Source organism: Pseudomonas sp. (assembly GCF_033723075.1).
Lineage (GTDB): Bacteria > Pseudomonadota > Gammaproteobacteria > Pseudomonadales > Pseudomonadaceae > Aquipseudomonas.
In genome coordinates, this window is sequence record NZ_JAWVXU010000006.1 from 1 (window position 1) to 115343 (window position 115343).

Below are 115343 nucleotides of genomic sequence, written 5' to 3' on the forward strand. Positions count from 1 at the left end.
GATGCAGGCGGTGGCCGAGAGCATCATGCGTCTGGGCGAGCAGAGCCAGGCGATCGGCGAGATCGTCGCGTCGGTCGGCGACTTGGCCGAGCAGTCCAACCTGCTCGGGGTCAACGCCTCGATCGAGGCGGTCAAGGCCGGTGAAACCGGCAAGGGTTTCTCGGTGGTGGCGCAGGAGGTCAAGGCCCTGGCCGAGCAGTCGAAACAGGCCACCGCGCAGGTGCGCGGGATCCTCGGCGAGATCCAGAAAGCCATGACCCGGGCGGTGTTGCTCGCCGAGCAGGGCGGCAAGACGGTGGAAGCCGGTTACCTGCGCGCGCAGGCCAGCGGCGAGGCGATTCGCAGCCTGGGCGGCAGCATCGAGACGTCCAGCGAGATGGCCCTGCAGATCGCCGCCACCAGCCAGCAACAGCTGATCGGCATGGACCAGGTCGCCAGCGCCATGGCCAATATCCGCCAGGCCAGCCAGGACAATGTCGGCGGCACCCGTCAGGTCGACCTGGCGGCGCGCAACCTGCATCAACTGGGCCTAAAACTCAAGGGCCTGGCCGCCCGCTTCAAGCTGTGAGTGCGCCATGAGTCTGGATCGCAAAGCATTGCAAGAACAACTGCTGGCCAGTTTTCGCGTGGAGGCCCAGGAGCGCCTCGGCGTGCTTGCCGACGGCCTGGCCAACTGGCGCGAGGAGGGCGCCAGCGGCGAGTCCATCGAGTCGCTGTTCCGTGAGGTGCACAGCCTCAAAGGCGCCGCGCGGGCGGTTGGCTTGCTGCCGATCGAGCAGCTCTGCCATGCCTGGGAGAGCCTGCTCGGCGCAGTGCGGGCGGGCACCCTGGAACTGACCCTGGTGCGGGTCGAGCTGTGCCGCTATGCCCTGCGCGTGGTGCAGAAGCTGCACGCGGGGCAACCCGCGGACTCTGAAGAGCAGGCACAGTTGATCGAGGACCTGGAGGCTGCCGCCCAGGGTGTAGCGGTCAGTCTGCCCGAGAGCGTGGCGGCCATCCCCGCGGTGCCTGCCGAGCCTGGGACGCTGCGCGTCTCGGCCGGGCGCCTGGATGCACTGCTGTTCCACAGCGAGACCCTGTTGCAGCACAAACTCGAGGCCCGTGCCCATGCCCGTCTGCTCGGCGAACATCGCGCCGCCTGTGCACCGCAGCGCGGTCACCGACTACCCGCTGGTGGAACGCTGCAACGGCTGCGCGAAAGTGCCCAGGCGCTGCCCACGGCGAGCCAGGATGTGCTCAAGGCGCTGCTCGATCATCTGGATTGGAGTCAGGCGCAGATGGATCGTCTGCACTGCGAGGCGATCCACCTGGAAAAGGCCGGCAAGCATCTGTCGCAGAGCCTGACCCAGCTCTCCGAGTCCCTCGCCGAGGAGCTGCAGAGCGTGCTCCTGTTGGCTGGCAGCAGCCTGGTGGAAGGGCTGCCGGCAATGGTCCAGGACCTGGCCAGCCAGGCCGGCAAACGGGCGACGCTGCAGGTGCGCGGCGCCAGCCTGCAAGTCGACAAACGCATTCTCGACGAACTGCGCACGCCGCTCACTCACCTGCTGCGCAATGCCGTCGATCATGGCCTGGAAACCCCGGAGCAGCGTGCGGCCTGCGGCAAGCCCGAGGTCGGCCTGATCCAGCTGGAGCTGATCCAGGAGTCGGCGGACCGTTTTGAACTGCGGGTGCAGGACGATGGCCGCGGTCTCGATCTGGCGCAACTCAAGGCCAAGGCCGTGACCACTGGCTTGTTGAGCGAGGCACAGGCCCACGCCCTGAGCGCGGCGGAGGCCGGCAAGCTGATCTTCACCTCGGGGTTGTCGACCAGTGCGCTGCTCACCGATCTGTCCGGCCGCGGCTTGGGCATGGCCATCGTGCAGGAGGCGGTCGAACGTATCGGCGGGCGCATCGAGCTGGAGTCCGAACCCGGCCAGGGCGCCTGCTTCCACCTGCACTTGCCGCTCAATCTGTCGACCTTTCGCGCGGTCATCGTGCGCAATGCCGAGCGGACCTTTGCCGTGCCGGCGCTGGCGGTGGAGCGCTGCCTGCGCCTGCCTGCCGACGCCGTGAAAAACCAGGAAAACCGCCCGACCCTGGTATTCGAGGGAGAGGTGTTGCCCGTCTGGTCGCTCGCCGATGTGCTCGGCCTTACGCCCCTGGCGCGCGGCGACGGCTATCTGACCCTGTTGTTGCTCAAGGTCCGCGGCGAACGTTTCGTCCTGCTGGTCGAGGAACTGCTCGGCGACCAGGAGATCACCGTGAAGAACCTCGGTCGGCAGTTGCTGCGGGTGCGTAACCTGCTCGGCGCGACCGTGCTCGGCGACGGCCTGCTGGTGCCTATTCTGCATCCGGGTGACCTTTACCGCAGCGCCCTGGCCACTACCGCCAGTACGCTGGTTCAGGTGGCAGACAGCCCGGATGTGCGCAGCCAGCGGCTGCTGATTGCCGAAGACTCGTTCACCTCGCGCGGCCTGCTCAAGGCCATTCTCGAAGCTGCCGGTTATCAGGTGGCGACGGCGAACGACGGTCTGGAAGCCTGGAATGCCTTGAAACAGGGGCCCTTCGATCTGCTGGTTTCCGATGTGGAAATGCCGCGCATGGATGGTTTCAGCCTGACCAGCCGCATTCGCGCCGACCGCGAGCTGACGCAACTGCCGGTGGTGCTGGTGACGGCCCTGCATTCGGCCGAAGATCGCGCCCGCGGCCTGGAGGCGGGCGCCAACGCTTATCTGGTGAAAAGCGGTTTCGAGCAGGACAGCTTGCTCGACGCCATTCGACGATTGATCTGAGTGAAGGCCACGACCATGCGCATATTGATCGTTGACGACTCGCCGGTGCTGCGTGTGCTGCTGCGCGCGGTGCTCGAGGGTGCGGGTCACGAGGTGCGCGCTGTCGACAATGGCGAGCAGGCCCTGGAACTGTTGAAGAGCTACAGCCCTGACATTGTGACCATGGATGTGCATATGCCGGGCCTAGACGGCTATGAGACCACCGCGCGCATCCTTGAGCTCTATGCCTTGCCGGTCGTGGTGCTGACCGCCAGTGCCAATGTACGCGACTCGACAACCGCCATGCGCGCCCTGGCCGCCGGTGCGCTGGCGGTGCTGGAAAAACCCAGGGGCCTGGATGCGACGGATTTCGACGAGCGCATCGATGAGCTGCTGCGCACCCTGCGCAGCATGGCGCAGGTGAAGATAGTCCGGCGCCACCGCCCACCCGCCTCCAGCACGCCGCTGAAGCCGACGGCGGCGCCGATCAGCCTGGTCGGGCAGGTGGCCGCCAATACGCCGCAATTGGTCGCCATCGGCGCCTCGGCCGGCGGGCCGGCGGCACTCAAGGCCCTGCTACAGAACCTCCAGCCGGCGCAGCCCTGGGCGCTGATTCTGGTGCAGCACATCGCCGCGGGCTTTCTGCCGAGTTTCTGTCACTGGCTGGCGAGTACGGCCGCGCTACCGGTACAGATCGCCGAGGATGCGCAGGCGTTGCTGCCCGGCACGCTCTATCTGGCTCCGGACGGCTTGCAAACCGGAGTGGGTGCGGCCTTGCGCGTGCGTCTGCAGGCGGCCAGTGCGCAACAGACTTTCTGCCCCTCGGCCGATCACCTGTTCCGTTCGGTCGCCTGTGCGTTCGGCAAACAGGCCATCGGCATCCAGCTCTCCGGCATGGGCCGCGACGGTGCCGAGGGGCTGGCCGAACTGCGCCGGGTGGGCGGTTTCACCCTGGTGCAGGAGCCTGCCAGTGCGGTGATCGACTCGATGCCGCGAGCCGCCATTAACTTGCAGGCTGCCTGTCTGGTACTGCCACCGGAAGGTATTGCGGCCGTGCTTAACTCGATTGCGTTGCAGATTGCTACACAGAATGTCGTGAGAAGAGGGAGCGAGCCATGTACGACACCGCCGAAATCCTGATCGTCGAGGACAGCCCGACCCAGGCCACCGAGTTGCAGTACCTACTCGAAGCGGCAGGCTGCCAGGTGCGTGTCGCGCGCAACGGACTGGAGGCACTGGCAATGGTCGCCGAGCGCCCGCCGACCATCGTCATCAGCGATATCATCATGCCCGAAATGGACGGCTATGAACTCTGTCGCCGGCTGAAGAGCGATGCGCAGACTGCGGGCATTCCGGTGATCCTGGTCACCCGCCTGGCCGATGCGCGGGATGTGGTGCGTGGCCTGGCCTGTGGTGCGGACAACTTCATCGTCAAACCCTATGACGAGAAGTACCTGATGTCGCGAATCCGCTACTTCCTGGTCAACCTCGAACTGCGCAGCCATGAACGGGTGCAGATCGGCGTGGAGGTGATGCTCGAGGGCGAGCGGCACTTCATCACCGCTGGCCGCCAGCAGATTCTCGACTTGCTGATTTCCACCTACGAGCAAGGCGTACGCCTCAACCACGAACTGCAGAGCAAGCACGACGAACTGGCGCGCAGCAACTCGCTGCTCAACTGCCTGTTTCATTTCACCAGCGGACTGACCGACGCCAAGACCGAAATGCATGTCATCGATGCGGCCCTGCGGCGCATTCTCGAGTTCCCCGAGGCGATCGGCGCCTGGTTGTTGCTGGCCGATACGCGCACGGCCGACGAGACGGTGCTGCTTGCCGGTGCAAGGGGGCTGGGCGCGCTCTACAGCATCGAACACCTGCAAGGCTGTGTCGCCAACTGCCCGTGCCTGCACGCCTGGTTCAGCGACCGGCTGAGCACCCCGAGCAACATCGCCGGCTGTCCGGCGCTGGCCGAACTGGGCGGCGAGCACGCCCATGCCAGCATTCCGCTGCTGCTCGGCGGCGAGATCATCGGCATGCTCAACGTGGTCCGTCGGCATGGCCAAAGCTGGCCAGACGAATGGCTCAACGTCCTGGCCTCGATCGGTCGACAACTGGCCATGGCCGTGGGCCGCGCCCGTCTGTTCGAGAGCATGGAGCAACTGGTGGAACAGCGCACGCTGGCGCTGGCGCAGAGCGAGGCGCTGTTGCGCAAGATTCTCGACAACCTGCCGGTCGGCGTGTTGGTCGCCGACCGCAGTGGTCGGCTGATGATGAGCAACCCCGAGAGCAGCCTGATCTGGGGTCGTGCGCTGCCGAGCGAGCTGGCCGACCGCAGTCAGTATCAGGGTTGCTGGGCGGAAACCGGCGAGCCGGTGCAGGCCGATGACTGGCCGCTGGTGCGTGCGCTGTTGCACGGCAAGGCCGAGCGCAATCAGGTGATCGACATCGAGACCTTCGATGGCACGAGCAAGACCATTCTCAATTCGGCGGTGCCGTTCCTCGATGACCAGGGCGTGTTGCAGGGCGCCATCGCGGTGATCCAGGACGTCAGCGAACAGCGTCAGCGTGACCTGGAAATCCGTATTCGCACCCGTGCCGTGGAGGCCAGCGTCAACGCCATCATCATCACCAACAACGAACACGCGGATCAGCCAATCGTCTACGTCAATCCGGCCTTCGAGCGCATCACCGGCTACCGCAGCGAGGACGTGCTGGGACGTAATTGCCGCTTCCTGCAGGGCGAGGAACAGGATCAGCCGGCGCTGGACGCTATCCGCCGGGCGCTACACGGTCAGGAGGAGTGTGGAGCGATCCTGCGCAACTACCGCAAGGACGGCTCGGCCTTCTGGAACGACCTCAAAGTGGCGCCGGTGGTCAACGACCGCGGCAAGGTCAGCCACTTCGTCGGCATCCTCCACGACATCACCGAGGCCAAGCGCTACCAGGAGGAACTGGAACACCAGGCCAACCACGACAGCCTCACCGGGTTGCCCAACCGTAACCTGCTCAATGATCGGATCCAGCAGGCCATTGCCTTTGCCAGCCGCAATCAGGGCCAGTTCTCCCTGGTCTTCATGGACCTGGACCACTTCAAGGTGGTCAACGATAGCCTCGGGCACAACGCCGGCGACCAGTTGCTGGTCCAGATGGCCAGGCGCCTGCAAGGCAATGCCCGGGAAATCGACACCGTGGCGCGTCTGGGCGGCGACGAGTTCGTCATCCTGCTGGCCGACAGCGGCTCGTTCGCCGGGCGCATCGGTTGGTTGGAGCGGCTCAAGGAGCTGGTTGCCGCTCCGCTGGTGCTGGACGGCCAGGAATTGGTGGTCAGTTGCAGCATTGGCTTTTGCTGCTTCCCCGACGACGGCATGGATGTCGGTACCCTGTTGCGCAACGCCGACACCGCCATGTACCAGGCCAAGCATCAGGGGCGAAACCGCATCTGCGCCTTCACCCCGCAGATGAACGAGCAGATGCAGCACCGCCTGTTGCTGGAGCGGGAAATTCGTCATGCCCTGCAGAACGACGAGTTCTGCCTGGTGTTTCAGCCGCAGTTGGATCTGCAGAGTGGGCGTCTGTGTGGTTTCGAGGCGTTGGTGCGTTGGCAGCGCAAGGACAGGTTGGTGGCGCCCGACGAGTTCATTCCGCTGGCCGAGGAAACCGGGCAGATCGTCGGCATCGACTTCCATGTCTTCGACGCCGCCTGTCGTCAGCTGCAGTCCTGGAAGGCAGCAATGCAGGGCCTGAGCATGTCGGTTAACTTCTCCGCCATCAGCTTCATGGAGAGTGACTTCATCGAGCGGGTGCAACAGATCATCAACCGGCACGGCGTAGCCCCCAGGCGACTCAAGCTGGAAGTGACCGAATCGATGCTGATGACCAACACCGCCGAGGTGCTGGTCAAGATGCAGGCGCTGAGTGCCCTGGGGATTCGTTTTTCGATCGATGATTTCGGCACCGGTTACTCGTCACTCGGTTATCTGAAGCGTTTTCCCTTCAGCGAACTGAAGATCGATCGCAGCTTCGTTACCGATGTCCATCTGGATCCGGATAGCGCCTCGCTGGCCCGCTCGATGATTTCCATCGGCCATAATCTGGGCCTCAAGGTGATCGCCGAGGGCGTGGAGACACCAGAGCAACTCGGTTTCCTGCGCCGCGCCGGCTGCGACGAATTGCAGGGCTACTATTATTCGCCGCCGCTGCCGCCGGCGGCCTGTCTGGAGTTTCTCCAGACGGACTCGGTCCTGCGTCTACCCGCCGATATCCTCGAAGACCGTGAGCAGTGTCTGCTGCTGATCGACGACGACCCCGGCATTCTCAACGCCTTGCAGCGCGAGTTGCGCCTGGAGAACTACCGGATACTGACCGCCGCTAGTTGCACCGAGGCATTGCCGTTGTTGGCGAACCATGCGGTGGATGTGGTACTGACCGACATGCGCCTGGCCGACATGAGTGGCCTGGATTTCCTGCGGCGGATCAGGGGCCTCTATCCGGATATCATCCGCATGGTGCTGAGCGGTTCCAGCGAGGTCAACAGCATCCTCAAGGCGGTCAACGAGGGGGTGATCTATCGATTCCTCACCAAACCCTGGTCGGCCGACGACCTGCGCAGCCAGTTGCGCGAAGCTTTCCGTCAGCGCCAACTGGAGCAGGAAAACCAGCGGCTGCGCCAGCAAGTGCTGGGGCTCTAGCGAGTGTTTGAACGCTGCTGCACACCTATGCGGTGAGTCATCAGGCTCGCACCTGACCCGCGGCGACGAGCCAGCTCGTGGGTCAATTGCGCTGCTTGCGGTTGACTGTCTGCGCGGCTTTTAGCACGTCGCTGCCGATCTGGGCCTCGAACTGCTGCCACACCGGGCGCATGGCTTGGCGCCAGGCCTCGCGTTGTTGTTCATCGAGCGTAATCAGCCGGCTGCTGCCCGACGCTTCGATCCGTTGCCGATCGGCCTGGTTGGCGGCCTCGGCCTGACGATTCACCTCATAGGTCACCTCGTCGATGATGCCTTCCAGTTCGCTGCGGATTCGATGGGGAATGCTGTACCAGAAGCGTGGGTTGCTCACCAGCATGTAGTCGAGCACGCCGTGATTGGTTTCAGTGATAAACGGCTGGACGCTGTGCAATTGCTTGCTGTAGATGTTCGACCAGGGATTTTCCGCGCCCTGTACCTTGGCGTTCTTCAGCGCGTCGAAGACCTCGGCGAAAGGCAGAACCTGCGAGCTGGCGTGCAGCTGCTGGAACTGCGCTTCGAGCACGCTGGAGGGCTGGATCCGGAAACTCAGACCGGCCGCATCGCCTGGCACCAGCAACGCCTTGCTCGCCGACAACTGCTTCATGCCATTGTGCCAATAGGCCAGGCCGACGATGTTGTGATCTTCCATGGCACGCAACAGCTGGCGGCCCTTGGCACGTTTCTGGAAACGGTTGACCGCTTCCAGGTCGTCGAACAGGAAGGGCAGATCGAAGACCTGTAGTTGTTTGGTGTACTTCTCGAATTTGGCCAGCGAGGGTGCCAGCAGTTGCACCTCGTCATTGCGCAGTGCTTCCAGTTCATTGGCATCGCCATACAGCGTGGAGCTGGGGTAGACCTCGACCTTGACCTGGCCGCCCAGGCGCTCTTCAACCAGTCGTTTGAACAGCAGGGCGCCCTGGCCCTTGGGCGTATTGTCGGCGACCACATGGGCGAACTTGATCAGGATGGGGGCTTGTGTCCGCGCGCCGTAGGCGCTGGCAGAAGTGAACACCAGGGCGCAGGCGGCCATGGCGAAGATCGACTTGAGCATCTGGTTGTCCTTTCTTGTTATTGATCGGCCTGCAGCTTTCAGGCGCGTGCCTGTGAGGCATCCGTGGTTAGAGCGGCGGCTGGCGATCCGCCAAACGCTCGCCCTGTATCGCAATGCCTGTGCCAATCGCACGATCGCCGTGCAGCCCAGGCATCGTCGGTGCGAGCCTGTGATCCAGATCACATGGGTTGGCGGTTTTCCGCCTTTTCGGCGTGCAGGTGAGCGGCTATCCGCCGGTTTCGCAGTTGGCGAGTGTTGCTTCAGCGTCTCTCACGTGACCACCGGTCGAACATCCTGCGCCGATGGCAGCTATACCAGTTGTTACAACCGGTGCAGCGCGAGTTGCCTTCAGCGCAGGAGTCAGTATGTCAAAAGTAGCCATAGTTACCGGCGCCTCACGGGGTATTGGCGCCGCCATCGCCAAACGCCTGGCTGCCGGCGGCATCAGTGTGGTGGTCAACTACAGCGCACGGCCCGCGGACGCCGAGGCGGTGGTGCGCGACATCGTCGGCGCCGGCGGCGAGGCCTATGCGGTACTGGCCGACATCAGCGATTCGGTGGCGGTCGAAGCCCTGTTCGACCAGGCCGAGATGAAGTTCGGTGGTATCGATATCCTGATCAACAATGCCGGGGTCATCCAGCCCGGCATGGTCAGCCTGGCCGACAGCGACGATGCGCTGTACCAGAAAATATTCGCGATCAACACCAAGGGCACCTTCAATACCCTGCGTCTGGCGGCCAGGCACCTGCGTGACGGCGGGCGCATCGTCAATTTTTCCACCAGCGTGGTTGGCCTGGCGCTGCCGGGTTACTCCGTGTATGCCGCGTCCAAGGCCGCGGTGGAGAGCTTCACCGCGATCTTCGCCAAGGAGTTGCGTGGGCGGAATATCTGCGTCAACGCGATAGCCCCCGGCCCCACGGCGACCGAGCTGTTTCTCAGCGGAAAAACCAGCGAGCAGATCGAGCGCCTGGCCTCGCAATCGCCGCTGGAGCGTCTGGGCGCCCCCGAGGACATCGCCAATGTTGTGGCCTTTCTGGTCAGCGAGCAGGGTGGCTGGGTCAACGGCCAGACGCTGCGGGTCAATGGCGGCATCGTCTAGGACTGCTATCCCCTGGTTTTGCCGATGGCGCGCCACGCCACGAACAGGATGAGCGCGAACAGCAGGGTGACGCTCAACAGCGTCCAGTTGGTGAAGGGGACACCGAGGATGGTGTAGTCGTTCTGGCCACAAACGCCGGCGCTCATAAATACCTCGGGCAGGTACTCATGCAAGGGAAAGTAGAAGGCATAGAAGGGGAAGGGTGAGCAGCTGAAGCTTTCCATGATGCCGGTTTCGATCAGCACCAGATGGCTATTGTCGAACACCGCCATAAACCCCGCCGCCAGCAACAGCGGCCAGAATATCAGGGTCAACCAGCGTTGCCCGACAGCTTCCGCGGCGATTATCAGCAGGCTGAGCGCACCGCCCAACAACAGCCACAAACGAATCTGCACGCACAGTGTGCAGGGTTCCCAGGCGAACAGATGCTGCATAAGCAAGGCACCGCCAAGCATGGCGAAACAGGCGACGGTAATGATCGAGAGCAGCGGAATAAGGGATTTCTGGCGGGTCATGTGAAATTCCGTGGGAGGCGGGTAATGGCCTGAAGCAGTTGCCAAGGCGTGGCTCTATCGAGAGGGGTAACGTTTGTCGCAGTGCGCGCTATGGTGCCGACTGAAACCATAGCGTGCAATCGAGCAGGTGGAACAAAAGATGCTGGCCAGCCTGGCTGATTATAAAAAAAGCCCCACGGCAAGGAGCAACTGCCGTGGGGCGCGAAGGGGTTGGCGTGGCCAACCTGGGGAGAGATTCGACGTTAGGCGTTGGGTTGCCAACCGCCGCCAAGGGCTTTGTAGATGGCGACTATGCCGCGGTACAGCTCGACTTCCGCCAGGGCCTGGGCGTCTTCGGCGGCCAGGCGTTCGCGTTCGGCGTCGAGCAGAACCAGGAAGTCCACTTCGCCTTCGCGATAGCGCACCCTGGCTTGTGCGGCAGCGGCGCGGCTGGCTTCGGCTTGGCGCAGCAGGGCGAGCAGGCGCTGCTGGTTGTTGGCGTAATCGCTGAAAGCGTTGGCCGATTCCTCCAACGCCAGCAGCACCTGTTGCTCATAGTTGGCCAGGGCACCGTCTGCTTCGGCTTCGGCGCCACGCAGGCGAGCGCGCACGCTACCCAGGTCGAACGCCGCCCAGGTGATGGTCGGTGCCACGCCCCAGGCGCGCGCCGCCGATGAGCCCAGTTGCGAGCCACGCCCGGCGGTAAAGCCGAGAAAGCCGCTCAGGCTGACCCGCGGAAACAGGTCCGTCGTGGCTACGCCGATAGAGGCGGTGGCTGCCGCCAGCTGGCGCTCGGCGGCGCGGATATCGGGGCGGCGGCGCAACAGTTCAGCCGGATCGCCGATCGGCAAAGCCTTGGCAATCGCCGGCAACGGCCGGGCAGACAGTTCCACCGTCAATTGTTCCGGGCGCTGACCGAGCAGGGTGGCGATGCGATTCTGCGCCCGCACCTGTTCGGCCTGCAGTTGCGGCAGGCTGGCTTCGGTGGCGGCCAGGCGGGCATCGGCGCGCAGCACATCTAGCTCGCTGCCGACCCCGGCCTCGCGCAGTTGCTCGGTGATGGCACGCGATTCCTGCTGGTTTTCCAGGTTCTGGGTGGCGATGCGCTCGCGCAGCTGGGCACCGCGCAGGTTGCCGTAGGCATCCACCAGCTCGGCAATCAGACTGATCTGCAACTGGTAGTAGTCGGCTTCGGCCACCTCGATCTGCGCGTCGCTGGCTTCCAATTGGCGCTGGATGCGGCCGAACAGGTCGAGCTCCCAGGCCATATCCAGGCCCAGGTCGTAACGCTCGCTTTTCACCCGTCGCTCGCTGATGCCGGGCTGTTGGGCCTTGCCAATCTCGCTGCTGGCGCGGCTGCCGATGGTCGGCAACTGGTCGTTGGCGACGTCGTCACGGATCGCCCGGGCGGCGCGCAAGCGGGCGAAGGCTACGCGCAGCTCGCGGTTTTCCTCGAGCGAGTGCTCTACCAGTTGGTTCAGCGTCGGGTCATCGAACTGCTGCCACCAGAGCGCTTCGAAGCGTGAGCGGTCGTAGTCGCCGACTTCTGCGCTGGCCAGTTTGGCCGGCTCGAGGTGTGGACTCTTGTAGTCCGGGCCGACGGCGCAGGCGCTCAGAGTCAGCGCCAGCAGGCTGATTTTCAGGCTGTTGCCAGCGAATGCGCTCATGCCTGCACCTCCAGCAGACGCGCGGCTTTTTTGGCTTGGCCGTTCTCCACGAAGGCGCGGATCAGCACGTAGAACAGCGGGGTCAGCAGCAGACCGAAGAAGGTCACGCCGAGCATGCCGCTGAACACCGCAACGCCCATGGCATGGCGCATTTCCGCGCCGGCACCGGAGGACAATACCAGCGGCACCACACCCATGATAAAGGCGAAGCTGGTCATCAGGATCGGCCGCAACCGCAGGCGGCAGGCTTCCAGCACCGCGCTGACGCGGTCCATGCCTTCTTCCTGTTTCTCCTTGGCGAACTCGACGATCAGGATGGCGTTCTTGCAGGCCAATCCCACCAATACGATCAGTCCGATCTGGGTGAAGATGTTGTTGTCGCCGCCGGCCAGGATCACCCCGGTGATGGCCGACAGCAGGGTCATCGGCACGATCAGGATCACCGCCAGCGGCAGGCTCCAGCTTTCGTACTGGGCGGCCAGCACCAGGAAGGCCAGGAGCACGCAGAGCGGGAAGACGAAGATCGCGCTGTTACCGGCCAGGATCTGCTGGTAGGTCAGGTCGGTCCACTCGAAGCTCATGCCGTTGGGCAGTTCTTCCTTGAGCAGTTTGGCCATCGCCGCCTCGGCCTGGCCGGAGCTGTAGCCGGGGGCTGCCGCACCGTTGATCTCGGCGGTGAGGAAGCCGTTGTAGTGCATCACCCGATCGGGACCGGAGCTGGCACTGACCTTGAGGAAGGCCGACAGCGGCACCATTTCGCCCCGGTTGTTGCGCACCTTGAGCTGGCCGATCTGCTCCGGCTCCAGGCGGAACTGCTGCTCGGCCTGCACGTTGACCTGATAGGTACGGCCAAAGCGGTTGAAGTCGTTGGCGTACAGCGAACCCAGGTAGATCTGCATGGTGTCGAAGATGTCGCTGATCGCCACGCCGTGGGTCTTGGCCTTTTCGCGGTCGATGGCGGCATCGATCTGCGGCACGTTGACCTGGTAGCTGGTGAACACCGACATCGGGTCCAGTTCCGGCAGCTGGCGCGCCTTGGCGATGACGTTCTGGGTCTGCAGGTACAGCTCGTCGTAACCCAGGTTGCCGCGATCCTGCACCTGCAGGCGGAAGCCGCCGATGGTGCCCAGGCCTTGTACCGGTGGCGGCGGGAAGATCGCCAGATAGGCTTCCTGAATGGAGCCGAACTGGCCGTTAAGCTCAGCGGCAATGGCCCCGGCCGACATGTTCTCGTCCTTGCGCTGGTCGAAGTCTTTCAGGGCGACGAAGACGATGCCGCTGTTCGGGCTGTTGGTGAAACCGTTGATCGACAGGCCAGGGAAGGCGATGGTGTTTTCCACGCCGGGGTGCTTGCCGGCGATTGCCGACATATCTTTCATCACCGCTTCGGTGCGATCCAGGGTCGCGGCGTCCGGCAGCTGAGCAAAGGCCACCAGGTACTGTTTGTCCTGGGCCGGTACGAAGCCGGTGGGCGTCGTGGCGAAGCCCAGGTAGGTCAGGCCCATCAGCCCGGCGTAGACGAACAGGGCGATGCCGCTGCCGCGCAGCACGCGCTTCACGGTGCCGACATAGCCAAGGCTGGCGCGCTCGAACACCCGGTTGAACGGCTGGAACAACCAGCCGCCGAACAGCTTGTCGAGCAGCTTGGAGAAGCGATCCTTCGGCGCATCGTGGCTTTTCAGCAACACGGCGGCCAGGGCAGGGGACAGGGTCAGCGAGTTGATTGCCGAGATCACCGTGGAAATCGCAATGGTCAGGGCGAACTGCTGATAGAACTGCCCGCTAAGCCCGGAGATAAAGGCCGTGGGGATAAACACCGCGCACAGCACCAGGGCCGTGGCCACGATCGGCCCGGTCACTTCCTTCATCGCCTGCTTGGTGGCTTCCACCGGGGTTTTGCCCAGGCCGATATTACGTTCGACGTTTTCCACCACCACGATGGCGTCGTCGACCACGATGCCGATGGCCAGCACCAGGCCGAACAGCGACAGGGCGTTGAGCGAGAAGCCGAACATATGCATCACGGCGAAGGTGCCGATCAAGGACACCGGCACGGCGGCCAGCGGGATGATCGAAGCGCGCCAGGTCTGCAGGAACAGGATCACCACCAGTACCACCAGGATGATGGCTTCGAGCAGGGTGTGCACCACCGCCTCGATGGAACCACGCACGAAGATGGTCGGGTCGTAGACGATTTCGTAGTCCACGCCCTGGGGGAAGCTCTGCTTCAGCTCGGCCATACGGCTGCGCACCGCATCGGAAATCTCGATGGCGTTGGAGCCGGGGCGCTGGAATACCGGGATGGCCACCGCCGGCTTGTTGTTCAGCAGCGAGCGCAGGGCGTACTGGCTGGAACCCAGCTCGATCCGGGCGATGTCTTTCAGGCGAGTGATTTCGCCGTTTTCACCGGCGCGGATGATGATGTTTTCAAACTCTTCCTCGGTGACCAGGCGGCCCTGGGTGTTGATCGACAACTGGAAGCTGTTGCCCGCATCCGAGGGCGGTGCCCCGAGGGAACCGGCGGCGACCTGACGGTTCTGCTCGCGGATGGCGTTGACCACGTCGGCGGCGGTCAGGTTGCGCGAGGCCACCTTGTTCGGGTCGAGCCAGACCCGCAGCGAGTAGTTGCCGAGGCCGAACAGCTGCACGTCACCCACGCCATCCAGGCGCGCCAGCTCATCCTTGATATTGAGCGCGGCATAGTTGGACAGATACAGCATGTCGTAGCGGTCGTCCGGCGAGGTCAGGTGCACCACCATGGTCAGGTCGGGCGAGGCCTTGTCGACGGTCACACCGAGGCGCTGCACTTCGGTGGGCAGGGTCGGCATGGTGCGGGTGACGCGGTTCTGCACCTGCACCTGGGCCTTGTCCAGATCGGTGCCGAGGGCGAAGGTCAGGGTCAGGGTCATCTTGCCGTCGGCAGTACCCTGGGACGACATGTAGAGCATGCCTTCCACTCCGGTAATCGCCTGTTCCAGGGGCGAAGCGACGGTTTCACCGATCACCTTGGGGTTGGCGCCGGGGAAGGTGGCGCGTACCACCACGGTGGGCGGCACCACTTCCGGGTATTCGCTGATCGGTAACTGGAACAGCGAGATGGCACCGCCGATCAGGATCAGCAGTGACAGCACGGCGGCGAAGATCGGCCGCTGGATAAAGAATTGCGAGAAATTCATTTGAGGATCCTTGGGCGCTGGTGCGCACGGCCTAGGCGGCCCCGCGCATCCTACGAATCAGCTGATCGGGTAGGGTGCGCTGCGCGCACCAAGGCGTCTTGTCAGCCGCGCGGCTTGTCGTTGTTGATGTCTTGTTTGGCGACCCGTGGGCTATCACGGTCCTCCACGGATTGGCGCAGGCGGGCCAGTTGGGCGAGGGTAGCTTCGTCGGCCATGGGCACGCTTTGCGGGTCAACCGTGGAGCCGGGGAAGGCGCGCTGCAGACCGTTGACCACGATCTTCTCGCCTTTGGCCAGGCCACTACGCACGATGCGCAGGCCTTCCAGCTTCGGCCCCAGCTCGATGGCGCGGTACTGCACGGCGTTGTCCTTATCGAGCACCAGGACGAACTTCTTGCCCAGATCCGTGCCGACTGCTTCATCCTTGATCAGCGCAGCGGCGTACTGGTTGCTGCCGACCAGCTTGAGGCGGGCGTAGAGGCCGGGGGTGAATCGCCCGTCACGGTTATCGAACACCGCACGGCCGCGAATGGTGCCGGTCTGCGGGTTGACCTGGTTGTCGAGAAAATCCAGCTCGCCCAGGTGCGGGTGGCCCTCTTCGCTGGACAGGCCCAGGTACACCGGGCTGGCATCGCGGGTCTGGCCGCCGGCCTGGCGCGCCAGTTCGACGTATTTGAGGAACACCCGTTCATCGGCATCGAAATAGGCATAGACCTTGTCGGTACTGACCAGGGTGGTGAGCAGGCTCTGCCCGGCATTGACCAGATTGCCTTCGGTGATTTCCGCCCGGCTGACGCGGCCATCAATCGGCGCGGTAACGCGGGTGAAACTCAGGTTGAGGCGAGCGTTGTCCAGTTCGGCCTGGATGCCGGCGACCGCGGCCTGGGCTTCCTGGGCGGCACTGGCGCGGGCGTCGGCCAGCTCGGCGGAAATCGCGTTGCTCTTGCGCAAACGTTCGCCGCGGCGGGCTTCGCTAAGGGTGCGGGTCTGGCTGGCACGGGCTTGTTGCAGCTGGGCTTCGAGGCGCTTGACCTCGGTCTGGAACGGCCGTGGGTCGATCTGGAACAGCAGGTCACCCTTTTTCACCAGGCTACCTTCATCGAAGGCGACTCGGTCGATGAAGCCGGACACCCGAGGGCGTACATCCACCGACTCCGGCGCCTCCAGGCGCCCAGTAAACTCATCCCATTCGTTGATCGGCTGCTCGATGACTTCGGCGACGCTGACTTGCGCCGCAGGCATCTGCTGGGTGGCTTCCGGAGCCTGGCCGCAGGCGCTGAGAACCACTAGAGCGGCCAGCGCTGCGGGAAAATGCCAGAGGGTTTTCTTCGACTGATCCATGTGAGACTCCGCCATAGTAAGTTTTAGACGGGCGGAGTGTGCGGCGCTGGGCTGGCGGGGACGAATCGAACGACTCGAAGATGAGTATCACTGTTAGTGATGGTTTGCAGGGTTGTATCGATGGTTACGGATGTGAACAAAGCTCCTGTAGATCCTATGTTTATTTGCAATACCTACGACCTTGTAGGGTGGATGACGCTTCACCCATCCACCAACTGCAATGGTGGATGAAAAAGGCGTCATCCATCCTACACAATCCCCGTAGATCCTATGTTCCTGCGCAATCCGGGAGCAGTTGCACAGGCACCAGGCTCCCCGGATTGCGCAGGCGCTTATTCGGGCTACGGCTTGGCAACCATCGATAGATGTGCAGGGCGGTGTCTATGCGGGGTGCTGTTTACAAACTGTCCGGGTCGCCGCAGAACATCTGGATCCGCGAGCGCAGCCAGCGCTCGGCGGGGTCGTTGTCCTGGGCGCCGCGCCAGGCCATGGACATCTCGAAGCTGTTGGTATCGAAGGGCACGTCCTCGGCGCGCAAGCCGCCGGCGGCGGTCAAGGCGGCGGCGGTATAGTCCGGCACCACCGACACCAGGTCGGTGCCGGCCAGCAAGGTTCCCAGGCCGTTGAACTGCGGTACCGCCAGCACCACTTTGCGGCTGCGGCCCATCTCCAACAGTTGGTCGTCGATAAAGCCGTTGAGGTCGCCGGCAAAGGACACCAGTACATGCGGCCTGGCGCAATAGTCATCCAGGCTCAGAGTTCCCGGCACCGAGTCGGCGCGCAGCAGCTTGGCCTTGCTGCGGCGCAGGGTCTTGCGCTTGGCGTTGGCCGGCAGCTCCTCGGTGTAGCTGACGCCCACCGAAATCTCGCCGGAGGCCAGCAAGTTGGGCATCAACAGGTAGTTGGCCCGGCGCACCACCAGCACCACCCCGGGTGCCTCGGCGCGCAGGCGCCGGAGCAGGGCGGGCAGCAGGGCGAACTCGACGTCATCCGAGAGGCCGACGCGAAATACCGCGGTACTGGTCGCCGGATCGAAGTCGGCGGCGCGACTGACTGCGGTGGAGATCGAGTCCAGAGCCGGCGAGAGCAGGGTGAAGATTTCCTCGGCGCGAGCGGTTGGCTCCATGCTGCGGCCGGTGCGAACGAACAGCGGGTCGTCGAACAGGCTGCGCAGGCGGGCGAGGGCGGCGCTGATCGCCGGTTGGCCGAGAAACAGTTTTTCCGCCGCGCGGGTCACACTGCGCTCGTGCATCAATGTTTCGAACACGATCAGCAGGTTGAGATCGAGGCGGCGCAGGTCGTTACGGTTCATCCGGTTACCATTCGAAGTGAAGCGGCCTTGATGCGATCAGGCGTGGCATGCTGCGCTTTCTAGTATTAACGTTGCTAGTAATACGTTGCCAGTGAGAGCCTTTGCCGGGCAATAGTACGAGCTGTAATGCCGATAAGGAAAGCCGGCAATCACTGCCAGGCATGACAACTATCAATGGCCGCGGGTGGTGTTGGCGGACATCAGCGGATAGAGTCCACAGTCATTGAAGTGTCAATTCGTGATCAGAGGTTGAGGTAACGATGTCCCACATGATCCGTTTCCATAAATTCGGCGACGCAGATGTTCTTCGGTACGAAGAGTTGCCCACCCCCACCCCTGGCCCAGGCGAGGTGCTGGTGCGCGTCCAGGCCGTAGGCCTGAGTTGGAGCGATGTACTGTGGCGGCAGAATCTGGCCGCCGAGCAGGCCCACTTGCCGGCCGGCATGGGCAGCGAACTGGCCGGCACCATCGAAGCCCTGGGCGAGGGCGTCGACGACCTCGAGCTCGGTACCCCGGTCGCCAGCTTCCCGGCCGGCACCGCCAATCGCTACCCGACCTGGGGCGATCTGGTGCTGATGCCGCGTTACGCCCTGACCCGTTATCCGCAGGTGTTGTCACCGCTGCAAGCCAGCGTGCACTACACCGCCTTGCTGTTCGCTTATTTTGCCCTGGTCGAGCTGTCCAAGTTGCAGCCCGGCCAACATGTGCTGATCACCGAGGCCAGCCATTGCCTGGCGCCGCAGACCGTGCAACTGGCCAAGGCGCTGGGCGCCAAAGTCATCGCCTCGACCAGCGAAGCGGCTAACCGCGAGTTCCTGCGCGAGTTGGGCGCCGACAAGGTGGTGGTCACCGAAGAGCAGGATCTGGTTCTGGAAATCGAGCGCTATACCGACGGCAAGGGGGTCGAGGTGATCCTCGATCAGTGTGCCGGGCAGCAGATGAAGTTGCTCGGCGATGTCGCCGCGCAACGTGGCAAGCTGATCATGTGTGGCGTCAACGGGGGCAACGACACGGCCTTTCCGGCGTGCGCCGCATTCAAGAAGCACATGCAGTTTTTTCGCCACTGCGTGCTCGACTTCACCGGCCACCCGGAACTGGGCATCGAGCCCAATCAGGAGGCGGTGCAGCGTGCCTTGCAGCACATCAATCAGTTGACCGCGGACCACTTGCTCACGCCGGTCATCGACAAGGTGTTCGCCTTCGATGACTTCATCGCGGCTCATCGCTACATGGAAACCTGCCCGAATCGCGGGCGAGTGGCGCTGGTTCTGCCCTGAGAGGTTATGAAGAAATCGCTTGCCTGCTGCCCCCGCCTGCCCTGGGACCGCGTTGCCTTGACGCGCGGGTCCCGGGGCTGAGCAATCCCCCCGCTGCAACTCCTGCCTTTCCCGTCAGCACCTGTCGGTGCTGAGTCTGTAGCTCACTTTTGAACTGGCCGACAGGGTGCTCTCGCACCCGTGCCAGCACTCCCGTCTGTCTGTCGCGATGCCGTGTGGCAATGTAGTCATTTGGACTTTATAGGGTCATAAGTACCTTTTGTTGCTTGGGTTCTATATACCATCTAATTCTCAACTTGTTGATATGAAAGCATTTAAATGTTGGCACGATTTCTGAATTGCTAATGGTTGAGCGAATCAATCAACCGGAGCGAGCCATGAAATTGTTCAATGTGTTTTTCCTTAGTGCAGCGCTACTCGGCGCTGCCGCGGTACGGGCCGACGAAGTGATCAAGGAAACCCCCGATAACAGCGTAGGCGCGCTGTATGGCGGGCTCAGCGGCGTGCTGATCGGTGGCGCCGCCGGCGGTCCGCTGGGGGCCTTGGTCGGTGCGGGCATCGGCTTGTTTGCCGGGGAGGGGGCTCAGCAGGTCAGCGGTTTGAGCCAGCGCGCCTATGTGGTCAGGACCGCGCAAGGCGAGGAAGCAACCGTGCGCTCGCCGAATGCGCAGTTCCGCGCGGGCGACCAGGTCACCCGTCAGGCGGGTCGTTTGCACGCAAGCCACTGATGAGCAGAGCCGGCGGGACGAGCCATGTCGATGGCGCCCCGCATCGGTCCATTCGACAGGGCAAAGTCAGTGCTTGTTGGACGCTGGACAATGACCTGTCGCAGCAAAGGAGCAATTGTTATGTTTGAAGTCATGGCTGGCAATCTCGAGCAGGGCGCCGAGTGTTTTGCCGCACAGCTTGCTCGCCGCGGGCGACAGGCTGCCATCGCTGGCGCATGCTCGCGCTTGAACAGTCGCTGGTCGCTGCTGGGGCTGCTGTTGCTGGGCCTGGTTGCCGGCGTGCTGGTTGGGTAAGGATCGATGGGCCATTTAAAGGAACTGCATCATGCAAGTACTCGACCGCCGCAAGGCATTGGCGATCACCCCGCTGTGGCGCCTGGGGTTTCGCCCGTTCTTTCTGGGTGGCTGTCTGTTCGCATTGCTGGCCGTGCCGCTGTGGCTGGTGGCATTCAGCGGCTGGCTGGGTGAGTGGCAACCGGCCGGCGGCTGGCTGGCCTGGCACCGACATGAGCTGCTGTTCGGTTTCGCCCTGGCGATCATCGCCGGTTTTCTCTTGTCTGCGGTGCAGACCTGGACCGGCCAGCCGGGGCTGCAGGGCAGTCCGCTGACCCTCTTGGCGCTGCTCTGGCTGGCGGCGCGACTGGCCTGGCTGAGCAACCTGCCGTTGCCCGTACTGGTCGTGCTGGAGTTGGCGTTCCCGCTGGCGGTGGCGGCGGTGATGGCGCGCGCGCTGTGGCAGGCCAGGCAGAAACGCAATTACCCGATTGTCGCCGTCCTGCTGCTGCTGGCGGCTGCGGATGCGCTCGCGATGGTCGGGCTGGCCAGTGCCAGCGAGGTGCTGCAGCGTCAGGGCGTGCTGGCCGGGGTCTGGCTGGTGGCGGCGATGATGGGGCTGATCGGCGGACGGGTGATTCCTTTCTTCACCCAGCGCGGCCTGGGTCGGGTGGAGGGCGTCAAGCCCTGGCCCTGGCTCGACCTGCTGTTGCTGCTGGGCTCGGCCCTGGTCGCCATGCTGTATGCCGCCGGCATCGCCCTGCAGGCCAGCGCCTGGATCGGCCTGCTGTTCGCCCTGCTCGCGGTCGGCCATCTGCTGCGCCTGGCGCGCTGGCATGATCCGGGCATGTGGCGGGTGCCCTTGCTCTGGTCGCTGCACCTGGCCTATGCCTGGCTGGGCCTGGCTTGCCTGGGCATGGCGCTGTGGCATCTCGGCCTGCTGAACAACCTCAGCCAGCCGCTGCATGCCCTGACCGTCGGGTCCATGGGCGGCCTGATCCTGGCCATGCTCGCCCGTGTCAGCCTGGGCCATACCGGTCGCCCGCTGACGCCGCCGGCCGGGATGACCCTGGCCTTTATCCTGCTGCAGTTGGCCAGCCTGTTTCGCGTTGGCTTGATAGAAGTCTGGCCGTTCTGGGGCCTGTGGCTGGCGGCCGCGTGCTGGAGCCTGGCCTTTGTCCTGTTCGCCTGGCGTTACGGGCCTATGCTGTGCAGCGCCCGTGTCGATGGGCATCCGGGATGAATGCGGATCTACCTACTGTTGCCTTGCCTGCCGAGTAGCCGATGACTTATCCGATCCTGCTGATCCTCCATCTGTTCGCCGCGCTGATCTTCATCGGCACGGTTTTCTTCGAAGTGCTGATCCTGGAAAGCGTGCGCAAGCAGGTGCCGGCCGCGGCCATGCGCCTGATCGAGCAGGGCATCGGTCGGCGTGCCCGGCAGTTGATGCCCTGGGTGTTGCTGGCGCTGTTCGGCGCCGGCCTCGGCATGCTCTGGCTACGTTATCTGCCAGCGCTGGGCGCGCCGTTGGCGTCGTCCTTCAATACCCTGCTGACCCTGAAGATCATGCTCGCCACCAGTGTGCTCGGGCATTTTTTCAGCGCCATGTGGCTGTTCAGGAGCAAGCGCATGAATGCGCGTTATCTGCGCATCATTCATGTCAGCCTGTTCGCGCATATGGTCGGCATCGTGCTGCTGGCCAAGGGCATGTTCTATCTGAGCTGGTGATGGTGCACGGTCTGGAGGGCACACGGAGATCGCCGGCATGCCGACGATTCGGCGGCTAAGCGGATAAGCGGCTAAGCGGCTAGGAGCCTGTCGGACTTGACCGTCCGTAGCGAGGGAACGTCCGTGGTCCGACATTTCGGTTCGAGTCAGTTTTGTTGATCTTTCGAGGCGAATAGCTAGCTATTTAACGAGAAAGAGCAGCAAAAATGGCCGAATCCGGCTTTTCCGCAGTAGGACAGCGTTAAGTCCGACAGGCTCCTAGGCCTGGTCGGCGACGAACAGCACGTTGTTTTCCAGGTGGATGTGCTGCATCAGGTCATCGTGCAATTCGTTCAGCCCGCGGTACAGCGCACACCAGGTGTTGCAGGCGTCTTCCGGCGGCGTGAGGCCGTGGGTCAGGGCTTCCATCCGTTCCAGGGCCAGGCCATGGTGGTCGTGCTCGAAGCGCATCACCGAGATCGGCGCACTGGCCTGTCTGGCGTAACCGCTCAGCAGCATGGGAAAGAGGATCTGCTCCTCCTTGAGCATGTGGCTCTCCAGTTCCTGTTGCATGTCGCGCAGCAGGTCGGCCAGGCCGTTCGGGCAATCGCTGCGGCTGCCGTGGACCTGCTCCACCCGGCAGGCCAGGCGGATCAGTTCCGGCAGTTGCTCGCGGTGACGGGCGTGGTAGCGCTTGAGGATATGCTCGATCAAGCGTGCGCTGGGCTCGGTGCGCCAGTCCAGCTGCGTGCCACCCCGGGCCTGCAGGCTGTCCAGTTCGGCGGCGATTTCTTCGGGCTCGATGCCGCGCAGGGCAGCGGCCTCGCGCAGGCTCTTGTGACCGCCACAGCAGAAGTCGAGATTGAAGGCATGAAATACCCGGGTGGCACCGGGTATCTCGCAGGCCAGGCTGCCAAGGGGCTGGTCGAGAAGGGTCATACTCATGGCGATTTCCTTGTGCATCGATCAATGGGGATTACTAGATCGATAGCAGTACCCGTGCCAGGATCGAGCACTTGAAAACACAGGACTTTATCGTTCACATGGTCGATCGAACCCTGATCTGTTAGGGTTCGATCGACCAATTAGGGTGGTAAATACCATGCTGGAAAGCAGTCTGCTCGCCGATCTGATCACCGAACTGCCCAATGCCGTGCGCTTGCAGCGGCTGGTGCATACCCTGCGCGAGCACTTCAATTGTGGCGCGGTGGGGTTGTTGCGTCTGGATGGCGACAGCTTGCGGCCCCTGGCCGCCGTGGGCCTGGTGCATGAAGCGCTCGGCCGGCGTTTCGTGATTGCCCAGCACCCGCGCCTGGCGGCGATCATGGCCGCCCGCGAGCCGACCTGGTTCGAGCCGGACAGCCGCCTGCCGGATCCGTATGACGGCTTGCTCGACGAGCATGTCGGCGAGCCCTTGCCGGTACACGACTGCATGGGCGTGAGCCTGTATGTCGAGGGCCAGCTGTGGGGCGCGCTGACCCTCGACACGCTGCATGCCGGCACCTTCGACAGCAACGCCCGGCGCGATCTGCAGCGCTACGCCCTGATGATCGAGGCGGCGGTGCGGGTGACCCGCCTGGAGCAGGAAAACCGCAGCCTGCGTCTGGCCCGCAGCGATGTGCAGACGGCCGCCCTGGTCACCGAGGAAAGCGAAATCCTCGGCCATAGCCAGGTCATCCACCAGCTGCTGAGCGAGCTGGAGGTGGTGGCCGACTCGGAGTTGCCGGTGCTGTTGCTGGGCGAAACCGGGGTGGGCAAGGAATTGTTCGCCCGCCACCTGCATCGTCTGTCGCGGCGCCGCAACAAGCCGCTGATTCAGGTCAACTGCGCGGCATTGCCCGAGTCGCTGGCCGAAAGCGAACTGTTCGGCCACGTCAAGGGCGCCTTTTCCGGCGCCACCACCGATCGCCCCGGGCGCTTCGATGCGGCCAATGGCGGCACCCTGCTGCTCGACGAGGTGGGCGAACTGCCCCTCAGCGTACAGGCCAAGCTGTTGCGCACCCTGCAGAATGGCGAGATCCAGCGCCTGGGCGCGGACAAGCCGCTGCATGTGGATGTGCGCATCATCGCCGCGACCAACCGCCACCTGCCGGACAGCATTCGCGACGGGCATTTCCGCGCCGACCTCTATCACCGCCTGTCGGTGTATCCGGTGCCGATTCCACCGTTACGCGAGCGCGGCAACGATGTGCTGATGCTGGCCGGACACTTTCTCGAACTCAATCGCGCTCGCCTGGGCTTGCGCAGCATGCGTCTGTCGCCTGCGGCGGAGCGTGCCCTGCTGGCCTATGCGTGGCCGGGCAATGTGCGCGAACTGGAGCATGTGATCAGCCGCGCGGCCCTCAAACTGCTCAGTCGCGGCGCCAGCCGCACGCAGATTCTGACCCTGGAACCCGACCTGCTCGACCTCGACAGCGGGGTTCGTCGGCCCGGCGCCAGCGAGCCGCTGGAGCAGCAGGACACGCCCGTACCTGCCGCCTGTTCGATGCGCGAGGCAGTCGAAGCCTGTCAGCGCCAGAGCATCCTGCAAGCCCTGGAGTTGTGCGCCGATAACTGGGCCAGCGCGGCGCGCCTGCTCGACCTCGACCCGAGCAACCTGCACAAACTGGCCCGGCGTCTGCGCTTGAAGTGATTGATCGCAGCCAAGGCCGCTCCTACGGGTTGGGATGGCCAAAGCCAAGCGGTTCCTCACCAATACGCGGCTTTCCCCGAGGTTGATTCAGCCGAGTAGGGCGGACTCAGGAGCGCAGCGAACAGTCCGCCGCTGGCAGGAAGGCGGTGTACTGCTTCGCGAGCACCCCCTACGCGTCTTTGGCGGGGCAAACCAATGCCTGGCGCGCTATCTGGGCGTCCTCTCCTACGGGAAGCCCGTTGTTCGGTAGTTCGGATGCAAATCGGGGGATCTGGCGCCTGGTCCGGGCTAGGCATTGGGATGACCCGCGCGAACCAGATCGTCACAGACACACGGCTTTTCCCCGCGGTTGACTCAGGTCAATGAGGTTTGCCGGCAATACCCCGACACTGATGCTCGTGGTCATACGGGGGAGAGCCAGATGCGTGAAGCCATCAGTTGGGACAGCAAGCTGCTCGGTCGCTACGCCCATGGCGATGTAAGCCATAGCGGCTATCCCGATACCACAGCCTTTCATCGCGGTATCGGCTCGCTGGATCTGCTGCGCGCCTTGCGTGGCAGCCGGCAGGCCCAGCGCGCGCTATCGCTTGCCGTGCAGTTGCCGATCAACCGCGCCTACGGCCGGTCGCGTGCGAGTTGTTCGTCAAACACCTTCGCCGCCTACCTGGAGCGCCTGGAGCGGGAGATCGACATGATCGGCTGCCACCTGGGGCCGCTGCAGCGCGTCGAGCAGTTTCACCTGGCCGGCGGCAGCACGCCCAGCGCCGAACAGCTGCACAGGCTGATCGGTCATCTGCGCCAGCGCTGCAATTTTCTCGATTATGACGAGGGCGACTACGGCATCGATATCCAGTTGCCCCATTCGGATTGGGCGACCATGGGCCGGCTGCGCGAGCTGGGCTTCAACCACGTCAGTATCGGCGTGCCCGATATCGCCGCGGTCAGTGGCGCAGCGCTGGCCTGGCAGGACCCGAGGCAAATTCGCTCACTGATCGATGCCGCCCGCACACTCAACTATCGCTCGGTGAATATCGACATCGGCTATGGCCGTGCCTGGCAAACCCGGGCAAGTTTCGCGCGCAAGGTGGCGGCCATCATCGAGCTGCAGCCGAACCGGGTGACGGTCTTCGACTATGCCGATCCGCCACAGCGCTATCGGCCGCTGGGGCGGTTTGCCGCAGGTGGCCTGTCCGACCGGGAGGATAAGCTGGCCATGCAGCGGCAATGCGTCGAGCAGCTCGGCCTGGCGGGCTATCGCTATGTCGGCATGGGCTTGTTCGCCCTGGCGGATGACGACCTGGTCATCGCCCAGGAAACCGCCAGTTTGCAGCTCAACTGCCAGGGCTTTAGCCAGCACGCGGGCTGCGACCATATCGGCCTGGGCGTCGCCGCCATCAGCCAGATCGACGGCCTGTACGTGCAGAACAGCCGCGATCTTCAGGGCTATCAGGCCCAGCTCGACAGGGGTCAGTTGGCGAGTTGGCGCGGCTTTCGCTGCGGGCCTGACGACCGCCTGCGGGCCGAGGTGATCGAGCGCCTGATCTGTGACTTCGGCCTGGATATTCGGCGCATCGAGGCGCGTTTCGGCCTGCTGTTTCGCGAGTATTTCGCCGATGCCTGGCCGGCCCTGGAGCAGATGCAGCGCGACGGTCTGCTCAGGCTCGACGAGGCCTCCATCGCCATTCTTCCGGCCGGGCGTTTGCTGGTGCACGCGGTGTGCCGGTTGTTCGATCGCTACAGCGGGGCCCCGCGTATGCAATCCGTTTCCCGGGCGGTTTAGCCGCGTGCAAGGCGGCTGCGACCCTGGGTCGCAGTCGCTGCAAAATCCGCGCAAAGCCCCTGGCCATAAGGGCTTGAGGCTTGCCAAGGGCGTTCTGCTCCCCAGGGCATACCTCCAACGAGGAATGGGCTGTACCAAAGTAGCGGTGCAGTCTGCGGCCAGACATTCTATGGAGGCTTCCAGCATGGCTCATCTGTCCCGCGCCGATTTCCAGGCATTACGCATCGCCGTCCTGACCGTCAGCGACACCCGCAGTCTGGCTACCGATACCTCGGGGCAGACCCTGATCGAGGGGCTGGAGGCGGCCGGTCATGCGCTGGTCGAGCGGGCCCTGGTGATCGACGATATCTGGCAGATCCGCGCGCGGGTTTGTGCCTGGATCGCCGACCCGCTGGTGCAGGTGATACTGATCACCGGCGGCACCGGTTTCACCGCACGGGACAATACCCCGCAAGCCGTGGGGCCCTTGCTGGACAAGCTGGTCGATGGCTTCGGCGAACTGTTCCGCCAGGTTTCGCTGGCGGAGATCGGTACCTCCAGCCTGCAGTCGCGCGCCCTGGCCGGGATCAGCAATGGCGCGCTGGTCTGCTGCCTGCCCGGTTCGCCCAACGCCTGCCGCACGGCCTGGGAGAAGATCCTGCGCGAGCAACTGGACAGTCGCACCGGGCCGTGCAACTTCGTCGCCCACCTCAAGCGCCTGGCCGATCAGCCGCAGGCCGAGCGCTGCGGAGCCCGCTCATGAGCGCCTGCGGCTGCGACGGCAACAACCTGCGCCCGGTTGACCAGGCCATCGCCGAACTGCTGGCGCGCGCCCCGGCGCCGCCGCCAGTGGAGCGGGTGGCCCTGCGTCAGGCGCTCGGTCGGGTGTTGGCCGAGCCGCTGCATGCTCCGTTCGAGGTGCCGGCCTGGGACAACAGTGCGATGGACGGTTATGCCCTGCGCGCCGCCGATCTGCCGGCCGCCGGTGGCTGCCTGCCACTGGCCGGGCGGATCGCGGCCGGCGATGCGGCGGCGCAGGTGTTGCCCGCCGGCCATGCGGTGCGCATTTTCACCGGCGCGCCCTTGCCGCCGGGCGCCGACAGCGTGGTGATGCAGGAGCAATGCCGGCTCGAGGAGGGGCGGGTGTGGCTGCCGCCGGTACAGGGCGGCGAGCACGTGCGCCAGTGTGGCGAGGAACTGGCGGCCGGCACTCAGGTGCTGAGCGCCGGGCAGCGCCTGCGCCCCCAGGAGCTGGGCTTGCTGGCCAGCTTCGGCATCGACCGGGTGGCGGTCTATCGGCGCCTGCGGGTCGGCCTGCTGAGCAGCGGTAACGAGTTGCGCGAGCCGGGTGAGGCGCTGCAACCCGGACAGATCTACAACGCCAACCGCTACAGCCTGGCCGGCGTACTGAGCAGCCTCGGCCTGGAAGTCCACGATTACGAGATCATGGCCGACGAACTGGCGGCCAGCCGCGATGCCCTGAGCCTGGCGGCTTCGGAGTGGGACATGCTGATCACCTCCGGCGGGGTGTCGGTCGGCGAGGAGGATCACCTGAAGCAGGCGATCCGCGAACTGGGCGAGTTGCACCTGTGGCGCCTGGCGATCCAGCCGGGCAAGCCGCTGGCCTTCGGCGAAGTGGGCGGCAAACCCTGGATCGGTTTGCCGGGCAATCCGGCGGCGGCCTTGATCACTGCGCTGGTGGTGGCGCGGCCCTTTCTGCTGCGTGCCCAGGGCTGCCAGGACGTAGTGCCGCAGGCCCTGCGCCTGCCGGCCGGTTTCGCCTGGTGCAAGGCCAATGGCCGCCGCCAGTATCTGCGGGCCCGGCTGGAAGCGCGGGACGGTCAGCTGCGCGTGTGCCTGCACCCGCAGCAGGGCTCGGCCATGCTCACCTCGGCCTGCTGGGCCGACGGCCTGGCGTTGGTCGAAGTGGGACAGACCCTGGAAGAGGGCGATCTGCTCGACTACCTGCCGTTCAGTGCGCTGCTGCATTAAGTGGCGTAGGGAGGGCGAGCGCTCTTATCAAACAACCCGTATGTCATTGATTTTATGGGTTATGACATTTCCTGTAGGAGCGGCCCATGGCCGCGATGGGTTTCGCGGGCATGGCCCGCTCCTACAGGTGCCCACAAGCCGACAGACGCGATTGCCTCCAGTTTGCCGCACGGGGCAGCCGTTCCAACACGTCAGGCGATATGGCGAAGGTTCGGCACGACCCAGTAACCGTGGGCCTGGCGAGTCGAGGCTTGTTGACCGCGGTCAAGGCCTCGTCCGGAGCCAACCCCTACAGTGCCCGGCAGTATCCCGTCCGCAAGGAGTTTCCATGCAACTGGTTTGTCCCGCAGGCAGCTTGCCTGCCCTCAAGGCCGCGGTTCGGCAGGGCGCCGACGCCGTCTATGTCGGTTTTCGCGATGACACCAATGCCCGCCATTTCTCGGGCTTGAACCTCGACGACAAGCAATTGGAAAGCGGCCTGCAGCTAATCCGTGAGCAGGGCCGGCAGCTTTATATCGCGGTCAATACCTATGCCCAGCCGGATGGCTGGGCACGCTGGCAACGTGCGGTCGACCAGGCCGCGGCGCTCGGGGTGGATGCCCTGATCGCCGCCGATCCGGGGGTTCTGGCCTATGCCAGCCGCCGCCATCCCAACCTCAACCTGCACCTGTCGGTACAGGGCTCGGCGACCAATGCCGCCGCGCTGGCGCTCTATCAGCAGCGCTACGGCATCCGCCGCGCGGTGCTACCGCGGGTGCTGTCGCTGGCCCAGGTGCGCCAGGTGGCGGAGAAGAGTCCGGTGCCGATCGAGGTGTTCGCCTTCGGCAGCCTGTGCATCATGGCCGAGGGGCGCTGCCATCTGTCCTCCTATCTCACCGGAGAATCGCCCAACCTGTGCGGCGTCTGTTCGCCGGCGAAGGCGGTGCGCTGGCAGGAAGATGCCGAGGGGCTCAGCTCGCGGCTCAATGGCGTGCTGATCGACCGCTATGGCAAGGATGAGCCGGCCGGTTACCCGACCCTGTGCAAGGGTCGCTTCCTGGTTGGCGGTCAGCGCTTCCATGCCCTGGAGGAACCGACCAGCCTGAACACCCTCGACCTGATCCCGCAGCTCGCCGCCATCGGCGTGAGCGCAGTGAAGATCGAGGGACGCCAGCGCAGCCCGGCCTATGTCGAGCAGGTCACCCGGGTCTGGCGCTCGGCGCTGGATGCCTATGCCCGCGCGCCACAGAATTTCACGGTGCAGCCGCAGTGGCGCAGCGCACTGGACAGCTTGTCCGAGGGCAGCCAGACCACGCTGGGCGCCTACCATCGTTCCTGGCAATGAGGAGACCATCATGAAGCTCAGTCTGGGCCCCGTCCTGTTCTACTGGAGCCGCGAGAAACTGCTGGATTTCTATGCCGAAATGGCCGAGCAGCCACTCGATGTCATCTACCTCGGCGAGACGGTGTGCTCCAAGCGTCGCGCCCTCGGTCTGGATGACTGGCTCGGCCTGGCCCGCGAGCTGGGTGAATGCAGCCGTGCCGAGCTGGTGCTTTCTGGCCTGGCGCTGGTCGAGGCGGCTTCCGAGCTGTCGAGCCTGAAACGCCTGTGCGACAACGGCGAACTGCTGGTGGAAGCCAACGACATGGGCGCGGTGCAGTTGCTGCGCGAGCGCAAGCTGCCCTTCGTCGGTGGTCCCGCCCTCAACCTGTACAACGGCCACGCCCTGGCCGAGCTGATCGACTGCGGCCTGCAGCGCTGGGTACCGCCGGTCGAATGCTCCGGCGCGCTGATCCGCAACACCCTGGAGCAACTCGACGGCCTCGGCCTGGCGCGCCCCGAGGTGGAGCTGTTCGCCTACGGGCATCTGCCACTGGCCTACTCGGCACGCTGCTTTACCGCCCGCGCGGAAAACCGGCCCAAGGACGACTGCCAGATCTGCTGCGAGAGTTTCCCGGAAGGGATCGTGCTGCACAGCCAGGAGGGCGAGGCCTTGTTCACCCTCAACGGCATCCAGACCATGTCGGCCAAGGTCAACAACCTGCTCGCCGACTATGCACAACTGGCCGCGGCTGGCGCCGACCTGCTGCGTTTGAGCCCGCGCGCCGAAGGTATGGCCGGGGTTATTGCGGCCTTCGATACGGTGCGTTGCGGCGCGCTGCCGCCCCTGGCGGTGGAAGGCTGCAACGGCTATTGGCACGGTCGCCCCGGCATGCTGCGCGCCGACGAGGTGCTGTTATGAAGACCTTTGCCCGCCTGGCCATGCGTGTCGGCCCGCCATTCTTGCCGCTGGGCCGCCATGTGCCATTCCCACTGCAGCGCCTGGTGCTGGAAAAGGTCATTGCCCGGCTGTTTGCCGAACCCCTGGCGGCGGGTGAATTCGACCTGCTGCAGGGCCGCTGGCTGCGTCTGGAAATCAGCGATTTGCAGCTGGCCTGGTGCCTGACCCGCGATAAGAGCGGCCTGCGCATCGCGGCCGAAGCGCCGGTGGATGTCTGCATCCGCGGCAACTGGCGCGAGTTCCTGTTGTTGGCCAGCCGTCAGGAGGACCCGGATACCCTGTTTTTCCGCCGCCGCCTGATGATCGAGGGCGATACCGACCTCGGTCTGGGCATCAAGAACCTGCTCGACAGCCTCGACCCCGACGGCTTGCCGCCGCGCCTGTGGCAGTTGATCTGCGCGCTGGGCGAGGCGGTTGAAATTCCAGTGAAGCAGGCCAAGGCCGAGGTGGTTGCGTAAGCGAGCTGCAGAGCAACTACGCCAAATGATGTGGCGCGGTTCTGACGATGATCAATCAAATTGCATGATGCAAAAGGACTCGATATGTCTGACACCTTGGCGCACGGAATTCAGTGGCTATTGCGCGGTTTTGGCCTGCGCACCCTCAACACCCAGTTCTTCTTCTCCTACAGCCTGATTTTCCTCTGTGCAGCACTCACCGCCGGGGTGCTGTTCAGCTCCGACCAGGATGCCCGGCAACTGGACATGGCCGGTGCGCAACGCATGCTCAGCCAGAAAATGGCCAAGGAAAGCCTGCTGGTCGCGCAAGGGGCGTTGCCGCTGGCGAGCCTGGAGGCGACCCTGCAACGCTTTGAGCGCGCTCATCGCCTGCTGGTGCAAGGCGATCCGGGACAGGGCGTCGCCGCGGTGGAGCTGCCGGCCGCCCAAGAGCGTCTGCGCCAGGTCGATCAGGCCTGGAACCGTTACCGCACCTTGGTGCTGGCTGTTGCCCGGGGCGACAGCGCCGCGCTGACAATGCTGGGCCGCGACTCGGAAGCCCTGCTCGCCGCGAGCAACGACGTGGTGCTGTTGATGTCGGCCGCGGCCAACCGCAGCGCCACTGTGCAGCTGTGGGTGGCGCTGGGTTCGACCCTGGCCATCCTGTTGCTGGTGATACTCGGTCGGGTGGCCGGGATGAGCTGGCTGATGCGCCAGCTCGATGAGCTGCGCGGCAGGCTCGAGGGGGTCAGCCAGGGCGATTTTTCCCAGCAATTGGCGGTGGCTTATACCGACAATGAATTGGGGCAGATCGGCAGCGCCTACAACCGACTGCTGCAGCAGGTCGGCGAGATGATCCGCGCGGTGCGCCTGGCCGCCGATCAGGCCGATGGTCACTGCAGTCACATGGCTGCAGTTGCCGGCGAGAGTGCACGCAGCGTGGTCGGCCAGCAAGCCGAGATTGACCAGGTGGCCACCGCCATGCAGGAAATGCTTGCCACCGCCCAGGAGGTTGCGCGCAGCACCGTGGCGGCGGCGACGGCGGCCGATACGGCCGACGACGAGACTGGCAATGGTCGTGAAGTCATGCGCAGTTCGGTCACCGCCATTCGCGAACTGTCCGGGCATGTCGATGGATTATCCGAATTGATGTTGCAGCTGGCCGCCGACAGTCAGGAAATCGGTCGGGTGCTGGAGGTGATCAGCGCGATTGCCGACCAGACCAACCTGCTCGCGCTGAATGCCGCCATCGAAGCCGCCAGGGCAGGGGAACAGGGCCGCGGCTTTGCCGTGGTCGCCGACGAGGTGCGCAGCCTGGCCGCGCGAACCCAGAGTTCTGCCGGCGAGATCAGCGGCCTGATCGGACGCCTGCAGCAGCAGACCGGGCGCGCCGGCCGGGCCATGGACGAATCGCGGCGGGGCAGCGATGCCACCTTGCTGCAGATCGAAGCCGCCCAGGGCGCGCTGGAAAACATCGTCGGTGCGGTGCAGACCATTCGCGGCATGACCAACCAGATCGCCACGGCGGCCGAGGAGCAGTGCCAGGTGGCCGACGACATGCACCGTTCGCTGACCCATATCGCTGGAGTCGCCGATCAGGCAGCTGTGTCTACCCGCGATACCGCGTCTACCAGCCAGGCCATCACCCGCAGCATGGATGGGCTGCAGGTGTTGACCGGGCGTTTCCGTTTGCAGGGTTGATCGGGCGAACGATGGGCAGAGCACGTCTGCCCATCACACCTGGGCAGTGATGTCGAAGCGGCGGCAGAACATCCCGCGGCCTATTTCACTCGTAGTAGCTGGCCAGTCTGGGCGTATTGATGATGCGGATATTGCGCCGCTCCATGGCGATCAGCCCGGCATCGATCAGCCGATGGAGGATGCGCGAGAAGGTTTCCGGCTGGATCCCCAGCTGCGAGGCAATCAGGCGTTTCGGCACGCTGAGTTTGATCTGGCCATTGCCGGCCGCCTGTTCCTGACAGAGGAAGCGCACTACCCGGCGGCTGGCATTGGCCACGGCCAGGGTGTCGATTTCAGCCAGTCGCTGGTCCAGGCGGGTACTGAAACTGGCCAGCAGTTTCAGGCAGATACTCGGCTGTACTTCGAGCAGGTGCCGATAGTGGGCACCATCGATGCTCACCAGGCTGCTGGGTTTCAGTGCGCTGGCGGTTACCGGGTAGTGGCGGGAGTCGCAGAACAGCAGGGAATCGGCAAAAATCTGCCCTGGCTGGATGACCTCGACCAGTTTTTCGTTACCTTCCGGCAGCACGCGGGTCAGGATGATCTGTCCTTCGAGCAGCAGGTAGAAACGCTCCGCCAGATCGCCCTGGTGGAAGAGGATGTCGAGGCTGTGCAAGCGTCGATGAATCGCCAGGTTGCCGACTTCCTGAAAAGCGCTGTCGGGCAGCCTGTCGAACAACTGGTGCTCGCGCAGAATGGCAAGGGTCGTAGAGTCGCTCAGCATGGTTCACCTCAGTAGGCACCATCTTAGGTGTGCCAGCCGGGCGGGAACATTCCTCCTAGGCACTACCTCTTTGGAGGCATTGCGATGAAGAGGAGGCAGGTCGATGGATTCTTGACCGCCGACAATTCTGCCCCGGGTGGAGCATGCCTATCCTTCGCCATGCCCTTGCCGTCGCCGGGGAGATCGGGAGCTTCGATGGACGTAGAACAACTGTTGGCCAATAACCGCTTCTGGGCGGAGTCGCTCAAGGCCAGGGATCCGGAGTTCTTTGCCCGTCTGGCGCGGCAGCAACGGCCGGAGTTTCTTTGGATCGGTTGCTCGGACAGCCGGGTGCCGGCCAATGAGGTGGTCGGCCTGATGCCGGGCGAGCTGTTCGTGCACCGCAACGTGGCCAATATGGTGGTGGCCACCGACATGAATTTTCTCTCGGTACTGCAATACGCGGTCGACGTATTGCAGGTCAAACAGGTGATCGTCTGTGGCCACTATGGCTGTGGCGGGGTGCGCGCGGCCCTGGGGCATGAGGCGCTGGGCCTGATCGACAACTGGCTGCGGGCGCTCAAGGCGCTCTATCACCAGAATCTGGAACGTTTTCACGGCTTGCAAGCGGAAGCCCAGGTCAACCTGTTGTGCGAGCTGAACGTGCAGCGCCAGGTGCGCAATGTCTGCCATACCACCATCGTGCAGAACGCCTGGAAACGCGGCCAGCCGCTGGCGGTGCACGGCTGGATCTACGGGCTTACCGACGGTCTGGTCAACGATCTGCAAGTGACGGTCAGCGGCGCGGATCAGCTCGACGACAGCTTTCTCTATGATCAGTGAGTACAGGCGGACGCGGATGCCTGCCGATCCGCGCAGGATCCTAGATACCGTTCGAACCTTGCGAGGGAGTGTGGAGGGCCGGAGCACTATCTACGAAACAGGCTCGGGGCCTGAGGAGGGGTACGTCTTTTTGGCACTCCTCCGATGATCAGTCGGGAATAGTCGCGATACAAGGATGGGTCGGGTCGCGTGGGTTAGCTGCCACGACGATGTCAGGTAGGCTGCATTTTAAACGCGGCGTTACCCCTCAGCGATATTCGCCCTGCCAACGGGTACAGGCATCAATCGCCGGATGGTATCGCTGCGCTCAGCCTGCGCGGGCCGACCCAGGCGGCCCCACCTAGGCGGCCCCACCCATCCTGCGGACGTGTTGCGCCGGCTGCTCCTATGGCCTGTGTTTGTCTGAAGTGGCCACCCTGACCGATACGAGCCTCTATTCGAGGTCCCAGGCGGTGGATGCGAGCCCCGCGTCCGCTCAGCGTCATCTAGATGCCTGGAGCGCAAAGCTGATCGCGGTCAAGTCGCCAAAGCACTTGCTCCCTGTAAAAAGAACGTAACGGCTGCCAGTTCCCATGCAGCTGTAATGCTCCGGCTGGTGCTGCTCAAGCAGCTGCTTGCCGGGTGCTTGACGATCTTTTCAGGAGGCCTGCAGTGCACGTTCTCGACCGGCGTACCGCCCTGAGTATCCCGCCCATCTGGCGTCTTGCCTTTCGCCCGTTCTTCCTTGCCGGCAGCCTGTTCGCGTTGCTGGCCATTGTCCTCTGGGTGCTGGCCTGGAGCGGCAACGGCCCGGACTGGCAGCCCGCCGGTGGTTGGCTCGCCTGGCACCGGCACGAAATGCTGTTCGGCTTCGCAGCCGCAATAGTCGCCGGCTTTCTGCTGACCGCGGTGCAGACCTGGACCGGTCAGCCGGGCCTGAGTGGCACGCGCCTGATGGTGCTCGCCGGGCTCTGGCTGGCGGCGCGCCTGGCCTGGTTGTTCGGCTTGCCGCCCCTGCTGTTGATTCCGCTCGAGCTGAGCTTCCTGCTTGCGGTGGCCGGCCTGATGGCGCGCATGCTCTGGGTGGTACGGCAGAAGCGCAACTACCCGATCGTCGTGGTGTTGAGTCTGTTGGCTGCGGCCAATGGCCTGCTCATGGCCGGCCTGGTGCAGGGCGACGATGAGTTGCAGCGCCGTGGCGTGTTGGCCGGGTTGTGGCTGGTCGCGGCGCTGATGGGCCTGATCGGCGGGCGGGTGATTCCCTTCTTCACCCAGCGCGGCCTGGGTCGCCTCGAGGCGGTCAAGCCCTGGGGGTGGTTGGAGATTGCCCTGCTGCTCGGCACCGGACTGATCGCCGCGCTCTACGCCAGCGGTCTGGCCCTGCAGGCCCAGCCACTGCTGGCCGGGCTGTTCCTGGCGGTGGCGGCGGGGCATCTGTTGCGGCTGGCGCGCTGGTACGACAAGGGCATCTGGGCGGTGCCGCTGCTGTGGTCGCTGCACCTGGCGATGCTCTGGCTGGTCGTCGCCTGCGTCGGCCTGGCGCTGTGGCATGCCGGCCTGCTGGCCACGCCCAGCGCGGCCTTGCATGGCCTGACCATGGGCGCCATGAGCGGGCTGATTCTGGCCATGATCGCCCGGGTCACCCTGGGCCATACCGGCCGGCCGTTGCAATTGCCGGCGGGCATGGCCGCGGCCCTGGTGTTGTTCAATCTGGCTTGCGTGGCACGGGTCTTGGTTTACCCGCAATGGCCGCTGGCAGGGCTGTGGCTGTCGGCCAGCGGCTGGTCGCTGGCGTTGGCCATCTACGCCTGGCGCTATGGGCCGATGCTGGTCAGGCCACGGGTGGATGGCCACCCGGGCTGAACGCTGACGACCGTTTATTCATGCAGTGCTGCCTGCGCCGCGCTGCCCAACCATTGATATCCGCTTGCCTGTGCCTTGCGCATGGGTGGCCTTGCCGCTCGGCACTGCCGAGCATCGGAGAAGCTGATGAAAACCGAGTTTCAGGATCGTCTGGCCGTCGTCACCGGCGCCAGTTCAGGTATCGGCCTGGCGCTATGCGCCGCTTTGCTGCAGCGCGGCGCCAGGGTGCTGGCCATGTCGCGCAGCCTGGGCGGCTTGCAAGATCTGCAGGCAAGCTACCCGGAACGTCTGGTCTGGCATGCCGGCGATGTCACCTCGAGCGCGGATCTGGCCAGCCTCGGTGTGCGCGCAGCGCAACTGGGACAGGTGGATTATCTGGTGCCCAACGCGGGTATCGCCGAACTGGCCGAGAGCCTCGACCTGGCGGCATTCGATCGGCAGTGGGCGGTCAACGGGGCCGGCGCATTGAATACCCTGGCGGCGCTGCGTGACACGCTGGCGGCGCCCAGTTCGGTGGTGTTCATCGGCACTTTCCTCACCCGTTCGACCTTTCCCGGTCTGGCCGCCTATATCGCCAGCAAGGCGGCGCTCAGTGCCCAGGCGCGCACCCTCGCGGTGGAAATGGCGCCAGTCGGTGTGCGCATCAATCTGGTCTCGCCCGGTCCCACGGCAACGGCGATCTGGGGCAGCCTGGGGTTGAGCGACGAGCAGTTGGATGAGGTCGCCGACAGCGTCACCCGGCGCCTGCTGCCGGGTCACTTTCTCGACGCGGCGGCTGTCGCCAGCGTGATCCTGTTCCAGTTGTCGGCCGGCGCGCGCGGCGTCTATGGCCAGGACTGGGTAGTCGACAACGGCTATACCTTGAGCTGAGGACACATTGTGCCTCTCGCGCATGCTGTACCTCTTTAGAGCATTAATTTTGCTGGTTAGGAGCAATAGTATTCATTAGAGATGAATTAACATCCCCCTCACACTGCGTAGGCATTAATGCCTACGCGCCATCTTCTGCTGCGCCAACCCGGCCGAGACCCTCAAAGCGGCTGCGTATAAGCGCGGTGCGTCTGCTTGCAGGCGGTCGTGCTTGCTCGCGCAAACAGGACGAACCAAGTGCCAAACCATCTTGTTTCGGCTGTCCGCAACTACCGCCGGACCGGTTGCTCCCCAGAGCACGAATGCCATGGTCGGCTATTGGCCGCGCCATCTGTGCCAGCGATTGGTTCCGGTCTTGACCAGTGAAGGTTTTTTGGCCTGCGTAGGATCCGCTATTGCAACTATCCCGATCCCAGGCAGGAATAATGCAAGAACACCGTCTCGAATGGTTGAGGTCTTTCGCCCCCGCGCCACTCAATGCCCGCGCCCAGGAATGGATGCGCGTGGCCATCGGTATCGCTATCGGCATGTCGCTGTGCGTTTCGCTTGGCGTCTGGTGGTTCGGGGCACCGATCACCTTGCACATCGCCGCGCCTATCGCTGCTTCCGCGGTGCTGCTGTTCGGTGCTTCGTCCAGCCCGTTCGCTCAACCCTGGTCGATCCTCGCGGGCAATATGTGCGCCGCCCTGATCGGCATCAGCCTGGGCTTGAGCCCGCTGGACAGCGTGTCCGCGACTGTGCTGGCCGCCAGCCTCTCGCTGGTCTGCCTGTTCGCCTTGCGCTGCCTGCACCCGCCAAGCTGTGCATTGGCTGTATTGGCCGCCAGCGGTGGTTTTGGGGTCGACGACCCGGGGTATGCCTTGCTCTATCCGGTGGCGCTCAACTCGCTGCTACTGGTGGCTGTAGCCTTGCTTTACAACAACCTGACCGGCCACGCCTACCCAAAACCGCGTCTGTCCAGGGAGAACCGCCACCACACACGCGATCCATTACCGGGTGAGCGTCTGAGCTTCAGTCGCGACGACATGGATCGGGCTCTCGAGGAATTCGGCGAATATGTCGATGTCACCCGTGACGATCTCGAGCGGCTGATCAAGCAAACCGAGAAACATGCCTTGCGCCGCAGCATGGGCGAGATCAGCGCGGCCGATATCATGTCCCGCGATCTCTATTGGGCGGCGCCGGACAGCTTTATCCAGCAGGCTTGGCAGACCCTGCAGGAACACCGCCTGCGTTCGCTGCCGGTAGTGGAGGAGGGTAGCGGCAAGCTGGTCGGCATCGTAACCCTGGTCGATCTGCTCAAGCAGTTCCAGCCCAGCCAGGCACGGGTCAATTTCGGCCGCCTGAAATACCTGCGCGGAACCAAGCTGCGCTCGATCATGAGTGCGCCCGTGGTTGCCGTGAAGCAGGACGTGCACATGGTCGAACTGGTGTTTTTGCTCTCCGACCGCGGCCTGCACTGCCTGCCGGTGGTGGATGAACACGAGCGGCTGGTGGGCATGATCACCCAGACCGATCTGATCGCGGCGCTATACCGCAACTGGCTCAAGCAGCTGCCGGATTGAATCGTTGCCGGCGTGTTGCTGTGGTGTCACGGACACTGCCCTGGCGCTTCAGATCTCGTAGTCCCAGCGTGACCAGTCGAAGTCGTCCAGGATCACCTCGCGCAACAGTTGCAGTGCACTGTGCAGGGCCGGGTTGTCGGCCGCTCTGGGGTAAACCAGGTAGATCGGGTAGGAAAATTCCGGCGCCATCTCCACTCGCTTGAGGATGCCTTCATCGAGATAGCGCTGCACCACGCGGGTGCGGAAGTAGCCGCGACCGCCACATTGCAGCAGATACTGGAGCGCCAGTGGGCCGAGGTCGAAGGAGAGGGTGGTGCGGGTGTGTTCCGGCAGGGCGTTGTCGTGCAATTTGCGAAACGTCGGTCCCCAGTCGACATACATGTAGGGCTCGGGGTTATGGGTCTGCACCACCTGGATCAACTTCTCCTCGAGCAGTTGTTCAACCTGCAGGTTCGGCCAGTATTCCGGCTGGTGGACCAATGCCGCGTCGAGTACGCCGAGGTCGAGTTGTTGCTGGAGCAGGCTGCCACTGGTTACCACGCTGCGCACCGCGTGCGCAGGCAGAATCTGGTGCAGGCGCTGTACCCAGGCCAGCATCAGCGGGTTGCACAGGCACATTTCAGAACCGAGGGTAATCAGGTTGCCGGAGCCGCGAGGCAAGGGCAGATCGCGCCGCGCAGCTTCCCAGGTCTGTACCAACTGGGTGGCATAGGCGACGAAACGCTCGCCGTCGGCGGTCAGCCGCGCGCCGGCACGGTTGCGCACGTACAGCCGGCAGCCGAGCTGGTTTTCCAGGTTGTGGATTCGTGCCGTCACCGCGGTCTGGGTGATATGCAGACGCTCTGCGGTGGCGATGAAGCTGCCGCTGCGCATGATATCCAGAAAGGTGCGGGCGAGATCGATGTCCATTGCAGGCACTTCACTTCAATAGAATTGATGAGAAGCGGCATTGTATGACACTAGGAGTATGGCGCTGAGGGTGGATTGAACGCGCGCCAGATCCCTTGGACTATCAGTCGGGGGCTGCGGATAGACAGCGAGGAGGGGGGTAAGGACGTCACCGCCGATCGCGAAAAGCGCTGGATGTGACGTCCTTGATGGCTTACTTGAGGCTCAGCACCCATTCGGCGAGGATCTTCGCTTCTTCGTCGGTGACCGGGTTAGCCGGCATCGGCATCTGCCCCCAAGCGCCTACGGTGCCATTCTTGATGCGCCCAGCCAGCAATTCGGCGGCGCCTTCGGTCCCGGCGTACTTGGCGGCGACCTCCTTCAGCGCCGGGCCGACCATCTTCATGTCGACGTTGTGGCAAGCCGCGCAGGGCTTGCTCTTGAACAGCGCTTCGGCGGCAGCAGCGTCGGCGGCAAAGGCGGGTTGCACGCTCAGCGCAGCCCCCAGGGCGAACAATGGGATCAGGATTTTCTTCATGATGATTATTTCCTCAAGGCTATTGAGAGCAGGGCATAGGCCCTACCAATTTTTCGCTGCAGTTACTGTTTGCGTCTTCTTGTGGGCGCTGCCTGAGCCTCTCGCTGCGAGCACGGATCCCTGCGGTTATAGCTATGGACCCGTGATGCTCGTAAAGGGTTCGTTTGCGAGTACAGACAGTAGCAGTTGCGTGGCTGAGACGTGAATCGGCTAGTTCCAACGATCGATCAATTTAACTGTAGGGGCAGCATAACCAAGCGGATTGCCGATGGGCTTGACCGGAATCAAGAGTTGCCCGCACGCGGCTTGAGAACGGCGGCTGGTCGCGGGTAGCGTGCAGGCATGATTAATCACCTCGGTGAGGTACTGACTGTGAATGCGCCTGTGAAACTAGTCGACACGGCTGCCGTGCTGGATGCGCCGTTCTACCAACCGCTGGGCAATGAGCAGGTGCTGTTCGAACAGGCCTGGCAGCACGGCATGCCGGTGCTGATCAAGGGCCCGACCGGCTGCGGCAAGACCCGCTTCGTCCAGTACATGGCGCACCGCCTGCGTTTGCCGCTGTATACCGTGGCCTGCCATGACGATCTGAGCGCCGCCGACCTGGTCGGCCGCCATCTGATCGGTGCCCAGGGCACCTGGTGGCAGGACGGCCCGCTGACCCGCGCGGTGCGCGAGGGCGGTATCTGCTACCTCGACGAGGTGGTCGAGGCGCGCCAGGACACCGCCGTGGTCCTCCATCCGTTGGCCGATGACCGTCGCGAACTCTATCTGGAACGCACCGGCGAGGTATTGCGCGCGCCACCGGGTTTCATGCTGGTGGTGTCCTACAACCCCGGCTACCAGAACCTGCTCAAGGGCATGAAGCCGAGTACCCGCCAGCGTTTCGTCGCCTTGCGTTTCGCTTATCCGCCGGTGGCCGAGGAAGAACGCATCGTTGCCAACGAGGCGCGGGTCGGTGCCGAGCTGGCCGCGCAGGTGGTCAAGCTCGGGCAGGCCCTGCGCCGACTGGAGCAGCATGATCTGGAGGAGGTCGCCTCGACGCGCCTGCTGATCTTCACCGCGCGCATGATCGGCTCCGGCATGAACCCGCGGGATGCCTGCCTGGCCTGTCTGGCCGAGCCGCTATCGGACGATCCGCAGACCGTCGCCGCGCTGATGGATGTAGTCGATGTCCACTTCGCTTGAGGCCGTCGCCAGCCCGGTTCGGCATCTGCCGGGCGACCTGGCGATGTGGTTCTTCATCCTCGCCGAGCTGACGGTTTTCGCCCTGCTGATCCTCACCTTCGCGGTGGCCCAGGCATTGCAGCCGCAGCTGTTCCACGATGGCCGCCAGTTGCTCGACAGTTCCACCGGCCTGGCGTTGACCCTGAGCCTGCTCACTTCCGGCTTGTTCGCCGCGCTGGCCCAGGAGCAGGTGCGCCAGGCCCGCGCGCGGCGCGGCGCATGGCTGTTGCTGGCGGCGCTGCTGTCGGCCAGCGTCTATGTGCTGTTGAAGCTTGGCGAGTACAGCCATCTGGCCGGTGCGGGGCTGGGCATGGAGCACAACACCTTCTTCACCCTGTACTGGATCCTCACCGGCTTTCATTTCGTCCATGTGCTGCTCGGCCTGTTCATCCTCGGCTGGCTGGCCGAGCGCTGTCGACGCCGCGTCTATGGCCCGGGCAATTGCAGCGCGCTGGAGTCCGGCGTGCTCTATTGGCACATGGTCGATCTGGTCTGGGTGCTGCTGTTTCCGCTGGTCTATGTCCTGAATTAACCATGCGGCGCATTGACCCATGCGCTGCATCGACGAGGTCGCCATGTCTGCTTCCACCACCCTGATGTTCTGCTGGCTGGCGCTGGCCGTGCTGTCAGTGACCAGCGTGCAGCTGGGTAATGCCGGGGCGACCCTGCTGATGGCCGGCGCGGTGTTGCTCGCGGCCCTGGGCAAGGCCTGGCTGATCGCCGACGGCTTCATGGAGTTGCGTCACGCCCCGCGCATGTGGCGCTGGTTGCTGCTGGGCTGGCCGGTGGCAATGGCGTTGGGCGTGTTGCTGACCTTGCGGTTTTCCTCATAGCCCGGATTGCATCCGGGCTATGAAACCTGTGTAGGGTGGATCGGGGCGCGTAGCTGGCGCCTTTTTCATCCACCGTCGCGATTTGGTGGATGGATAAAGCGTCGTCCACCCTACGATGCCGCAAGCCTTGAACATGAACATAGGATCTACGGTTGCCACGGCAGCCTTGTCCACCGAAGCTGGCCACCCGCATTTTCCCGCCTTCTCTTCCCCCGTTTCCCGCCCCCATCGCTATACCCGAGCAAAACCATCGGACTTTCTTGATTTTCATCAAGCAGGTTTCGTTAGCAGGCTTTCTAGAATGGTCACGCCAAGCAAAGAGGAAGCGACCATGTCAGAGACCTTCACCAAGAGCATGGCTCGGAATATCTACTTTGGGGGGAGCGTGTTCTTCTTCCTGGTATTCCTAGCCCTGACCTATCACACAGAGCAGACCTTTCCAGAACGCAGCAACGAGTCGCAGATGAACGAGTCGGTGGTGCGCGGCAAAGCGGTCTGGGAGAACAACAACTGTATCGGCTGCCACAGCCTGCTGGGCGAGGGCGCCTACTTCGCGCCTGAACTGGGCAATGTGTTCACCCGGCGTGGCGAGGATGCGGCCTTCAAGCCGTTCCTGCAGGCCTGGATGAAGGCGCAACCCCTGGGCATTCCAGGCCGCCGGGCGATGCCGCAATTCAATCTGACCGAGCGGGAAGTGGACGATATGGCGGAGTTCCTCAAGTGGACTTCGAAGATCGATACCAACGACTGGCCGCCAAACAAGGAGGGCTGATAGATGACCATTGCCAATCCACATCTGAAATTCGCCTCGCAAGCCGTGGCCAAGCCGTACTTCGTGTTCGCCCTGATGCTGTTCCTCGGGCAGATCCTGTTCGGCTTGATCATGGGCCTGCAGTACGTGGTCGGTGACTTCCTGTTCCCGCTGATCCCCTTCAACGTGGCGCGGATGGTGCACACCAACCTGCTGATCGTCTGGTTGCTGTTCGGCTTCATGGGCGCGGCCTACTACCTGATTCCCGAGGAAGCGGACCGCGAACTGCACAGCCCGATGCTGGCGATGATTCTGTTCTGGGTGTTCGCCGCCGCCGGCGTGCTGACCATTCTCGGTTATCTGTTCGTGCCCTATGCGGGCCTGGCCAAGATGACCGGCAATGACCTGCTGCCGACCATGGGCCGGGAATTTCTCGAGCAGCCGACCATCACCAAGATGGGCATCGTGGTGGTCGCCCTGGGCTTCCTCTACAACATCGGCATGACCCTGCTCAAGGGGCGCAAGACCACCATCAGCATGGTCATGATGACCGGCCTGATCGGTCTGGCGGTGTTCTTCCTGTTCTCCTTCTACAACCCGGAAAACCTGGCGCGCGACAAGTACTACTGGTGGTTCGTGGTGCACCTGTGGGTGGAAGGCGTGTGGGAATTGATCATGGGGGCAATGCTCGCCTTCGTCCTGATCAAGGTCACCGGGGTGGACCGTGAAGTGGTCGAGAAATGGCTGTATGTGATCATCGCCATGGCCCTGATCACCGGCATCCTCGGTACCGGTCACCACTTCTTCTGGATAGGGGCGCCCGAGGTCTGGCTGTGGGTAGGCTCGATCTTCTCGGCGATGGAACCGGTACCCTTCTTCGCCATGGTGCTGTTCGCCTTCACCATGGTCGGCAAGCGGCGTCGGCAACACCCGAACCGCGCCGCCACCCTGTGGGCCAAGGGCACTACCGTGACCGCGTTCTTCGGTGCTGGCGTGTGGGGCTTCCTGCATACCCTGGCCCCGGTGAACTTCTACACCCACGGCTCGCAACTGACCGCGGCGCATGGTCACCTGGCCTTCTACGGCGCCTACGCAATGATCGTGATGACCATGATCAGCTACGCCATGCCGCGTTTGCGTGGCCTCGGTGAGGCGCCGGATGAGCGGGCACAGACCATCGAGATCTGGGGCTTCTGGTTGATGACCCTGTCGATGGTGGCGATCACCCTGTTCCTCACCGCCGCAGGCGTGGTCCAGGTGGCACTGCAACGCTGGCCGGTGGATGGCACCGCGCTGTCGTTCATGAGTACCGTCGACCAGTTGGCCGTGTTCTTCTGGCTGCGCCTGGTGGCCGGGGTGTTCTTCCTGATCGGCTTGCTCTGCTACCTGTACAGCTTCAAGCAGCGTGGCCGGGCCACGGCCCGCGACGAAGCCGCCATAGCCGTTTCGGCCTGAGCGGTGCCTAGTAAATAAATCTCGGCCCGGCTGGTATAGCGGGCCGTTTTTGCATTGGTTATGTACCCATTAGGTGTTGCATGGGGGAAGAGTGGTCGCAATACGTAGGGTGCGCCATGCGCACCAAGGATGATGCAGCCTGCGCTGGTGCGCATGGCGCACCCTACGAGGACTGCATTCGGCTCCTACAGGCCTGTTAGCCATTGCAACAACCCCATTGGATATAGGCATAAACGAGGTAATGCAGATGGCCTTTACCGTCGAACTGGAAGAGTGGGTGGGCAGCGTCTGGCACCGCTTTATCACCCGCCGCGCCAGCCCGGATTTTCCCGAGGCGCGGGTCGAGCTGGCCAGCATGCAGCGGCCCCTGGCGTTACTGTTCCGCGCCATGGGCGGCGCCAGCGGGGTCGGCGTGGAGGCCGCCAGCGCCCGTGACCTGGTGTTGCGGCGCACCCTGCTGCAACAGGTGGCCGGTAGCTGCAAGCAACTGCCGGTGGCCTGGTGCGATGCCAGCAACCTGCGTCTGCCGCCGAGCCTGGCGGTGTACCCCGAGGTCGCGCTGAATCAGGACCTCTATCGCTGGCTGGCGCTGCTGGCCGCGCACGCGGGAGAGATGCGTCACTGGGCGCGCGATAACCAGCGCTGGACCCGACAGTTGCTGCAGAGCTACCCGGCCCTGCGTCCGCGCTACCAGCGCCTGGTCGAGGCCCATCTGCAGTTGCGCCCGGATCCGGATTCGTTGGGCAAGGGCGAGGCCGAGCTGGAGATTGCGCTCTGTCAGGCCCTGCGCGAACCGGGCAGCGTCGAGCATTTTCCGCGTAGCGAGCTGGCCCCCTGGCCGTTGCCGCTGTGGCTGTACCCGGCGGAAAACCTCGGCGAACCCCAGGCCTGTGACCTGGGCGAGGAAAGCGAGGGCAACCTGCTGACCCCTCCGGGCGAAAGCAAGGGTGGGCCCAAGCGCGCCAAGCGGGTCGAGGAGAGCACCAGCAAGGGCGGCCTGCTGATCTTCCGCCTGGAGAACCTGTTCAGCTGGTCCGAGCATGTCGAGCTGGATCGCTGCACGGACGACAGCGAAGACCTGGACGCCGCGCGGGTCGCCGAGGATCTCGACGAACTGGCCCTGTCCAAGCAACGCCTGCGCAAGGGCGGCGGGCTCAAGTTGCACCTCGATCTGCCGCCGGCGGATGTCGACGATATCCTGCTGGGCGAGGGCATCAAGCTGCCGGAGTGGGACTATCGCAAGCAGAGCCTGCGCGAGGATTTCGTCAACTTGCAGATGATGGTGCCGCGTGGCAGCGAGGCGCAGCCACTGCCGTTGCGTCTGGCACCGCTGGCCAAGCGCCTGCGCCGCCAGTTCGAGCACCTGCGCAACGATCGCCAGTGGCTGCGTCAGCAACCCCAGGGCTCGGAGCTGGATATGCAGGCCTGGCTGGATTTTCATGTCGAGCGCCAGCATGGCCAGTGCGCCGAGCGTGGCCTGTTCATGGAGCAGCGCCCCACCCGGCGCGACCTGGCCTGCCTGCTGCTGGCAGATGTGTCGATGTCCACTGACGCCCACCTGGACGACCAGCACCGGGTGATCGAGGTGATCAGCGACAGTCTGCTGCTGTTCGGTGAGACCCTGTCGGCGCTGGGCGACGATTTCGCCCTCTACGGTTTTTCTTCCCTGCGTCGCCAGCAGGTGCGGATGCTGGAACTCAAGTCGTTCAAGCAACGCTACGACGACAACACCCGCGGCCGCATCCAGGCGCTCAAGCCCGGCTATTACACTCGTATGGGCGCGGCCATTCGCCAGGCCACCGTGCTGCTCGGCGCCTGCAAGCAACGGCGCAAACTGCTGCTGTTGGTGACCGATGGAAAACCCAACGACCTGGATCTCTACGAGGGCCGCTACGGCGTCGAGGACACCCGCGAAGCGGTGCTGGAGGCACGGCGTCAGGGTCTGTTGCCGTTCTGCATCACCATCGACAGCGAAGCCGGCGATTACCTGCCATACATGTTCGGCGCCAATGGCTACACCCAGATCCGCCAACCCCAGCAATTGCCGCTGCGCCTGCCGCAGTTGTATCGGCAGCTGACCCAGGCATGAACAATCGTGAAGCCTTGGTGCGCGCTGCTAGTGCCGCGACACCGTTGAGATGTCGGTTAAATGTCGAACCTGGCAACCGGGCGCTATCTGCTGTGGTCTCTGGCGTGGCACCGTCCCATCGAAGCGCTGTCCAGCGCGCTCATTGGTGCGGCTTCGCGGCGGCGTAACGCGGCACTCGGCAAGCACGCGGTCAGCGCCGCTAAGGCAACTGTCTGCATGCGACAGTTGAACATTGGCTCTCAATCCCAACCCTGCGGACACGCCTTGCAGCCAGCCATATACGCACCCTGAAAATTGCCGTAGTGGGTGCGCGTACCGCTGAGATCGGCGTTTTCAAGGTTGGCGCCAGACAGCTTCACTTCCTGCAAGTTGGCATCGATCAGGGACGCGCCCTTGAGGTCGGCTTTGCTCAGCCAGGTCATCTCCAGGTTGGCCGCTTGCAGGTCGACGTCATGCAGTTTGGCGCCGGACAGGCGAGCGAATTCCAGGTCGGCTGCGCGCATATCGGCATTCTGGAACTGCGCGGCCTGGGCGAACAGGCCCCAGCCGCGGATGGCCACCAGGGTGCTTTCGCTGAAATCGGCCAGGCGCAGGTTGCTCTGTTGCAGGCTGGCGCGGGTCAGGTTGGCGCCTTGCAGGTTAGCCTGCTCCAGATTGGCCAGGTCGAGGCGGGCGTGCCGAAGGTTGGCGCCACGCAGATCGGCACCGGCCAGGTTCATCCGGCGCATGTCCTGGTTGCTCAGGTCGGCATTGCGCAGGTCGGCATCGGGGCATTGGCTGTCGGCTTCGATGCGGCAGCCGTTGATGGTCAGTACTTCGTCGGCAAACGCTTCGCTGCCGATCACCAGCAAAATCAGGGGCAGAAACAGGGGCAGGTAGTTCATGGCGATTGCTCGGTAGGGGGTGCGGGCCGCCTAGGCTGTGCGCACCGAGGTATACGGAGTCGGGTGCCTGACAGAGCACCCGAACGAGGAGCACCGGTGCGCATGGCGCACCCTACGGGGGGCACCAGGCGGGCTGGACTCAGCGCTTGGCCGTGGTCTTGTCCCAGCTCGGTAGCTTGAACACCCAGAACGAGCCGCCTTGGGCGATCGGCTTGGTCAGCTCGGCCATGTCTCCGCCCCACAGCGGCACCGCGCCGCCGTAGCCGGAGGTCACGCCGATGTACTGCTCGCCATCCTGTTCCCAGGTGATCGGCGGGGAGATGATTCCGCTGCCGACCTGGAACTTCCACAGCTCCTTGCCGTTTTTCGCGTCGAAGGCCTTGAAAAAGCCGTCGCCGGTGCCGGTGAACACCAGGTTGCCCTTGGTCGCCAGCACCCCGGCCCACAGCGGCAGTTTTTCCTTGTGCTCCCACTCCACCTTGCCGGTGGTCGGGTTCATGGCGCGCAGGATACCGACGTGGTCGTCGAACAGGCGCTTGATCCGAAAGCCCATGCCCAGGTAGGCGGAACCCGGCTTATAGATGGCCTCTTCGGCCCAGTAGTCCTCTTTCCAGTGGTTGGCCGGCACGTAGAACAGGCCGGTGTCCTGGCTGTAGGCCATCGGGTTCCAGTTCTTGCCGCCGAGGAAGGGCGGCGAGACTTCCACCGACTTGCCCTTGGTTTCGCCCGGCTCGGGCTTGGGCGGACGCTGACCTTTATTCTCTACCGGCCGGCCGGTTTTCAGGTCGATATGGCTGGCCCAGGTGATCTTGTCGACGAAGGGGAAGGCGTTCTGCAGCTTGCCGTTGGCGCGGTCGACCACATAGAAGAAGCCGTTGCGGTCGGCGTGGGCACTGGCCTTGATGGTTTTGCCGGCCTTGTCCTTGTAGTCGAACAGCACCAGTTCGTTGTTGCCGGAGAAGTCCCAGGCATCGTTCGGTGTGTGCTGGTAGAACCACTTCACTTCGCCGGTACTGGCGTCGACGCCGACTTGCCCTGAGGTGTAGAGGCTGTCGAAGTCTTTCGGATCGCCGCCTTCGGCGGTGCGCGCCCAGCCGTTCCACGGAGCGGGGTTGCCGGCGCCGACGATGATGGTGTTGGTCTCGGCATCGAAGCTGGCGCTCTGCCACGGCGCACCGCCGCCCTGGCTCCAGGCGGCTTTCTTGCCGGTCGGCGAGTTTGGATCATCCGGCCAGGACGGCGCCTTGACATCGCCGGTCGGCGTGCTGTCCTTGCCGTTCATGCGGCCCATGTGGCCTTCGACGAAGGGGCGCATCCAGACTTCTTCGCCGGTATCCGGGTCGCGGGCGAACAGCTTGCCGACCACGCCGAATTCATCGCCGGAGCTGCCGTGGATCAGCAGGGTCTTGCCGCTCTTCTGGTCTTTGACCAGGGTTGGCGCGCCGGTCATGGTGTAGCCGACCGCGTGGTCGCCGAACTTCTTGTTCCACATCACCTTGCCGGTGTCTTTGTTCAAGGCCACCACGCGGGCGTCGAGGGTGCCGAAGTAGACCTTGTCGCCGTAGATCGCTGCACCGCGGTTGACCACGTCGCAGCACGGACGGATGTTGTCCGGCAGGCGATGACTGTAGGTCCACAGGCGCTTGCCGGTCTTGGCGTCGAGGGCGAACATCCGTGAATAGGAGCCGGTGACGTAGATCACCCCGTCGTGGATCAGGGCCTGCGACTCCTGGCCGCGCTGCTTCTCGTCACCGAAGGAGTAGGACCAGGCCGGGGTCAGCTTGAACACGTTCTGGTCGTTGACCTGGGCCAGCGGGCTCCAGCGCTGGGCGTTGGTGCCCATGCCATATTGCAACACGTTGCTGGTGCTCAGGTGGTCGTTGGCGATGTCGTCCCAGGTGACATTCTTGGCTAGCGCACTGCCACTCAGCGCCAGGCCGCCGACCAGCAGCAGGCCGTGGATGGCGAGGGCCACGGGGTGTGGCGTGCCGGGTAACGATCTTATTGTCATGGTTGTGGTTCCCATTGGTGGTGGAGATAAGGTCGCCGTTCAGCGACCTGTGAACCGATAGTGGAACCACGCCCGTTTCGCCGAAACGGAAAAGCTCCCGCTGGCGCCGGGAAAAATGCCCAAACCGCCTATGACTTGGCCTTGCTGCGAAAGCCCTGCCAAGTGGCCGCCACAAGCTCTACTACCAAGGGACTAGGCACGAGCCACCAAAGCAGCATTCGATGCTTGCCGAGGTCTTTCTAAGATGGCTACAACCAAGCTCCATAAAGTCTGTGTTGCGTGTATTCGAAGAGGTCTCGATCATGAAAATCCAACAAAAAACCGGTGCCGCCCTGCTGCTATTGGCTTTCTCGGCCAATCTCTGGGCGCATGGCGATGTGGTGCCGCAAGACGTCAAGACCGAAGGATTGGAACCGCTGGGTGAAGAGTGGCTGGAAGAAAACCCCTACCGCGATAACCCCAAGGCGATTGAAATCGGCGCCTCGGCATACAACCAGAACTGCGCGGCCTGCCACGGCCTGGAAGCCAAGTCGGGCGGCATCGCCCCGGATCTGCGCCTGCTCGAAGTCGGCGCCCTGGGCGATGAGTGGTACAAGGAACGGGTGATCAACGGCGCGGTACGCGACGGCCGGGTGTATATGCCGAAGATGGCCGATTACCTCAGCCAGGAAGCGCTGTGGGCCGTGCGCAGCTACCTGGAGAGCGTGGCAGTCGAGGAGTGACGGTCATGCGCCTAAATGTCCTGCTGCTGAGTGCGTTGCTGAGCATCCTGGCTCTGGTGGCTGCGCCAGCCCAGGCCCAGGCGCCGGTGCGTAGCTACGACTCGATCATCGAGTCGGGTGTGCTCAAGGTCGCCCTCTATGAGGATTTCCCGCCTTACAGCTTCCAGCAGGATGGTCAGCCACGCGGGGTCGACTACGAGGTGGCCCAGGCACTGGCCAGCGGTTTGGGTCTCACGCTGGAGCTGATCTGGGCGCCGGCCGGGGAGAAGCTCGACGACGATCTGCGTGACTACATCTGGCGTGGGCATTATCTGCGTCCGCAGGTACTGGCCGACGTGATGCTGCGGGTGCCTTATGATCGCGAGTTTTCCCACATGAGCAACGAGTTCGGCGAGCTGGTCAACGATCTGGTGGTGATGTTCGGCCCCTACCAGCGCGAGCGTTGGCAGGTCGCCTTCGATCGGCGCCGGCTTGAGGCCGTGCCCAGTGTGGCGGTATTCCAGAAACACCCGATTGGCGTCGAGGTCGACAGCGTGCCGTCCTTTTACCTGTCCTCGGTGTTCGACGGCATGCTCAGTGGCAAGACCCATCACTTCACCAATCCCCAGGCCGCCTTCGCCGGGATGAAGGACGGCGAAGTCGATGCGGTGATGGCCCTGCGCGGCGAGATCGACTGGCAGGTCAAGCAGGCCGCAGACAGTAACCTGGCCTTGGCCGAGAACGCCTATCCAAACATGGGCAGGCAGGTCTGGGACATCGGCATGGCGGTGCACACAAGCAACCGGCAACTGGCCTACGCCCTGGAGGAAAAGCTCGAAGAGCTGATTCTCGCCGGTGATATCAAGCAACTCTATGGCCGCTATGGCCTGCATTACGAACTGCCGGGGTTGTATCAGGAGGTCGAGTAGCGGTTTACCGCGCGCCGGCCTGAAGCAGGCGTTCGCAATGGGTTCGCCAAGCAGGAGATGTGTGATGGATGGCCGGTCTTTGCTGCTGTTGGCGTTGTTCGCCTGGCCCTGTGCGGGTTGGGCAGTGGAGGGTGATCCTGTCACTTCGGTGATGTGGGACTACCACCACGCGCGCCTGCTCGATGGCGCGCCTTTCGTCTTCGATGAGCAGGTTCGGGTCGTAGTGCCACCCTTCGCCGAAGATGCCCGCCAGGTGCCGATCCTGGTGGATGCTAGCGCCTATCAGGGCCAGGTGGTGCGGATCCTGGCCTGGGCCGAGCTCAATCCCATCGCGCAGATTTTCGATTTCGCGCCGGGCGCCGAGGTGCTGCCACGCCTGGCGATGCGCATCCGCATCGAGCAGGCTACGCCGATCCGCGCGGCGGTCTTGACTCGTGACGGTCTCTGGCATGTCGGTTCCAGTTATATCGACGCCGCCGGCGGCGGCTGTACCGCACCGAGTGTGGTGCGCGCCGAAGCTGGCTGGGAAGAACGCCTCGGCCAGGTGCTGGGTAAGCGCTTCGCGCTGGCAAGCACCGATCGCCTGCGTCTGCAGATCGCCCACCCGATGGACAATGGCCTGGTCGGCGGTATTCCCGAGTTCTACCTCAATCAGGCCGAGTTGCGTGACGAAGATGGCAAGGTATTGGCCACGCTCGAGCTGTTTCCCTCCGTCAGCGAGAACCCGACCCTCAGTCTGGAGGTGCAGGGCGAGGGTGAAACCGAGCTGTGGCTGCGCGATAACAATGGCAACGAGTTCAAGGCGGTGTTGTAGGGCCGCGAGGGAACTGCTGGTTCCTGCACAAAGGGCGTCAGCAGATTATTTTATAGCGGTGGATTTATCCGCAACCCACCGATAACAACTCAGGGGAAATCCAATGATCAAAGTCAGCGTGCTCTACCCCAACAATCCGGGCGTGCGTTTCGACCATCACTACTACTGCAACCAGCACATGGATATCGTGCGCAAGTGTTTGGGCGATGCCTGCAAGGCCATCGCCGTGGATCAGGGCCTGGCCAGCGCCGACCCGGGCAGCCAGGCACCCTTCGTCGCCATGGGCCACCTGTATTTCGACAGCGTCGAGAGTTTCCAGAAAAGCTTTGCCCCGCACGCCGAGCGGATCATGGGCGATCTGTCCAACTTCACCGACAGCCAGCCACTGATCCAGATCAGCGAGGTCAGGCTGGCGCCCTGATGCCAGTCGCGCCAAATCCAGGGCGCCGTTTGAATTAGACATAGAGGTGCCTATGCGCTGGTTGCCGATATTGGCCCTGATCTGCTTCTCGCTCACCGCGCGGGCCGACTTCGACTACGGCCTGCAGCCCCGGCAGATTGCCGACGGCGTCTGGTTGCTGGAAGGCAGTACCGAGAATTTCGCCCAGAGCAATGGCGGCAATATCGTCAACAGCGGGTTCATCGTCACCGATCAGGGCGTACTGGTGATCGACAGCGGCCCGTCGAAGCGCTATGGCGAAGCCCTGCGTCTGGCGATTGCCAGGGTCACCGACAAGCCGGTGCTCATGCTGCTGCTGACTCACCATCATCCCGATCACGTATTGGGCAACCAGGCCTTCAGCGATGTGCCGATTGCGGCCCTGGCCGCAACCACGACGTTACTGGCCGAACAGGGCGAGGCCATGGCAGAGAACATGTACCGCCTGGTCGGCGACTGGATGCGCGGCACCGAAGTCGTATTGCCGACGCAAACCCTGACCCCCGGGCTCCTCGAAGTCGGTGGTCGACGTTTACGTCTGTTGGGGTTGCGCGGCCATACCGGCGCCGACCTGGCTATTCTCGACGAAGCCAGCGGCGTGCTGTTTGCCGGCGACCTGCTGTTCTACCAGCGCGCGCTGACCACACCGGGCACGCCGGGACTGGATGTCTGGTTGAGCGACCTCGAGCAACTGCAGGCGTTGCCCTGGAAGCAGATCGTCCCCGGTCACGGACCGGTCGCCAGTAACGCCGCGCCGTTCACCCAGATGCGCGACTATCTTGGTTGGCTCGATAGCGTGATGCGCGAGGGTGCCGCCCAGGGGGCGGAGATGAGTGAGCTGATTGGCGTCGCCATCCCGCCACGCTTTACCGCTATCAGCCTGAGCCGCTACGAACTGATCCGCAGCGTCAGCCACCTCTATCCGCGTTATGAGCAGGCCCAGTTCGAGCGCCTGGACAGGTAGGACGCGGCAGGCGATGCGTTGGGGCGGTCTGCAGACATCCCGGCAAGCAGTCACCCGGCGCCGGGTTCAACCGAGCGTGCCAATTCGCCGTGCTGGACCACTCCAGGCGATTTTTGCTCTGCAAGCCGCAGGGTATTGCGTCCGCCGGCCTTGGCCGCATACAGCGCGGCATCCGCCTGGGCAATCAGGCTGGCGATGCTGTCCTCGGGACCGGGCACGCCGCACCAGACCCCGGCACTGAAGCTGAGTCCGATACTGAGGTCGCCAAATTGGGCGGGGGTGTCGGTCAACGACTGGCGCAAGTCATCTAGAGCGGTCATCACCCCGGCTGTGCCGGTGTCGGGCAGCAGCAGAAGAAACTCCTCGCCCCCATAGCGGCCGATAGTGTCGGACTCGCGCAGACGCTGCTTGAAATGACGGACGCAATGACAAAGCACCTCATCACCTGCCAGGTGACCATACAGGTCGTTGATCTGCTTGAAATGATCGAGATCGATCATGGCGAGTGCCAGGTTCGTGTGGGCGCGGCGAGTACGTTCCAGCTCGCTGGAGAACTGCTCGAGGATGGCCCTGCGATTGAGAATGCCGGTCAGCGAATCGAGCAGGGCCATCTGTTGAAGCGTCGATTCGCTGCGCTCCCTGGAGAGCAATACCAGGCCGAGGGAGAGCATCATTACCGTGACCGTGCCAAGGCTGACGGAGATGGTCTGCTTCAGATTGCTGGCGTCGTACTGCATCTCGCTGGCCGTGCCGCTGAGGATCGCGGCCACGCGCATCAGCAGGCCAACCAGGCTGATGCTGGCGCCGATGATCAGCAGCAGGTGCGCCCGTCCGCCCGGTAGGGCATGTTGCCGGGCCCAGCGAATGACCAGCAGGCATTGCATGATCAGTACGGCAGAAGCGGCGAGCATGCGCGGTTCGCGGGTGTCGATCAGCAGGGCCATCGACAGCAGCATCAGGGCCGGCAGGCTGAGGATGTGCAGCCAGGGCACCGGCAGCACCCGGATGCGGAAAATACCGACGCTGTAGAACGCCAACGCTACAGCCAGCAGCGTATTGGCGACGCCGTAGGTGAGCCACAGCGGCGCCTGTCCATAGAGGGTGTAACAGACATAGGCCAAGGCATGCGCGAGCAAGCCGCAGCCACTGGTAAGCAGGCCGTCGCGCAGGTTGAACTGGCCAACGAGAATCAGGCAGAAGGCCATGATCGTCGCCACGAGAGCAACCGAGGCAAAGATGGTCGGGGTATGCGCGATCATAGCGTCTCAGCAGGTCAGCAGTCATGGCCAATGGCTATAGCGTAGTCGCCAGGCACTGCGCACGCTCGGGGCTTGTTGCCCGGTCTAGTCTAGTGGTCTGGGTGATCGGTTCAATCAGACCAAAGCTGGGGCTATTGCAATACCAGGTCTTCCCCGCGCTCCTGCTGCCAGTCGTCGTGGCTCGGTACGGTGGCCTCGCCGGACATCCGGTGGATGATCTGCGAGGCACTGTTGCGGGTCAGTAGTTGCACGGGGCGCCCGAGCAGGCCGCCATTGCCGTTGATGGCCCATGGGCTTTCTCCTTGGCGCGGGGGGTCACCTTCTAAACGTTGCGAGGCCTGCTGGGTATGCTCTTTTCAGGTGGGCAGGGTGGCACTTAAGTCGGGGTGGCGAGCGTTCGCGGCTGTTGCAGCGGCGGCTTCGGTCACGAGCGCTGCGGGTCAGGCTCCAAGAGCTGCACGACTGCAGCTGATCGTCACCCGCTTGCGCTGACGGGAATAGTGGGCTGGCTGTAGTGGCTGACATTGCCGGCCGGTGAGCGAGTATTGCTACCAAGGGAGTAGTTAAATCGGTACTGCGTTCAATTGTTGCATTGCGCCTTGCAGCCAAGAATTACTGCAGACCGGGAAAATTTCCCGGGGATAACAATTAACCCGCAGAGGTAACCGCAATGAAACACTCCGGTCTACGCAAGCCGTTCGTGCTTAGTGCACTGTGTGCCGCCATGTTCTTCCCCGCCGCGTCGGCGTTGGCTGTCACCGATAAGGAAATTCTCAACGATGTGAACACCACCAATGAGATCGTCACCAACGGCATGGGCCTGCAAGGTCAGCGTTACAGCACCCTGGATATTCTCAATACCGAGAACATCAAGGATCTGCGTCCGGTCTGGGCCATGTCCTTCGGCGGTGAAAAGCAGCGCGGCCAGCAAGCCCAGCCGATGATCAAGGACGGCGTGATGTACGTCACTGCCTCCTACTCGCGGGTTTTCGCCGTGGATGCGCGCACTGGCAAGGAACTCTGGCAATACGATGCGCGCCTGCCGGATGACATCCGTCCATGCTGCGACGTGATCAACCGGGGTGTCGCCTTGTACGGCGACCTGGTGATCTTCGGCACCCTGGACGCCAAGCTGGTGGCCTTGAACAAGGACACCGGCAAAGTTGTATGGCGCAAGAGCGTCGCCGACCACAAGGCCGGTTACTCGATCACCGCGGCGCCGCTGGTGATCAATGGCAAGCTGATCACCGGGGTGTCCGGTGGCGAGTTCGGCGTAGTGGGCAAGATCGAGGCCTATGACCCGAAAAATGGCGAACTGCTGTGGACCCGTCCGACCGTAGAAGGCCACATGGGCTACGTCTACAAGGACGGCAAGAAGGTCGAGAACGGCATCTCTGGCGGCGAAGCCGGCAAGACCTGGCCGGGCGACCTGTGGAAGACCGGCGGTGCGGCGCCTTGGCTGGGCGGCCTGTACGACCCGGAAACCAATCTGTTGCTGTTCGGTACCGGTAACCCGGCGCCATGGAACTCGCACCTGCGTCCCGGCGACAACCTCTATTCGTCCTCGCGTCTGGCCCTGAACCCGGACGACGGCACCATCAAGTGGCACTTCCAGACCACCCCGCACGACGGCTGGGACTTCGACGGCGTCAACGAGCTGGTCTCCTTCAACTACCAGGAAGGCGGCAAGACCATCCAGGCCGCGGCTACCGCCGACCGTAACGGCTTCTTCTACGTGCTCGATCGCACCAACGGCAAGTTCATCCGCGGCTTCCCGTTCGTCGACAAGATCACCTGGGCCAAGGGCCTGGACAAGAATGGCCGGCCGATCTACGACGAAGCCAACCGTCCGGGCGCACCGGGTGGCGAGACCAAGGGCAGTTCGGTATTCGCCGCACCGGCCTTCCTCGGGGCGAAGAACTGGATGCCGATGGCCTACAGCAAGGACACCGGTCTGTTCTATGTGCCGTCCAACGAATGGGGCATGGACATCTGGAACGAGGAGATCGCCTACAAGAAGGGCGCCGCCTACCTCGGTGCCGGTTTCACCATCCGTCCGTTGAACGAGGACTACATCGGCGTGCTGCGCGCCATCGACCCGAAGACCGGCAAGGAAGTCTGGCGCCAGAAGAACTTCGCGCCACTGTGGGGCGGGGTGATGACCACCAAGGGCAACCTGGTATTCACCGGCACGCCTGAGGGCTTCCTCAAGGCCTTCAACGCCAAGACCGGCGAGCAGGTCTGGGAATTCCAGACTGGTTCCGGCGTACTCGGTTCGCCAGTTACCTGGGAAATGGACGGCGAGCAGTATGTCTCCGTACTCTCCGGCTGGGGCGGCGCGGTGCCACTGTGGGGCGGCGAAGTGGCCAAGCGGGTGAAGAACTTCAACCAGGGCGGCATGCTCTGGACCTTCAAGCTGCCGAAGGACCTGGTCGCCAAGCGCTGATCGGTTACTCCTGAAACACCAATGATGCACAAGGCCGGCTTTTAGCCGGCCTTGTGCTTTCTGTCGTCTGACGAATCGTCCCGGATTGTATCCGGGCTGCAAGAGCTGGGTAGGGTGGATGACGCCTTTATCATCCACCATCGGAATTTGGTGGATGGGTAGAGCGTCATCCACCCTACGGTCTGCGCCACGGGTAGGGTGCGCCGTGCGCACCAAGCGGTTGTGAAGATATCGAGCGCCGTCGCGAGAGCGACTTCAGGCGTCCGCAACAGGCGAGAGTTTTTTCACTGCCTCTCAGGCCTGCCGCCGGCGAGCAGGCGCTGCACATTCCAGGGCCAGCCATGCAACAGGACGCTGTGCACCTGCACCAGCTCGGCGCCGGCGGCGAGCCGGGTCTGGAGGTGTTCGGCGCTCTGGATGCCACCGACCGACATCAGGGCGATTTGTCCGCCGCACAAGCGTCGCAGCTGCTCGATCTGCGCGCAGGCTTGCGCCTGCTGGGCGGCGTCCTGCCAGGCGCGATAACGCTGGCGGGTCGCCGGTGGGCCGGGATCATGGGCGGCGAGCAGGCCGTCGTAGCCCAATTCCAGCAGCAGTTCGGCCAGGGCCAGGGGCACCTGGCCGGGCAGGCAGCGCAGTTTGACTGCCAGCGGCACGCTGCGTCCGGATCCGTTGAGTCGCCGCTGTTCGCTGCGTGCCGCGGCCAGCAGCTGGCGCAGCCGTGGCCGTTGCTCGGCGCCGAGCAGCGCCGCGCTGCCTGGACCGATCAGGTTGAGCATCAGGTAGTCGGCCAGCGGCCAGGCGCGGGCCAGACTGCCACGCAGTGTGCCTAGGCTAATGTCTGGGGCCAGGCTCAGGTTGATCCCAAGTCGCGCTGTCCCGGGCGAGTGCGCCTGCGCCGACAGTTGAGCTATCGCGCCATGATCGAGGCTGCCGATTTCGTTGAAGCCGAAACCCAGGCTGCCGGCACGTCGAGCGAGTCGGCCAAAGCGGTCGAAACCGGCGGCGATGCCCAGCTTTGACGCGAAGCGCAGACCCATCACCTCGACGGGGTGCGCGCAGGCAGGCGACGTCAGCCAGCGGGCGCTGGTGCAAGCCAGTTGCAGGGCCAGCTTATGACCAAGGCTGCCCATGGCATCAGCCATGCTGGCGTTCAAAACCGTGCATGAAGGCCACCAGCCGTTTGACCCCGGCCATCGGCATGGCGTTATACAGGCTGGCGCGGATGCCGCCGATGGCGGCATGGCCCTGAAGGTTGAGCAGGCCTGCCGCTGCGGCCTCCCTGAGAAAGTCCGGCAGCAGGCGTGGGTCGCGCAGGTGGAAGCAGGTATTGATGGCGGAGCGATCCGCCGGCTGCTGGCGGCAGTGGTAAAGGTCGCTGGCATCGATGTGCTGGTAGAGCAGTTGGCTCTTGCGCGCGTTGGCGCTGGCCATGGCTGTGAGCCCGCCCTGCTGGCCGATCCAGCGCAGCATCAAGGCGGCAACATAGAGGGCGAAGGTCGGCGGGGTGCACAGGCGACTCTGCTGCTCGGCCTGCAGGGCGTAGCTGAACGGCGAGGGCAGCCCGGGGCGCGGCGCCTTGAGCAGGTCGTCGCGCACGATCAGCAGGCACAGGCCGGCGATGCCGAGGTTCTTCTGCGCGCTGGCGTAGATCAGGCCGAAGCGCTCGACCGGCAGCGGGCGGGTGAGGAAATCCGAGCTCATGTCCGCCACCAGCGGCACCGACAATTCGGGGAAGTGCTGCAGCTGCAGACCGTTGGCGGTCTCGTTGCTGGTGACGTGGCAGTAGCCGGCCCGCGGGTCGAGGCGCCATTGCTCGGGTGGCGGAATTGCGCGCAAGCCTTCGCTGGCGCTGGCGCTGGCGATGATGTTCAGCGGCGCATGGCGGCGAGCCTCGGCAATCGCCTTGGCTGCCCAGTAGCCGCTGTCCAGGTAATCGGCCGACTGGCCGGGCGCGAGCAGGTTCAGCGGCAACAGGCCGAACTGGCAGGTCGCGCCGCCATGCATGAACAGCACACGGTAGTTCGACGGGATCGTCAACAGTTCGCGCAGATCCTGCTCGGCCTCGTGCATCAGCCCTTTGAACGGCGCGCCGGTGAACGGCAGTTCCAGCAGGGACTGACCGCTGCCGCGCCAGTCCGGCAGCTCGTCCTGGATCTGCGCGAGCACCGTCGGCGGCAGCATCGCCGGCCCGGCAGCGAAGTTGTAGCGCTCGCCGCTGCGGGCTGCCGGCGCGTCTTCAGGAAAACAGATGCAGGCCATGACCACCAGCCGCCATCAGAAACAGCAAGGGCATCGATAGGATGGTGTTGCTGCGCGAGGAGAGGAAGGTGATCCGCGAGCAGCGCACCCGCTCCTCCAGGCTAGCCGGAACGAAACCCAGCAGCTTCTTCTGGTGCGGCCAGAGCACCAGCCACAGATTGAGCAGCATCAGGGTGCCGATCCAGGCGCCGAGGCCGATCACCGCAAGCGGGCCTTGCAGCAGCAGGGCGTCTTCCAGCCAGCCGCGCTGCCAGAGCATCAGCATGCCGGAGAGCCAGACCACCAGCGAGGCGTAGCGGAAGATGCCGTGCTCGCGCTTCATCCGTTGTTCCAGGTCGCGGTTCAGGGTGCTGGTGTCGATGCCGTTCTGCAGAGGCACGAACCTGGGATTCTGGATGAAGCTGGCGTAGTTGTGACCGACCCAGACCAGGGCGAACAGCAGGTGGGCGTAGCGAGCCAGTAGATCGATGACGGCCATGGGCAACTCCTATTGCAGCCAGAACAGGAGCAGCAGGTAGCAGCCCAGGGTCAGCGCGAGGCCGGCGCCGACGGTGCCGGCGAAGGAGTCATGGGGTAGTTTCAAGTTTCACCCCCTGGCTGGCGTGGCGCGCAATCAGTGTGCCCGGTGGCTGTGGCGCCTGCTGCGCCAGTGCCACCGCCTGCTGGATCAGGTGGTGATGGGGCGACTTGCTGCACGCCGGATCGGTGTTGTCGCCGGAACCGGTGAGCAACAGCGCCTGGCAGCGGCAGCCGCCGAAGTCCTTTTCCTTCTCGTCGCAGCTGCGGCACGGCTGCGGCATCCAGGCATCGCCGCGATACAGGTTGAAGATCGGCGAGTCGTGCCAGATTTCGCCCAGGCGCTGCTGGCGCACGTTGGGGAAATCCAGGTGCTCGAAGCTGCTGGCCTGGGAGCAGGGCAGTACGTTGCCATTGGGCGCGATGGTCAGGTGGATGGCGCCCCAGCCGTTCATGCAGGCCTTGGGCCGGCCTTCGTAGTAGTCGGGGATGACGAAGAAGATGGTCAGGCGATCGCCCAGGCGCTCGCGGGCCTCCTGCACCTGGGCCTCGGCGCGCAGCAGTTCTTCGCGGGTCGGCATCAGTTGCTCGCGGTTGAGCAGCGCCCAGTTGTAGTACTGCACGTTGGCCAGTTCGATGTAGTCCACCCCCAGCTCGGCGGCGAACTCGATGATTTGCGGGATCTGGCCGATGTTCTGCCGGGTGATCGGCACGTTGAGCACCATCGGGAAGCCATGGGCCTTGATCGCGCGGGCCATGCCGAGCTTACGCTCCAGGCAATCGACGCCGGCCAGCTGCTGTGCCGTGGCCCGGTCTGTGGACTGGAAGCCGAGCTGGATATGCCGCAGGCCGGCGTCCTTGAGCGCGCGCAGGCGCGCCTCGGTGAGGCCGATGCCGGAGGTGATCAGGTTGGTGTAGTAGCCCAGGCGATCGGCCTCGGCCACCAGAATTTCCAGATCCTTGCGCAAGGTCGGCTCGCCACCGGAAAAGCCGATCTGCATGGCGCCGAGCTCGCGGGCCTGGCGCATCACGTCGATCCACTCGGCCGTGCTCAACTCGTTACGACGGTAATCGGCAAAGTTGCGCGGGTTGCTGCAGAACACGCATTGCAACGGGCACTGGTAGGTTAATTCCAGCAACAACCAGACCGGGTTGCCATTGCCATCAAGTCTTAATTCGGATCCAGCCTTTGTCACGGGACACCTCCAGGAAACGCAGGACGCCATTGCTGATTACATTCGCGTCGGCTACTTCATACAGTGCGCCAAGTTTCTCGATCAATTCGGCTACGTCAGTCTGGCCATCGCAGCAGTTGAGAATATCGCCGCCGGTTTTATTAAGTTTGACGATGCCTTCCGGATAGAGAAGAACATGGGCTTGCTGCGACTGTTCCCAACGGAACATGAAAGGCGGACGGATTTCGAAACGATCTGCCAGGTCTATCGGAACGGTTGTCATGGCCTGCCTCGCGACTGCAGCGGCGGGGCGCCATCTCAGGCGCTCCGCCGGGTTAACGGCTTAGCGCACGTAAACGTACGCGGTGACTTCGAAGCCCAGACGCAGGTCGCAAAAGTCCGGATCTATCCACTGCATGGTCTATCTCCTGTTGAGGGGTAAGTTCACTGTTTGCGGTGTTGCAAATCGAGGCTACAGGCAAGTGCTGGCGAATATTAATAAGACTTTGGAATGAGCTGTCCGGGTAGTTGGTAGTGGATTTGCTGCGTGATTTAAATAGTTGAAGTAGGCTGTCCGGTTGTTGATTTTAATCAAGGGTAAGTATGCAGTTGGTCAGTAAGATAAACACCTTTTGCCTCGCGGGTATTGTGTATGGATTGCCCGTTTGAATGAAGGGTGAAACTTGCTTGGCGAGTTATCTGCTGAAGCGAAACCTTGACCGAACACGAACTGTCTTAAGGAAGGCTGGGCGGCAATCCGTTCGCCGCGCAGCGACAACCCCCAGCTTTTGTGCCGTGCCAGTGAACCAATGGTGCACCGCCTGCGGCAAGCAACACCCTACGGTCTGCTTTGCCAGGATGCCGACGGCATGCACTGGCAGAAGCAGCTACGCTGAACTATCCAGCTACATGGCCAGCTGGACGAGCCAAGACCCTGCATAGACAACCTGCGCACCTACTACCAAATGACGAGATGTTCTGTGCCATGGGCGCATACCGGTCGAGCCGGCAGCTTCCTAATATCGAACCATGACCTGTTCCACGTTCCCGGGGGCAGGCTCCGACAAGAGAAGAGAGGTCATCATCATGATTTACGCTAAACCCGGCACGCCAGGCGCTGTTATCACCCTCAAGCCGCGCTACGGCAACTTCATCGGTGGCGAGTTCGTCGCGCCGGTCAATGGCATGTACTTCAGCAACACCAGCCCGGTCGATGCCTCAGTAATTGGTGAATTTCCCCGTTCCAGCGCCGAAGATATCGAGCGCGCCCTGGATGCCGCCCACGCCGCCGCCGATGCCTGGGGCAAGACCTCGGTGCAGAACCGCTCGCTGGTGCTGCTGAAGATCGCCGACCGCATCGAAGCCAACCTTGAACTGTTGGCCGTGGCCGAAACCTGGGACAACGGCAAGGCCGTGCGCGAAACCCTGAATGCCGACGTGCCCCTGGCCGCCGACCACTTCCGTTACTACGCCGGCTGCATCCGTGCCCAGGAAGGCAGCGCCGCCGAGATCGACGAACACACCGCCGCCTATCACTTCCACGAGCCGCTGGGCGTGGTCGGGCAGATCATTCCGTGGAACTTCCCGCTGCTGATGGCCGCCTGGAAACTCGCTCCGGCCCTGGCCGCCGGCAACTGCATCGTGCTCAAGCCGGCCGAGCAGACGCCGCTGTCGATCACCGTGCTGATGGAGCTGATCGGCGACCTGTTGCCGCCGGGCGTGCTCAACGTGGTCCAGGGCTTTGGCCGCGAAGCCGGTGAGGCCCTGGCCACCAGCAAGCGCATCGCCAAGATCGCCTTCACCGGCTCCACCCCGGTCGGTTCGCACATCCTCAAGTGCGCCGCCGAGAACATCATTCCGTCGACCGTGGAGCTGGGCGGCAAGTCGCCGAACATCTTCTTCGAAGACATCATGAACGCCGAGCCGGCCTTCATCGAAAAAGCCGCCGAAGGTCTGGTGTTGGCCTTCTTCAACCAGGGCGAGGTGTGCACCTGCCCATCGCGGGCGCTGGTGCAGGAATCGATCTACGACGCCTTCATGGTCGAGGTGATGAAGAAGATCCAGGTGATCAAGCGCGGCGATCCGCTGGACACCGAGACCATGGTCGGTGCCCAGGCCTCCGAGCAGCAGTACGACAAGATCCTCAGCTACCTGCAGATCGCCCAGGAGGAGGGCGCCGAGCTGCTCACCGGCGGCGCGGCGGAACGCCTGGAAGGCGACCTGGCCAGCGGTTACTACATCCAGCCGACCCTGCTCAAGGGCAACAACAAGATGCGCGTGTTCCAGGAAGAGATCTTCGGCCCGGTGGTGGGGATCACCACCTTCAAGGACGAAGCCGAAGCCCTGGCGATTGCCAACGACACCGAGTTCGGCCTGGGTGCCGGCCTCTGGACCCGTGACATCAACCGCGCCTACCGCATGGGCCGGGCGATCAAGGCCGGTCGCGTATGGACCAACTGCTACCACCTGTACCCGGCGCACGCCGCCTTCGGTGGCTACAAGAAGTCCGGTGTCGGCCGCGAGACCCACAAGATGATGCTCGACCACTACCAGCAGACCAAGAACCTGCTGATCAGCTACGACATCAACCCGCTGGGCTTCTTTTGAGTCGCCTGCTGGGCTTTTCCTGAGTCAAATGTTGCTCCTCGGCGCACGTGCTCCCGTGCGCCGGGTTACCCTGCGATAGGCCCCTTAGGGCGAGATTTGCAGCAGGCTGGCAGTGGCCTGATCTTACGGCAGCAAATCACTCTCGCAACGCGGCTTCGGCCGCGTTTTTTATGTGCGCCCGGCATGGGAGCAATCTTGCGGGGGAAAGTCCCGCCGCAAGCTGACCACGGCGAACGAAGTGAAGCGCAACCGTATGCGGGTGACCGAGTGTGGCGAGGAGGGTGCGCGAAGCTGTACAAGAGCCGTCCAGGGCGAACCGGGATTACCACGCCGCTCATGACTTCAAACTCTCGACGTCCGCTGCGGATCGGCATGCCGGATGCGGTGCCAGGAGTACGGCCTTTGCCGATTGGGTGCGCCCAATACTCCATGGATACATGTGAGCATCTGTCCACGTGCTTTACGCAGTAGGCGATACAACGGATGAAATCAGGCCTCGCTGAGGTGGATGCTCAGCGGGCAGTCAACGTGCTGGACTATGTGGCGGCTGTGCCCCCAGCCCGAGCTAATCGCTTCACCGGGTAATAGGAGCGCCCATAAAAAAGCCGATCCTTAGGGGGATCGGCTTTAGTTAGCCTTGAGGGCTATTACTTGCGGCTGGCTTTGTCCAGCATACGCAGAGCGCGCTCATTGGCTTCGTCAGCAGTTTGCTGAGCCTTCAGAGCAGCTGCCATGGCGTCATCAGCCTTGCGATAGGCTTCATCGGCACGGGCTTGAGCACGGGCAGCAGCGTCTTCGGTAGCGGTCAGACGTGCTTCAGTTTCTTTGGACATGCTGCTGCAACCGGTAGCCAGAACTGCGGCCAAAGCCAGAGCAGAGAATTTCAGAACGTTGTTCATCGTGTTCCCCTTGAGGTGGAGTTTTCCATAAAGCAATTTCCAGAAAGTAGGAAATTAGCCGGCGTATATACTACCCATAACTTTTAGTAAGTAAATGAAGGCGGTGCAAGCGCTGCAAGTTTTTTTTTATGTTGGCCAAGGGCGTCGCGGCAACTTCTGGTGCTTTGTATGAAAAGCATACAGTTCTCGTTGTTGCTGCGCTGTCGCGGAGTTTACTGCTATACAGCATCACAGCATCACAGCATCACAGCATCGCAGGGTTCAGCGACGCTGCCTGCCTGGGACTGCCTTACTGCGGAAATCTGGATGTCTGCTGCTTTTCCGTCGACCCGGCGAAAGAGTGCGCTTGCTTCGTTTGTCGCAAGCATGGGTTTCGTGCCTGGCCCGGATGCAATCCGGGAGTGGTTACAGGTGCCGGATTTCAACCGGGCTACAAAAAATGCGCTCACTGGGTTTAAGTGAGCGGCATTGCGGCAGGCTCCAGGCTTGCGCAGGCAAGGTGTGCGTTGCGGTATAAGGTGGTCCGACAAGTACAAAAATAACGGAGGTTACGCATGCTTGGGAATGCGGGGTTGTTGGCTGGCTTGGCCTTGTTGATTTTCATGGCATTGCGCGGGGTGAACATATTTATTGCGGCCTTGCTCTGCGCCCTGGTGGTGGCGTTGAGCAATGGCTTGCACGCGCCACAGGCGTTACTCGAGTATTTCCCTTTCGGTCCCTTGGGTGCCTTCACCTTTGCTGGCAAGTTCTTCGTGCTGTTTCTCTGCGGCGCCATATTCGGCAAGGTCATGGCCGCGAGTCAGGCGGCCAGCAGCATTGCCCAGGCGATTACGCGGAGCCTCGGCATTCGCCGGACCCTGTGGGTCACCATGCTGGTCTGCGCGTTGCTGACCTATGGCGGGGTGGTTGTGTTCGTGGTGATTTTTACCATGTATCCCCTGGGTATCACCTTGATGCGTGAGGCCAACCTGCCCAAGCGGCTATTCTGTGCCGCCACTGCCTTGGGCGCCGGCACTTTCACCATGACCGCGATGCCGGGCACGCCCTCGATTCACAATGTCATCGCCGCCAGCGCCTTGGGCACCGACTTGTTTGCCGGTGCATGGATTGGGGTGGCCGCGAGTGTGTTGATGGTTGCGCTGGGCATGGCTTATGTTCAGCGTGAATGGCGCCTGGCGCGTGAGCAGGGCGAGGGTTTTGAGGCCAATACGCAGGACTTGCGCATGGAGCAATTGGCCAGTGCGCCGGGTTCCGGGCCGCATTGGGGGTTGGCTCTGGTGCCTATCCTGGTGGTGCTGGGTATCATCATACTGCCACGCTTGCTGCTGTTAAGCGGCGCGGTCGTCCCGGGGCAGGGCGTGCTCGGTCAGGTGGTAGGCTTCAGCCTGCAGCAGCCAATTCTCTGGCCAAGCCTGGCTCTGGTGATCGCCACTGGGGTTGCGGTCATGCTGTTCGCGGGCTTGCGGCGCAATACGCTCGCGCTGCTCGGGCAGGGAGCCGACGATGCGATCATGCCGCTGCTGAACACCGCTGCGGTGATTGGCTTTGGTGGCGTGGTCACCCAGACACCTGGCTTTGCCCAGTTTTCCCAGTGGATTCTGACGGTGGACTTGCCGCCGCTGTTGTCGATTTTTGCTTCGGTCAGTGTGGTTTCCGGGATTGTCGGTTCCTCCTCCGGCGGCTTGCAGATATTCATGCAGACGCTGGCACCCAAATACCTGGAAATGGGCGTCGAGCCTGAAGTCCTGCACCGTATAGCCACTATTGCCTCGGGCGGGTTTGACTCGCTGCCCCACTGCGGAGCAGTGATTGCCATGCTGATGATCATGGGCTTGACCCACAAGCAGGCTTACAAGGACCTTTTCGTCGTGACGGTATTGATTCCGGTGATCGCGGTGCTGTGCTGCATCGCTTTCCTGAGCGTGTTCTAGGGGAGGCGAGGTCAAGGGTTGTCGGCACGTCTGCGCCTTCGCCTGAGCATGCAATCCGGGGGCGACAACGCCGATCAATGCGGGCGATTGCGACTGCAAGTGCGCTGATGGCGAAATGCCGAGGTCGCTTCGCCCGGAAAATATCGCTAAGGTGCGGGTATGGTTTGCAGGTTATTTTCAGAGGAGTTGCGATGAGCGAGGCGTTGTCCATTCACCATGACCTCAAGGGTCACCAGTTCGAGACCACAGTGGATGGTGATCGTGCGTACCTGGCCTATATGGATCTGGGCAAGCAGACCTTGGATATTTACCGTACCTTCGTGCCGAACTCGTTGCGCGGTCGTGGTATTGCCGCGGCATTGACCGAGCATGCCTTGCAGTACGCCGAGCGCATGGATTACTCGGTGATTCCTTCGTGTTCCTACGTCGAACGTTATATGGAGCGTCGCCAGCGCCATAGCGTCAGAGGCTGACGTAACCGCTTACAAAAACGCCGGGCATCGCCCGGCGTTTTTATGTGTGTGGCGTCTAGCCGCGATGGCGCTTGGGCAGTACATCCTTGAGTTTGGCATGCATGCTGCGCAGGGTTTTTTCGGTGCTGTCCCAGTCGATGCAGGCATCGGTGACGGACACACCATATTTCAGCTGGCTGAGGTCTTTCGGTATCGACTGGTTGCCCCAGCCCAGATGGCTCTCGACCATCAGGCCAACGATCGATTGGTTGCCTTCGAGAATCTGGTTGGCAACATTGTCCATCACCAGGGGTTGCAGTGCCGGATCCTTGTTCGAGTTGGCATGGCTGCAGTCGACCATGATGTTCGGGCGGATACCGGCCTTGGTCAGCTCCTGCTCGCAAACGGCGACGCTGACCGAATCGTAGTTCGGCTTGCCATTGCCGCCGCGCAGCACCACGTGACCGTAGGCATTGCCCTTGGTGGTAACGATGGACACGCCACCTTCCTGGTTGATGCCGAGGAAGCGGTGTGGGCTGGAAACCGATTGCAGCGCATTTATCGCTACGGTCAGGCCACCATCGGTACCGTTCTTGAAGCCAACCGCCGAGGACAAGCCCGAAGCCATTTCCCGGTGGGTCTGCGATTCTGTGGTGCGGGCGCCGATGGCCGACCAGCTGATCAGATCCTGCAAGTACTGTGGGGAGATCGGGTCGAGGGCCTCGGTAGCGGTTGGCAGGCCCATTTCCGCCAGGTCACGCAGCAATTGGCGGCCGATGTGCAAGCCGTCCTGAATCTTGAACGAGTCGTCAAGGTAGGGATCGTTGATCAATCCTTTCCAGCCCACCGTGGTACGCGGCTTTTCGAAGTACACGCGCATCACCAGATACAGGCTGTCCGACACTTCTGCTGCGAGCGCCTTGAGGCGTTCGGCGTATTCGTGGGCAGCTTTGATGTCGTGAATCGAGCAGGGGCCGACCACCACGAACAAACGATGGTCTTTACCATCGAGGATGTCGCGAATCACCTGGCGGCCAGTGGCGACAGTGTGCAGCGCGGCATCGGTCAGCGGAATTTCGCGCTTGAGCTGATCGGGAGTGATCAGGGTTTCGTTGGAGGCAACGTTAAGGTCGTCGATCGGTAAGTCAGCCATCGTGCTTTTCATCAGGTCAGGGTCGTCAGGTCACGGGTGCCGGCCGCCAGCGGTCCCCGTGTGGCGGAGCACAGCATTTATGAGCACAGCGGGGATGCAGAACCTTAGCGCGTTACAGGCGGGCTAGACAATGGGTCTAAGGTCGTTAACCGGAATGAAACAGGGATTGCAGGCTTGCATTGGAGAATTCGGCCGCGTGATGTGCGATCCATTCCTCGGCGATGCTCTCGATCGCCAGATGTTCGCCCAGCGCCAATTCGCGTTGCTGGCGATAATGTTCGATCTGACAGACCTGCTCGACCATGCGTGCGCGAAATAACGTGTCTTCGTCGATAAAGGCGATACCGACCAGGTAATCGTCGGGCTGCCTGCGACACCAGGCGACTACGCCGGGGTAGCGTGCCAGCTCGCCAAACAGCGGGATGCGCAGCTCTATCGCGGTGCCACGGCGAAAGCCACATCTGGAGTTGCACGCCACTCCGCCGAGGCTGATATTGTTCAGCCGTTGTTTGGGTATAAAGGTTTGTTTGCGGAGCACCAACTCCACTGGCATATCGCTGGGGTGACGCAGAAAACGGCGCATGGCAACCGACTCCCTATGCCATCAATTTGACATCGTTATAGATAGTATAGTGACTGACATTGCAACTGGCCGACTTTGATGCGGGTCGTTGGCAAGAAAACGCCCGCCCAGACCGTTGTCTCCAGCCCACACCAAGCGGCCTCGCATGGCAGCCGACTTTTACAGACACCGAGGTAAGCATGAGCAAGGGGATGGGCGACAAGCTGGTGCTGGCGATTTCCTCGCGGGCGCTGTTCGACCTGCGCGAGAGTCACCGCGTGTATGAGGGCGAAGGGGTCGAAGCCTATCGTCGCTATCAGATCGAGCATGAGGACGAAATCCTCATGCCTGGTGACGCCTTTCCCCTGGTGGAGAAGCTGTTGGGGCTGAACACCGCATTGGGTCAGGCGCGGGTGGAGGTGATTCTGGTGTCGCGCAACAGTGCCGATACCGGATTGCGCGCCTTCAATTCGATCCAGCACTACGGCCTGGGTATCTCGCGTGCAGCCTTCGTCGGCGGCCGCAGCCCCGATCCCTATCTGGCGGCGTTCGGCTGCCATCTGTTTCTCTCGACACACGCCGAAGATGTACGTAGTGCACTGCGTTCGGGGTTCGGCGCGGCCACCATTCTCTCCGGTGGGGCGCGGCGAGCCGCGAGCAATGAGCTGCGCATCGCCTTCGACGGCGATGCCGTACTGTTCTCCGACGAGTCCGAGCGGGTCTATCAGCAGGGCGGCCTGGAAGCCTTCCAGAGCCACGAACGTGAGTCGGCTCGCGAGTTGCTCGGCGGTGGCCCCTTCAAGCCTTTCCTCGCGGCGCTGCATCTCCTGCAGCAGGAGTTTCCCGAAGAGGCCTGCCCGATTCGTACGGCCCTGGTTACTGCCCGCTCGGCACCGGCCCATGAGCGGGTGATCCGCACCTTGCGCGAGTGGAATATTCGCCTTGATGAGTCGTTCTTTCTGGGCGGGCTGGAGAAATCGGCGATTCTCGAGACCTTCGGTGCCGACGTTTTCTTCGACGACCAGGCGGGACACTGCGAGAAAGCCCGCGAGGTCGTCGCTACCGGGCATGTCCCCCATGGGGTGAGTAACGAGCCGCAACTCTAGGTTTGTGGGTTGTCCTGCTGCGCAAGCCTGAATCCGGATGCCGCCCCAGCGGCTCTCAGGCCATGCGCATATAACCATTCGTCCTGAATAACTGCAGTTTTGTTGACTTGCAGATGGCGCTGCTAAGCTCAAGTTAGGCCTGCCAGCGAGGCAGTCTGGGAGACTAGGAGACCGCATGATTCGCTCGATTCTCTATGCTACCGATCTTGGTCTTTATGCCCCCTACGTCTTGCAGCATGCCTTGGCGCTGACCCGTGCTTTCAATGCCAGCCTGTATGTCGTGCATGCGGTGGAACCTATGGGGCTGTTTGCCGAGTCGGTGCTGCAAACCTATCTGGATGAAGAACGGCTCAAGGAATTGCGCCATAACGGCCTGAGTACGGTTATGGCGAGTATCGAACAACGGGTATTGGAGGGCTTTCGCGATGAGCTCGGTGAGTCCCAGCACGAGCTCGAGGTGATCCGTTCGGTGCAAGTGGTGCAGGGCGATCCACCCTTGGTGATTCTCGAAGAGGCACAGAAGCGTGGGGTGGATTTGTTGGTCGTCGGCAGTCACAGCCATGGCTCCGGTCCGGATACTCCATTGGGCCGCACGGCCGCACGCCTGGTGCAGTTGTCCGAAGTTCCAGTGTATTTGGTGCCGATGTTGCAGCACCGCGCTCGGGGTGAGGACTGAGAAGGCTCTGCGCCTCCAGGGTCGTTTTTTTATTTCGAAGAATAATCAGCAGGCCTAAATAAAATCGTCTAAATTTAATGGCTAAACCATGTATATGGTTATATAACGTCGTCGGCCACTGGACGGCTGCTTATCTGCTTTGAGGGATTTTTATGAAGCTTCAGCAACTGCGCTACATCTGGGAAGTCGCGCATCACGAACTCAACGTTTCGGCCACCGCACAGAGCCTCTACACCTCGCAGCCGGGCATCAGCAAGCAGATCCGTTTACTCGAGGACGAGTTAGGCGTTGAGGTCTTCGCCCGCAGCGGCAAACACCTGACCCGGGTCACCCCGGCGGGCGAGCGGATCATCACCACCGCCGGGGAAATCCTGCGCAAGGTCGAGAGCATCAAGCAGATTGCCCAGGAGTTCTCCAACGAGAAGAAGGGCACCTTGTCCATCGCCACTACCCACACTCAGGCGCGCTATGCCTTGCCGGCAGTGATCAGTGCATTCATCAAGCAATATCCGGATGTCGCCCTGCACATGCACCAGGGCACACCGATGCAGATCGCCGAGATGGCCGCCGATGGCACCGTGGATTTCGCCATCGCCACCGAGGGGCTGGAGCTGTTCAATGACCTGGTGATGATGCCGTGCTACCGCTGGAATCGCTGTGTGGTAGTGCCCCAGGGCCATCCATTGAGCAAGCTGCCGAAGCTGACCCTGGAAGCCCTGGCCGAGCACTCGATCGTCACCTACGTGTTCGGATTCACTGGCCGCTCCAAGCTGGACGAAGCCTTCAGTCATCGCGGCCTGACCCCCAAGGTAGTCTTCACTGCCGCCGACGCCGACGTGATCAAAACCTATGTGCGCCTCGGCCTCGGGGTGGGCATCGTGGCCAGGATGGCGGTGGACGCCACGCTCGACCCCGATCTGGTGGTGCTCGATGCCAGCGATCTGTTCGAGTCCAGCGTGACCAAGATAGGCTTTCGCCGTGGCACCTTCCTGCGTGGGTTCATGTGCGATTTCATCGAGAAATTCGCCCCGCACCTGACCCGCGAAGTACTGGCCAAGGCGGTGCAATGTCACAATAAATCCGAGCTGGAAGAGTTGTTCCGCGATGTCGAACTGCCAACTTACTGAGTGGCTTGCAGGCATGAAGACCCCGGTCGAGTCAGAAGGTGATGGTCAGACGGCCGCTCCATCGTTGCGCCCCCTTCGGTCGTCTCAAGCACTGGCCGTTCGGCAACGACCGCTTTCTCATGCGTAGCCTGCAAAAGCTGCGTGCGCCACGTGACAGGGACATCGCCTTTTCTTTGTCCAGAAAAAAGCCCGGCGTAAGCCGGGCAAGAACTACTCCGCAGGAGCGAAGGGAGTTAGGCAATCGCAGCCATGACTTGCGCTTGATGTCCGGCAGTGACTTCGCCAATTACCAGGATGGCCGGGCTTTTCAGCTGGAAGGCCAGAGCATCTTGTTGCATCGCAGCCAGAGAACTGCGGCATTCGCGCTGGTGCGGTAGCGAGGCATTTTCGATCATGGCCACCGGCATATCGGCGCACATGCCGCCGGCCAGCAGGCTATCGCGGATGTCTGCCAGCTTGGCTACCCCCATGTACACCACCAGGGTGGTGCCACCCTGGGCCAGCGCTTGCCAGTTCAGGGTGCTGTCGTCCTGGGTGTGGGCGGTAACCAGGGTCACGCCACGGGCAACGCCGCGCAGGGTCAGCGGAATGCCGCAGTTGGTGGCACCGGCCAGCCCTGCGGTGATGCCATTGACCATCTCCACTTCGATACCGTGCTGCTGCAGCCAGTCGAGCTCTTCGCTGCCGCGGCCGAAAATGCACGGGTCGCCACCCTTCAGGCGCACCACGCACTTGCCCTGGCGCGCATAGCGCAGCATTAGGCGATGGATAAAGGCCTGCGGTGTCGAGCGACAGCCGCCGCGCTTGCCGACCGGCACTATGCGTGCTGTTGGGCAGTGTTCCAGTACGGCCGGATTGACCAGATCGTCGATCATCACGATCTCGGCCTGGTTGAGTGCCTTTACTGCCTTGAGGGTCAGCAATTCCGGGTCGCCGGGGCCTGCGCCCACCAGCCAGACTTTTGCACTCATAGTTAGATCCTCGTCGCAGGGTGCGCCATGCGCACCCACTGCCTGGGTTACTGGTGCGCATGGCCAAGGCGGCCCCGCGCACCCTAGGGTTATGCGTTAAGTGCCGCCGGCCGGTTGACCAGCAGACGCTTGATTTCGGGGACGCAGGACCCGCAACTGGTGCCGCATTTCAGTTCCTGCTGCAGTCCGTCGAGGTCGAGGCCGCGGGCAATGCCGGCGCAGACCGCGTCTTCGCTGACGTTCAGGCAGTTGCACAGGGTCTTGCCGGCTTTCTTGCCAGCGGCAGCACCCGGCGGAGTGGATAGCGGCGCGAGCAGCCAGCGGCGCAGGTCGGCATCGGCCCGGCCTTCGCTCCACAGGCTCTTCAGCCAGTCGCGGGCGGCAGTTTCCCCAGCCAGACGCAGGCTGACGATACGTCCATCCTCGATCCGCACGCGCTTGCCGACGGCTTTGCGTGGGTCGTCATAGGCCAATACCGGGCCTTCGTGCAGACCCAGCAGGCGGTCGATCTGCGCCAGCAATTCAGGCTCGGGAGCCACAGCCCCGGCTGCGCGAATCAGCAGAGCAGGGCGCTCGCGTCCGGTAAGCGTCAGATTGGCGTAGGCGAAGCCTTCGAATAGCGGGCGTAGGGCCTGGAAACGCGCTTGTATCTCACCTTCGACCAGGGCGAAGAAGGTCCAGGGCAGATCGACCTTCTCCACCAGGATGGCGGCATGTTTGAGCTCGGGCTGTTTCGACAGCGGGTCGAACGCCGGCTGGGTCAGCACGTTGGTGCCCAAACCCTTGAGAAAGCGATTGCCCCAATGCATCGGCAGATAGGCTTGGCCGGAACGCACCGAGTCATCGGCTTGCACCGGCACTATCAGGCTGCCGCGGCGGCTGCGCACCTTGACCAGGTCACCGGCTTGCAGGCGCAGGCGGCGCAGTTCGTCCGGGTGCAGGCTGAGCAGCGCATCTTCGACATGGCCAAACAGGCGCGCAGCGGTGCCGGTGCGACTCATGCCGTGCCATTGATCACGCAGGCGACCCGTGTTGAGGGTCAGCGGGAAACGCGCCTCGCGTTTTTCCTTGGGCGCGCGGTAGGGGTCGGCATGAAACTGTGCACGACCATTTGCCGTGGGGTAATGTCCATCGCCGTACAGGCGCGCAGTACCCTGGGTAGCGCCGGCCGGGAACGGCCATTGCTGGGGACCTTGGTTATCCAGAATCGCGTAGCTGAGTCCCGACAGGTCGAGATCACGCTTGGCGGTCAGGTGTTTGTACTCTTCGAACAACCCCATGGGGCTGGCGAAGTCGAACAGGCTGGGCAGGCCGGGGCGGAGCAGTTTTTCTAAACGTTGGGCGAAATCCGTGGTGATCGTCCAATCCGGCCGCGCCTCTGCGGGTGCTGGCACGGCGCGCCGCACATGGCTGACGCGGCGTTCGGAGTTGGTCACAGTGCCTTCCTTCTCGCCCCAGCTGGCGGCGGGCAGCAGCAGGTCGGCGTAGTGGCAGGTCTCGGTGGTGAAGAAGGCTTCCTGCACCACCACGAACGGGCAGGCGGCCAGTGCTTCATGAATCTTGTTCTGGTCCGGCATGGATTGCGCCGGGTTGGTGCAGGCGATCCACAAGGCCTTGACCTTGCCGACGCGCACCGCCTCGAACAGTTCGATGGCAGTCAGGCCGGTGCTTTCCGGCAGGGCGTCGACGCCCCAGTGCTGGGCGACTTCGGCGCGGTGTTCGGCATTGGCCGCATCGCGGTGGCCGGGCAGCAGGTTGGACAGGCTGCCGGTTTCGCGACCACCCATGGCATTCGGTTGGCCGGTGAGGGAGAAGGGGCCAGCGCCGGGCTTGCCGATCTGGCCGGTGGCCAGGTGCAGGTTGATCAGGGCGCTGTTTTTCGCGCTGCCGCTGCTCGATTGGTTGAGGCCCATGCACCAGAGCGAAAGGAAGCTCGGCGCGCTGCCGATCATCCGTGCGCATTGCTGCAGGCTGTCCTGGCTGATGCCGCACAGCTCGCTGACCATCTGCGGGCTGTAATCGCGCACCAGGGTTTTCAGTGCCTCGAAGCCTTCGGTGTGGGCGTCTATGTAGGTGCGGTCGATCCAGCCCTCCCACATGAGGATATGCAGAATGCCGTGGAACAGTGCGACGTCGCTGCCGGGCTGGATCGGCAGGTGCAGGTCGGCCAGGTCGCAGGTGTCGGTGCGCCGCGGGTCGATGACGATGACCTGCATGTCCGGACGCTTGGCCTTGGCTTCTGCCAGGCGGCGGAACAGCACCGGGTGGGCATAGGCCATGTTGCTGCCGGCGATCAGCACGCAGTCGCTCTGCTCGATGTCTTCGTAGCTGCACGGCGGCGCGTCGGCACCGAGGCTGCGCTTGTAGCCGACCACCGCCGAGGACATGCACAGGCGCGAGTTGCTGTCGATGTTGTTGGTGCCGACCAGGGCCCGTGCCAGCTTGTTGAAGGCGTAGTAATCCTCGGTCAGCAGTTGTCCGGAAATGTAGAAGGCCACGCTGTCGGGGCCATGCTCGCGGATGGTCTCGGCGAAGACGTTGGCGGCATGATCCAGGGCGCTGTCCCACTCCGTGCGCGAACGTGCCAAGCCTTTACCCAGACGCAGCTCGGGATAGAGCGCGCGGGCGTCGAGGTCGCCGGTCAGGTGCAGGGTCGAGCCCTTGCTGCAGAGTTTGCCGAAGTTGGCCGGGTGGTCTGGATCGCCTTGGACGCCGAGGATTTTCTCGCCGTCATGTTCGATCAGCACACCACAGCCCACGCCGCAGTAGCAGCAGGTGGAGGCAGTGATCTGATGGGAGTGGGTCATGGCGTCATCTCTCTGCGGTAATCCCATAGGCCGGGCCGAACAGGCCCGGGCTACATCGGACCTGTCAGGCACATTCGGTCGCGGTGTTCAGGGTCAGCAGTACCCGGCCGTTTTCGACTTTCGCTGCATGCCGGTGTGCGCAGCCGACATCCGGAGCTACCGCTTCGCCGGACTCCAGTTCGATCTGCCAGTTATGCAGCGGGCAGGCCACGCGCTTGCCGTAGATCAAACCCTGGGACAACGGTCCGCCCTTGTGCGGACAGCGGTCGTCGAGGGCGAACACCTCGTCGTTCGAGGTACGGAAGATGGCGATGTCGCCCTTGGGCCCGGCGACTATGCGCGAACCCAGCGGGTTGATTTCTTCCAGGGAGCAGATATCCAGCCAACTCATGCTTGCACCTCCAATTCGCGCAGGGCGATGCGGTCGAATTCTTTCTTCAGTTGCGGTTTGGCCAGTTGTTCCTTCCACGGGTCCTGTTCGAAGGACAGCGAGAACAGCAGGCGAGCGTGCAGTGCCTTGCGCTTCTCGGCGTCGTCCAGCACGGCTTTCTTGATGTGCTCCATGCCCACGCGCTGCATGTAGTGCACGGTGCGTTCGAGGTAGAAGGCTTCTTCGCGGTAGAGCTGGAGGAAAGCCAGGCTGTACTCCATGACCTCTTCGGCGGTCTTGAGCTTGACGAAGAACTCACCGGCTTCGGTCTTGATCCCGCCGTTGCCACCGATATACAGCTCCCAGCCGGAATCGACGCCGATGATGCCGACGTCCTTGATCCCGGATTCGGCGCAGTTGCGCGGGCAACCGGAGACCGCCAGCTTGACCTTGTGCGGCGACCACATATTGAACAGCGCGTGTTCCAGGTCGATGCCCATCTGCGTGCTGTTCTGTGTGCCGAAGCGACAGAACTCACTGCCGACGCAGGTCTTCACGGTGCGGATGGACTTGCCGTAGGCGTGGCCGGACGGCATGTCGAGGTCTTTCCAGACGCCCGGCAGGTCGTCCTTCTTGATCCCCAGCAGGTCGATGCGCTGACCGCCGGTAACCTTGACCATGGGCACGTTGTACTTGTCGGCGACATCGGCGATGCGGCGCAGCTCGGCGGCATTGGTCACGCCGCCCCACATCCGCGGAATCACCGAGTAGGTGCCGTCCTTCTGGATATTGGCGTGGACGCGCTCGTTGATAAAGCGCGACTGCGGGTCGTCCTTGGCCTCGCCCGGCCAGGTGGAAATCAGGTAGTAGTTCAGCGCCGGGCGGCAGGTGGCGCAGCCGTTCGGCGTGCTCCAGTTGAGGAAGGCCATGGCCGCGGGGATGCTGGTCAGGTGTTCTTCGCGGATGGCCTTGCGAATCTGCCCATGGTTGAGATCGCTGCAACCGCAGATGGCTTTCTCGCTCTTGGGCTTGACGTCCGCCGCGCCGCCCACGGTGTTGATCAGAATCTGCTCGACCAGGCCGGCACAGGAGCCGCAGGAACTGGCGGCTTTGGTGTGCTTCTTCACCTCGTCGACGCTGAACAGGCCGTTTTCCTGAATGGCTTTGACGATGGTGCCCTTGCACACGCCGTTGCAGCCGCACACCTCCATGTCGTCGGGCATATTGGCGGTGCTGCTCTGGCCCTGGTGGCCGGCATCGCCAATGGCGTTTTCGCCGAACATCAGGTGGTCGCGGATCTCGCTGACGTTGTGGTTCTCGCGGATCTGCCGGAAGTACCAGCCGCCGTCGGCGGTGTCGCCATACAGACAGGCGCCGACCAGTACGTCGTCCTTGATCACCAGCTTCTTGTACACGCCGCCGATGGGGTCGGACAGGGTGATGGTCTCGGTGCCTTCGGCGCCCATGAATTCGCCGGCGGAGAACAGATCGATGCCGGTTACCTTGAGTTTGGTCGAGGTTACCGAGCCCTTATAACGGGCGAAGCCGAGCTGGGCCAGGTGGTTGGCGCAGACCTTGGCTTGCTCGAACAGCGGCGCCACCAGGCCGTAGGCGATGCCACGGTGGCTGGCGCATTCGCCGATCGCATAGACCCGCGGGTCGTAGGTCTGCATGGTGTCGTTGACCAGGATGCCGCGGTTGCAGGCGATCCCGGACTGTTCCGCCAGCTCGCTGTTGGGGCGGATGCCGGCGGCCATCACCACCAGGTCGGCGGGAATCACCTCGCCGTCCTTGAACTTCACCGCGCAGACCCGGCCTTCGCCGTTGTCCAGCAGCTCGGCGGTGTGCTTGGGCAGGAGAAATTTCAGGCCGCGGTCTTCCAGCGATTGCTGCAGCAGACGACCGGCGGTGACGTCGAGCTGGCGTTCCAGCAACCAGTCGCCGATATGCACCACGGTCACGTCCATGCCGCGCAGCTTGAGACCGTTGGCGGCTTCCAGGCCGAGCAGGCCGCCGCCGATGACCACCGCGTGCTTATGGGTCTTGGCGGTGTCCATCATCGTCTGGGTGTCGGCGATATCGCGGTAGCCGATCACGCCCTCCAGGTCCTTGCCGGGAATCGGCAGGATGAAGGGATTGGAGCCGGTGGCGATGAGCAGGCGATCGTATTCGGCCTCGCTGCCATCATCGGCCACGACTACGCGGGCCTTGCGGTCGATCTTCACCACTTTGCGACCGAGCAATAGCTTGATGCCGTTATCCGCGTACCAGTTGAGGTCGTTGAGCACGATTTCCTCGAAGGTCTGCTCGCCGGCCAGTACCGGGGAAAGCAGGATGCGGTTGTAGTTAGGGTGTGGCTCTGCACCGAACACGCTGATGTCGTACAGGTCCGGGGCGAGCTTGATCAGCTCTTCAAGGGTACGAACTCCGGCCATGCCATTACCGATCATTACCAGCTTGAGTTTTTTCATGGTTCCTCACCGTCATGCATAACCGGAAAACAAAAAAGGCGTCCCGCTAGTCACCTAGCGAGGACGCCTTTGTCCAAGTCCCGTTCTCTCGGGAAGTGCGGCCTTCATCGTTGAAGGAGACACTTGATTTAAATTTGCCAATACCAATGCAGGGCTTGTGCCAACTTTTTGAGTGCCTGGATATTCGCGGGGTAGAGCGGTTTTTCGCTGCTCTATGGCTGCCTTGTCGCACTGGTATAAGGCGTGGCGCGCCGTTCTGGTGCGTTTGCCGGGCTACTTGAGCAGTAGCACCAGCAGAACCAGGTTCAACAGCAAGGACATCAACGCCACTGTTCGCCAGACTTTCACCGGCTCGCGTTCGAGCAAGGGACGCGGCCTGCTGGTCAGTGACTGACGTTCACCCTGTTCCAGGGCCAGCAGCCACTCCTCGGCGGTCTCGTAGCGTTGTTTGGGATCGGCGCTGACGGCGCGATTGAGGCTCTCGTCGATCCAGTTCGGCAGGTCGGGACGATAACGGTTGGCCGGCGTCGGGTTGCCGAAACGTGGATGCTGGAAAGCCTCGATCTCGCCATAGGGGTAGTGGCCGGAAAGCAGGTGGTAGAGGGTCACTCCCGCCGCATAGAGGTCTTGCTGGGTACTGGGTGCGACGCCGGCAAATGCCTCCGGGGCGATGTAGCTGGGGGTGCCGGGCAGGTCGTTAGCCTCGTCGCGGGACAGGCCGGGACAGTAGGCCAGGCCGAAGTCCAGCACGCGCAGTTCTCCGTCGTCACCCCACAGCAGGTTTTCCGGCTTGATGTCGCGGTGCAGAATGTTGCGCCGGTGCAGCATGCCCAGGGCTCTGACCAGGCGCGGGGCGAGATCCAGCCACTCGGGCAGGCCAAGGGGGCCGGACAGGCGCAGTTGTTCGGCCAGAGTCTGTCCGGCGTATTCGCGCTGCACGTAGTACAGGTGCTGGCGTTGCGGCAGGGGATGGATTTCGGCGAAATAGCGCCCGGCCACCCGGCGCAAGAACCACTCCTCGAGCAGCAATGAAGGGCCTGCTTGTGGTTCGTCGGCACGGCTGGCGGGCAGGGTCTTCAACAGCCAGCGGCGCGCCTGGCCATCGCGCACGCGGTAGACCAGCGACTGGCGCGACTGGGCCAGCAGGCGCTCGACCTGCCAGCCTTCGAAGTCCTGGCCTTCGCGCAGCTTCGGCGGCAAGGGCCAGTGCTCGAGTTGTGCCAGGGTATCGGCCAGGGCGCTTTCTGGCAGGCCTTCGACCCTCACCAGCAAGGCGCTGGCGTTGTCCTGGCTGCCGGCCAGATGAGCGGCACTGACCAGCGCGCGGGTCGCGGCGCTGGGGTCCTGTTCATCGTGCAGGATGCGCTGGATGCCCGGGTCGCCGAGGGTCGCCCAGACGCCATCGCTGACCATCAGGAAGCTCTCGCCCTCGCGCAACTCGCCGTCCAGGTAGTCCACCACCAGGTGTTGATCCAGGCCCATGGCGCGTTTGAGCACATGTTGCATGCCCGGTTGTTCCCAGACATGTTCTTCGCTGATGCGCTCGAGCTGATCCTGGTGCCAGCGATAGGCGCGGCAGTCGCCGACATGTGCCAGGGTGAAGCGCCGGCCGCGCAGAACCAGGGCGGTGAGGGTAGTCAGCAGCGGTTGGCCGCCACCATTGGCTTGCAGCCAGCGGTTATGCGCGACCAGCAGGCGATCCAGCGATTGCGCCACCGCCCAGGTTTCCGGGGTGGAGTAGTAGTCCAGGGCCAGCGCTTGCAGGGTCGCTCGAGCTGCCAGGCCGCCGTCGGCGCATTGGCTGACACCGTCGGCCAGGGCGAACAGGTAACCCTTGCTCGCCGCCAGGGCTGGGGTTGGGGTCACCACGCGAATGGCGTCCTGATTCTCTGGACGCGGGCCGGTGGCACTGGCTTCGCCAAAGGTGAACTGCAGGGCCATGGCGATGTTCCTGAGGGGAAGGGCTGAGGCAAAGGCGGGGCCGGGGCATGGTTGCCGGGTTGGCCGTTGCCGGCTTCACCCATCGTTCCTGACCAGTGCGATGCAGTTCTGCCGGTCAGCCCCACCTTTGCCTCAACTCTCCAGTGGTTGGGCGTAGGGTGGATCGCGCTTTGTCGATCCACCCTACATGCTTTGCAATTACACCCGGGCGGCAGTCACTGCAGCCGAGCCCCAGGTGGTGCGCCAGCGGCGTTTGACGCTATACAGACCGAACCAGGCGAGTACGCCGAGGCTGGCAAAAAACCACAGGGCCAACTGGTAGTCGCCGGTCTGTTGCTTGATCGCCCCCAGGCCTGCGGCCAGGAGAAAGCCACCGATACCGCCGGCCATGCCGATCAGGCCGGTCATGACACCAATCTCCCGGCGAAAGCGCTGTGGCACCAACTGGAAGACTGCGCCGTTGCCAGCACCCAGGCCGAGCATGGCGCAGACGAACAGAGCCAGGGCCGCGGTTGAGCTGGACAGGTTGAAACCGACGGCGGCAATGCTCAGCGAGGCGAGGGTGTACATCACCAGCAGGGCGCGGATGCCGCCGATGCGGTCGGCCAGGGCGCCGCCAAGCGGACGCATCAGGCTCCCGGCGCAGACGCAGGCGGCCGTATAGTAGCCGGCGGTCACCGGATTGAGGCCGTACTGATCGTTGAAATAACCAGGCAGCGCGCTGGCCAGGCCAATGAAACCGCCGAAAGTGACGCTGTAGAAGAACATGAACCACCAGCTGTCGCGGTCGCCCAGGGCTTTCAGGTAGTCGGACGCGGCCTTCGGCTTGGGCCGCTCAGGCGAGTTCTTGGCCATAAAGGCGAAGATCAGCAGGGTGGCCAGCAGCGGGATAAGGGCCCAGCCGAACACGTTCTGCCAGCCGAACAGCGCCGCCAGGCCTGGGGCGAACAGGGCGGCCAATACGGTGCCGGAGTTGCCCGCACCGGCGATGCCCATGGCCTTGCCCTGGTGCTCCGGCGGATACCATTGCGACGCCAGGGGCAGGGCCACGGCGAAGGCGGCACCGGCAAAGCCGAGGAACAGGCCGAACAACAAGGCATGTTCGTAGCTGCTAATGCCGATTTTCCAGGCGCAGAACAGCGCGACTATGACTATCACCTGGCCAATCAGGCCGGCGGTCTTGGGCGACAGGCGATCGGCCAGAAAACCCATCAGCAGCCGCAGCACGGCGCCCGCGAGGATTGGCGTCGCCACCATCAGGCCGCGCTGTTGTGCGCTCAGGTCGAGATCGGTGGCGATCTGCACGGCCAATGGGCCAAGCAGGTACCAGACCATGAAACTCAAGTCGAAATAGAGGAAGGCAGCAAACAGCGTTGGAGTGTGGCCGGCTTTCCAGAAACTTTTGTTCATCGAATACCTCGTCAGCAAAAAGGGTCCCGGCCGGGTGCACTGCGTCGTGGTCGTGGACACGGCGCCCGCACCCGCCGGGGAGGCACTGCACTTGTGGTGCAAGGCCCTGCGGCCGAGGCCACAGCTGGGTTGAGAGAGTGACAAGCAGAACCTCTGGATCACAGAGAAACCACCATCCCCGGGCGTTGGGGCGGAAACCAAAAAACGCCGCATCACCGTTCGCACGTGGGCGAGGGTGAGGCGACGTCTTTGTCGTTCGTGAGAGCAGCCGCCATTGGCTGCCTATGGTCATCTCCTAGCAAGAGCCAAGCCAACACAACGAATCAGCGGTTCTCGGGGGTCGGGTAGATAACGATCCGTTCCTTTGTGGTGCAAAAAGGGGCCAGCTACCTATTTGTGCGCCGAGATGGGGCGATGTGTCGGGGCGCAGTGGTGCGATTGCAAGCACGGTTGGTTCCCGGAAAGCGCCGGCATGGAGCCATTGGTCAGAAAGGCCGCTTGCTGCGGTGATGGCCTGAATCGATAGCACAGGCTCTACATGGAGTGTTCGTGGCTGTTTTTTATTTTATGCCTTGACTTTTTAGGTTTTGTGAATATTTCACGGTGCTATACTTGGATTTGATCGAAAAGCAGGGACCTTTCATTCACCCATGTTGGGCTCTGACTGTGACTTTCGGGCGATCGCGGCAGTGGAGGGGCGATTGCAGCTATGCGAGATGGGAGGTAGGTCATGAATCGGCACTATTACACCAGTGACAATCTCGACGAACTCGAAACCGTTGAACAGGAGTTGGAGGCCAAGGGCATCAGTACCGAGCAGATTCATGTGCTCAGCGAAAAGGATGCCGAAGTTGAGCGACATCACTTGCACGATGTGCCCTCGTTCATGAAGCAGGATGTTGTCCACTCAGGCGAGATAGGTGCGGTCGTCGGTGTGGTACTGGCCGCGCTGGTGCTAGGCGGCGCCTATCTGCTGGGTTGGACCGCAAGCGCTGCGGGATGGGTACCCTTTATCTTCCTGGCGATCGTGCTGCTGGGTTTTTGCACTTGGGAAGGTGGCTTTTTCGGTATCCAGGTACCGAATTCCCACTTCCGCCGCTTCAGGAAAAATCTGCAGGAAGGCAAACACGTCTTTTTCGTCGATGTTGAGCCGGAGCAGGAAGCGCTGCTGGAGCAGGTCGTCAACCATCATCCGCAGCTGCAGATCGCCGGAACGGGATCCGCAGCCCCCCACTGGATCGTGGCCTGGTTGCACAGGTGGCATCAGTTCAAGCGGACGATCTAGCAACGCGTGCACAGATCGCAATCGCGGGATCATCAAGGTGATTCCGCGGTTATGCCTTGGCCAAAGAAGATCACCCGGCTGAGGAAGATATAATCCGCCTCGCTGGCCATGAGCCCCACCAGCACCAGCAGGCACAGGGGTGGCACCAGAATGGCGTAGACCATGGCCAGGCGCTCCCAGGCCATGTGCATGAAGATGGCAACGATCAACCCGGCCTTCAGCAGCATGAAGGTGATGATCAGCGACCACCTGAGATAACCGGCGAAGTGGAAGTAGTCGACCAGATAGGACAGGGTGCTGAGGACGAATAGCAGTCCCCAGATCTTCAGGTACAGGCTGATCGGATGCTGTTGTCCTGTTTGTGTGGTCATGGCTAATGCTCCTCCGCAGCGTTACTGGCGTTAAGCGCTACCACAAATAGAAGAAAGCGAAGATAAACACCCACACCAGGTCGACGAAGTGCCAGTACAGCCCGGCTATTTCGACGTTCTGGTAGTTGCCGGAGCGCTCGTAGTCCCCGCGCAAGACTTTCCCCGCGACGATGCACAGGTAGAGCACGCCGATCGACACGTGCAGGCCGTGGAACCCGGTGATCATGAAAAAGCTCGCGCCAAACTGCGCCGCACCCATGGGGTTGCCCCAGGGGCGTACGCCTTCGGCGATCAACTTGCTCCATTCGAACGCCTGCATGCCGACGAAGGCCGCGCCACAGAAGGCGGTGGCCAGCATCAGGGCGGCGGTCTTGCCGCGGTTGCGGCGGTAGGCATAGTTGACCGCCATGGCCATGGTGCCGCTGCTGCTGATCAGCACGAAGGTCATGATGGCGATCAGGATCAGTGGAATGTGGTTGCCGGCGATGGTCAGGGCGAAGACCTCGCTGGTGTTCGGCCAAGGCTCGATGGTGGTCATGCGCACCGCCATATAGCCGGTCAGGAAACAGGTGAAGATAAAGGTGTCGCTGAGCAGGAAGATCCACATCATCGCCTTGCCCCAGGGCACCTGCTTGAACGCATCCTTATCCGACGACCAGTCGCCTGCGATACCCTGCCAGCCCGCGGCAGACGCATCGGGCGCAAGCGCTGGGTGATCTGTGGGTGGTGCTGAGTGCGCTGCCATGGCTTCACCTCAGGCCGCAGAATGCGGCGATGGCCTCATAGGTTTCGGGTGTACTGGTCAGCAGGGCGAAGAGCAGTAGCCAAAGCCCCAACAGGTAATGCCAGTAGATGGCGCAGAGTTCGACGCTGCTGGCGAGCCGCGCCAGGGGCGCGTGCCGCAAGAGCTTACCCAGGGTTTTGCCCCAGGCCACCAGGCCGCCCAGCAGGTGCAGGCCGTGCAGGCCGGTCAGCAGGTAGAAAAAGCTGTTGGCCGGGTTGCTGGCGACGAAATAGCCCCAGGCGGCGAATAGCTGCCAGACCCAGAGTTGGCCGAGCAGAAAGACGATCGCCAGCACCCCGCCCAAGGCGAAACCGGCCAGCGTCGCCTGCGCGTTACCCCGGCGGGCGGCCACGCGAGCCCACTGCAGGGCGATGCTGGCGCCTATCAGCGCGGCGCTATTCAGCCAGAGCGCGCCGGTGTGGGCCAGGGGCGCCAGCGGCTCGGTCAGGGGCAGCCAGTCGGGTACTTGCGCGCGGATGATGAAGGCGACCAGGAACAGCAGGAAGAGCGAGCTGACCACCACGAGAAACAGGCGCAGGCCGACTTTCGCGGTGTGCGCCCTGTCAGCTCCGGCAGGGCTAGGGATACCCGCGTCTGGATGCCAGCTGCCACTGGGGTCGATGCTGGCGGTGTTTCTCAAAAGCAGCCGGTTCATGGTTTTTCACCCGTAGGCGCGGTCTCGGCGCCGCGTCGTTTCATCCCCTCGAGCTCCTCGGCGGACACCGTCTGCGGCACAAAATCCTGTTCAATCCCCGGTACGCTGTAGTCATAGGCCCAGCGGTGCACCACCGGCAGCTTGGCGCCCCAGTTGCCGTGTACCGGCGGGGTCTGCGGCGTCTGCCATTCCAGGCTGGTGGCTTTCCAGGGATTGCCGCCGGCGGGTTTGCCGTTGAAGGCGCTCCAGAACAGGTTGAACAGGAACAGCAGCTGGGCCACCCCGACGATCAGGGCGGCCACGGTGATGAAGGCATTGAGGTCCTGCGCCGACTGCGGAATGAAGGCGTAGTCCTCGTAGGCGTAGTAGCGCCGCGGCATACCGAGGAAACCCAGGTAGTGCATGGGGAAGTAGATGGCGTAGGTGCCGAGGAAGGTGATCCAGAAGTGCAGCTTGCCCAGGCGCTCATTCATCATCCGCCCGGTTATTTTCGGGTACCAATGGTAGATAGCGCCGAACACCACCAGGATAGGGGCGACGCCCATGACCATGTGGAAGTGGGCGACGACGAAATAGGTGTCCGACAGCGGGATGTCGACGATCACGTTGCCGAGGAACAGCCCGGTCAGGCCGCCGACCAGGAAGGTGAGGATAAAGGCCAGGGAGAACAGCATGGGCACGGTCAGGTGGATGTCGCCCTGCCACAGGGTCAGCACCCAGTTGTAGACCTTCAGCGCGGTCGGCACCGCGATGATCAGGGTGGTGGTGGCGAAGAAGAAGCCGAAGTAGGGGTTCATGCCGCTGACGTACATGTGGTGCGCCCAGACCACGAAACTGAGCACCCCGATCGCGATGATCGCCCAGACCATCATGCGGTAGCCGAAGATGTTCTTGCGTGCATGGGTGCTGATCAGGTCGGAGACCAGGCCGAAGGCGGGCAGGGCGACTATGTAGACCTCCGGATGGCCGAAGAACCAGAACAGGTGCTGGAACAGGATCGGGCTACCGCCCTGGTGCTCCAGCGACTGGCCCATCGAGATGATCGCCGGCATGAAGAAGCTGGTGCCCAGCAGCTTGTCGAACAGCATCATCACCGCGCTGACGAACAATGCCGGGAAGGCCAGCAGGGCCAGGATCGAGGCCATGAAGATGCCCCAGACCGACAGCGGCATGCGCATCAGGGTCATGCCGTGGGTGCGCGCCTGCAGCACCGTGGTCACATAGTTCAAGCCGCCCATGGTGGCGGCGACGATGAACACCGCCAGAGACACCAGCATCAGCACGATGCCCCATTCGGTTCCCGGGGTGCCCTGGGTGATCGACTGCGGCGGGTAGAGCGTCCAGCCCGCGCCTGTGGGACCGCCGGGGGCGAAGAAGCTGGCGAGCAGGATCACCACCGAGAGCAGGTAGAACCAGTAGCTGAGCATGTTGACGTAGGGGAAGACCATGTCGCGCGAGCCCACCATCAGCGGGATCAGGTAGTTGCCGAAGCCGCCGAGGAACAGGGCGGTCAGCAGGTAGATGACCATGATCATGCCGTGCATGGTCATCGCCTGATAATAGGCGCCGGCGTCCATGAACCCGATACTGCCGGGGAAACCCAGTTGCATGCGCATCAGGCCGGACAAGACCAGGGCGATCAGGCCGACGAAGATCGCCGTCAAGGCATACTGAATGGCTATTACCTTGTGGTCCTGGCTCCAGATATAGCGGGTCAGGAAGCTCTTGGGTTCGTGTAGAGCCTCTGTTTCGACCTGTTCCGCGTAGGCCATCACATCATCCTCCGGGTGAGGGTTGAGTGCATATTGGCGGCTTAGGGTGCTGCTCCCGGTGTGCCGTCGCCTTCGCCGGCTGTGGACTTGATCAACGCTACCAAGGCGTCGAGTTCATCATCCGTCAGTTCGAAGGCCGGCATGACCGGGGTAAAGCCCTGGGCGACCACCGCGCCGGGATCGCGAATGGACTCCTTGAGATAGGCCTCGTCGATCTCCCGCGGGGTGCCGTCGGCCCCGCTTTGGGTCTTGCCGTACAGACCCAGCCAGGTCGGCCCGACCCCCGGCTTGCCATCGACGCTGTGGCAGGTCAGGCAGCCGAGGGAACTGGCCAGTTGCCGGCCCTGCGCCACCAGAACATCGGGGGTTGCCGCTGCGCCGGCCGGAGCCTGTTCGTCTGGCGTCGCGCCGCTGAGCGACTTGATCAGGGTGAGCAACGCATCCAGCTCCTCCTGCTTGAAAGTGTAGGGCACCATGACCGGCGGGTAGCCTTGCACCAGCTTGGCCTTGGGTTCGAGGATCGATTCGATCAGGTAGGCCTCGTCGACCTGCACGCTGCTGCCGTCGGCCAGTTGCTCGGTGCGGCCGTACAGGTCCTTCCAGCCCGGGCCTAGACTGGCGCTGCCATCCAGGCTGTGGCAGGCCAGGCAGCCGGAGTTCTGCGCCAACTGGCGGCCCTGCTCCAGCACGCTTTCACGGCTGGGTTTGGCGGCGCTACGCAGGGTCTGGGCAAAGGTCGGCTGGTTGTTCAGCCACTGCTCGAAGGCCGCGGGTTCCTCGATGATCATGTTGCCGCGCATATTGTAATGGGCGAGGCCGCAGTACTCGGCGCAGAGCACGTCATAGCTGCCGAGCTGGGTCGGGGTGAACCAGAAGTAGGAGACCATGCCGGGAACCATGTCCATCTTGCTGCGGATTTGCGGGACATAGAAATTGTGCAGCACGTCCTTGGAGCGCAGCAGCACCTTCACCGGTCGATCGAGTGGCAGGCGCACCTGATTGGTGCGGATCAGCACATCGTCCTGCCCGGCGGGGTCATTGGGGTCGAGACCGAGGGGATTGCTGCTGCCGATCCATTTCACATCCGACTTGCCCAACTTGCGGTCCTGGCCGGGAAAGCGGAAAGACCACTGCCACTGCTGGGCGACCACTTCCAGTTCGTGGGCGTCTGCCGGAACCCGGACGAAGTCGTGGTAAACCACCAGGCCCGGTGCCAGCAAGCCGATGATGCCGACGCTGGTGACGCCGATTAACCACCATTCCAGCTTCTTGTTCTCGGGCTGATAGGCCGCCCGGCGTCCTTCTTTATGGCGGTACCGAATGATCGCCAGCGCCATGAACAGGGTGACGGCGATGAAGAAGATGCCGGTGATGAGCAGGGTGATAAACAGTGCGGCGTCTATCGAACCCCAGTTGGAGGCTGCCGCCGTTGCCTGCCAAGGGCTCAGTACATGGAACAGTACCGATGCCACAACGATTAGCACCAAGACAATTGCAAATACCATGTGTTTTGCATCCTGTTCCTGTCGCACGCTGGCTACACAAACATCCTGCCAAACAGCAAGGTCGAATAAATTCGGCCAGCAATTCATCCTGCGTCGCGCCAGGCATTGGCAGTAGGCCGGCGAGCAACGCTGGGGGAAGTATAGGGGAGGAAAAGTCCCGCTGCCCAAGTCAACCGGAGGTGTGCCAGGCGAGGGGTCGCCGGTCGGGCGGATTGGCCGTGTGCTGGTGCAGCACCTATAAGTTAAGGCGTCATTCCGACTCGGCAATGCGATCGACAGGGTCGCGGAGGGCCAAGACGATGTCCGCCAATCCCTTGCTCGACATGATCGGCAATACCCCGATCTTGCCGCTTACCCACCTCGACACGGGCCCGTGCCAGCTGTTCGTCAAGCTGGAAAACCAGAACCCCGGCGGTTCGATCAAGGACCGCATCGCCCTGAGCATGATCGAGGCCGCGGAGCGCAGCGGCGCGCTCAAGCCGGGCGGCACCATCATCGAGGCCACCGCCGGCAACACCGGCCTGGGCCTGGCCCTGGTCGCCGCGCAGAAGGGCTACCACATGCTGCTGGTGGTGCCGGACAAGATGAGCCGCGAGAAGATCTTCCACCTCAAGGCCCTCGGCGCCGAGGTGCGCCTGACCCGCTCGGATGTCGCCAAGGGCCACCCCGACTATTACCAGGACCTGGCCCGCAGCATCGCCGCGCAGACCCTGGGCGCCTTCTACATCGACCAGTTCAACAACCCGGCCAATGCCTGGGCGCACGAGAGCGGCACCGGCCCGGAAATCTGGCGACAGATGGAGCAGCGCGTCGATGCGGTGGTGGTCGGCGTCGGCTCGGGCGGCACCCTCGGCGGCCTGACCCATTTCTTCCAGAAGGTGGCGCCGCAGGTCGAGATGGTTCTGGCCGACCCCGAAGGCTCGGTGCTGGCCGACTATGTCGAGACCGGGCAGTACGGTGAGGCCGGCAGCTGGCTGGTGGAGGGCATTGGCGAGGACTTCGTGCCGGCCATCGCCGACTTCGCCCTGGTCAGGCGCGCCTACCGCATCGGCGATGCCGAGAGCCTGCACACCGCGCGCCTGCTGCTCAAGGAGGAGGGCGTGCTGGCCGGCTCGTCCACCGGCACCCTGCTGGCCGCGGCGCTGCGCTACTGCCGTGAGCAGACCACGCCCAAGCGGGTGCTGACCTTCGCCTGCGACAGCGGCAACAAGTACCTGTCGAAGATGTTCAACGACTACTGGATGCTCGACCAGGGCCTGATCGAACGACCCAAGCAGGGCAACCTGCGCGACCTGATCGCCCGGCGCTACGAGGAAGGCACCACGGTCACCTGCAAACCCGAGGAAACCCTGGCGGCGGTGTATGGACGCATGCGCTTCCACGACATCGACCAGGTACCGGTGATGGAGGGCGACCGGGTGATCGGCCTGATCGACGAGTGGGACCTGCTGCGCGCGGTCAAGGACGCCCCCGCGCATTTCCAGTTGCCGGTGCGCGAAGCGATGGTCAGCAACCTGCAGACCCTCGACCCGGACGTGCCGCTGGAGCGCCTGCTGCAAACCTTCGACGAGGGCCATGTGGCGCTGATCGTGGAGAAGGGTCGTTTCCTCGGCCTGATCACCAAGAGCGATGTGCTCAACCTCTGGCGCCGCACCCTGCGCTAGAGGCCCGCCCCATCCTGCGGCCTTGGCCGTGCCCGGACTTGATGAATGCAGGAGCCAGCATGAGCGAATTCGAAACCCTGACCGTGCACGCCGGCTACGAGCCGGACTGGACCGGCGCGGTGATGCCGCCGATCTACGCCACCTCGACCTTCCGTCAGCAGTCGCCGGGGGTGCACGCCGGCTATGAATACGGGCGCAGCCAGAACCCCACGCGCCAGGCGCTGGAACGGGCCATCGCCGAACTGGAGGGCGGTGCCCACGGCTATGCCTTCGCCTCGGGTCTGGCGGCCTGCGCCACGGTGCTGGAACTGCTGCCGGCGAACAGCCACATAGTCGCGGTGGACGATCTCTACGGCGGCACCTATCGCCTGTTCGAGCGGGTGCGCAAGCCCAGTGCCGGTCTGCAGGTCAGCTACGTGCCGGCGGACGCCGACGCCGCCAGCCTGGCCGCCGCGCTCAGGCCCGAAACGCGGATGATCTGGGTCGAGACGCCGACCAATCCGACGCTGAAACTCTGCGACCTGGCGCTGGTCGGCCAGTTGGGCTGTTCCCGCGGCATCCTCACCGTGGCCGACAACACTTTCGCCTCGCCCTACCTGCAACGGCCGCTGGAACACGGTTTCGACATAGTCGTGCATTCGGCGACCAAGTACCTCAATGGCCACTCCGACGTGATCGCCGGGCTGGTGGCCATCGCCGACCGCGCGGAACTGGCCGAGCAGCTGGCCTTCCTGCAGAACTCGGTGGGCGCCATCCTCGATCCCTTCTCCAGCTTCCTCTGCCTGCGCGGCATGCGCACCCTGGCCCTGCGCCTGCAACGCCACGTCGCCAATGCCGGCGAGCTGGCCGCCTGGCTGGAGCAGCAAGCGCAGGTGGCGTCGGTACTCTATCCCGGCCTGAGCAGCCATCCGCAGCACGAGCTGGCGGTGCGCCAGATGCGCGGTTGCGGCGGCCTGATCAGCCTGTACCTGGCCTGCGACAGCGAAGGCACCCGGCGTTTTCTCGAGGCCACCCAGCTGTTCACCCTGGCCGAGAGCCTGGGCGGAGTGGAAAGCCTGATCAGCCAGCCGGCCAAGATGACCCACGCCTCGATTCCCGCCGAGCGCCGGGCGCAGCTCGGCATCAGCGACAACCTGGTGCGCCTGTCGGTGGGCATCGAACATGTCGAGGATCTGCGCCGCGATCTGCAGCAGGCGTTGGCGGCCATAGCTGTTTAGCCGAGCCAGGCGTGTCGTCCGGCGCTTACTCGAGCCAGTTGACTGCGGGAAACAGGACGCTGAACGACTCGGGCATCGCCACTACCTGGCCGGTTCTGTAGTTGAAGAACACGAAGCCCGACTTGGCCATCGCCACCAGGCTGCCATCGGCCGGGCGGCTGATGCGGAAGCTGATGTCGCCACCGTATTTGTTGAAGTCCATCACGCCGACCTCGAACAGCAATTGATCGCGCGCATGCGCTTCCGTGCGGTAGGTGGTGGCGAGGTCGGTGACGATGATGCCTGTGCCATCTCCGCGGGTTTCGTGAATGCCGAATTCGAACAGGAAGCGTGCCCGTGCCTCGGAAATCATCGAGATCATCGAGTCGTTGCCCAGGTGGTTGGACGCGTTGATGTCGGTCACGCGGACGGTCAGGTGGGTGCTGTAGCAGTATTGGTCTTCGGGGAACTCAAGTTTCAGACGGGCCATGGGCAGCTCTCGTGCAGGCGGGATAGGGCGGCGCAATTGTACGTGGGCTTTTGTCGATTTCACCCTATCGGCCCGGTGAATGATGCACCGCCCTGGCGACCCGTTCGCCCTCAGCGGTGCAGGGAGTTCAAGTGATAGAAGGTCACCCGCCCGCCTTCATTGGATGGGCCGTAATTGTCCTGAATATAGGCGCCGGCCTTGAAGTACAACTGTTGTTTGCTCCAGTACCCGCTCAATTGCTGATAAAGCGAGCCGTTGTCGCCGTCACTGCTGATGACGCTGACCCCCAGTTTGCCGCTTGGTGTGATGCGCAGTTCATAGCTGAAGCGCTCGTTTAGCTGGATGTTCTCGGTCAGCAGGATGTTCTTTACGTCATCATCGCCCGGGCGTTTGCGCAGCAACAGCTCAAGCCGACCAACACCGCGCAAGTAGTGGTATTGCAGTTTGGCCAGCGGGTCATTGTCGCTGCCGGGTTCGTCCTTGCTGTGGATCTGGCCGATGACGACCTTGTTCTTGCTCGGCACCTGGTTGATCGTCAGCACCGCATTCAAATAGCTGTCGGAACTGGCGTGGTACCAGTTGCTCAGGGTGCCGTCGGCCTGGGTTTCGCGCAGCTCGCTGCGCGGGTAGCGGGCGTCTGCGGTGTGCGATCCCGTGACGGGTACCCAGAAGGTGACACTGCCGTCGTTATTGCGGCGGAAGTATTGGCTTTCATAGCCATTGTTCAGGCGCGGGGTTTCGATGGTAGTGGGGGATGGGTCGGTGGGAACCGAGAGGTTCCAGGTGGTGAGGTCAAGCACGACTGATCCTTAATGGTCTTGAAAGTCTGAAAAGGGCTTGGCTTCGGTGGCCACCAGCGCAGTAAGTTCAATCGGATCGGCAATCTCTCCACCCGGCTGTCGGGATTTAGCAGCCTTTAGCGCAGCCTGGAGCAGGCAAGCCCGCTGCAACCCGCGACCTGGAACGCGGGTTGTAGCAGGCTTATAGGGGCACCGCTCAAGCCGCTGGCCGCTGCTGTTTCTGGTAGAGGAACTCCAGGACGGCGGCGCGGTATTCGTGATAACGCGCGTTATGGGCCAAGGCGATGCGATCGCGCGGGCGCTGCAGTTCTATGTGAAGGATCTCGCCGACACTGGCCGCCGGGCCGTTGCTCATCATGACGATACGGTCGGACAGCAGCACGGCCTCGTCGACATCGTGGGTGATCATGATCACGGTGTTGCCCAGTTCGGCGTGGATCTCCATCAGCGAGTCCTGCAGGTGGGCGCGGGTCAGGGCATCCAGGGCGCCAAAGGGTTCGTCCATCAGCAACACCTTGGGCTGCATAGCCAGGGCACGGGCGATGCCGATGCGCTGCTTCATGCCGCCGGATATCTCGCTGGGGCGCTTGTCCTTTGCGTGCATCATGTGCACCAGTTCCAGGTTGTGCTCGATCCAGTCGCGCATTTCGCCGCGCGATTTGCTGCCGCGGAACACCTGGCGCACCGCCAGTTCGACGTTCTGGTAGCAGCTTAGCCAGGGCAGCAGGCTGTGGTTCTGGAACACCACGGCGCGCTCGGGGCCGGGTTCGTCGACCTCACGGCCATCGAGGATGACCCCGCCGGTGGTGGCCTGGTACAGGCCGGCGACGATGTTCAGTACGGTGGATTTGCCGCACCCGGAGTGGCCGATCAAGGATACGAACTCGCCCTTGTCGATGCGCAGGTTGACGTTCTGCAGCGCGCGGTACAGGCCCTTGTCGGTGGGGAAGTCGATGCCGACGCCGCTGAGTTCGAGGTGTGAATGGCTCATGGAAAGGCTCCTGATTAGCGCAGTACAGCATTCTTGTCCCAGCTGAACTGGCGTTGCAGCAGGAGCATGAGACGGTCGAGAGCGAAGCCGATCAGGCCGATGACGATCACCGCCACCATGATCCGACCGAGGGAGTTGGAGCTGCCGTTCTGGAACTCGTCCCAGATGAATTTACCCAGGCCCGGGTTCTGCGCCAGCATCTCGGCGGCGATCAGCACCATCCAGCCGGTGCCGAGCGACATGCGCAGGCCGGTGAAGATCATGGGCACGGCGGCGGGCAGGACGATGCGGCGGACATGCGACAGGGGCGACAGGCTCAGCACCTTGCTGACGTTGTTCAGATCCTGCTCGATGCTGGCCACGCCCACCGTGGTGTTGATCACCGTCGGCCACAGACAGCACAGCGCCACGGTGATGGCCGAGGTGAGGAAGGACTTGGCGAACAGCGGATCGTCGCTGACATACAGGGCGCTGACCAGCATGGTCACCAGGGGCAGCCAGGCCAACGGGGAGACCGGTTTGAACACCTGGATCAAGGGGTTGATGGCGGTGTAGATGGTCTTGCTCAGGCCGCAGACGATACCCAGCGGAATGGCGATCAGCGAGGCGATGGCAAAGCCGGCCATGACGGTGTAGAGGCTGGTAAAAATCTGCTGTACGAAGGTTGGTTTGCCTGTATAGGGACGCACCTTCACTTCGGCGGCCGGGTTTTTCACCAGCAAGGCGGCGTTGCGCGTGTCCTGACGCTCGTAGAAGCGCCGGGCCTTTTCGCCCTCCCTGAGGTGGGCGCTGACCAGTCCGGAGAATTGTTCGGAAACCTGCACCGGGCCCGGGAACTGGCCGAGGCTGGTCTGAATGTTGTTGGCCACCAGCTGCCAGCACAACAGGAAGCCGATAATGCCGAGCAGTGGCAGGATCAAGGGCGGAGCCCAGCGCTTGAGGAGCGCACTGGTACGAGCCGTTTTCAGTGTTTCGGTTATCGGGGTGGCGACGCTCGGATTGCTCATCGTCCTGTCCTCTTTGTTAGAAGGGAGCCGGCGTACCGGCTCCGGGAGTGCCTATTAGATCTTGGTGTCGCCCTTCAGACCGATCTCGAACTGCTCGAGATAGGCATTGGGCGTGCGACCGTCGTAAGGCACGCCGTCGATGGTGTCGATCAGCGGTGCACGGAAGCCATCGTCAGCTGCCGGCGGGAAGTCGCTGGCCGCGAACTTGCCTTCTGCCACCAGTTCGGCGGCTGCCTCGCGGTAGATCGCCGGCAGATAGACCTTCTTGGCCATCTCCAGGTACCAGCTGTCCGGCTTGGCGTCGGCGATCTGGCCCCAGCGGCGCATTTGCGTCAGGTACCACACGGCGTCGGAGTAGTAGGGGTAGGTGGCGTGGTAGCGGAAGAACACGTTGAAGTCCGGAATCTCGCGCTTGTCGCCCTTCTCGAACTCGAAGGTGCCGGTCATCGAGTTGGCGATCACCTCGGCGTCGGCGCCGACGTACTCGGGGCGGGAGAGGATTTCCACGGCTTCCTTGCGGTTGGCGTTGTTGTCTGCGTCCAGCCACTGGCCGGCACGAATCAGCGCCTTGACTACGCGCTTATGGGTTTCCGGGTTGGCGTCGGCCCAGCTCTTGGAGACGCCGAAGACTTTCTCCGACATGTTTTTGCGGATGGCGTAGTCGGCGACCACAGGTACGCCGATGCCCTTGAACACGGCGGCCTGGTTCCACGGCTCGCCGACGCTGTAGCCGTGAATGGTGCCGGCCTCCATGGTGGCCGGCATCTGTGGTGGCGGGGTTACCGAGAGCAGTGCCTTGGCGTCGATCTGGCCGCTGATGTCGCCCTTGTGCGGGGCGTAGTAGCCAGGGTGGATGCCGCCCGCGGCGAGCCAGTAACGCAGCTCGTAGTTATGGGTTGAAACCGGGAATACCATGCCCAGGTTGAAAGACTTGCCGCCGGCGTTGACCTTGTCGATCACCGGTTTCAGGGCATCGGCCTTGATCGGGTGGACCGGCTTGCCATCGGCCATGGGCACATGTTTCTTCATCTCCTCCCAGACCGCATTGGAGACGGTGATGGCGTTACCGTTGAGGTCCATGGTGAAGGCGGTGACCACATCGGCCTTGGTGCCGAAACCAATGGTGGCGCCGATCGGCTGGCCGGAGAGCATGTGCGCCCCGTCCAGTTCGCCGTCGATCACCCGATCCAGCAGCACCTTCCAGTTGGCCTGGGCTTCCAGGGTGACGTAGAGGCCTTCATCCTCGAAGAAGCCCTTTTCATAGGCGATGGCCAGCGGCGCCATATCGGTCAGCTTGATAAAGCCGAATTTCAGCTCGTCCTTCTCCGCCTCGGCGGCGAGGGCGATCTGCAGGCTCAGTGGTGACAGCAGCATGACCGCGGCACAGCCGAGGCCAGTCAGGGTTTTTTTCAGTAGCGAACGGCGAGTGGTGGAGTTACGCATAATGGTTCCTCAAGTCCCAGAAACGAAAAAAGACGTCGCGGACAGCCCTGCCAGTAGTTGGCCGAGTGTCGTTGACGTCTTTGTCAATTCGTCCCGATCACCGCCGTTGGCGATCCGAAGACGTGTGTTGGTGTCTTGAGGTGATATAAGCAAAGGGCTTGCCAGGTTTGCTGGGCGATCGACGTTGCAGGTTTGACGTATGCCTTTTCGGTAGCTCGAGTGAATCTAGAATGGTAAAAATATATGATATAAATCATGTGGATAAGATATATATCTAATCCTTTATATCGTTTTATCGTCGGCGCGAAGGCCGCGATATCGACGAGCCGGTCCCCCAGCGCTTAGCGGCTTTTGAGCCATTGGTGTGCATGCTCCAGGTGCCTTGAGCGCTTTTGGTTCGGCTTTCACTCGGACGTTGATGGGGCCGGCGAACAACAACAGCTTGAACAGTTCATCCGATCCGGCGACAACTATCCTGGCTCCGAGGACGGGATACAGGTTGCGCCTGCGCCTCCTCGACAAATTCCTTCAGCCACTTGAGCACGTCAACGGCCTCCCAGCGCACCGGGTCGAACATGGCGTAGGCCAGCCCCTGGTAGCCCACCACATCCAGCTGTCTGTGATAGCCGGCGCGTTGCAACAGGGCTTCGATTTCGGCGAAGCAGGTATTGAAGTGCACGCGGGTGAAAGGCGTTCGGCCCTCGGTGACAATGCCCTCCAGGTGCAGTTCGGCGACTGTGGCACGGACTTTTTCCAGTGGCATCCGGTTTACGCTGTGTTTCAGTTGCAAGACGTCCAGCATCGTTGTGCTCCCGATTGACGCTGTGGATTGGCCAGGTGTCGCTGCCTCGCAGACCTGACGATATGGTGAGAGAAGGCTAGCTGAAAATACTGTACAAATAAACAGTATTCGGCAATAGTAAAGCCAAGACCCATCCAGGTGTCGATCACCCTTGCCAGCTGCTTGCGCAGCCACTGGCTGTCGGGACTGCAGAGGAGCGACTAGTAATGCAACAGATGCTGATGACAATCGTGTTGTCGGGGCTGCTGGCAGGCTGTGCCCAGCCGCAGGTCGAGCAACCCAAGGCCAATGGCTCTTATCTGGTGATTGAAAACAGCCAGGCCTGGGCGGTGCTGGTCTCGGATGGCAAGCGGATGGAGGAGCGCGGCACCGTGGTGGATGTGATCAAGCGCCAGCATGCTGCAGTCGCCGCCAGTTATGTGATCGAAACGGCCAATTGCGGGCGGGTGCAATGGCTGACTGAGCGCATCGATGCCGCGGACGGCGCCACCACCCTGATGTCGCTGCACAACAATCAGCAGCTTGGCGACGCCGACTGCGTGATTGGCGATGGACTGACGCGAGTGTGGACGGTGCTGGATTATTCTGGCTGATGCGCAAGCGGGGAGGCCAGACGCTACGGCTGCAGCAGCTCGTTTCGCGGGCGCTGCAGCAAAGCGGCCTATTGCTTCAATTCTGTGCGCTTAAGGAAAAACGCCGCTTACCCCGAAACTGGAAAGCGGCGTTTTCCTTGGGCTTCGCCGTAGAATCGAAAAGCAAAAGTATCCGGTCAACGGCTTAAGCAAACAGCAGTGCGGTATTGCTTAGCTATTGCTGGGCGTTTTGCGCGGCTTGCTCGGCACTGGCCCATGAATCAAGCCATCGGCCCGGAACATCGCCTTTATCCCGCGTACGGCTTGGCGAATGCGATCCTGGTTCTCGATCAGGGCAAAGCGCACATGGTCATCGCCATAATCGCCGAAGCCTATGCCGGGTGAGACGCAGACCTTGGCATCCAGCAGCAGTTTCTTGGCGAACTCCAGTGAGCCAAGTCCTGCGTAGGCTTCGGGAATCTTCGCCCAGACGTACATCGAGGCTTTCGGGTTCACCACCATCCAGCCGATCTCATGCAACCCTTTGACCAGCACATTGCGGCGCTGGCGGTACTGTTCGGCGATATCGCGCACGCACTGCTGATCGCCCTCCAGCGCGGCGATGGCGGCGACTTGCAGCGGGGTGAAGGTGCCGTAGTCGTGGTAGCTCTTGATCCGTGCCAGGGCGTTGACCAGCTCCTTGTTGCCGACCATGAAGCCGATGCGCCAGCCGGCCATGTTGTAGCTCTTGGACAGGGTGAAGAACTCCACGGCAATGTCCTTGGCCCCCGGCACCTGCATGATCGAGGGCGCTTTCCAGCCGTCATAGACGATGTCGGCGTAGGCCAGGTCGTGGATCACCAGCACGTCGTACTGCTTGGCCAGGGCCACCACGCGCTCGAAGAAGTCTAGCTCCACGCACTGGGCAGTGGGGTTGGAAGGGAAACCGAGGATCATCATTTTCGGCTTGGGAATCGACTCGCGAATGGCCCGCTCCAGCTCGGCGAAGAAGTCCACGCCGGGGATCAGCGGTACCGAGCGCACCTGGGCGCCGGCAATCACTGCGCCGTAGATATGGATCGGGTAGCTGGGGTTGGGCACCAGCACGGTGTCGCCATGGTCCAGGGTGGCGAGCATCAGGTGTGCCAGGCCTTCTTTGGAGCCAATGGTGACGATGGCTTCGCTTTCCGGGTCGATCTCGACCTGGTAGCGATCCTGGTACCAGTGCGATATAGCGCGGCGCAGACGCGGGATGCCACGGGAGGTGGAGTAGCCATGGGTGTCTTCGCGTTGGGCGACCTGCACCAGCTTCTCGACGATATGCGGCGGTGTTGGCCCGTCGGGATTGCCCATGCTGAAGTCAATGATGTCCTCGCCACGGCGCCGGGCAGCCATCTTCAGTTCGGTGGTGATGTTGAATACGTAAGGCGGGAGTCGATCGATGCGCGCAAAGCGGCGCGGAGCTTGGTCAGCCATGCTTTCCTCGGAAACGTAAGCGCCCGGAACCGTCCGAGCGACGTTGGCCAGTGCGCTGGCCAGGTGGCGACGATAATACGCGGCGCCTCGGCCTGTCGAGCGGGCGGCGAAAAATCCGTGTGGATCCTTCGTCGCCGCGATCAACGACAGAGGTGGCGACTAAGGCTTGACCAGGATAGAGAGCTTCTTCGAATAGGTGCTGCCGTTGGCGTCGGTCACCCGCACCATGAAGTCATTGGCTCGATTAGTGCCCACGCTCGCGACCGGTGTGCCGCTGATGGTGCCGTTGCGCTCAAGCAGCAAGCCCTGGGGTGGAAAGCCGCTGACCAGCGACCAACTGCCACCGCCGGTGCCGCCGCGAAATTGCAGCTGAGTGGCATAGACGCTGCCGACTTTGGCGTTGGGCAATGCGGCGTTGCTGGAGATTTGCAGGCCATTTCCCGGGTGGCTGGTGGCCAGACGGTAAAACTTCACCAAGGCACCTTCGGTGCTGCTGGTGCCGTAGGTGTGCAGGTAAGCGCCAGCCTTGAAGTAGAAGGTTTCGCTATCCCAGGACGGGTCCATGACCATAGTGGCCGGCGTGCCGTTGTTCACCGACACCGATGCCACCGCCAGGCTGCCGCTCTGGCGCTCGACGCGGATCTGGTAGGTAAAGGTCTGGCCCAGCTTGATGCTGCTTGCAACCTGATGTTGCCAGAACGGCGGGCCCTGAATCGGCGTACCTTGCAGCTTGGCCATGACCACGCCGGTCTGGGTCTTCGCGTTGTATATGTAATACACCAGTACCAGTGGTGCCGAGCCGTGGCCGTGAACCTGGCCAACAATCACCATGCCGTCCTTGCTCGGCACCTGCATCACGCGAAGCTGCGCATCGAGTAGCGCGGTACCGCTGCTGTCCCAGTTGATGTAATTACTGGACGGATCGATCATTTCGCGCAATTCCGAGCGCGGATGTTTGGACCCGCCGCTGGTCGCGCCGTTGAGGGGGGCCCACATGGTCATCGCGCCGTCCGTGTCGGTATAAAGCGATGGTGGGTTGGTGTAGCCGTTGGGCCCACTCAGGGCTGAAGGCAGAATAGTCAGTGGTTTGCCCGTTACGCCGTTGCTGGCATCCACTGGAATGGTGATGTTCCAGTTTCCCAGGGCGAAGTTGCCACCGGGTGGTAGGTCGGGATTCAGTTCGGCAAGAACTTGACCGCTAAACAGGCCGATTAAAGCGGATGGCAGCAATAAGCTGCGGGTAACTGCGTTTTTAAGCATTACGGGATCGTCCTGATTCGTATGGCTGAGGTTGAGCAGCTCTTATCGCGACCTTGCGATGTCGTGTGGGGTCACAGCTTGCCGTTGCCGATGCTAGGCGCATCGGTGAGCTACCAGCACAGTGACCGGCGTGTGCCGGAAAGGTTCGCGGGTAGCCGAATAAATGTGTGTGCGTTGTGCTGGGGGAGTGTCGCTTGGCAGCAGCCACGCGACACCGATGCACAGGAAAGTGCGCGTCGTAGCGGCGCAGTTCTTTTGCCGGAGATCGGAGGTCGATCCTGCCGAACAGGATAAAGCGTCCAGTCCGGCGTTCATCCACGGCTCAATTACCCAGCATGTCGTGCATGGCGATGATCTGTTCGGCGACTTGCGACAGTTTTTGCTGCCGGCTCATGGCTTGGCGACGCATCAGGGTGTAGGCCTCTTCCTCGTTGCAGCTTTTCATCTTCATCAGCAGGCCTTTGGCCAGCTCGATGCGCTTGCGCTCGGCTAGCTGCGCATCGCGGGCCTGCAGCTGGGCGCGCAGCGCCTGATCACTTTCGAAGCGGGCGATGGCCACATCGAGTATCGGCTGCAGGCGCTGGGCATGGATGCCTTCGACAATATAGGCACTGACCCCGGAATGAATGGCCTGGCGCATCACATCTGGATCGTGCTCGTCGGTGAACATGACGATCGGGCGTGGTTGATCGCGACTGACCAGTACCACTTGCTCCATCACATCGCGGCTGGGGGAGTCGGTGTCGATCAGGATCACGTCGGGGCGCACGGCCTCGACCCGTTCGGGCAGGTCGATGGTCAGCCCGGATTCGTCTATCACCTCGAAGCCGGCTTCGATTAGCGCGGCTTTCAGGCGACCGACCTTCTTCGGGGTGTCGTTGATCAATAGGATACGCAGCATGGGGGTGGCTCTCCGGGCAGTTACAGGGCGACAGCGTCGCTGTCGGCCAAGGCGTGGAGGGTAAAGCTGCGGGCATAGCCAGCCGGATCTGAGCCGTCCCAGGTCTTGCCATCGAGCAGCGTCGCGCTGCGTTGTTCGGCCGGCACCCTGATATTCAAAGCCTCCGCCGCTTGGCGGTAGAGGTCAAGCTGTTGTACCTGACGGGCGATGCCGAGGTAGTCGGGGTCTTCGCGCAGCAGGCCCCAGCGGCGAAACTGGGTCATGAACCACATGCCGTCTGAGAGGTAGGGCATATTGACTGCGCCGTCAGCGTGGAAGCGCAACGGGTGCCTGTCCAGCCACGCATGGCCAAGACCATCCTGATACTGGCCAAGGAAACGCGGCTGGATGGCGCTCAGTGGTGCATCCACATAGTCACTGCCGCTGAGCAATTGCGCTGTGCTGCGCTTGTTTTCTTCACTCTCGTCGATGAAGCGGCTGGCCTCCAGCACAGCCATCAACAAGGCGCGCGCGCTGTTGGGGTGGTGCTCGACGAATGCGCGGGTGCAGCCGAGCACCTTCTCCGGATGGTCCGGCCAGATCGACTGGGTGGTGGCCAGGGTGAATCCGAGGTTTTCATCGACCGCCTGGGCGCACCAGGGCTCACCCGCGCAGAAACCGTCGATGCGTCGGGCTTTGAGGTGAGCGACCATTTGTGGTGGTGGCACCACCACGCTGTCGACATCGTTGAGCGGGTGAATGCCCTGGCTGGCCAGCCAGTAATACAGCCACATGGCGTGAGTGCCGGTGGGCAGGGTCTGGGCGAAGCTCAGTCTTGCGCTTTTTTGGTGCGCGCGCAATTTTAGTGCATCGCTTGAGGTCACGCCGGCGAACTGCAGTGCATGTGACAGGTTGATGCTCTGGCCGTTCTGGTTCAGACCCATCAACACCGCCATGTCGGTGGCCGGTGCACCGCCAAGGCCAAGCTGTACCCCATAGATCAGGCCGTAGAGGCTGTGCGCGGCATCGAGTTCGCCACTGAGCAGCTTGTCGCGCAGGCTGGCCCAGGACGCCTGGCGCTGCAGGTTGATGGTTAGCCCATACTTCTCTGCGAAGCCCTGGGTGGCGGCGACAATCACCGAGGCGGCATCGGTCAGGGCCATAAAGCCCAGGTTCAGTACGCGCTTTTCCGGAGCCTCGCTGCCGGCAGTCCCTGCCTGTGTATCGATACGGCCGTTTTTATGCTCGCTCATGGCGCTTTTCCCAGATCAACACAAAAAGGTGCCGCACCAATGGCTTAATGACCCAGCGATTGGAGCGACACCATTGTCTATTAAGCCGATTCCGCCGTTGGAAGGGCTCTGTTGTCAGGAACTAAGCAAGTGGTATGCCACTACGCGATAGGGTTTGCGGAACCATGGTTGGCGCGATCGCGATAATGGCGTGGGAGGTGGGGGAGGCCTGACTCAGCGTTCAAGCATCTGTTTGACGTTGTCTTGCGGAATCTGCTGTTTGCGGCCCTCGCTGTCAGTGAACTCGATCATGCCGGTATCTTTATCCATGTGAGGCTTGCCGTCGCTGGTCAACATCTGGCCATCGGTGGTGGTGATGATGTATTCGCTGCTGCAGCCCGCCAAGGCGAAAACGCACACTGATGCGATAAGCCAGTTTTTCATGAATTTCTCCTGATGCTGTAAATGCGTCCGCTGATATTCCTATTGAAAAGGTAGCTGCCGGGCATTCACCTGCAAGGGCTTCAGGCAAGAAAAAGCCCCGCACGGTGGCGGGGCTCTTCTTGTCGCGTTGTAGCGCTAGGCTTGAACGACCGGGATGTTGGCGTTCGCTGCAGCTTCACGGAACTCGGCGATCTGGTCGAAACTCAGGTAGCGATAGACATCGGCTGCCATGGTGTCGATTTCCTTCGCGTAGACCATGTACTCCTCGACGGTCGGCAGTTTGCCGGTGATCGCCGCAACCGCAGCCAACTCGGCCGAAGCCAGGTAGACGTTGGCACCATCACCCAGACGGTTGGGGAAGTTACGGGTCGAGGTCGACACCACGGTGGAGTTCGGTTCAACGCGTGCCTGGTTACCCATGCACAGCGAGCAGCCTGGCATTTCCAGACGGGCGCCGGCTTTGCCGTAGATGCCGTAGTAGCCTTCTTCGGTGAGCTGATGCTGGTCCATCTTGGTCGGCGGCGAGAGCCACAGGCGAGTAGGCAGGGAGCCTTCGACTTTCTCCAGCAACTTGCCAGCCGCGCGGAAGTGACCAATGTTGGTCATGCACGAACCGATGAACACTTCGTCGATTTTTTCGCCTTGAACGCTGGACAGCAGACGGGCGTCGTCCGGGTCGTTCGGGGCGCAGAGAACCGGCTCGTTGATATCGGCCAGATCGATTTCGATGATTTCGGCGTACTCGGCGTCCTTGTCGGCAGTCATCAGCTTAGGATCGGCCAGCCAGGCTTCCATCGCCTGAGCGCGGCGCTCCATGGTCCGTGCATCGCCGTAGCCTTCGCTGATCATCCAGCGCAGCAGGGTGATGTTCGATTGCAGGTACTCGGCGATGGCCTTTTCCGGCAGCTTGATGGTGCAACCGGCAGCGGAGCGCTCGGCGGAGGCGTCGGACAGCTCGAAGGCTTGCTCGACAGTCAGCTCGTCCAGGCCTTCGATCTCGAGGATGCGGCCGGAGAAGGCGTTGATCTTGCCTTTCTTCTCGACCGTCAGCAGGCCTTTCTGGATGGCGTAGTAAGGGATGGCATGGACCAGGTCACGCAGGGTGATGCCTGGTTGCAGTTTGCCCTTGAAGCGCACCAGGATGGACTCTGGCATGTCCAGCGGCATGACGCCGGTGGCGGCAGCGAACGCGACCAGGCCGGAGCCGGCCGGGAACGAGATGCCCATCGGGAAGCGGGTGTGCGAGTCGCCACCGGTGCCGACGGTATCCGGCAGCAGCATGCGGTTCAGCCAGCTGTGGATGATGCCGTCGCCTGGGCGCAGGGACACGCCACCACGGGTGCGGATGAAATCCGGCAGGGTGTGGTGGGTGGTCACATCGATCGGCTTCGGGTAGGCCGCGGTGTGGCAGAACGACTGCATGACCAGGTCGGCGGAGAAGCCCAGGCACGCCAGGTCTTTCAGCTCGTCGCGAGTCATCGGGCCAGTGGTGTCCTGGGAGCCGACGGTGGTCATCTTCGGTTCGCAGTAGGTGCCAGGGCGTACGCCTTGACCTTCCGCCAGGCCGCAGGCCTTGCCAACCATCTTCTGCGCCAGGGTGAAACCCTTGGTGCTGACCGCAGGCGGCTCAGGCAACTTGAACAGATCGGTTGGGCCCAGGCCCAGTTCGGCCCGCGCTTTCTCGGTCAGACCGCGACCGATGATCAGCGGGATACGGCCGCCGGCACGGACTTCGTCGAGCAGCACCGGAGTCTTCATCTCGAAGCGGGTCAGGACTTCGTCGCTGCCATGCTTGCAGACTTTACCGGCATGCGGGTACAGGTCGATCACGTCGCCCATGTGCATGTTCGACACGTCGAATTCGATCGGCAGAGCGCCGGCGTCTTCCATGGTGTTGTAGAAGATCGGCGCGATCTTGTTGCCGAAGCAGAAACCGCCCGCGCGCTTGTTCGGCACGTTTGGTACGTCGTCGCCGAAGAACCACAGCACCGAGTTGGTGGCGGATTTGCGCGAGGAGCCGGTACCGACCACGTCACCCACGTAAGCGATAGGGAAGCCTTCGCCACGCATGGTTTCGATTTGCTTCATCGGGCCGGTGACGCCTTGCTCATCGGGCACGATGCCATCGCGAGCCATCTTCAGCATGGCCAGGGCGTGCAGCGGAATGTCCGGGCGCGACCAGGCATCAGGCGCAGGGGAAAGGTCGTCGGTGTTGGTTTCACCCGTCACCTTGAACACGCGCAGGCTGATCTTGTCGGCCAGGGTCGGGCGGTTCTTGAACCACTCGCCATCGGCCCAGGACTGCAGCACGCCTTTGGCGTGAGCATTGCCGTTCTTGGCTTTTTCCGCGACGTCGTGGAAAGCGTCGAACATCAGCAGGGTGTGCTTCAGTTGGGCGGCAGTAGTAGCGGCCAGTTCGCTGTCGTCGAGCAGCTCAACCAGGGTGGCGATGTTGTAGCCGCCCTGCATGGTGCCGAGCAGTTCGACGGCGTGTTGCTTGTCGATCAGCGGGGAAGTGGCTTCGCCTTTGGCGATGGCAGAGAGGAAGCCGGCCTTGACGTAGGCGGCTTCGTCCACGCCTGGCGGTACGCGGTTGGTGATCAGGTCGAGGAGAAAGGCTTCTTCGCCAACCGGCGGGTTCTTCAGCAGCTCGATCAGGCCTGCGGTTTGTTCGGCGTTCAGCGGCTGGGGCACGATACCCTGAGCGGCACGCTCTGCTACGTGTATGCGATAGGCTTCAAGCACAGTTATTACCCTCATCAGTGGTCCCAAAGGGTTGTCCGGGACGCGATCCAGAAAACCCTGAACCAGGCGCTTCGTGGCTTTTTGGGCCCCTCAGCCGAGGTTTCAGAGGTTTCTTGCAGAAGCTGTTTTCAAAGTTTTACGCCGGCAGGACGGTTTGATGAGGGCTGGCGCAGACACTTGAAAAGTCGTTCCAAGGGCCTGCGTCAACATCGTACCTGCAGGATCTACTGTGCTCGTGACGCTTTGAAAACAGCTTCCAACGGACATTGGTGCCTATAAAAGGCGGGCCGATTCTACTGGAAAGCTTCGATAAAGTTAAGCTAAAGCCCCACGGCGAGCCGACCGGGAAAGTATCCTGTTTGCAACGGGCAGATGCAGAGAAAGTCGGCGAAAACCCTGATTTCCATACGGTTAAGACGCTTATCCGGCCTTTTATCCATGCCGCAGCCAGGTGCGCGGTAGTTTTCATTCGCCCCGTCGACAGAGGTGAACTGACTTAGACAAAGGGCTAACATGCCCGCCTTTCCGTCAGCATGTATCCACCTTCGCCATGTCCAACCAGCGCATCAAAACCCCATGTGTCGGCCTCTGCTCCACTGTCTACGGTGACCTGGTGTGCCGTGGCTGCAAGCGCTTTCACCATGAAGTGATCAACTGGAACGGCTATAACGACGAGGAAAAATACGCAGTCTGGCTGCGCCTCGAGGTGCTGTTGGTGCAAGTGATGACGGCCAAGCTGGAGGTCTTCGATGGCCTGCGCCTGCGCCGCCAGTTGGAGCAGCGGAAGATTCGTTTCGTGCCGCAGCAGTCGCCTTATTGCTGGGCGTATCAGCTGATTGCCCGTGGCGCTCGGGCGATCAATCAACTGGAAGCCTACGGCATGGTGTTGCTGCCCGAGTTTCGCGACTGGACTCTGCCGGAGCTGCGTGACGCCATCGACCGCGAATTTTTCCTGCTCTCCGAGGCGCATTACGAACGCTATATCGCGCCGAAATTCCTCCAGGAAGGTCTGCGGCCGCGCGAGTGATGCGTAGCACAGATAGAACAAGGCCACCTGAATCGGTGGCCCTGTCATATCTGCCTATACCCAGTGGTCTTCAGTGCTGAGCCACCAGTTCCTCCAGGTGGGCGATGATGTCATCGGGCTTGAGCACCAGCACGTCGCAATCCAGCGCGTCGAGGATCACTTCGGCAGTGTTGCCGATCAGTGCCCCGGAAAGGCCGGTGCGAGCCACTGTGCCGATCACGGTCACGGCGGCATTCAGTTGATGGGCAATTTGTGGAATCAGCACATCGGCCGGGCCTTCGGCGATATGCAGGCGCTCCTCGGCAATGTCGTATTCGGCCTGGAAGGCTTTGCACTGATCGCGATAGCGCGCCTCAATGGTCTCTTTCAACTGGAAGGTCGGGTCTGCGGCCGACAGCATCGGTGCAGGATGGGCGCTGATTACATGCAGGTTGGCCTTGGCCAGCGCGGCGATGTCATAGCCGTGGTTGACGATGCTGTTGTGCAGGGTGCGGTGCTCACCGTCGGCATTACCGACATCGACCGCAGCGAGTATGGTGCCGCCGGCCCAGGGTTTGTCGGTCTTCACCATCAGCACAGGGGTTGGGCAATAGCGCAGCAGTTTCCAATCGTCCGGGGTGAGCAGGGCTTTTTTCAATGGGTTGTCGGTAACGTGCTGCTTGATCACCAGGCCACAGCCTTCAGCCTGCTGCACGGTGATGATGGTCTGGTGCAGGTTTTCATGCCAGGCCTGCTGACTGGAAGTGCTGTAACCCTCTTTGTCGAGCGTGGCGCACAGGTCGCTGAGATAGGCCGAGTGGTCATGTTTCTTGCCGCAGACAAGCAAGTGCAGGTTCGATTGGGTCACACCAGCGATCAATTTGGCCCGCTTGAGTGCCAAGCCTTCGGGTCGTTCTGGCTCCATGACCACTAAAATGTTGCGAATGGCTTGCATGCTCGTCTCCGTTCGAAGTGGGTTGTGGCTCGTAACACCTAACTATAGATACAGCATAGATGCGGCAACAGTACTGTGCTGTTGACCGGTATCAACTGACCGGCTGGTCGCGCGCCACTTCATTCGTATAATGGCCGGCCCAGCCCGTCAGACCAGGCTGCCATTGGATCTCGTGAGCTTATGCAACTGTTACCTGAAATTGAAGCCTTCCTGTTGTGCCCAACGCCTGATGCCTGGATTGCCCAGGCCTTGCAGAATCAGGACGTGATGCTGATAGATCACGCCAATTGTGAGAAAAAGGCCGCGTCAACCGCTTTGACCCTGCTTTTTCGCTATATCGAAAAGGCCGATTTGCAGCACAACTTGTCGCGTTTGGCCCGTGAGGAACTGCGTCATTTCGAGCAGGTCGCAGCGCTGATGAAGAAGCGTGGGATCGCCTATCGTCCGGTCAGTGCCGCCCTGTATGCCCAGCGCCTGCACAAGCACATGCGCAGCAGTGAGCCGCACAAGCTGGTCGATACTTTGATCGTCGGCGCTTTTATCGAAGCGCGCTCCTGTGAGCGGTTCGCTCGCCTGGCGCCGCATCTGGATGAGGAGCTGGGGCAGTTCTATCGCTCGCTGCTCAAGTCCGAGGCGCGGCATTACCAGGGTTACCTGAAGATGGCGCGCGACTATTCGGCAGGGCCTATCGATGAACGAGTGGCGTACTTCGCCGAGGTCGAGCGCGAGGCGATCCTCACGCCCGACAAGGAATTCCGCTTTCACAGCGGCGCGGCCGCTTAGGGCGTCCGGCAAGCCTCATGCTTGCCGTTCTCTGCAGGCCAAGGCGGCTGCCGGCTTCGCGGCCAGCGCTGCCTGGCGGTCGCCGCGCAGGATGACGATGGCCAGGGCCAGCAGCAGCAGGGAGGCGCCTGTCAGCACGAAGAACACGTCCTGCAGCGAGCCGGTGGTTTCGCGGATATAGCCGGCCAGCAGGTTGCCCAGGGTGCCGCCCAGGCCGAAGGTGACCATGCAGATGCCGCTGATCTGCATGGTCGCGGTCGATGAGTAGTGCTGGTTGAGCCAGCCGGCGACGATGCCCCACATCGGGAAGTACATCAGGCCATAGCCGAAGCCGGCGACCAGGGCGAACTTGCCCGGGTCCGCGACAAATGCCAGCAAGCCCAGGGTGAAGCCGCTGAAGATAACCATCAGCGCGGTGCCATGGCCCTTGCGGTCGGCCAACTTGCCGGTGAGGAAACCGGCCACCATGCCGGTGCCGCCGACCGTCGCCCAGGTGTAGCCGCCCAGCGCCGCCGGCAGGCTGAGTTCATCCAGGTAGCTGTTGAGCCAGTAGGAAAACGGCATGGTGGTGAAGCCGACGAGCAGGCAGATGAGGCAGGCGAACAGGGCGGTGCGCTCGCCAATGATGGTGGCGAACAGCCGGGAAGTTGGGATCACCGAGTCGACCGGGCCGGCGCTGGCGGTCGGACTGATGGGCGCCGGCTTGAGGTCGCGCAGCATATGCCAGGTCAGGGCCACGACCAGCAGGCCGAACAGCCCGGCGAACTGCCAGCTGGCCTGCCAGCCAAGCAGCGGCACCACGACCAGGATCAGTAGGCCGTTGAGCGCATAGCCCCAGGCCGTGCCGCTGGAGGCGCAGGACAGGTAGGTCGAGCGCGACTCGGCGCGGGCGCAGCGGCTGACGATCTCGACGATGCAACCCCAGCTGATTGCCGCGCTGGCGGCCAGGCAGGTCAGGGCCAGCGTGATCAGCAGGGGGTCACGCAGCTGCGACATGGTGAGCAGCAGGGTGCTGGAGGTGATGCCGGTGATCAGGGCCAGGCGGCCGGTGCCCAGGCGATGGCCGAGCAGGCCCAGGAGCATGGCGCCACCGAGATAGGCCAATTGGGTCAGGGCGCCGATGGTCGCCAGCTGCCAGGCACTGATTTCAATGGATTCGCGCATAAACGGCATCAGGGCGGCGAACAGGAACATGCCGAAACCGTGGCTGACGATCTGGTTCATGCCGAACGTGGTGGGCATTCGCATTATTCGAACTCCGTGATGGCCGCTGGGGCGCATGGGGCTGGCTGGATGCGACTAAGATATCCACTTGCCAGAATTCGCAAAAACGATAAATATTGATCGTGACCTTCAATAAAGTTGAATTCTGCCATGCGCGACCTGCCAATTGTCTTGCTGCGTACCTTCGTCATGGTCGCCGAGACGCTGAACCTGACCACCGCGGCCCTGCGCCTGCATCGCGCGCCCTCGACCATCAGCATGCAGCTCACACGACTGGAGGAGCTGGTAGCGGCCGAACTGCTACAGCGCGGCCAGTACGGGGTCAGGCTGACCCCCGCTGGAGAGCAGCTGAAGTCCTGCGCACAGGAGTTGCTTAACCTGCATGACCGCATCCTCGGCACCTTCCGGCACGCCGATGTAGGCGGGCAGGTGCGCCTTGGTACCCATGACCAATACGCCACGCGTAACCTCGCGCCTCTGCTGGAAATATTCGTGATGAGCTACCCGGAGGCCAATCTGGAGGTGGTCTGTGATCATCGGCCCGATTACCTGGCGTCGCTGGTGGCCGAGGGCAAGTTGGACCTGGCCCTGGTTGAGATGCCGGCCTTGTCGGATGGCGGGCAGCGCCTGTTTCGCGATGAGCTGGTCTGGGTGTGCAACGAGGCACATTCGACGCACCGGCGCGAACCGCTGCCGCTGGCGGTCTTTGCCGAGGGCTGCTATCACCGTGATTCGGCGCGCAAGGCCCTGGCCAGCGCGCAAATCCCGTACCGGATTGCCTTCACCAGCCAGAGTCGGGCTGGCGTCCTGGCGGCCGTACGGGCAGGGATCGGCGTGGGCATCATTCCCCGTTCGACCCTGGAGCCAGGTCTGCACGTAATCGAGGAAGGACTGCCGTCTCTGCCCGGCACGAATATCACCTTGTTCGTCGCCGATCAGGTCAACGAGGCGACTCAACGCCTGGCGCAGACCATTCAGGCAAGCCCGCAATACCGAGGCAATGAGCAGCAGTCGCCGCTGCAGCGCCAAGTCGGCGGCGGCACTGATTAACCGAGAGGGAAGGGTGTCAGCTGCCAGTTTTGCTCGTCGATTTGCAAGGCCCAGCCCTGGCTGTCCCAGTCACCCAGGACAATCCGCCGGGCCGGCTGACCTGCCACTTGCAGTTGGTGTACCGCGGGGCGGTGGGTATGGCCGTGAATCAGCGTGCGCACGCCATGAACGGCCATGATCCGCGGCACTTCTGTCGGAGTGACATCGACAATGTCGCTGGCTTTCAGGCGGGTTTGTGCGCGGCTTTCATTGCGCAGTTTGCGCGCCAGCTTGCGGCGGGTGGCCAGCGGCAGGTTGCGCAGGATCAACAGCGACAGCGGGTTGCGTAGCCAGCGGCGCAGGCGCATGTAGGCCTCATCCTGGGTGCAGAGGCTGTCACCGTGCATCAACAGGACTTTCTCTCCGCCGAGTTCGACCAGGCTGGGGTCGCGAAGCAGGGTGCAGCCAGCCTCGCGGCAAAAGGCCTGGCCAATCATGAAGTCGCGATTGCCATGCATCAGGTAGATGCGCGTGCCACTGTCACTGAGGCGGCGCAGGGCTTGGGCGATGCTGCGCTGGAAGGGGCTGATGGCGTCGTCGCCGATCCACACCTCGAAGAAGTCGCCAAGGATATACAGCGCCTCGGCTTCGCGTGCGCGGCTCTCTAGAAAATGCAGAAACGCCCGGCTGATGTCCGGGCGCTCCTGTTCAAGATGCAGGTCGGAGATCAGCAGGATCACTCGGCGATCTCGGCCTTCTCGATGATTACATCGTCGACCGGTACGTCCTGGTGGCCGGATTTCATGGTGGTGGCTACGCCCTTGATCTTGTCGACCACGTCCATGCCTTCGACCACTTCACCGAATACCGCATAGCCCCAGCCCTGCACGGTCGGTGCGCTGTGGTTGAGGAAGCTGTTGTCGGCGACGTTGATGAAGAACTGCGCGGAGGCCGAATGCGGCTCCATGGTGCGGGCCATGGCCACGGTGCCGATCTTGTTGAGCACGCCATTGTTGGCTTCGTTCTTGATGGTCGCGCGGGTGGCTTTCTGCTTCATGCCTGGCTCGAAGCCGCCGCCTTGCACCATGAAGTTGCTGATTACACGGTGGAATATGGTGCCGTCGTAATGACCTTCCTTCACGTATTGCTTGAAGTTGGCCACGGTTTCCGGGGCTTTGTCTTCGAACAGCTTGAGGGTGATGACGCCGTGGTTGGTGTGCAGCTTGATCATGTAGGTAATCGCTCTGTCGAGAAATCCACAAGCCTGCTCACTATCCTTTGCTGACACCGTGGTAGCGATGTGCGGTGGACAGAGAACGGGCTCATGGGCCTGTCAGGGGGTTGACAGCTTCGGCTATGATAAGCGCTTTGTATAAGTCGGCCTACCCTGCGCCGCGCACCTGCATGATCAAGGACCCCATGAGCAAGCCAGAGATTGTCGCCGCTTCGAACTTTCTTCGTCCCATCGTCCAGTCCGACCTGGACGCCGGCAAGCACACGAAAATCATCACCCGTTTCCCGCCGGAGCCCAACGGCTACCTGCATATTGGCCATGCCAAGTCGATCTGCCTGAACTTCGGTCTGGCCAAGGAGTTTGGTGGCGAGTGCAACCTGCGCTTCGACGACACCAACCCGGCCAAGGAGGACCAGGAATACATCGACGCGATCAAGAGCGACGTGCAGTGGCTGGGCTTCCAGTGGGCCGGCGAGGAGCGTTACGCCTCCAACTACTTCGACCAGTTGCATGACTGGGCCGTCGAGCTGATCAAGGCCAGCAAGGCCTACGTCTGTGACCTGTCGCCCGATGAGGCGCGCCAGTACCGCGGCAATCTGACCGAACCGGGCAAGAACAGCCCGTTCCGCGAGCGCTCGGTGGAGGAGAACCTCGAGCTGTTCGCTCGCATGAAGGCCGGTGAGTTCGCCGATGGTGCTCGTGCCCTGCGCGCGAAGATCGACATGGCATCGCCGAACATGAACCTGCGCGACCCGATTCTCTACCGCATTCGCCATGCCCATCACCATCAGACCGGCGACAAGTGGTGCATCTACCCGAGCTATGACTTCACCCATGGCCAGTCGGACGCCATCGAGGGCATTACCCACTCGATCTGCACCCTGGAGTTCGAGGATCATCGCCCGCTCTACGACTGGTTTCTCGACAACCTGCCGGTGCCGGCCAAGCCGCGTCAGTACGAGTTCGCCCGTCTCAACCTGAACTACACCATCACCAGCAAGCGCCGGCTCAAGCAGTTGGTCGATGAAGGTCATGTGCAGGGTTGGGACGATCCACGCATGTCGACCCTCAGTGGCTACCGCCGTCGTGGCTACACCCCGGGTTCGATCCGCACCTTCTGCGATATGGTCGGCGTCAATCGTGCCGGCGGCCTGGTGGATATCGGCATGCTCGAATTCGCCATTCGCGAAGACCTCGATGCTTCCGCTTCGCGGGCCATGTGCGTATTGCGGCCCTTGAAGGTCGTGATCACCAATTACCCCGAAGGTCAGGTAGAAAATCTCGAACTGGCGCGCCATCCCAAGCAGGACATGGGCGTACGCCAGCTGCCATTTGCCCGCGAGATCTATATCGACGCCGGCGACTTCGAAGAAGTCCCGCCTGCCGGTTTCAAGCGCCTGATCCCTGGTGGCGAAGCCCGCTTGCGTGGCAGCTACGTGATCCGCGCCGAGGAGGCGATCAAGGACGCCGCCGGCAATATCGTCGAACTGCGTTGCAGCTACGACGAAAATACCCTGGGCAAGAACCCCGAGGGACGCAAGGTCAAAGGCGTGATCCATTGGGTGCCGGCCGCCGCCAGCATCGAGTGCGAAGTGCGCCTGTACGACCGCCTGTTCCGCTCGCCGACCCCGGAAAAGGCAGAGGAGGGCAGCAGCTTCCTCGACAACATCAATCCCGAGTCGCTGGTGGTGCTCAAGGGCTGTCGCGCCGAGCCTTCGCTGGCCCAGGCCCAGCCCGAGGAGCGCTTCCAGTTCGAGCGTGAAGGCTACTTCTGCGCGGACATCAAGGACAGCAAGCCCGGTGCCCCGGTGTTTAACCGGACTGTGACCCTGCGCGACTCCTGGGCCTAAAGCCCAGACGCTCTGATTAGAACCGGGCCGGTACGCTGGCCCGTGGTTTCCAAGGATTCCCGATGCTCTCGATCTACAACACGCTGACCAAAAGCAAAGACGTCTTCAAGCCGCTGCTGGACAACCAGGTGCGCCTGTACGTGTGCGGCATGACGGTTTACGACTTCTGTCATATCGGTCATGCGCGGGTGATGGTGGCGTTCGATGTGGTGACCCGCTGGCTGCGCCATCGCGGCTATGAGGTCACCTATGTGCGCAATATCACCGACATCGACGACAAGATCATCAGGCGCGCCAATGACAATGGCGAGCCGTTCGAGGCCCTGGTCGAGCGCATGATCGCCGCGATGCACGAGGATGAGGCGCGCCTCAACGTGCTGCGCCCGGATCAGGAACCGCGTGCCACCGAGCACATCGCCGGCATGCACGCGATGATCCAGACCCTGATCGACAAGGGCTTCGCCTACGCACCGGGCAATGGCGACGTGTATTACCGGGTCGGCAAGTTCGTCGGCTATGGCAAGCTGTCGCGCAAGAAGATCGAAGACCTGAAAGTCGGTGCACGCATCGAAGTCGACGAAGCCAAGCAGGATCCGCTGGACTTCGTCCTGTGGAAGGGCGTCAAGCCCGGCGAGCCGAGCTGGCCGTCGCCCTGGGGCGCAGGCCGGCCGGGCTGGCATATCGAGTGTTCGGTGATGTCCACCTGCTGCCTGGGCGAGACCTTCGACATCCATGGCGGCGGGCCGGATCTGGTGTTCCCCCACCACGAAAACGAGATCGCCCAGAGCGAGGCGGCCACTGGCAAGCTCTACGCCAATGCCTGGATGCACGCCGGTGCGGTACGGGTGGACGGCGAGAAGATGTCCAAGTCATTGGGCAACTTCTTCACCATCCGCGAGGTGCTGGAGAAGTACCACCCGGAAGTGGTGCGCTACCTGCTGGTGTCCAGCCACTACCGCAGCCCGATCAACTACTCGGAAGACAGCCTCAAGGAAGCCAAGGGCGCCCTGGAACGTTTCTACAATGCGCTCAAGGGCCTGCCCATGGCTGCACCTGCCGGTGGCGAAGCCTTTGCCGAGCGTTTCGGCGCGGCCATGGACGACGACTTCAACTCGCCGGAAGCCTGTGCCGTATTGTTCGAGCTGGCCCGCGAGATCAATCGTCTGCGCGAGAGCGATCAGCAGGCCGCCGCCGGCCTGGCGGCACGCTTGAAGGAACTGGCCGGGGTGCTCGGCGTGCTGCAACTCGAGCCCGAGGCTTTCCTCCAGGCCGGTGCTGCAGGCAAGGTCGATGCCGCCGAGGTTGAGGCGCTGATTGCCGCGCGCCTGCAAGCCCGCACCGAGAAGAACTGGGGCGAGTCCGACCGCATCCGCGACCAGCTCAGTGCCATGGGCGTAGTGCTGGAAGACGGCAAGGGCGGCACCAGCTGGCGCTTGGCTGAATAAGTGGTGGGTGAATTGAAAAAAGGCCGCATTGCGGCCTTTTTCATGTTCAGGAAGTGAAGTGACCTGGTAAGCAAGGCGCCTTAATCAACTGCCGCATACATCTCCATCGTGCCTTGCAGGTATTTCAGGACAGTGTCGAAAGCGTCGTCATCCGAGCGCGCCAGCATGGTCTTGCTTTGCGGGTGCAGTGACTCCGGCACGGCATAGCCCAGAGCGATTTGCGACAGCACCAGGTCATCGTCGAGCTGGTTGCGCGAAGCGACGCGATGTTGCACCTGGGCAACCTCGGCATCGAACCAATCGGACCCGGTATCGGCCTGTACCAGAGGTGTCGAGGCGGCGGCAAGAAGGGCGCCTGCGGCGATGAGAATGTGGATAGAAAATTTCATCGTAGCCTCCATTTAGGCTGTATGGACGGCATCGATAAAACATCAATGACATCTTTATAATTATAGGCCGCCGCAGAAAGGCCGTGAGGACCGCTCGGCGGTGGCCGCAGCACCAGTGGCGCGCACGATGGCCCGCAAGCCGCTGCCAGCCCCGCGGCATGCATGCGCCGCGGGCGGTCCGCTGTGTGGAGGGCCGCTTTCCAGCGGCTCGTTTATTTTCCGCGGAACTATTGATTGAGCGAAGCGATACCCGCTGCGCCGCTCAATTCCATAGCCAGTTCCACACGCCTGGCAGGCGGGCATACTGCAGCGGGTCGCCCAGGGTGCGCTTCAGCGCCGCGCGTTCGAGAGCGGCGCGTTGGTCGTAGAACGGCATGGCCGCGGTGGCCAGCCCCACGTCCCCGGCCACATCCAGGAGGATCTGCAGGTACTCCTGCATATGCCGTGCGGTGTAGGGGTTGAGGTCATGGAAGGTCACGACCACCGGGATGACGCCATCCACCACAGGCATGCTGCTGGCTTGGATCTGCGTCGCTATCCGTGCCAGTTGGGTGCGCAGGTTGCTGCGCCGGCGCAGGCTGCCGTTGATGCCCCAGGTCTTGCCATCGTTGGCACTCAGGTCGGTCAGCAGCAAATGCAGGCCATGGGCCCGATAGGCGGCGAAGGTGCGCTGGTTGTAGTTCCAGAACGGTGGCCGTACCAGGCGCGGCGGCTTGCCGCTGACGGCACTGAGGTCGGCCACGCCATCGCGTAGCGACTGCTCCAGCTCGGTCGGGCTGAGGAAGCGGTGATTGGCGTGCCTGGGGGTGGCGGTGTGAAAACCCAGCAAGTGGCCGTCTTTCTGCTGCCGACGCAACAGCGCCTGCCCCTGAGCACTGCCACCGGCGTAAGGCGCGCGCGTCTGGATAAAGAACAGCGCCTTGATCCCGGGCTGGACGGGGTTATTCGCCAGGGCGTCGAGAATCTGTCGGGTCGGATTGACTCCCAGGCTCCCGCTCGGGCCGTCGTCGAAGCTGAGCAAAAAGCGTATCGGCGCAATGCCGGGTGATGGCTGGGGCGGTGGTGGGCTGACGCAGGCGCTCAGCAACACCAGCGCGACAATCACGCCGCCCCATGGACGCAGTTTCCGTGGCGCAGGGCAACA

General features: G+C 62.8%; 100 protein-coding genes. 49 read left to right on the forward strand and 51 right to left on the reverse strand.

What is annotated here, in order from left to right; genetic code table 11:
• The 4 genes from R3355_RS08850 to R3355_RS08865 all read left to right on the forward strand — a co-directional run.
• The coding region (locus R3355_RS08850) for a methyl-accepting chemotaxis protein (RefSeq protein WP_318960887.1) at positions 1-568 on the forward strand (568 nt) is incomplete at its 5' end.
• Between the two features lie 7 nt (positions 569-575).
• Entirely contained in the window at positions 576-2771 is a 2196-nt protein-coding gene (locus tag R3355_RS08855) for a response regulator (RefSeq protein WP_318960888.1), read from the forward strand.
• Between the two features lie 15 nt (positions 2772-2786).
• On the forward strand, positions 2787-3890 hold the full coding sequence (locus R3355_RS08860) for a chemotaxis protein CheB (RefSeq protein WP_318960889.1): 1104 nt from the start codon (positions 2787-2789) through the stop codon (positions 3888-3890).
• Positions 3866-7438 carry an EAL domain-containing protein gene (locus tag R3355_RS08865; RefSeq protein WP_318960890.1) on the forward strand — a complete coding sequence of 1191 codons (3573 nt, stop codon included), beginning with the start codon at positions 3866-3868 and terminating at the stop codon, positions 7436-7438. Before R3355_RS08860 ends, R3355_RS08865 begins: the two co-directional genes overlap by 25 nt.
• 82 nt (positions 7439-7520) lie before the next feature.
• On the opposite strand, the gene R3355_RS08870 is transcribed toward R3355_RS08865, so the two are convergent.
• Positions 7521-8528, reverse strand: a complete 1008-nt coding sequence (locus R3355_RS08870) for a TRAP transporter substrate-binding protein (RefSeq protein ID WP_318960891.1) — start codon at positions 8526-8528, stop codon at positions 7521-7523.
• A gap of 365 nt (positions 8529-8893) precedes the next feature.
• Between R3355_RS08870 and R3355_RS08875 the strand changes: the two genes are divergently transcribed.
• Positions 8894-9628 (forward strand): SDR family oxidoreductase, encoded by a 735-nt coding sequence (locus R3355_RS08875; RefSeq protein WP_318947142.1) that lies wholly within the window; start codon positions 8894-8896, stop codon positions 9626-9628.
• Between the two features lie 5 nt (positions 9629-9633).
• Here the strand turns inward: R3355_RS08875 and R3355_RS08880 are convergent, their stop codons facing one another.
• The 5 genes from R3355_RS08880 to R3355_RS08900 all read right to left on the reverse strand — a co-directional run bounded on the left by R3355_RS08880 (position 9634) and on the right by R3355_RS08900 (position 17617).
• Positions 9634-10143, reverse strand: a complete 510-nt coding sequence (locus R3355_RS08880) for a disulfide bond formation protein B (RefSeq protein WP_318960892.1) — start codon at positions 10141-10143, stop codon at positions 9634-9636.
• Between the two features lie 242 nt (positions 10144-10385).
• A complete protein-coding gene (locus tag R3355_RS08885; protein ID WP_318960893.1) occupies positions 10386-11789 on the reverse strand; it encodes a TolC family protein in 1404 nt (467 codons plus the stop codon).
• Positions 11786-14965 carry an efflux RND transporter permease subunit gene (locus R3355_RS08890; protein ID WP_318960894.1) on the reverse strand — a complete coding sequence of 1060 codons (3180 nt, stop codon included), beginning with the start codon at positions 14963-14965 and terminating at the stop codon, positions 11786-11788. The genes R3355_RS08885 and R3355_RS08890 overlap by 4 nt, the downstream gene beginning before the upstream one ends.
• Positions 14966-15066: 101 nt before the next feature.
• Positions 15067-16305, reverse strand: coding sequence for a multidrug efflux RND transporter periplasmic adaptor subunit MexE (gene mexE / locus R3355_RS08895; protein WP_318960895.1), 1239 nt, complete (start codon positions 16303-16305; stop codon positions 15067-15069).
• A 397-nt stretch (positions 16306-16702) separates the two neighbouring features.
• Positions 16703-17617, reverse strand: coding sequence for a LysR family transcriptional regulator (locus R3355_RS08900; RefSeq protein WP_318960896.1), 915 nt, complete (start codon positions 17615-17617; stop codon positions 16703-16705).
• 260 nt (positions 17618-17877) lie between these two features.
• On the opposite strand from R3355_RS08900, the gene R3355_RS08905 reads away from it, so the two are divergent.
• From R3355_RS08905 to R3355_RS08925, 5 genes are all read left to right on the forward strand, one after another.
• Positions 17878-18894, forward strand: coding sequence for a zinc-dependent alcohol dehydrogenase family protein (locus R3355_RS08905; protein ID WP_318947148.1), 1017 nt, complete (start codon positions 17878-17880; stop codon positions 18892-18894).
• 377 nt (positions 18895-19271) lie between these two features.
• The gene (locus R3355_RS08910) at positions 19272-19622 is read left to right on the forward strand and encodes a hypothetical protein (RefSeq protein ID WP_318960897.1); all 351 of its coding nucleotides are present in this window, start codon (positions 19272-19274) and stop codon (positions 19620-19622) included.
• A 120-nt stretch (positions 19623-19742) separates the two neighbouring features.
• Entirely contained in the window at positions 19743-19916 is a 174-nt protein-coding gene (locus R3355_RS08915) for a hypothetical protein (RefSeq protein WP_318960898.1), read from the forward strand.
• A gap of 31 nt (positions 19917-19947) precedes the next feature.
• The gene (locus R3355_RS08920) at positions 19948-21138 is read left to right on the forward strand and encodes an NnrS family protein (protein ID WP_318960899.1); all 1191 of its coding nucleotides are present in this window, start codon (positions 19948-19950) and stop codon (positions 21136-21138) included.
• Between the two features lie 41 nt (positions 21139-21179).
• On the forward strand, positions 21180-21623 hold the full coding sequence (locus R3355_RS08925; protein ID WP_318960900.1) for a hypothetical protein: 444 nt from the start codon (positions 21180-21182) through the stop codon (positions 21621-21623).
• Positions 21624-21881: 258 nt separating this feature from the next.
• Here the strand turns inward: R3355_RS08925 and ytfE are convergent, their stop codons facing one another.
• On the reverse strand, positions 21882-22547 hold the full coding sequence (gene ytfE, locus R3355_RS08930) for an iron-sulfur cluster repair protein YtfE (RefSeq protein ID WP_318960901.1): 666 nt from the start codon (positions 22545-22547) through the stop codon (positions 21882-21884).
• A 157-nt stretch (positions 22548-22704) separates the two neighbouring features.
• Here ytfE and norR point away from each other — a divergent pair, with 157 nt between their 5' ends.
• From norR to R3355_RS08970, 8 genes are all read left to right on the forward strand, one after another.
• Positions 22705-24234 carry a nitric oxide reductase transcriptional regulator NorR gene (gene norR, locus R3355_RS08935; RefSeq protein WP_318960902.1) on the forward strand — a complete coding sequence of 510 codons (1530 nt, stop codon included), beginning with the start codon at positions 22705-22707 and terminating at the stop codon, positions 24232-24234.
• Positions 24235-24655: 421 nt separating this feature from the next.
• Positions 24656-26014, forward strand: coding sequence for a coproporphyrinogen III oxidase (locus R3355_RS08940; protein ID WP_318960903.1), 1359 nt, complete (start codon positions 24656-24658; stop codon positions 26012-26014).
• Between the two features lie 184 nt (positions 26015-26198).
• Positions 26199-26756, forward strand: a complete 558-nt coding sequence (gene moaB / locus R3355_RS08945; protein ID WP_318960904.1) for a molybdenum cofactor biosynthesis protein B — start codon at positions 26199-26201, stop codon at positions 26754-26756.
• Entirely contained in the window at positions 26753-27985 is a 1233-nt protein-coding gene (glp, locus tag R3355_RS08950; protein ID WP_318960905.1) for a gephyrin-like molybdotransferase Glp, read from the forward strand. The genes moaB and glp overlap by 4 nt, the downstream gene beginning before the upstream one ends.
• A 328-nt stretch (positions 27986-28313) precedes the next feature.
• Positions 28314-29309, forward strand: coding sequence for a ubiquinone anaerobic biosynthesis protein UbiU (gene ubiU, locus R3355_RS08955; protein ID WP_318960906.1), 996 nt, complete (start codon positions 28314-28316; stop codon positions 29307-29309).
• A 10-nt stretch (positions 29310-29319) separates the two neighbouring features.
• On the forward strand, positions 29320-30207 hold the full coding sequence (locus R3355_RS08960) for a U32 family peptidase (RefSeq protein WP_318960907.1): 888 nt from the start codon (positions 29320-29322) through the stop codon (positions 30205-30207).
• Positions 30204-30704, forward strand: coding sequence for a ubiquinone anaerobic biosynthesis accessory factor UbiT (gene ubiT / locus R3355_RS08965; protein ID WP_413243493.1), 501 nt, complete (start codon positions 30204-30206; stop codon positions 30702-30704). Before R3355_RS08960 ends, ubiT begins: the two co-directional genes overlap by 4 nt.
• Before the next feature lie 84 nt (positions 30705-30788).
• Positions 30789-32384, forward strand: coding sequence for a methyl-accepting chemotaxis protein (locus R3355_RS08970; RefSeq protein ID WP_318960908.1), 1596 nt, complete (start codon positions 30789-30791; stop codon positions 32382-32384).
• Between the two features lie 85 nt (positions 32385-32469).
• On the opposite strand, the gene R3355_RS08975 is transcribed toward R3355_RS08970, so the two are convergent.
• Positions 32470-33147, reverse strand: coding sequence for a Crp/Fnr family transcriptional regulator (locus tag R3355_RS08975; protein WP_318947161.1), 678 nt, complete (start codon positions 33145-33147; stop codon positions 32470-32472).
• Positions 33148-33342: 195 nt separating this feature from the next.
• Between R3355_RS08975 and can the strand changes: the two genes are divergently transcribed.
• The 4 genes from can to R3355_RS08995 all read left to right on the forward strand — a co-directional run bounded on the left by can (position 33343) and on the right by R3355_RS08995 (position 38246).
• A complete protein-coding gene (gene can / locus R3355_RS08980) occupies positions 33343-33969 on the forward strand; it encodes a carbonate dehydratase (protein ID WP_318947162.1) in 627 nt (208 codons plus the stop codon).
• A 651-nt stretch (positions 33970-34620) separates the two neighbouring features.
• Positions 34621-35811: an NnrS family protein gene (locus tag R3355_RS08985; protein WP_318960909.1), complete on the forward strand. Its 1191-nt coding sequence runs from the start codon at positions 34621-34623 to the stop codon at positions 35809-35811.
• A 126-nt stretch (positions 35812-35937) separates the two neighbouring features.
• Positions 35938-36681, forward strand: a complete 744-nt coding sequence (locus tag R3355_RS08990; RefSeq protein WP_318960910.1) for an SDR family oxidoreductase — start codon at positions 35938-35940, stop codon at positions 36679-36681.
• 425 nt (positions 36682-37106) lie between these two features.
• A complete protein-coding gene (locus R3355_RS08995; RefSeq protein WP_318960911.1) occupies positions 37107-38246 on the forward strand; it encodes a CBS domain-containing protein in 1140 nt (379 codons plus the stop codon).
• A 48-nt stretch (positions 38247-38294) separates the two neighbouring features.
• On the opposite strand, the gene R3355_RS09000 is transcribed toward R3355_RS08995, so the two are convergent.
• Both R3355_RS09000 and R3355_RS09005 read right to left on the reverse strand, forming a co-directional pair.
• On the reverse strand, positions 38295-39155 hold the full coding sequence (locus tag R3355_RS09000) for a LysR family transcriptional regulator (RefSeq protein WP_318960912.1): 861 nt from the start codon (positions 39153-39155) through the stop codon (positions 38295-38297).
• A 193-nt stretch (positions 39156-39348) separates the two neighbouring features.
• Positions 39349-39672 (reverse strand): c-type cytochrome, encoded by a 324-nt coding sequence (locus tag R3355_RS09005; RefSeq protein WP_318960913.1) that lies wholly within the window; start codon positions 39670-39672, stop codon positions 39349-39351.
• Between the two features lie 408 nt (positions 39673-40080).
• Between R3355_RS09005 and R3355_RS09010 the strand changes: the two genes are divergently transcribed.
• The 6 genes from R3355_RS09010 to R3355_RS09035 all read left to right on the forward strand — a co-directional run bounded on the left by R3355_RS09010 (position 40081) and on the right by R3355_RS09035 (position 46027).
• Positions 40081-40860, forward strand: coding sequence for a CbbQ/NirQ/NorQ/GpvN family protein (locus tag R3355_RS09010; RefSeq protein ID WP_318947173.1), 780 nt, complete (start codon positions 40081-40083; stop codon positions 40858-40860).
• Positions 40844-41431 (forward strand): cytochrome c oxidase subunit 3, encoded by a 588-nt coding sequence (locus tag R3355_RS09015; RefSeq protein ID WP_318960914.1) that lies wholly within the window; start codon positions 40844-40846, stop codon positions 41429-41431. Before R3355_RS09010 ends, R3355_RS09015 begins: the two co-directional genes overlap by 17 nt.
• Positions 41432-41474: 43 nt before the next feature.
• A complete protein-coding gene (locus R3355_RS09020) occupies positions 41475-41732 on the forward strand; it encodes a cytochrome C oxidase subunit IV family protein (RefSeq protein WP_318960915.1) in 258 nt (85 codons plus the stop codon).
• Between the two features lie 331 nt (positions 41733-42063).
• Positions 42064-42504 (forward strand): cytochrome c, encoded by a 441-nt coding sequence (locus tag R3355_RS09025; protein WP_318960916.1) that lies wholly within the window; start codon positions 42064-42066, stop codon positions 42502-42504.
• Between the two features lie 3 nt (positions 42505-42507).
• Positions 42508-43938: a cbb3-type cytochrome c oxidase subunit I gene (locus R3355_RS09030; RefSeq protein WP_318947171.1), complete on the forward strand. Its 1431-nt coding sequence runs from the start codon at positions 42508-42510 to the stop codon at positions 43936-43938.
• A 247-nt stretch (positions 43939-44185) separates the two neighbouring features.
• Positions 44186-46027 carry a nitric oxide reductase activation protein NorD gene (locus R3355_RS09035; protein ID WP_318960917.1) on the forward strand — a complete coding sequence of 614 codons (1842 nt, stop codon included), beginning with the start codon at positions 44186-44188 and terminating at the stop codon, positions 46025-46027.
• Positions 46028-46266: 239 nt separating this feature from the next.
• Here the strand turns inward: R3355_RS09035 and R3355_RS09040 are convergent, their stop codons facing one another.
• Positions 46267-46911, reverse strand: a complete 645-nt coding sequence (locus tag R3355_RS09040; protein WP_318960918.1) for a pentapeptide repeat-containing protein — start codon at positions 46909-46911, stop codon at positions 46267-46269.
• 139 nt (positions 46912-47050) lie between these two features.
• Positions 47051-48922, reverse strand: a complete 1872-nt coding sequence (gene exaA / locus R3355_RS09045; RefSeq protein ID WP_318960919.1) for a quinoprotein ethanol dehydrogenase — start codon at positions 48920-48922, stop codon at positions 47051-47053.
• 302 nt (positions 48923-49224) lie between these two features.
• Between exaA and pedF the strand changes: the two genes are divergently transcribed.
• The 5 genes from pedF (at position 49225) to R3355_RS09070 (ending at position 52769) form a co-directional block, all read left to right on the forward strand.
• A complete protein-coding gene (gene pedF, locus R3355_RS09050; protein WP_318960920.1) occupies positions 49225-49644 on the forward strand; it encodes a cytochrome c-550 PedF in 420 nt (139 codons plus the stop codon).
• A 5-nt stretch (positions 49645-49649) separates the two neighbouring features.
• Complete coding sequence (locus tag R3355_RS09055; protein WP_318960921.1) at positions 49650-50552, forward strand: substrate-binding periplasmic protein; 903 nt, start codon at positions 49650-49652, stop codon at positions 50550-50552.
• Between the two features lie 64 nt (positions 50553-50616).
• Positions 50617-51366, forward strand: a complete 750-nt coding sequence (locus tag R3355_RS09060; protein WP_318960922.1) for a quinoprotein dehydrogenase-associated SoxYZ-like carrier — start codon at positions 50617-50619, stop codon at positions 51364-51366.
• A gap of 103 nt (positions 51367-51469) precedes the next feature.
• Positions 51470-51787, forward strand: coding sequence for an EthD family reductase (locus tag R3355_RS09065; RefSeq protein ID WP_318948046.1), 318 nt, complete (start codon positions 51470-51472; stop codon positions 51785-51787).
• Positions 51788-51839: 52 nt separating this feature from the next.
• Entirely contained in the window at positions 51840-52769 is a 930-nt protein-coding gene (locus tag R3355_RS09070; protein WP_318960923.1) for a quinoprotein relay system zinc metallohydrolase 1, read from the forward strand.
• 50 nt (positions 52770-52819) lie between these two features.
• Here R3355_RS09070 and R3355_RS09075 read toward each other — a convergent pair whose 3' ends face one another.
• Positions 52820-54028, reverse strand: a complete 1209-nt coding sequence (locus R3355_RS09075; protein ID WP_318960924.1) for a GGDEF domain-containing protein — start codon at positions 54026-54028, stop codon at positions 52820-52822.
• Between the two features lie 670 nt (positions 54029-54698).
• Between R3355_RS09075 and R3355_RS09080 the strand changes: the two genes are divergently transcribed.
• Positions 54699-56474, forward strand: a complete 1776-nt coding sequence (locus R3355_RS09080; RefSeq protein WP_413243494.1) for a PQQ-dependent methanol/ethanol family dehydrogenase — start codon at positions 54699-54701, stop codon at positions 56472-56474.
• Positions 56475-56758: 284 nt separating this feature from the next.
• On the opposite strand, the gene R3355_RS09085 is transcribed toward R3355_RS09080, so the two are convergent.
• The 6 genes from R3355_RS09085 to pqqA all read right to left on the reverse strand — a co-directional run bounded on the left by R3355_RS09085 (position 56759) and on the right by pqqA (position 60845).
• Positions 56759-57619 carry a phosphoserine aminotransferase gene (locus tag R3355_RS09085; protein WP_318960925.1) on the reverse strand — a complete coding sequence of 287 codons (861 nt, stop codon included), beginning with the start codon at positions 57617-57619 and terminating at the stop codon, positions 56759-56761.
• Complete coding sequence (gene serC, locus R3355_RS09090; protein ID WP_318960926.1) at positions 57612-58736, reverse strand: 3-phosphoserine/phosphohydroxythreonine transaminase; 1125 nt, start codon at positions 58734-58736, stop codon at positions 57612-57614. Before serC ends, R3355_RS09085 begins: the two co-directional genes overlap by 8 nt.
• Entirely contained in the window at positions 58714-59214 is a 501-nt protein-coding gene (locus R3355_RS09095; RefSeq protein ID WP_413243495.1) for a urate hydroxylase PuuD, read from the reverse strand. Before R3355_RS09095 ends, serC begins: the two co-directional genes overlap by 23 nt.
• Before the next feature lie 88 nt (positions 59215-59302).
• Positions 59303-60448: a pyrroloquinoline quinone biosynthesis protein PqqE gene (pqqE, locus tag R3355_RS09100; RefSeq protein ID WP_318960928.1), complete on the reverse strand. Its 1146-nt coding sequence runs from the start codon at positions 60446-60448 to the stop codon at positions 59303-59305.
• Complete coding sequence (pqqD, locus tag R3355_RS09105; protein ID WP_318960929.1) at positions 60417-60710, reverse strand: pyrroloquinoline quinone biosynthesis peptide chaperone PqqD; 294 nt, start codon at positions 60708-60710, stop codon at positions 60417-60419. Before pqqD ends, pqqE begins: the two co-directional genes overlap by 32 nt.
• A gap of 60 nt (positions 60711-60770) precedes the next feature.
• Positions 60771-60845 (reverse strand): pyrroloquinoline quinone precursor peptide PqqA, encoded by a 75-nt coding sequence (gene pqqA, locus R3355_RS24310; RefSeq protein ID WP_003282509.1) that lies wholly within the window; start codon positions 60843-60845, stop codon positions 60771-60773.
• A gap of 668 nt (positions 60846-61513) precedes the next feature.
• Here pqqA and R3355_RS09110 point away from each other — a divergent pair.
• Positions 61514-63034 (forward strand): aldehyde dehydrogenase family protein, encoded by a 1521-nt coding sequence (locus tag R3355_RS09110; protein ID WP_318960930.1) that lies wholly within the window; start codon positions 61514-61516, stop codon positions 63032-63034.
• 647 nt (positions 63035-63681) lie between these two features.
• Here R3355_RS09110 and R3355_RS09115 read toward each other — a convergent pair.
• The gene (locus R3355_RS09115) at positions 63682-63933 is read right to left on the reverse strand and encodes an Lpp/OprI family alanine-zipper lipoprotein (RefSeq protein WP_318948032.1); all 252 of its coding nucleotides are present in this window, start codon (positions 63931-63933) and stop codon (positions 63682-63684) included.
• 554 nt (positions 63934-64487) lie between these two features.
• Between R3355_RS09115 and R3355_RS09120 the strand changes: the two genes are divergently transcribed.
• Entirely contained in the window at positions 64488-65864 is a 1377-nt protein-coding gene (locus R3355_RS09120) for a GntP family permease (protein WP_318960931.1), read from the forward strand.
• A 191-nt stretch (positions 65865-66055) separates the two neighbouring features.
• Positions 66056-66337, forward strand: a complete 282-nt coding sequence (locus tag R3355_RS09125; RefSeq protein WP_318948029.1) for a GNAT family N-acetyltransferase — start codon at positions 66056-66058, stop codon at positions 66335-66337.
• Positions 66338-66392: 55 nt separating this feature from the next.
• On the opposite strand, the gene R3355_RS09130 is transcribed toward R3355_RS09125, so the two are convergent.
• Both R3355_RS09130 and R3355_RS09135 read right to left on the reverse strand, forming a co-directional pair.
• Entirely contained in the window at positions 66393-67469 is a 1077-nt protein-coding gene (locus tag R3355_RS09130) for a 3-deoxy-7-phosphoheptulonate synthase (RefSeq protein WP_318948027.1), read from the reverse strand.
• A 145-nt stretch (positions 67470-67614) separates the two neighbouring features.
• The gene (locus R3355_RS09135) at positions 67615-68052 is read right to left on the reverse strand and encodes a PilZ domain-containing protein (RefSeq protein WP_318960932.1); all 438 of its coding nucleotides are present in this window, start codon (positions 68050-68052) and stop codon (positions 67615-67617) included.
• A 179-nt stretch (positions 68053-68231) separates the two neighbouring features.
• Here R3355_RS09135 and R3355_RS09140 point away from each other — a divergent pair, with 179 nt between their 5' ends.
• The 3 genes from R3355_RS09140 to cysB all read left to right on the forward strand — a co-directional run bounded on the left by R3355_RS09140 (position 68232) and on the right by cysB (position 70940).
• Positions 68232-69137 carry a 5'-nucleotidase gene (locus R3355_RS09140; RefSeq protein WP_318948023.1) on the forward strand — a complete coding sequence of 302 codons (906 nt, stop codon included), beginning with the start codon at positions 68232-68234 and terminating at the stop codon, positions 69135-69137.
• 175 nt (positions 69138-69312) lie between these two features.
• Positions 69313-69813, forward strand: coding sequence for a universal stress protein (locus R3355_RS09145; protein WP_318948022.1), 501 nt, complete (start codon positions 69313-69315; stop codon positions 69811-69813).
• 152 nt (positions 69814-69965) lie between these two features.
• Entirely contained in the window at positions 69966-70940 is a 975-nt protein-coding gene (cysB, locus tag R3355_RS09150; protein WP_318948021.1) for an HTH-type transcriptional regulator CysB, read from the forward strand.
• Between the two features lie 233 nt (positions 70941-71173).
• On the opposite strand, the gene cobA is transcribed toward cysB, so the two are convergent.
• From cobA to R3355_RS09180, 6 genes are all read right to left on the reverse strand, one after another.
• Complete coding sequence (cobA, locus tag R3355_RS09155) at positions 71174-71911, reverse strand: uroporphyrinogen-III C-methyltransferase (protein WP_318960933.1); 738 nt, start codon at positions 71909-71911, stop codon at positions 71174-71176.
• An 89-nt stretch (positions 71912-72000) separates the two neighbouring features.
• On the reverse strand, positions 72001-74718 hold the full coding sequence (locus tag R3355_RS09160; protein ID WP_318960934.1) for a molybdopterin-dependent oxidoreductase: 2718 nt from the start codon (positions 74716-74718) through the stop codon (positions 72001-72003).
• A 64-nt stretch (positions 74719-74782) separates the two neighbouring features.
• Positions 74783-75109, reverse strand: a complete 327-nt coding sequence (gene nirD / locus R3355_RS09165) for a nitrite reductase small subunit NirD (RefSeq protein ID WP_318960935.1) — start codon at positions 75107-75109, stop codon at positions 74783-74785.
• Positions 75106-77559 carry a nitrite reductase large subunit NirB gene (gene nirB / locus R3355_RS09170; RefSeq protein WP_318960936.1) on the reverse strand — a complete coding sequence of 818 codons (2454 nt, stop codon included), beginning with the start codon at positions 77557-77559 and terminating at the stop codon, positions 75106-75108. Before nirB ends, nirD begins: the two co-directional genes overlap by 4 nt.
• Before the next feature lie 273 nt (positions 77560-77832).
• Positions 77833-79500: a bifunctional protein-serine/threonine kinase/phosphatase gene (locus R3355_RS09175; RefSeq protein ID WP_318960937.1), complete on the reverse strand. Its 1668-nt coding sequence runs from the start codon at positions 79498-79500 to the stop codon at positions 77833-77835.
• 198 nt (positions 79501-79698) lie between these two features.
• Complete coding sequence (locus tag R3355_RS09180) at positions 79699-80910, reverse strand: nitrate/nitrite transporter (protein ID WP_318960938.1); 1212 nt, start codon at positions 80908-80910, stop codon at positions 79699-79701.
• Positions 80911-81640: 730 nt separating this feature from the next.
• Between R3355_RS09180 and R3355_RS09185 the strand changes: the two genes are divergently transcribed.
• The gene (locus R3355_RS09185; RefSeq protein WP_318960939.1) at positions 81641-82195 is read left to right on the forward strand and encodes a magnesium transporter; all 555 of its coding nucleotides are present in this window, start codon (positions 81641-81643) and stop codon (positions 82193-82195) included.
• A 32-nt stretch (positions 82196-82227) separates the two neighbouring features.
• On the opposite strand, the gene R3355_RS09190 is transcribed toward R3355_RS09185, so the two are convergent.
• From R3355_RS09190 to R3355_RS09210, 5 genes are read right to left on the reverse strand one after another with little or no spacing between them, the layout of a single operon-like run.
• On the reverse strand, positions 82228-82566 hold the full coding sequence (locus R3355_RS09190; protein WP_318948960.1) for a cytochrome C oxidase subunit IV family protein: 339 nt from the start codon (positions 82564-82566) through the stop codon (positions 82228-82230).
• A 37-nt stretch (positions 82567-82603) separates the two neighbouring features.
• The gene (locus R3355_RS09195) at positions 82604-83311 is read right to left on the reverse strand and encodes a heme-copper oxidase subunit III family protein (protein ID WP_318948959.1); all 708 of its coding nucleotides are present in this window, start codon (positions 83309-83311) and stop codon (positions 82604-82606) included.
• A 4-nt stretch (positions 83312-83315) separates the two neighbouring features.
• On the reverse strand, positions 83316-84005 hold the full coding sequence (locus tag R3355_RS09200; RefSeq protein WP_318960940.1) for a cytochrome c oxidase subunit 3: 690 nt from the start codon (positions 84003-84005) through the stop codon (positions 83316-83318).
• On the reverse strand, positions 84002-85777 hold the full coding sequence (gene ctaD / locus R3355_RS09205) for a cytochrome c oxidase subunit I (protein WP_318960941.1): 1776 nt from the start codon (positions 85775-85777) through the stop codon (positions 84002-84004). Before ctaD ends, R3355_RS09200 begins: the two co-directional genes overlap by 4 nt.
• A gap of 41 nt (positions 85778-85818) precedes the next feature.
• Entirely contained in the window at positions 85819-87282 is a 1464-nt protein-coding gene (locus R3355_RS09210) for a cytochrome c oxidase subunit II (RefSeq protein WP_318960942.1), read from the reverse strand.
• A gap of 299 nt (positions 87283-87581) precedes the next feature.
• On the opposite strand from R3355_RS09210, the gene R3355_RS09215 reads away from it, so the two are divergent.
• On the forward strand, positions 87582-88946 hold the full coding sequence (locus tag R3355_RS09215) for a cystathionine beta-synthase (protein ID WP_318960943.1): 1365 nt from the start codon (positions 87582-87584) through the stop codon (positions 88944-88946).
• A gap of 59 nt (positions 88947-89005) precedes the next feature.
• Positions 89006-90163 carry a PLP-dependent aspartate aminotransferase family protein gene (locus R3355_RS09220; RefSeq protein ID WP_318960944.1) on the forward strand — a complete coding sequence of 386 codons (1158 nt, stop codon included), beginning with the start codon at positions 89006-89008 and terminating at the stop codon, positions 90161-90163.
• Positions 90164-90188: 25 nt separating this feature from the next.
• On the opposite strand, the gene R3355_RS09225 is transcribed toward R3355_RS09220, so the two are convergent.
• The 6 genes from R3355_RS09225 to R3355_RS09250 form a co-directional block, all read right to left on the reverse strand.
• Positions 90189-90632: a thioesterase family protein gene (locus R3355_RS09225; RefSeq protein ID WP_318960945.1), complete on the reverse strand. Its 444-nt coding sequence runs from the start codon at positions 90630-90632 to the stop codon at positions 90189-90191.
• A 110-nt stretch (positions 90633-90742) separates the two neighbouring features.
• Complete coding sequence (locus tag R3355_RS09230; RefSeq protein ID WP_318960946.1) at positions 90743-91432, reverse strand: polysaccharide lyase family 7 protein; 690 nt, start codon at positions 91430-91432, stop codon at positions 90743-90745.
• Between the two features lie 196 nt (positions 91433-91628).
• A complete protein-coding gene (locus tag R3355_RS09235) occupies positions 91629-92423 on the reverse strand; it encodes an ABC transporter ATP-binding protein (RefSeq protein WP_318948951.1) in 795 nt (264 codons plus the stop codon).
• A 14-nt stretch (positions 92424-92437) separates the two neighbouring features.
• Positions 92438-93430, reverse strand: coding sequence for an ABC transporter permease (locus tag R3355_RS09240; protein WP_318948950.1), 993 nt, complete (start codon positions 93428-93430; stop codon positions 92438-92440).
• Between the two features lie 54 nt (positions 93431-93484).
• Positions 93485-94873 carry a CmpA/NrtA family ABC transporter substrate-binding protein gene (locus R3355_RS09245; RefSeq protein WP_318960947.1) on the reverse strand — a complete coding sequence of 463 codons (1389 nt, stop codon included), beginning with the start codon at positions 94871-94873 and terminating at the stop codon, positions 93485-93487.
• A 451-nt stretch (positions 94874-95324) separates the two neighbouring features.
• Entirely contained in the window at positions 95325-95675 is a 351-nt protein-coding gene (locus R3355_RS09250) for a transcriptional regulator (RefSeq protein ID WP_318948948.1), read from the reverse strand.
• Between the two features lie 206 nt (positions 95676-95881).
• Between R3355_RS09250 and R3355_RS09255 the strand changes: the two genes are divergently transcribed.
• Positions 95882-96268, forward strand: a complete 387-nt coding sequence (locus R3355_RS09255; RefSeq protein ID WP_318960948.1) for a hypothetical protein — start codon at positions 95882-95884, stop codon at positions 96266-96268.
• Between the two features lie 210 nt (positions 96269-96478).
• On the opposite strand, the gene alaC is transcribed toward R3355_RS09255, so the two are convergent.
• From alaC to acnB, 6 genes are all read right to left on the reverse strand, one after another.
• On the reverse strand, positions 96479-97723 hold the full coding sequence (gene alaC / locus R3355_RS09260) for an alanine transaminase (RefSeq protein ID WP_318960949.1): 1245 nt from the start codon (positions 97721-97723) through the stop codon (positions 96479-96481).
• Between the two features lie 159 nt (positions 97724-97882).
• Positions 97883-98983, reverse strand: coding sequence for a polysaccharide lyase family 7 protein (locus R3355_RS09265; protein ID WP_318960950.1), 1101 nt, complete (start codon positions 98981-98983; stop codon positions 97883-97885).
• A gap of 322 nt (positions 98984-99305) precedes the next feature.
• Positions 99306-99884 (reverse strand): ANTAR domain-containing response regulator, encoded by a 579-nt coding sequence (locus R3355_RS09270; protein ID WP_318950002.1) that lies wholly within the window; start codon positions 99882-99884, stop codon positions 99306-99308.
• A 20-nt stretch (positions 99885-99904) separates the two neighbouring features.
• The gene (locus tag R3355_RS09275) at positions 99905-101116 is read right to left on the reverse strand and encodes a CmpA/NrtA family ABC transporter substrate-binding protein (RefSeq protein ID WP_318960951.1); all 1212 of its coding nucleotides are present in this window, start codon (positions 101114-101116) and stop codon (positions 99905-99907) included.
• A gap of 213 nt (positions 101117-101329) precedes the next feature.
• Positions 101330-101539: a YgdI/YgdR family lipoprotein gene (locus R3355_RS09280; RefSeq protein WP_318949999.1), complete on the reverse strand. Its 210-nt coding sequence runs from the start codon at positions 101537-101539 to the stop codon at positions 101330-101332.
• Positions 101540-101674: 135 nt separating this feature from the next.
• Positions 101675-104284: a bifunctional aconitate hydratase 2/2-methylisocitrate dehydratase gene (acnB, locus tag R3355_RS09285; protein WP_318961065.1), complete on the reverse strand. Its 2610-nt coding sequence runs from the start codon at positions 104282-104284 to the stop codon at positions 101675-101677.
• Positions 104285-104834: 550 nt separating this feature from the next.
• On the opposite strand from acnB, the gene R3355_RS09290 reads away from it, so the two are divergent.
• Positions 104835-105311, forward strand: a complete 477-nt coding sequence (locus R3355_RS09290; RefSeq protein ID WP_318949997.1) for a DUF1289 domain-containing protein — start codon at positions 104835-104837, stop codon at positions 105309-105311.
• Between the two features lie 70 nt (positions 105312-105381).
• Here R3355_RS09290 and R3355_RS09295 read toward each other — a convergent pair whose 3' ends face one another.
• Entirely contained in the window at positions 105382-106245 is an 864-nt protein-coding gene (locus R3355_RS09295) for a universal stress protein (RefSeq protein WP_318949995.1), read from the reverse strand.
• Between the two features lie 180 nt (positions 106246-106425).
• Between R3355_RS09295 and R3355_RS09300 the strand changes: the two genes are divergently transcribed.
• Positions 106426-107028, forward strand: a complete 603-nt coding sequence (locus tag R3355_RS09300) for a tRNA-(ms[2]io[6]A)-hydroxylase (protein WP_318960952.1) — start codon at positions 106426-106428, stop codon at positions 107026-107028.
• Between the two features lie 15 nt (positions 107029-107043).
• Here the strand turns inward: R3355_RS09300 and R3355_RS09305 are convergent, their stop codons facing one another.
• The gene (locus R3355_RS09305) at positions 107044-108276 is read right to left on the reverse strand and encodes an MFS transporter (RefSeq protein ID WP_318960953.1); all 1233 of its coding nucleotides are present in this window, start codon (positions 108274-108276) and stop codon (positions 107044-107046) included.
• Between the two features lie 126 nt (positions 108277-108402).
• Between R3355_RS09305 and R3355_RS09310 the strand changes: the two genes are divergently transcribed.
• Positions 108403-109302: a LysR substrate-binding domain-containing protein gene (locus tag R3355_RS09310; protein WP_318960954.1), complete on the forward strand. Its 900-nt coding sequence runs from the start codon at positions 108403-108405 to the stop codon at positions 109300-109302.
• Here R3355_RS09310 and lpxH read toward each other — a convergent pair.
• Positions 109299-110021, reverse strand: coding sequence for a UDP-2,3-diacylglucosamine diphosphatase (gene lpxH, locus R3355_RS09315; RefSeq protein ID WP_318960955.1), 723 nt, complete (start codon positions 110019-110021; stop codon positions 109299-109301). The genes R3355_RS09310 and lpxH overlap by 4 nt on opposite strands.
• Entirely contained in the window at positions 110018-110512 is a 495-nt protein-coding gene (locus R3355_RS09320; protein WP_318949986.1) for a peptidylprolyl isomerase, read from the reverse strand. The genes lpxH and R3355_RS09320 overlap by 4 nt, the downstream gene beginning before the upstream one ends.
• 188 nt (positions 110513-110700) lie before the next feature.
• Here R3355_RS09320 and R3355_RS09325 point away from each other — a divergent pair, with 188 nt between their 5' ends.
• Entirely contained in the window at positions 110701-112365 is a 1665-nt protein-coding gene (locus R3355_RS09325) for a glutamine--tRNA ligase/YqeY domain fusion protein (protein WP_318960956.1), read from the forward strand.
• Between the two features lie 62 nt (positions 112366-112427).
• Positions 112428-113810, forward strand: a complete 1383-nt coding sequence (gene cysS / locus R3355_RS09330) for a cysteine--tRNA ligase (RefSeq protein WP_318960957.1) — start codon at positions 112428-112430, stop codon at positions 113808-113810.
• A gap of 80 nt (positions 113811-113890) precedes the next feature.
• Here the strand turns inward: cysS and R3355_RS09335 are convergent, their stop codons facing one another.
• Together R3355_RS09335 and R3355_RS09340 are read right to left on the reverse strand one after the other, a co-directional pair.
• On the reverse strand, positions 113891-114199 hold the full coding sequence (locus R3355_RS09335) for a hypothetical protein (RefSeq protein WP_318960958.1): 309 nt from the start codon (positions 114197-114199) through the stop codon (positions 113891-113893).
• A gap of 262 nt (positions 114200-114461) precedes the next feature.
• A complete protein-coding gene (locus tag R3355_RS09340; protein ID WP_413243496.1) occupies positions 114462-115304 on the reverse strand; it encodes a polysaccharide deacetylase family protein in 843 nt (280 codons plus the stop codon).
• Positions 115305-115343 lie beyond the last annotated feature (39 nt).

Coding starts and splice junctions, on each gene's coding strand:
- R3355_RS09175 (WP_318960937.1), bottom strand. CDS start 79,500: ATGGCCCTGCAGTTCACCTTTGGCGAAGCCAGTGCCACCGGCCCGCGT.
- R3355_RS09295 (WP_318949995.1), bottom strand. CDS start 106,245: ATGCAAGCCATTCGCAACATTTTAGTGGTCATGGAGCCAGAACGACCC.
- R3355_RS09080 (WP_413243494.1), top strand. CDS start 54,699: ATGAAACACTCCGGTCTACGCAAGCCGTTCGTGCTTAGTGCACTGTGT.
- pqqD (WP_318960929.1), bottom strand. CDS start 60,710: ATGACAACCGTTCCGATAGACCTGGCAGATCGTTTCGAAATCCGTCCG.
- serC (WP_318960926.1), bottom strand. CDS start 58,736: ATGGCCTGCATCTGTTTTCCTGAAGACGCGCCGGCAGCCCGCAGCGGC.
- R3355_RS09255 (WP_318960948.1), top strand. CDS start 95,882: ATGCAACAGATGCTGATGACAATCGTGTTGTCGGGGCTGCTGGCAGGC.
- ytfE (WP_318960901.1), bottom strand. CDS start 22,547: ATGAGTATGACCCTTCTCGACCAGCCCCTTGGCAGCCTGGCCTGCGAG.
- R3355_RS09035 (WP_318960917.1), top strand. CDS start 44,186: ATGGCCTTTACCGTCGAACTGGAAGAGTGGGTGGGCAGCGTCTGGCAC.
- R3355_RS08920 (WP_318960899.1), top strand. CDS start 19,948: ATGCAAGTACTCGACCGCCGCAAGGCATTGGCGATCACCCCGCTGTGG.
- R3355_RS09180 (WP_318960938.1), bottom strand. CDS start 80,910: ATGAACAAAAGTTTCTGGAAAGCCGGCCACACTCCAACGCTGTTTGCT.
- R3355_RS08915 (WP_318960898.1), top strand. CDS start 19,743: ATGTTTGAAGTCATGGCTGGCAATCTCGAGCAGGGCGCCGAGTGTTTT.
- cysB (WP_318948021.1), top strand. CDS start 69,966: ATGAAGCTTCAGCAACTGCGCTACATCTGGGAAGTCGCGCATCACGAA.
- R3355_RS09320 (WP_318949986.1), bottom strand. CDS start 110,512: ATGATCAAGCTGCACACCAACCACGGCGTCATCACCCTCAAGCTGTTC.
- R3355_RS08860 (WP_318960889.1), top strand. CDS start 2,787: ATGCGCATATTGATCGTTGACGACTCGCCGGTGCTGCGTGTGCTGCTG.
- R3355_RS09130 (WP_318948027.1), bottom strand. CDS start 67,469: ATGGCTGACTTACCGATCGACGACCTTAACGTTGCCTCCAACGAAACC.
- R3355_RS08970 (WP_318960908.1), top strand. CDS start 30,789: ATGTCTGACACCTTGGCGCACGGAATTCAGTGGCTATTGCGCGGTTTT.
- R3355_RS09095 (WP_413243495.1), bottom strand. CDS start 59,214: ATGGCCGTCATCGATCTACTGGCTCGCTACGCCCACCTGCTGTTCGCC.
- can (WP_318947162.1), top strand. CDS start 33,343: ATGGACGTAGAACAACTGTTGGCCAATAACCGCTTCTGGGCGGAGTCG.
- R3355_RS09135 (WP_318960932.1), bottom strand. CDS start 68,052: ATGCGCCGTTTTCTGCGTCACCCCAGCGATATGCCAGTGGAGTTGGTG.
- R3355_RS09300 (WP_318960952.1), top strand. CDS start 106,426: ATGCAACTGTTACCTGAAATTGAAGCCTTCCTGTTGTGCCCAACGCCT.
- R3355_RS09015 (WP_318960914.1), top strand. CDS start 40,844: ATGTCCACTTCGCTTGAGGCCGTCGCCAGCCCGGTTCGGCATCTGCCG.
- R3355_RS09305 (WP_318960953.1), bottom strand. CDS start 108,276: ATGCGAATGCCCACCACGTTCGGCATGAACCAGATCGTCAGCCACGGT.
- pedF (WP_318960920.1), top strand. CDS start 49,225: ATGAAAATCCAACAAAAAACCGGTGCCGCCCTGCTGCTATTGGCTTTC.
- R3355_RS09000 (WP_318960912.1), bottom strand. CDS start 39,155: ATGGACATCGATCTCGCCCGCACCTTTCTGGATATCATGCGCAGCGGC.
- R3355_RS08960 (WP_318960907.1), top strand. CDS start 29,320: ATGAAGCTCAGTCTGGGCCCCGTCCTGTTCTACTGGAGCCGCGAGAAA.
- R3355_RS09005 (WP_318960913.1), bottom strand. CDS start 39,672: ATGAAGAAAATCCTGATCCCATTGTTCGCCCTGGGGGCTGCGCTGAGC.
- ubiU (WP_318960906.1), top strand. CDS start 28,314: ATGCAACTGGTTTGTCCCGCAGGCAGCTTGCCTGCCCTCAAGGCCGCG.
- R3355_RS08865 (WP_318960890.1), top strand. CDS start 3,866: ATGTACGACACCGCCGAAATCCTGATCGTCGAGGACAGCCCGACCCAG.
- norR (WP_318960902.1), top strand. CDS start 22,705: ATGCTGGAAAGCAGTCTGCTCGCCGATCTGATCACCGAACTGCCCAAT.
- R3355_RS09220 (WP_318960944.1), top strand. CDS start 89,006: ATGAGCGAATTCGAAACCCTGACCGTGCACGCCGGCTACGAGCCGGAC.
- R3355_RS09110 (WP_318960930.1), top strand. CDS start 61,514: ATGATTTACGCTAAACCCGGCACGCCAGGCGCTGTTATCACCCTCAAG.
- R3355_RS08885 (WP_318960893.1), bottom strand. CDS start 11,789: ATGAGCGCATTCGCTGGCAACAGCCTGAAAATCAGCCTGCTGGCGCTG.
- R3355_RS08925 (WP_318960900.1), top strand. CDS start 21,180: ATGACTTATCCGATCCTGCTGATCCTCCATCTGTTCGCCGCGCTGATC.
- R3355_RS09075 (WP_318960924.1), bottom strand. CDS start 54,028: ATGATCGCGCATACCCCGACCATCTTTGCCTCGGTTGCTCTCGTGGCG.
- nirD (WP_318960935.1), bottom strand. CDS start 75,109: ATGAGTTGGCTGGATATCTGCTCCCTGGAAGAAATCAACCCGCTGGGT.
- R3355_RS09225 (WP_318960945.1), bottom strand. CDS start 90,632: ATGGCCCGTCTGAAACTTGAGTTCCCCGAAGACCAATACTGCTACAGC.
- R3355_RS09185 (WP_318960939.1), top strand. CDS start 81,641: ATGAATCGGCACTATTACACCAGTGACAATCTCGACGAACTCGAAACC.
- R3355_RS09145 (WP_318948022.1), top strand. CDS start 69,313: ATGATTCGCTCGATTCTCTATGCTACCGATCTTGGTCTTTATGCCCCC.
- R3355_RS09020 (WP_318960915.1), top strand. CDS start 41,475: ATGTCTGCTTCCACCACCCTGATGTTCTGCTGGCTGGCGCTGGCCGTG.
- R3355_RS09235 (WP_318948951.1), bottom strand. CDS start 92,423: ATGAGCCATTCACACCTCGAACTCAGCGGCGTCGGCATCGACTTCCCC.
- R3355_RS08995 (WP_318960911.1), top strand. CDS start 37,107: ATGCAAGAACACCGTCTCGAATGGTTGAGGTCTTTCGCCCCCGCGCCA.
- moaB (WP_318960904.1), top strand. CDS start 26,199: ATGGCTCATCTGTCCCGCGCCGATTTCCAGGCATTACGCATCGCCGTC.
- mexE (WP_318960895.1), bottom strand. CDS start 16,305: ATGGATCAGTCGAAGAAAACCCTCTGGCATTTTCCCGCAGCGCTGGCC.
- R3355_RS09215 (WP_318960943.1), top strand. CDS start 87,582: ATGTCCGCCAATCCCTTGCTCGACATGATCGGCAATACCCCGATCTTG.
- R3355_RS09120 (WP_318960931.1), top strand. CDS start 64,488: ATGCTTGGGAATGCGGGGTTGTTGGCTGGCTTGGCCTTGTTGATTTTC.
- R3355_RS09055 (WP_318960921.1), top strand. CDS start 49,650: ATGCGCCTAAATGTCCTGCTGCTGAGTGCGTTGCTGAGCATCCTGGCT.
- R3355_RS09160 (WP_318960934.1), bottom strand. CDS start 74,718: ATGACCCACTCCCATCAGATCACTGCCTCCACCTGCTGCTACTGCGGC.
- R3355_RS09290 (WP_318949997.1), top strand. CDS start 104,835: ATGTCCAACCAGCGCATCAAAACCCCATGTGTCGGCCTCTGCTCCACT.
- R3355_RS08900 (WP_318960896.1), bottom strand. CDS start 17,617: ATGAACCGTAACGACCTGCGCCGCCTCGATCTCAACCTGCTGATCGTG.
- R3355_RS09280 (WP_318949999.1), bottom strand. CDS start 101,539: ATGAAAAACTGGCTTATCGCATCAGTGTGCGTTTTCGCCTTGGCGGGC.
- R3355_RS08910 (WP_318960897.1), top strand. CDS start 19,272: ATGAAATTGTTCAATGTGTTTTTCCTTAGTGCAGCGCTACTCGGCGCT.
- R3355_RS09030 (WP_318947171.1), top strand. CDS start 42,508: ATGACCATTGCCAATCCACATCTGAAATTCGCCTCGCAAGCCGTGGCC.
- glp (WP_318960905.1), top strand. CDS start 26,753: ATGAGCGCCTGCGGCTGCGACGGCAACAACCTGCGCCCGGTTGACCAG.
- R3355_RS09265 (WP_318960950.1), bottom strand. CDS start 98,983: ATGCTTAAAAACGCAGTTACCCGCAGCTTATTGCTGCCATCCGCTTTA.
- R3355_RS08990 (WP_318960910.1), top strand. CDS start 35,938: ATGAAAACCGAGTTTCAGGATCGTCTGGCCGTCGTCACCGGCGCCAGT.
- R3355_RS09040 (WP_318960918.1), bottom strand. CDS start 46,911: ATGAACTACCTGCCCCTGTTTCTGCCCCTGATTTTGCTGGTGATCGGC.
- R3355_RS09210 (WP_318960942.1), bottom strand. CDS start 87,282: ATGGTATTTGCAATTGTCTTGGTGCTAATCGTTGTGGCATCGGTACTG.
- R3355_RS09325 (WP_318960956.1), top strand. CDS start 110,701: ATGAGCAAGCCAGAGATTGTCGCCGCTTCGAACTTTCTTCGTCCCATC.
- R3355_RS09125 (WP_318948029.1), top strand. CDS start 66,056: ATGAGCGAGGCGTTGTCCATTCACCATGACCTCAAGGGTCACCAGTTC.
- alaC (WP_318960949.1), bottom strand. CDS start 97,723: ATGGCTGACCAAGCTCCGCGCCGCTTTGCGCGCATCGATCGACTCCCG.
- R3355_RS08880 (WP_318960892.1), bottom strand. CDS start 10,143: ATGACCCGCCAGAAATCCCTTATTCCGCTGCTCTCGATCATTACCGTC.
- ctaD (WP_318960941.1), bottom strand. CDS start 85,777: ATGGCCTACGCGGAACAGGTCGAAACAGAGGCTCTACACGAACCCAAG.
- R3355_RS09070 (WP_318960923.1), top strand. CDS start 51,840: ATGCGCTGGTTGCCGATATTGGCCCTGATCTGCTTCTCGCTCACCGCG.
- R3355_RS09245 (WP_318960947.1), bottom strand. CDS start 94,873: ATGCGTAACTCCACCACTCGCCGTTCGCTACTGAAAAAAACCCTGACT.
- ubiT (WP_413243493.1), top strand. CDS start 30,204: ATGAAGACCTTTGCCCGCCTGGCCATGCGTGTCGGCCCGCCATTCTTG.
- cobA (WP_318960933.1), bottom strand. CDS start 71,911: ATGAGTGCAAAAGTCTGGCTGGTGGGCGCAGGCCCCGGCGACCCGGAA.
- R3355_RS09085 (WP_318960925.1), bottom strand. CDS start 57,619: ATGGCTGATGCCATGGGCAGCCTTGGTCATAAGCTGGCCCTGCAACTG.
- R3355_RS09065 (WP_318948046.1), top strand. CDS start 51,470: ATGATCAAAGTCAGCGTGCTCTACCCCAACAATCCGGGCGTGCGTTTC.
- R3355_RS09115 (WP_318948032.1), bottom strand. CDS start 63,933: ATGAACAACGTTCTGAAATTCTCTGCTCTGGCTTTGGCCGCAGTTCTG.
- exaA (WP_318960919.1), bottom strand. CDS start 48,922: ATGACAATAAGATCGTTACCCGGCACGCCACACCCCGTGGCCCTCGCC.
- R3355_RS09270 (WP_318950002.1), bottom strand. CDS start 99,884: ATGCTGCGTATCCTATTGATCAACGACACCCCGAAGAAGGTCGGTCGC.
- R3355_RS08890 (WP_318960894.1), bottom strand. CDS start 14,965: ATGAATTTCTCGCAATTCTTTATCCAGCGGCCGATCTTCGCCGCCGTG.
- R3355_RS09195 (WP_318948959.1), bottom strand. CDS start 83,311: ATGGCAGCGCACTCAGCACCACCCACAGATCACCCAGCGCTTGCGCCC.
- R3355_RS08855 (WP_318960888.1), top strand. CDS start 576: ATGAGTCTGGATCGCAAAGCATTGCAAGAACAACTGCTGGCCAGTTTT.
- R3355_RS09025 (WP_318960916.1), top strand. CDS start 42,064: ATGTCAGAGACCTTCACCAAGAGCATGGCTCGGAATATCTACTTTGGG.
- R3355_RS09250 (WP_318948948.1), bottom strand. CDS start 95,675: ATGCTGGACGTCTTGCAACTGAAACACAGCGTAAACCGGATGCCACTG.
- R3355_RS09190 (WP_318948960.1), bottom strand. CDS start 82,566: ATGACCACACAAACAGGACAACAGCATCCGATCAGCCTGTACCTGAAG.
- R3355_RS08940 (WP_318960903.1), top strand. CDS start 24,656: ATGCGTGAAGCCATCAGTTGGGACAGCAAGCTGCTCGGTCGCTACGCC.
- cysS (WP_318960957.1), top strand. CDS start 112,428: ATGCTCTCGATCTACAACACGCTGACCAAAAGCAAAGACGTCTTCAAG.
- R3355_RS09060 (WP_318960922.1), top strand. CDS start 50,617: ATGGATGGCCGGTCTTTGCTGCTGTTGGCGTTGTTCGCCTGGCCCTGT.
- R3355_RS09275 (WP_318960951.1), bottom strand. CDS start 101,116: ATGAGCGAGCATAAAAACGGCCGTATCGATACACAGGCAGGGACTGCC.
- R3355_RS09240 (WP_318948950.1), bottom strand. CDS start 93,430: ATGAGCAATCCGAGCGTCGCCACCCCGATAACCGAAACACTGAAAACG.
- nirB (WP_318960936.1), bottom strand. CDS start 77,559: ATGAAAAAACTCAAGCTGGTAATGATCGGTAATGGCATGGCCGGAGTT.
- R3355_RS08875 (WP_318947142.1), top strand. CDS start 8,894: ATGTCAAAAGTAGCCATAGTTACCGGCGCCTCACGGGGTATTGGCGCC.
- R3355_RS09200 (WP_318960940.1), bottom strand. CDS start 84,005: ATGAACCGGCTGCTTTTGAGAAACACCGCCAGCATCGACCCCAGTGGC.
- R3355_RS09140 (WP_318948023.1), top strand. CDS start 68,232: ATGAGCAAGGGGATGGGCGACAAGCTGGTGCTGGCGATTTCCTCGCGG.
- R3355_RS09310 (WP_318960954.1), top strand. CDS start 108,403: ATGCGCGACCTGCCAATTGTCTTGCTGCGTACCTTCGTCATGGTCGCC.
- R3355_RS09335 (WP_318960958.1), bottom strand. CDS start 114,199: ATGAAATTTTCTATCCACATTCTCATCGCCGCAGGCGCCCTTCTTGCC.
- R3355_RS08975 (WP_318947161.1), bottom strand. CDS start 33,147: ATGCTGAGCGACTCTACGACCCTTGCCATTCTGCGCGAGCACCAGTTG.
- R3355_RS08870 (WP_318960891.1), bottom strand. CDS start 8,528: ATGCTCAAGTCGATCTTCGCCATGGCCGCCTGCGCCCTGGTGTTCACT.
- R3355_RS08905 (WP_318947148.1), top strand. CDS start 17,878: ATGTCCCACATGATCCGTTTCCATAAATTCGGCGACGCAGATGTTCTT.